Raw genomic sequence first — 114,649 nt, 5'->3', positions numbered from 1 at the left:
TCAACGGTGTCGGGGCGTTCGTCACCGGACTGGTGCTGGTGATCGTGCTCATCACCAAGTTCACCGAGGGCGCGTATCTGGCGGTGATCGCCGCGGTGGTCCTGTGGGTGAACATGCGCGCCATCCGGCGGCACTACGACAGAACCGCCGCCGAACTGGCGGTCACCGAACCGGCGGAGGAACTGGCGCTGCCGGCCCGGGTGCACGCCATCGTGCTGGTCTCCAAGATCCACAAACCGACGCTGCGAGCCCTGGCCTACGCCCGCGCCTGCCGCCCCGACACCCTCGAAGCCCTCACCGTCGACGTCGACCGCGACGAGACGAAGGCGCTGCATACCGCGTGGGACACCTTCGACATGCAGGTGCCGCTCAAGACCCTGGCGTCGCCCTACCGGGAGATCACCCGGCCGGTCGTGGGATACGTGCGGTCGCTGAACCGCGCCAGCCCGCGCGACATCGTCAGCGTGTTCATCCCCGAGTACGTCGTCGGGCACTGGTGGGAGAACGGGCTGCACAACCAGTCCGCGCTGTGGCTCAAGAGCCGGCTGCTGTTCACCCCCGGGGTCATGGTCATCAGCGTGCCCTGGCAGCTCAGTTCATCTCAGCTCAGGCCGCACCGCCCGACCCGCCGTGCCCCCGGCTCCGTCCGCCGCGGCGAACCCGACCCGGTGCTCCGGGCGGGCGTCGGCGCCGCCGCGGGGAAGCCGGAGGCCGGACGGGAAGAACCTCCGCGCCCCGGTGGCCCGCGCTGAACGGCGGGCCCAGGGGAGCCGTCTCAGTCCGGGGGCATGGACACACCCCGGTCCTGTAACGCCGCGCGGGCCGCTGCCGGGCCGTCGGTGACCGGGTACCCGTCGACCGTGCGGCCGTCGACCAGGCCGGCCCTGACCCGGCAGCGGACCCGTTCGACGGCGGGGGAGCCGATGAAGGCGTCCGAGACCTGCATGAGCCAGGCCGCCTCGGCCTCGACACTCGCCCGGACCTTCGGCGGTACGTACCCCTCACAACCGCCCGGGGTGGAGCGGCGTCCCGAGCGGGCGGCCTCCAGGGCCGCGGCGATGGTCGCCGCCTCCACGATGGGCGCCAGCCGTTCCGAGGCCGCGTCCAGGCCCGACCCCTCCGCCTCGGCGGTCCAGGCCGCGACCTCCGGATGGAAGTACGGGCGCAGCGCCAGATGCCCGTCCCGGATCTCGATGATGCGGCGGTACAGCGCGAACTGGGCGCCGAGCGGCAGGATGCGGCCGAGCCGCAGGGCGGGCCCGGCCAGGGTGATCTCCGGCAGCGCGGCGTGCATCGCGGTCCACAGCGGACCGATCCGCCGGTAGCCGTGCCAGGCCCGCAGCCAGCCGGCCGGGGTGGGCAGCGCCCGCCCGTTCGGCAGCCGGTCCCGTAACCCGGCGGCCGCGTCGTACGCCGCGCTCCAGGGCGGGCCGATCCAGCGGTAGCCGCGCCAGGCCCGCAGCCGGACCAGCCCCCGCCGGACGCGGGCCGCCACGGGTGGCCCCCACGCGGAGGACATCGTCCCGCCCAGCCCCAGTGCCAGGCAGACCATGCCGGCCAGCGCCGACACCGTGCTCTCGCAGCCGTCCTCGCGGCCGGTGCCCAGCGCGGAGAGCACATCGCCCAGACTCCACACCGTCCACAGCAGCCCCAGGGCCGCGCTCGCGGTGATCAGTCCGAGCCCGCCGCGCAGCAGCCGCGACCGGATGTACCGGGTGCAGCGCCGGATCAGCACGATGAACACCATCAGGCACCAGGCGGTGTGCAGCGTGAGCAGGGTGTTGTACGCCGCCAGGAACCCCTCGCGCCCGTCGGCCGCGACCAGGTCCCGGCCGTCGCGGGTCACCCCGGCACACAGATACGCGACCAGGCTGGCGACCATGACCACCGACGTGCCGGTGAGCTGCCGGCGGACCGCTGTGCGGCTGTACGGCTCGGTCCCCGCCGAGCGCGCGACCAGCGCGAGGAACGCCATCGCCGCCAGATTGCAGCACTGTCCCGCGGGCGCGGTCCACAGCGCGAACGGCCCGGCCCGGCCCGCCAGCCGGGTCGTCGCCGGGGCCAGGACGGCGAGCGAGCTCCCCATGGACACCGCACAGCCGAACAGATGGCGTACGGGAGTGCCGGTCGGAGTCCCCCGGGTGGTGAGAAGCCGCCAGCAGACGCCCGCCAGGACGATCAAGCAGCCGGTCAAGGCGACCGCGTCGGTCACCTATCGGTCCCCGGACCGGGAAACGTCCGACCGGGAAGCGTGCGCAAGGGTCCGACGACCGCGGTGGTCCGGATCGGGGCGGCGCCGGCGAGTCCGACGATCGGCCCGAGCCGGGCGAACGCCTCGGCGATGTCGAGGCTGCCCTCCAAGGGGAACCAGGCCTCGCGTGAGCGCCTGACCTTGCGGGCCGGACGGTGCAGGGCGAGCGAGGCGATGAGCTCGGCCTCCTGCTCCTGGGCGTCGGAGTAGACGCTGCGCCCCAGGACCCGCCGGACCAGCTCGCCCGACAGATGCGGCAGCAGCACCCGCGACGCCGACGAGCCGAGGTGCGCGACGCCGGTGTGGCCGCAGACGAGGTGTCCCACCTCGTGCAGCAGTATGTGCTGTTGATGCAGGGCGCTGGTGCTGGTCGGATAGCCGATGTAGTCGGCCCGGTCGGTGGTCACCAGCATGCCGCAGGGTGTGCACGCGTGGGGCGGTAACGGCACCAGCACCAGGGGCCGGCCCCGCTGTTCCGCCAGTGCGTCGGTGAAGCCGGTGGCGTCGAACGGCCGTGGCAGTGGCAGCGCCGCCACGGTTCGCCGACATCGCCGCCACAACATTTTGTTCTGCTGTTCCGCGTAGTCCCCCATAAGACCCTCCCCGGGCAAGGCACCGCACAACGATCAGCAACCACTCATGAGCGATATGAGCGATGAGCGATCCTATGCCCAGGGGTGGACCAGTGGATATCAGTCCGCGCGGCGCAATCCCGCCTCTCTGCGGGCAATGACTTCGATCATGTCGCTGATGGTGCCGAGGCCCTCGGGCGACAGGTTGACCGCGCGCAACGCCACCTCGCGTACTCCTGCGTCCCGCAGCGCCCCGAGGAGCTGGAGCTCCTGCGCGATCTGGGCGCTCTGTTGGTCGTCGAAGAAATACATCGGCGGCACCTGGAAGAATTGAGCCAGTGCTTCGAGGTGACGTTTGGTCGGATTGTCCCTTCGGCCCGTGCGCAGTTGCCACAAATAAGTGGCTGAAAAGCTCTCCCCGGTGGCCTCGCGGCACGCCCGCGCCACTTCCTCGTGGGTGTACGGCGTGTGGTCCGGTCCGCGGACGACGTCGAACAGCCGGTCGATCTTGTCCGCGAGCGTCGGGGTGCCGGACATCGGATCAGGCACCGCATACCTCCCTTGGTCGAGTGCCCTGCGTATCGCCTGTGGTAAGCGCGGGTGGGGTCCGCTCTGCGTCTCACGCATCTTAGTTGGTGACGCGCGGGTTCTGACCGCCTTGGCTGTGGAGACCGGGTGCATGTTCGCCGGGTCCCGAGGGACTCCCCAACTGGCTTGAAACGAGCGATTGTTGGCCTGACATCCGATCTGTCGTCCTGTCAGATGTACGCCGTGTCCGACTGTTGACGGCCGGGAGGACGCGTGCCAGCCTGTCAGCGGAGATGAATGAGGGAGCAAATCTCATTCACATCAGTCTCTGTTCCTTTGCGCCACACAGACCCTCCCGGCTGCCGGGAGCGTCGGGCGCGACCGCGCCCGACGATGCGTCACATCACGGAAAAGGAGCACAACATGAAGAAGATCGTTGTCCGCAAGGCCGGCACCGTCCGTCTGACCTCCGCCGCGACGTCCTGCTACTGCGGTGGCACGCCCGTCCTCGCCTGACCCAACCCTTACGGGCCGCGGCGAGCCGGTCGAGACCGGTCCGCCGCGGCTCGTGGAGCTCCAGCCGGTCCGGGCCACGGTGTCCGCGGCCCGGACCGGCACTTCTGCGGACCAGTGACAGTGAGGTAGTGATGGACGCCGCGGCAGTGGACCTCGACCGACCCCTGAGGCTGTACCCGCTGACCTTCCTCGAGGAAGGCGACGAGGTCACCGTGGGACGGGCCGACATCGATTCCTACGGCCTCTTCCCCGCCGACGGCGCGGCGCTGCTGCGCCGCCTGGAGACCGGGGAGACCCCGAACGACGCCGCCCGCTGGTACAACACCCAGTACGGCGAGACCGTGGACATGGTGGAATTCCTCGAAGTCCTGGAGGCCTTCGAACTGCTCGTGCCGGACGGCGAGGAGGTCGTCGAGGCGGGCGCGGTGCGCTGGCAGCGGCTCGGCCGGGCGCTCTTCTCTCCCGTGGCCTGGGTGCTGTACGGACTGCTGTTCATCGCCGGCATCGTCGCCATGTTCCGTGAACCGGCCGTGGTCCCGACCTACCACAACATCTTCTTCACCAGCTCGTCCCTGGTGGCGCTCGCCCTCGGCAACGTCCTCGGCCAGGCGCCGTGGATCCTGCTGCACGAGTCCTACCACGCACTGGCCGGACGCAGACTGGGCCTCAACTCCTCCCTCAGCATCGGCCGGCGCTTCTACTACGTCGTCTTCCTGACCAAGCTGGACGGCCTCGTCGCCGTGCCCCGGCGCAAGCGCTACCTGCCGATGCTCGCGGGCATGCTCGTCGACGTCCTGGTCGTCACCGGGCTGACGCTCGCCGCGGTGCCCCTGGTCTCGTCCGACGGCTTCGCCGGATTCATGGGCCGCTTCCTGCTCGCGATGGCCTTCGGCACCCTGCTCCGCTTCGCCTGGCAGTTCTACTTCTTCCTGCGCACCGACCTGTACTACCTCGCCACCACGGTGCTGGGCTGCAACGATCTGCAGACCGTCGCCAAGGGCATGCTGCAGAACCGGCTCTACGGCCTGATCGGGCGGCGCGACAAGATCGTGGACGCGGAGACCTGGACCCCGCGCGACCGCGAGGTCGCCCGCTGGTACGTCTGGCTCATGGTCACGGGCTACGCGGTCCTCACCGGCCTGCTGATCACCGCCGTCGTCCCCGCCGCGATCCGGATCACCGAGATGGCCGTCAGAAAGCTCTTCTCCGACATCTCGCCGCTGAACGTCCTGGACGTGACGGTCTTCCTGATCCTCAACTTCGGCGAGCTGATCCTCGCTGGCATCCTCGCCGTCCGCGGCTACCGCCGCCGCACCCCCGCCACCGCCAGCTGAACCGAGGCCGGCACCGACCACGGCCCGCACCGACCGCAGCCCACCGGAACGCCGTACGACGCGACGCAGAGGAGCAGTCCGCATGAACGAGGTTGTCCCCACTCACCACTGGGTCCGCGGCGGGCTGGTCCGGGACCGCGAGGCCGCCATGGAACGGCTCGGCCTGCCGGCCGGACCGGTCATGGTCGTGAACGCGCACCGCGGACTGCGCGGACCGTACACCGCGGCCGGGACCCTCGTACGCGCCATGGTGCCCGACGTCCTGCTCCGCGACCGGAAGCTGGTCGAGCGGTACGACATCGAACTGCTCTCCGCCGCGCCGGACCTCCGCTCCGTCGTCCCCAACTCCCGCGAGACGCTCACCTCCATGGCGCTCCCGGCCGAGCGCACCCGCTACTACGCCCGGCTGCGCACCACGCGTATCTCCAACGGCCTGGTGGAGTTCGTCCGCGACGGCCTGGCCGCCGACGGGCCGCGCGTCCTCGTCGTGGAGAACGCCGATCGGGCCGAGGCCACCGACCTGGAGTTCCTCACCGCACTGGTCCGCCGGATCGACCCCGCGCACCTGACCGTCGTCGTGCGCAGCGGCGGTACCGGACCCGCCGACGAGGCCCTGCTCGCCGTGCTGGCCGCCCGCGCCCGGGTCACCGAGGTCCGCCAGGCCGACGCGGCGGGCGGGCCCGCCGACGCGTGGGCCTATGTCGCCTCGGACTGCACCACCGACGAGCCGGCGCCGCGCGCGGCCTACGAGGCACTCGACCCCGCGGCACGGGCACTGCTGCACGACCGGCGCGCCGCCGAACTTGCCGAACGGGACGAGGAGTCGCTCCGCCTCGGCGCCATCGCCTACCACCTGGAGCACGGCTCCGACCCCGGCGGCGCGGGCGTTCCCGCGGTCTTCCACGCCATGGACCACAGCCTGTGCAACGGTTTCTACGAGGCGTGCGTCGACTACGGCCGGCGCGGACTGGCGCTCGTCGACCCCCGGACGGAACACGACCGCTGGTGGGCGTTCACCAAGGGCGTGACGCTCTCCCTCTCCATCCTCGGCCGCACCTACGAGGCCGAGAAGCTGGACGACCAGGCTCGGCTGAACTCCGTCAAGCCCGCCGTCCACATGGCCGCCGCCTACAACACGGCCATGCTCTACACCCGGCACAACGACCCCGAGGACCGCGACGAGTTCAAGGCCAAGGCCTGGCTGAACTCCGCCATCGCCACCGCGTCACTGATCGAGAACCGCAGCGACCGGGCCTTCCAGAGCGCCTTCTACAAGAACGGCCTGGCCCTGGTGGAGGTCAATCTCGGCGAGCCGACCGAGGCGCTGCGGCTGGTCGACGAGGCGATCAGCAGCCTCGACGAGCTGCTCGGCCCGGACGAGCACGTCCTGCACCGCTCGGTGCTGAAGAACAACAGGGCCCGGGTCTACCTCAGTCTCGGCCGCATCCAGGAAGCCCTCGCGGACTACGCGATCGTCATCCGGGAGGACCCCAACCACGCCGAGCACTACCTGGAACGCGGCAACATCCTGCGCCGGCTGGGCCGCCCCGAGGAGGCGTTCGAGGACTACGCGAGGGCCATGCGGCTCTCCCCGCCGTTCCCGGAGATCTACTACAACCGCGGCGACCTCCGGCTCAACGAGGGTGACACCGAGGGCGCACTCGCCGACTTCAGCTATGTACTCGAACTCGTCCCGGAGTTCGTCGACGCGTACGTCAACCGGGCCGGTCTGCTGCTGGAGTCGGGCGAACTGGACGCGGCCGAGCAGGACGCGAACACCGGCCTCGGCTACGAGCCCGACAACCCGTATCTGCACGCGGTCCTGGGCCAGGTGCACGCGGAACGCGAGGAGTTCGAGGAGTCCCGGGCCGCGTTCGACCGCGCGCTCACCGCCGATCCGGACATGATCACGGCACTGTCCGGACGCGCCGCCCTCGCCTACGACATGGGCGAACTGGACACCGCCGCCCTCGACCTCGGCCACGCCGTGGACTTGCAGCCGGACGACCCCGCGCTGCGCTACAACCGTGCCTTCGTCCACCAGGACACCGGCCACTGGGAGGAAGCCCTCGCCGACCTGGAGATCGCCGCCGGGCTGGCACCGGACGACTCCGACATCACCGAGGCACTGGACACCTGCCGGCGCAAGGCGGCAGCCGCGCGATGAGCGCGGACGGAGCGGTGACGACGGACGGGGCGGTGACGGCGGACGAGGCGGTACGCGAGCAGCAGCGGCCGCTGCGGTCGGTGCTCGGCCGCTTCGCCACCGGTGTGGCGGTCGTCACCACCGTCCGCCGGGGGCGCCCCGGCGGACTGACGGTGAACTCCTTCACCTCCCTGTCCCTCGACCCGCCGCTGGTCCTGTGGTGCCTCAACCGCGCGTCCAACCACCGGGCCGCCTTCACCGCCGCCCCGCACTTCGCGGTGCATCTGCTCGCCGCCGACCAGCGCGAACTGGCGGCCCGCTTCGCCGGCCCCGGCGACCGCTTCGAACGCCTCACCACCCGGCCGGGACCCTACGGGGTACCGCTCCTCGACGGCACGATCGGCACCCTGATCTGCCGCCGCGACCGTATCGTCCCCGCCGGGGACCATCTCGTCCTCATCGGAGAGGTGCTCGACCACCACGCGGAACCCGGCGCGCCGCTGCTCTTCCTCGACGGCCGTTTCCATCGCGGTCCCGACCCGGAAACGACCTGAACAGGTATCAACCGGCCGGACGCCGACTAGAGTCGGATCACCGCGAAATGCCGTACTGCTGGTGGGTGTGCCAGTGCACAGTTCCGGGTCCGTGATGCGACCCGGGGGGAGGGCGTGTGCCCGGATGAGTAGTCGCTCCAACCGGTCGATGGGCGTGTGGGCCGAGGCGCAGCGGCAGAGGCAGCGCCAGTTGGAAGCGCATCAACGGGAACAGCGCTACGCCGAACGGGAACTCGCCCGCAGCAACCGGGAGCAGCAGGCCGCGTACCGGCAGCGCCGCGAGGCGGATGCCAGGCGGCGTACCGAGGAACTGGACGCGCGGGTCGAGTCGTTGACCCGGCTGCTCGCGACGGGCTGCCGGGCCCCGGCGTTCCGCACGTCGGCCCTGCTCCGGTCCGAGCAGCTGGAGCCGTTCGCCCCCGGCAGGCTCGCCGTCCCCGTCCCGATGCCGCAGCAGAGCGCCTACCGCCCGCAGTCCGGCTGGGGTTTCGGCTCGGGCCGGCGGGCCCAGGAGGAGGCCCAGGCCCGGTACGAGCACGACCTGGCGGCCGCGCGGACCGCCGAGGCGCAGCGGCAGCAGCAACTGACGTCGCACGGGCGGCAGTACGACGCCTGGCGCGCCACCCAGCTGGCGGAGATCCGCCGGCACAACACCGGTATCGCGGAGAACGTGAGCGGGATGCGCCGGGGGGACCCGGAGACGGTGGTGGAGTACTTCTCCGCGGCGCTGTACGCCTCCACGGCCTGGCCGGAGGGATTCCCGCGCCAGGTGTCGTGCGCCTACGACGCGGCCGCCCGCCGCCTCGTGCTGAACTGGGAACTCCCGGGTTACGACATCGTGCCGGAGGCCAAGCTGGTGCGGTACATGCCGGGCGCGGACCAGGACAAGGAGACGGCCAGGCCGGTCGGGCAGCGCCGGGCCGTCTACCGGGACGTGGTGGCGCAGTGCGTGCTGCTGGCGCTGCGCGAGCTGTTCGCGGCGGACGAGTTCGGCACGCTGGACTCGGTCACGCTCAACGGTTTCGTGGACGACCACGACCCCTCGACCGGACTGCGCGCCCAGCTCTTCCTCGCCACGGTCGCGGCGGACCGCCAGGTCTTCGAGCGACTGAACCTGGTGCAGGTCAGCGCGGTGGACTGTCTCGTCGACGGCCTGGGCGGCAAGCTGTCCGCGCGCCCCGACCAGCGCACCGTGGTGCGGCCGGGCGCGGTTCCGGCGGACCTGGGCCGTGGCACGGTCTCGCACGGGGGAGGGGAGGACCCGGACCTCTTCGAGATGGACCCCATCGAGTTCGAGTCGCTGGTGGCGGAGCTGTTCCGGGCCCGCGGCATGCAGGCGGTCATGACGCAGCGCTCCAACGACGGCGGTGTCGACGTCGAGGCGCTGGACCCGGACCCCATCAGCGGCGGCACGATCATCGTGCAGGTGAAGCGATACCGCCACACCGTGCCGCCCACCGCCGTACGCGATCTGTTCGGAACGGTGCAGGGGGCGGGGGCGATCAAGGGCGTCCTGGTGACGACCTCGGGCTACGGCCCCGGCTCCTACACCTTCGCCAGCGGCAAACCGCTGACGCTGATCTCCGGCCCCGAGCTCGTCGATCTGCTGGGCCGCCACGGGCTGCGCGGCCGGCTCGGCGGCGGCCCCGCGGTGCCCGCCCAGCGGACGACTCCACCGGCCGCGGCGGCCGTCCCTGACACCGAGTACAACCTGTTGGGAATGTCCTGGTCGGGTGGCGTCGCGCTGGATGTGTGCGCACTCGTCTGCCGGGGGAACCGCGCGCTGAGCGACGACCACTTCGTCTTCTTCAACAACGCGCAGACTCCCGACGGGGCAGTGCGGGCGGTGTCCCGGCCCGCCCGGGACAAGGCGGCCGTCCGGGTCGCCTTCGACGCCCTTCCCGCGAGTGCCGACCGGCTCGTGCTGGCGGTGTCGATCGACCCCGAGATCAATCCGCACGCCGACCTCGCCGGCTTCACCGACTCCTTCATCCGGCTGTCCGACGGTTCGGGAGCCGAACTCGACCGGCTGGAGGTCTCCGACGGCCGGGCCGGGGAGACCGCGCTGATCCTCGGCTCCTTCCGCCGTCGGGCCAGCGGCGACTGGGAGTTCGTCATCGGCGGCAAGGGATACGAGGGCGGGCTGGAAGCGCTGGTCCGGGAGTACGGCATCGACGTCGGTTAGGACCCTCCCGCAGGGCCCCGACCGACGCCGTGCCCGTTCAGGTGATCGTGTAGTTGACGACGAGGAAGATCTCGTCGACGGCGTCGGCGGCAGAGCCACGCGCCGTCCTCCTCGGAGCGAGGAGTCCCGGTGTCGTGCTCGCCGTAGTCGGGGTCCAGCGCGGACGGGCCGGGGCTCGTCGCGATCGGCACGGTCATCCGACCCGTTCCGGTTGCCGGATTCGCGGCGAATTTCTCACCGATCCCGCGCACCGCTCCGCCGCCCTTGGGCAGGGAGACGGAGGGCGCGGCCGGCTGCGTCGGCGCAGGATTCCTGGGTGTGCTGGATCGAGGCATGGCGACCTTCCGGAGTGGAATTCCCTCGCGTCGCAGAAATGCGAACTCAAGTACGTGGGACGGGAATTCGAAGAGGGAATTCCGGGCGAAAGGTCAGGTATTAGGCACGCGCAGCTTCGCCCAGGAAACCGGACCGGGCCAGCCGTCGGCGTCCGAACCCCGGTAACCGATCTTCAGCTGGAACTTCGCGTACGAACGCCGGTCGGTATCCGTCCACTGCGGGCCGGGCCCCTGGCTGTACAACGCCACCCCTTCGGCCACCAGCCGGCGGCCCATCGCCGTGATGACCGGGCTGTGCGGAGCGGTGTGGAACCACTGCGCACCGGGGAACGGTTCCAGGGCGGGCGGGTGCGGGGTGGGTGTCGGGCGGGGCCAGGCCGGATCGGCGGAGGCGATGCCGCCCGGGTACTTCGGGTAGCCGTAGCCGTACACCCGGGGCGAGGTGCGTTCGCGCACCCGCCGGTAGACCCCGTCGCCCTCGGCGGAGCCGTTCACGTTGGTGTTGCCCTCGATGGTGTAGATGCGCGTGGCGTCGAACCGCTCCACCACGCCGGTGTGCTCAGAACCGCCGACACCGTAGAAGACCTGGGCTCCTACCGCCGGATACTCCGAGAACCGCCCGCGCTCCTTGAACCAGGCGACGCCCGTGGCGCACGACGCGGTACGCGGGAACAGGGCGGCCGCGCCGGCGCGCAGCGCCACCCAGGAGACGAAGGTCGCGCACCAGGGCTGCCCCTGCGACCACTCCAGGCCGGGGACCTCGTCGCTGTACCGCTGGATGTTGTTCCAGGCGCCGTGATCGCGGCCCTCATGGACGCCGACCTGCCCGGCCGCGGTCCGCATGACCGCGTCGGGATCTCCTTGTACCGTTTGCGCCGATAATGGGTCTGCGGACATGTGAATCACCCCCGTCGGCTCCACCGTTGGAGCCGGTAAAGACACAGTCCCCGGGTGACCTTGCAGAATTCGTGCAACTTGCGTGCAAGGTGCGTACCAGGCCTACTTCTCATCCATGAGATGCGCGTGTTAAACAATGACCGTGAAAGACGCACCATCGGTCTGGGGGGAGACCATGGAGTTCCGCTTACTCGGACCTGTCACCATCGCCGACGAAAACCGTTCGATCAGCCCGGGAGGGCGTAGACAACAGGCTGTCGTGGCAGCTCTGTTGATGCACCGCAACACATTCGTTCCGGTGCCCCGGCTCATCGACTACGTATGGGGGGACGAGGCGCCGCCCAGCGCGGTCAACAGTCTCCAGAGTTATGTCTCGCGATTCAGGAAACTCCTGGAACCGGGGCCGCCCGACGGATCGGTGCGCCTGGTGCGCAGCGTTCCCGGCGGGTATTCACTGCACGCTCCGGACGAACAGGTCGACGGAGTCCGGTTCGCGCGGCTCGTGTCGGACGGCAGGTCGCTGCTCGAGGCGGGCCGAGCGATGGAGGCGTACCGCTCTCTGACCAGGGCGCTGCGGCTGTGGCGCGGGCCCGCGATGGCCGGTCTCGCCGATCATGAGCCGCTCGCCGCGGAGATCGCGAGGCTGGAGGAGTTGCGGACGTCCGCGACCGAGTACCTGGCGACGGCCGCCCTGGCACTCGGCCGGAACGAGGAGGCCGTCGCCCTGCTGAAGGGCGTCATCCGCGAATGCCCGCTGCGGGAGGGGCCGCGCGCCGGCCTCATGCTGGCGCTCTACCGCTCGGGCCGGCAGGCGGAGGCACTCGCGCTGTTCAGGACGACCCGGGCGATGCTCATCGACGAGCTGGGGGTGGAGCCGGGCCATGAACTGGCCCGGCTCCAGCAGTCGATCCTCCGCCAGGACCCGGCGCTCGCCAGGCCGGCTCTGACCGCCTAGCAGAGGAGGGACGAAGGAACAGCGGGAGCAGCGGTCAGCGCGTGACGATCGCCGGGTCGCTCGTACCGGGCTTGCCGGTCTCGACATGGCCGGCCAGCCGGCGAAGGAAACCGCCGTCCTGCTCGGAGCAGACCGTCAGGTCGTACCAGTCGTGGCTGTGGCGCGGGTGCGCGGTGTGGACGGCGCGCGCGCCGGGCCGCAGCCGGTACGTGGCCGGGCGCTCGTGCCCATACCCGTCCTTGACGGTGAGCTTGACGGTCGTCGTGCCCGGATTGCTGAGCACCAGCCGCACCTGGCCGCTGCTGCCGTCATGGGCCGCGGTGACCTCCGGGCCCCGGCTGCCGGCGTGACCCGCGAACTGCCGCAGGAAGCCGTTGGGGCCGTGCACGGTGAAGTCGTAGGCGCTGTGCCCCGCCGGAGCGATGGCCAGGCTGTCGGACAGCCGTCGTCCCGCCTCGACGGTGTACGTCCACGGGCCGTCGGTGTTGGTCGGGGAGGTGACGTACAGGTTCGCGCCGGCCTTGCCGTGGTTGGCGAAGTCGATCTTCAGCCGGTGGCCCTTGACGTCGACCCCGGCGTCGGCGGCCAGGTCGTACGGCAGCGCGCGGGCCGGGCGCAGACCGGGTTCCTGCTTCGGCAGCACCGGGTTGGCCGGGGGCGCCGGCACGTAGTCGGGGTGCCGGTCCCGGTCCGGCGGCACGTAGCCCGCGGTGTCGGGGAGCGACGGGACCCTGGTGTCGGTCCTGCCGAACTGGAACGCGGTGGTGAGGTCGCCGCAGACCGCCCGGCGCCAGGGCGAGATGTTCGGCTCGTGGACGCCGAAGCGCTGCTCGATGAACCGGATGATCGAGGTGTGGTCGAAGACCTGGGAGTTGACCCAGCCGCCCTTGCTCCACGGGGACACCACGAACATCGGGACCCGCTGCCCCAGGCCGTAGGCGCCGGGCACGCTGTGGTCGGTTCCGGTGGGCGTGAACAGCTCGCCCGTGATGTCCACGGTCGACTTGCCCTGCGCCGGGGAGGACGGCGGGTACGGCGGCACGGCGTGGTCGAAGAAGCCGTCGTTCTCGTCGTAGGTGATGAAGACCGCGGTCTTGCTCCACACCTCGGGGTTGGACGTCAGCGCGTCCAGCACCTGGGAGATGTACCAGGCGCCGTAGTTGACCGGCCAGTTCGGGTGCTCGGTGAAGGCCTCGGGGGCCGCGATCCAGGAGACCGCGGGCAGCCGGTCGGCCGCCACATCGGCCTTGAGGATGTCGAAGAACCCCTCGCCCGCCTTGGCGTCGGTGCCGGTGCGGGCCTTGTCGTACAGCGGGTCGCCCGGCTTCGCGTTGCGGTACTGGTTGAAGTAGAGCAGCGAGTTGTCGCCGTAGTTGCCCCGGTAGGCGTCCTCGATCCAGCCCCAGCCGCCGGCGGCGTCGAGTCCGTCGCCCACGTCCTGGTAGATCTTCCAGGACACCCCGGCCTTCTCCAGGCGCTCGGGGTAGGTCGTCCAGGAGTAGCCGGCCTCGGCGTTGGTGATGACGGGTCCGCCGCCGGTGCCGTCGTTGCCGACGAAGCCGGTCCACATGTAGTAGCGGTTGGGGTCCGTGGGGCCGAGCAGCGAGCAGTGGTACGCGTCGCAGATGGTGAACGTGTCGGCCAGCGCGTAGTGGAAGGGGATGTCCTCGCGCGTCAGGTAGGCCATCGTCGTCGCGGTCTTGGCCGGCACCCAGCGGTCGTACTTGCCCTGGTTGAAGGCGGCGTGGCCGCCGTTCCAGTCGTGGTTGAGGTCCTGGAGGAACTGCAGGCCGAGATTGTCCGCCTCCGGGTGGAAGGGCAGGACGTCCTTCGTGCCGTCGGACTGGTGGAAGACCGTCTTGCCGCTGGGTAGCACCACCGGCCGGGGGTCGCCGAACCCGCGGGTGCCGCGCAGGGTGCCGAAGTAGTGGTCGAAGGACCGGTTCTCCTGCATCAGGACGACGATGTGCTCGACGTCGCGCAGGGAGCCGGTGCGGCGGTTCGCCGGGATCTCCGCCGCTCGGGCGATGCTGTTCGACAGCAGGGAGGCGGCGGCGGTGCCACCGGCCAGCTGCATGAATCGTCGGCGGTCGATGGCGGTCATGAGAGGCCGGCCTCCAGGGTCGTCCGTGGCAGTGCGGATGCGCTGCCAGTCTCCTCAGGTGGTGGAGAACCCTCCGTGACCGATGGATGGAACCACGGTGAATACTCCGCCAACCACGATCACTCGTGGGCGAGCGACATGCTCGCAGCCACCGGCACCGAAACCAAGAGGACGCCCCGGCCCCGTACCATCCGGCCCGGCGACCGCCGAACCCGCCGGATTCTCATCACGTACATCACAAACGGTCAGGTCCGGGGCCATATCGCTCCCACCGGGCGGGCCGGGGTGGCACGATGGCCGCATGACCACCGGGCCGGCGTCCCGCACCGCACGAGCCGCGATGTTCGCGGCCGTCTGCGTGCTGATGGCAGCGCTCGGGCACTCCTGGGCCTCCGGCGTCGCCGTTCCGTGGTGGTCGCTCTGCGCGGCCTTCTCCGGTACGGCCTCGGCCGCCTGGTGGCTGGCCGGGCGGGAACGCGGCGTTCTGGTCGTCACCGGATCCACCGTCCTGGCCCAACTCGGCCTGCACACCCTGTTCGGCCTGACCCAGCCGCTCGGCCGCGGAACGGCCGGCCTCATGTCCCACGACATGCCGGGCATGCACGGCGGCTCCGCCGCGATGTCCGCGGTCATGCGCATCGGCGACATGGACATGAGCATGAACATGGGCATGGGCATGTCGGGTTCCGAGAGCCGCCCGACCGCCGCCTCCGACCTCATGGGCATGGCGCCCGGCGGCCACGACTCCACCACGATGTTCCTCGCCCACCTGCTCGCCGCCATGGTCTGCGGACTGTGGCTGTGGCGCGGTGAGGCGGGCGCCTTCCGTCTCGGACGGGCCCTGTCGGCCCTGATGACCGCCCCGTTGCGACGCGTCTGGCGCGTGCTGTGCCGCTTCTTCCGCACAGCCCAGGACGACGGCCGGCCGTGCCCGCGCCGTACCGCCGACGACGCTCCCGCGCACGCGCTGCGCGGCGTACTGCTGCACCACGTCCTGTCCCGCAGGGGCCCACCAGCAGCCGCCCAGTACTGCTGACACCGCTCGTCCCCGCGCGCCCGGCCGACAAAAGCCGCGCGCCCGGGTGACGGGCGGAGTACCCGCCTGCCCGTACGCCGCCGCGCCCACGGCGGGCGCCGTCGCGCAGGCCGGTCCCTGACCATACGGATCTCTCCCACCGCCCGCCGACCGCGGCCGGGGGACACGGACCGGGCCCGTCCGGACGGACACCGCCGGTCCTGAGATGCCGTTCGCCGACGGCCGCTTCACGCCGTGGTGCGGCCGTGCAGCACGAGAAGGACCTTTTGTGATGACTCATGCCCTGGTGAGGGGCGCCCCGAGGGCGTCGGCTCGCAAGGACGACGAACAGGTCACCGAGTGGGCGCTGGCCGCGCGCGGCGGTGATCCAGCGGCGGTCGAGCGTTTCGTACAGGCCACGTACAGCGACGTCTGGCGGTTCACCGCCCATCTCAGCGGCGATGTGCACAGCGCCGACGACCTGACACAGGACACGTTCCTGCGGGCGCTGGGCGGCCTGCCGCGGTTCGCCGGCCGCTCGGGCGCGCGGACCTGGCTGCTGTCGATCGCCCGCCGGGCCGTCATCGACCGCTACCGGCACGCCGCCGCCCGGCCCCGTATCTCCGACGCCGTCGACTGGCGCAGCGCCGCCGAGGGAACCCAGCCCGTCGGGGTGCCGGGCTTCGAGGAGGGCGTGGCGATGCTCGAACTCCTCAACACGCTGCAGGCGCCACGCCGTGAGGCGTTCGTCCTCACCCAGCTGCTCGGTCTGTCCTACGCCGAGGCCGCCTCCACGACCGGCTGCCCGATCGGCACCGTACGGTCCCGCGTCGCCCGCGCCCGCGACGACCTGGTCGTCCTGCTGAAGGCGGCGGAGACGGCGCCACACCCGGGAGCCGTGCACCGGCAGCACGGCACGGAGCACCAGGCCACGGCGCACCCCGCCGCGGAGCACCCCAGCCGTAGGCGCGAGACCGCCGAATACCCCGTCCGTTCACGCCACATCACCCAGCAGCACGTCTGGAGCCACGCATGACCCCCGAGATAGAGAAGGCCTTCGCCGCGCTGCGGGAGCAGTACGGAGCGGGGGCCATCGTGCGCGTCGAGCAGATGCTGGAGCCGGGGCGGCAGGATCGGCACCCGCTGCAGAAGGGCGCGAAGTGGATCATGCCCGGGATCTCGCAGCGCCCATGGCACGACCCGTACGAACACCTGGAGCTGGCCCCCGTGGTGCACGCTCTCGAAGCCGCGCACACCGCCGTCAGGGACGAGTTGGCGCAGGCCTGGTCCGAGCGCCGGGCCGCGTTCTCCGACTACGAGCACTACCTGACGCGCCAGGAGGACTGGCAGGCGCTGTATCTGTACCGCGGGGGAGAACTGGTGCGGGAGTCGGCGGACGTCGTGCCGACGGCGTTCGGCGTGCTCGAGGAGTACGCGGTCGACACCGGGAAGATCTGCCCGCTCCTGGAGAGCCACTTCTCCACACTGCTGCCCGGCGCGTCGATCGCCCCGCACTACGACCTGTGGAACTTCAGCATCAACCTGCACCTCGCCGTGGACATCCCGGAGGGCTGCGGCATCACCGTCGCCGGTGAGACCAGGAGCTGGGAGGAGGGCAAGTGCCTGCTGTTCGACTACTCCTTCGAGCACGAGGCGTGGAACCGCGGCACCCGGCCGCGCACCGCCCTCCTGATCGACCTCTGGCACCCCGACACCACGATCCCGGAGCGGGCCGCGCTCGTCGCCCTCATCACCGAGATCCGGAAGCTGATGGGGGAGGGGTGACCGAGGGCTGACGGGCCGTCGTCCGTCCGGGGTCAGGCTCCCGGACGGACGACCACGGCATCGACCCGTACTTCCCCGCTGTCCCGGAAGCGCAGGACGAACGGCACCCGCTCGCCCAGCGGCAGCCGCGGCGGGCGCGGGATCATGACGTCGAGCCCGGCCGGATCCATGGTCACGGCGCTGTGCGCGCGCACGGCGACCGGGCCTGCGGGCGCCATCCGCCCGGCTCCGTCGCGGACGACCGTGCGGGTGAGCATCGCCGGCCCCAGGACCGGGGAGTCCACCGACAGCAGGATGTCGTCGGTGCCGCCGGAGTTGCGCAGGGTGAAGAAGGCCGCGGTCGCCTCGGTGTTGGTGGGCCGGAAGACCCGGGCGTCGGTGACGGTGATGCGGGCCGGGGGTTCACCGGCCGCGCCCGTCGTCGTATAGGCGGTGAGCAGCGCCAGCACGGCCACGCAGGTGGCCACCGGGACCAGGGCGGCGCGCATCGCACCCGGCACCTCAAGGACGATGCCGTCCGAGGCGGAAGCGGGCCGGTCGTGGTCGTCGTGGGTCGGCGTACTCATCGCGCACCCGCCAGGGACCGTTCGCCGCCCTGCCGCCGCCCCGGCGTATGCCCGGACCGTCCGCCGCCTCCCGGCCCGGATCCCGGGGTGGGTCCGGTGCCGGACGAAGGAGCGAGCAGCCGCAGGCTGTTGCCGACGACGAGCACCGAGCTGGCCGACATCGCCAGCGCCGCGAACATCGGGTCGAGCCAGCCGGTCGCCGCGAGCGGCACGGTGAGGATGTTGTACCCGAACGCCCAGCCGAGGTTGGCACGGATCGTGCGCAGGGTGCGGCGGGTGAGCCGGACCGCTTCCACGACCGCCTCCATGTCCTCGCGGACGAGCGTGATGTCGGCCGCGCCGATCGCCACGTCGGTTCCCGCTCCCATCGCCATCCCGAGATCGGCGACGGCCAGTGCCGCGGCATCGTTGACGCCGTCACCGACCATCGCCACCCGCCGCCCGGCGGCCTGCAGTTCGGTGATGATCTCCGCCTTGCCCTGTGGGAGGACACCCGCGTGCACGTGAGTGATGCCGGCCTGCTCGGCGACCGCCTCGGCCGCGGCGGGACCGTCGCCGGTCAGCAGGACGGATTCGATGCCCAGCTCCCGCAGATGGCGTACGGCGCGATAGCTGGAAGGACGTACGGTGTCGCCGACGGCCAGCACGGCGACCGCCCGGCCGTCCAGCTCCACGACGACGGCGGTGTGCGCGGCGCGCTCCGCCCGGTCCAGCGCCTGCCGCAGGACATCGGGGAGAGCCGATCGGCCGCGGGGGCCGGTCACCCGGATCTCATGGCTCTCGACCCGGCCGGACACACCGACGCCGGGCAGCGCCCGGAAGTCCTCGGCCGGGGGGAGCGCGTTTCCTTCTCCCGCGCGGCGGCGCGCGGCGGCGGCCACCGCCCGCCCGATGGGGTGCTCAGAGCCGTGCTCCACCGCGCCCGCCAGCCGCAGCACCTCGGCCGCGGCCGGCCCGTCGGGGACGGTCGTGGCCTCAACGAGTGTCATCCGGCCGGTGGTGAGCGTGCCGGTCTTGTCGAACACGACGGTGTCCACCCGGCGCAGCCGCTCCAGTGCTTCGGGCTCGCGGATCAGGATGCCCAGTTGGGCGCCGCGTCCGGTGGCGGCGAGAAAGGCGGTCGGAGTGGCGAGACCGAGCGCGCACGGGCAGGCGACGACCAGTACGGCTACGGCCGCGGTCACGGCAGCTTCCGCGCCGGCACCCGCTCCCAGCCAGAAGCTGAGCACGGTGGCGGCGACCGTCACGATGGCGGGGACGAAGACACCCGCGATGGAGTCCGCGAGCCGCTGGATACGGGCCTTGCCCGCCTGGGCGTCGGTCACCAGGCGGGTGATGCGGTCGAGTTGGGTGTCGGCGCCGACGGCGGTCGCCCGTACCACCAGCAGCCCGCCGGAGTTGACCGCCGCGCCCACGACCGTGGTCCCGGGCCCGACCTCCACCGGAGTGCTCTCACCCGTGACCAGGGAGAGGTCGAGCGCGGAACTGCCCTCGACCACGACACCGTCGGTGGCGACCCTCTCACCGGGCCGGACAAGGAACTCCTGGCCCACCCGCAGCTCCGCGATCGATATCCGCGGGCCGCCGTGTCCGTTCCGGTCCCGCAACTCGACGTCCTTGGCGCCGAGTTCGGCCAGCGCGCGGAGCGCCGAGCCGGTGCCGCGCCGCGCGTGTGCCTCCAGCCAGCGTCCGGTCAGTACGAACAGCGGGACGCCGACCGCCGCCTCCAGATACACATGGGCGACCCCGTCGCCCGCTGTCGGCAGCCAGTTGAACGGCATCCGCATGTTCTGTTCGCCGGCGCCGCCGAGGAACAGCGCGTACACGGACCAGAGGAAGGACGCGGCCGCCCCCACGGACACCAGCGTGTCCATGGTGGCCGCCGAGTGCCGCAGCCCCCGCAGAGCCAGCCGGTGGAAGGGCCAGGCCCCCCATACGGCGACGGGTGCGGCGAGGGTGAAGCACAGCCACTGCCAGTGGTTGAACTGCCAGGCCGGGACCATGGACAGCAGCATGACGGGGAGCGCGAGCGCCGCGGTGCCGAGCAGCCGGTCACGGTCGGCGTCACGGGCCGGGGCGCCATCGGTCCCGGCGCCGTCGGCCGTTGCGGTGGTTCCGGAGCCGGCCGGTGCGGGCGGCCGCGGGAGTTCGGCGGTGTACCCGGCCTGTTCCACGGCCGAAATCAGCTGCTCGGCGGACATCTCCGGCGGGTGGGTGACCCGGGCCCGTCCGGTGGCCAGATTCACGCTGGCGGTCACGTCCGGGAGCCTCGCGAGCTTCTTCTCCACCCGGCCGACGCAGGCCGCGCACGTCATACCACCGACGACCAGGTCCGTGGTGACCGGACCGGTGGCCGTCATCTTCCGGCCCCCGGGAGCTCGGGCCCCTGCGATCCCATGCCGCCCATGCCCGGAATCCCACCGCCGTCGGAGTCCGGTTCGGACGGTGCTCCCGGCTCCGCACCGGGACCGGATCCCGGCCCGGAATCCGGTCCCGGATCGCCCGGGACACGTGGTGCGTCATTGCCCGTCCGGTGGATTCCGGGGGAGACGGGACCGGCCGCCCGGCCGACCGCGAACGAGCCCGCCATCAACACGGCCAACAACACCAGGAATCCGAGCAGGGCCGGTGGTGGCGCGGCCCGGGATATACGCCAGGAGCTGGCGGAACGCGAGGGAGTGCGGGTTTCTGCCACGGGAGTCAATGCCACTCCCTAATGTTTGCATGCCGTACGGGGCTGGTAGCCCGATCGGCAACTCAGTAAGGTGTGAGGAAAAATATCGAAGGGGCCGGGAACTGAACGGCTCCGTCATCCGACTACTGTAAAAGACCTGTTGAAGGCCGGTGTCGTGAGAACGACGCGGTGTCGCGGGAGTTACGGTCGGAATTCGCCATCTCCTCTGCCGTGCAGGGCCGCAGGAATGGCCAAAAATAGCAGGTTTGGTCAGCTGCTCGGGTTGACATCGTCTCCAAGAGTGCCCAATATTTTGGCCAGATATCGGCGGCACATCCCCTTGCTCCGAAACGGCGGCTCCTCCGGATCATAAGGAAGCCGCATTCGCAACAGGACGTCAGGTCAGTCCAAAACGAATGCACGGCGTTTGCCGCGTTCCGGGACCTCGGTCAGGATCCAGGACGGGCCGCCGCTCCCGGCGTATGACGGGCATACGACCAGGGGCGGATTCCAAGGGGGAACGTCCGAGCATGTCTGCACTGAAGGCACCACCCGCTCCATCGCGCCAACGTCTCGGACTGTCCTTGTTCGTTCTGGCCACCGCCCAACTCGTCATCGCTCTCGACTTCAACGTCGTCTATGTCGCGCTCCCGAGCATCGGCAGCGGTCTCGGCTTCTCGGCCCAGGACCTCCAGTGGGTGGTCAGCGCCTACGTCGTCGCCACCGCCGGCTTCCTGCTGCTGGGCGGCCGGACCACGGACCTGGTCGGCCGCCGCCGGATCTTCGTCGTCGCCGCGCTGCTGTACGCCGGCTCCTCGCTCGTCGGCGGACTGGCCGGATCCGCCACCGTCCTGGTGGCCGTCCGAGCCGTCCAGGGCATCGGCGGGGCACTGCTGTTTCCCGCCACTCTCTCTTTGATCACTACGCTGTTCAGCGAGGGACCGGCCCGCAACCGGGCGCTCGCCGTCTGGGGCGCCGCGGGTGCGGGCGGACTCTGCTTCGGCTCACTGCTCGGCGGGGTGCTCGTCGACGCGTTCGGCTGGCCGTCGGTCTTCTACGTCAACGTGCCGCTGGCCGGGGCGATCGCCGTGGCGGGGTGGATGCTGTTCCCCGCTGACGAAGTGCGGGGGCAGCGGCGGGAGTTCGACGTGGCCGGCGCGCTCGCGGCGACCGGCGGCATCACGCTGCTGGTCTTCGTCCTGGTGCACGCGCCCGAAGCCGGCTGGACCAGCGCCTCCGTCCTCGGCTGCTCGGTGGCTTCCGTCGCCCTGCTCGCGGCCTTCGCGGTCATCGAGACCCGCACCCGCGATCCGCTCACCCCGGCCCGGCTGTTCGCCCACCGGAGCCTGGTCGCCGCCATGGGACTGACCGCGGTGTTCAGCGCCACCTTCAGCTCACTGCCGTACTTCCTGACGCTGTACTTCCAGACGGTCCGTGGCTACAGCGCCCTCGAGACCGGGCTCGCCTTCCTCGTGCCGGCGCTCGTGGTCGCGGCCGGCACCAAGGCGGGCGAGCTGGCGGTCGGCGCGATCGGGATGACGAAGACCCTGCTGGGATCACTGCTGCTGGGCGCCGCCGGTGCCGCGCTGCTGGCGCTGGGGCTGACCACCGACGGCTCGTACGCGCGGGTGCTGCCGGGGATCGTGCTGCTGAGTGTTGGGCAGGGCGCCGGATGGACCGCGATGTGGATCGCGGCGGCCGCCGGGGTCGCGCCCGGGGACCAGGGCGTCGCGTCCGGTCTCGCGTCCACGACCCTCCAGGTCGGTGGTGCGGTCGGCCTCGCGGTGCTGGTGGCCGTCGCCGACACCGGCCGGCACGGTGGACTCACCGGCGAGGCGCTGCGGCTCGCCCTGCTGGGCGACATCCGCACGGCCGTGTACGTGATCGCGGCCGGCATCTGTCTGGGCACGGTGGTGCTGCTGGCTTTCCGCAGAGCGCCGGGCCCCTTAACTCCGGCCCCTCCGGCGCCCTGACCCGGGTCACGCGTGGCGTTGCGGACTGCCGCCCGCCGTCCCTGCCGCTTCCGATTTCCTCCCGGCCTCCGTGGCCGCGCAAGTGCACGCATACCGAGGAGAACCGTCGTGCTCAGCCCGAACACTCCGACCCTGCCGAACACCGTCACCGATCCGACCCACCCGGCCCACCGGCCCGACAGGTCACGGCCCGTCGCCGTCGTCTGCGGACTCGCCGGGTGGCTACCGCCCCGGGCCGTCACCAATGAAGAACTGTCGCAGCGTCTGGACACCACCGACGCGTGGATCAGGACCCGTACCGGCATCGGCCGGCGGCACTTCGTGGACCCCGGGCAGGCCACCTCCGACCTGGCGGTCGAGGCGGGCCGCCGGGCGCTGGAGTCGGCCGGCATCGAGTCGGTGGACGCGGTGATCGTCGCCACCACCACCCCGGACCGCTCCTGCCCGGCCACCGCGCCCGTCGTCGCCGACCGGCTCGGTCTGAACGGTGTGGCCGCGTTCGACGTCAGCGCGGTCTGCACCGGATTCGTCTACGGGCTGGCGTCCGCGGCCGGGCTCATCGCGGCCGGTGTCGCGCGCCGGGTGCTGCTGATCGGCGCGGACACGTACTCCGCCATCGTGGACCCCGGCGACCGGGCGAACGCGATCATCTTCGGCGACGGTGCGGGAGCGGTGGTGCTGCGCGCCGGGCACGCCGACGAGCTCGGCGCCGTGACCCACTTCGACCTCGGCAGCGACGGCGCCAACGAGGACCTCATCATGGTCGCGGCCGGCGGCTCCCGGCAGCGCGCCGACGGCGCCACCCGCGCGGACCAGCACTTCGCGATGCGCGGCCGGGAGGTCTACCGGCACGCCGTGACCCGTATGGCCGGCTCGGCGCGCGCGGTGCTGGAGCGCGCCGACTGGAAGGTCGAGGACGTCGACCACTTCGTGCCCCACCAGGCCAATCTGCGGATCCTGCACTCGGTGGCCGACGAGCTCGGCCTCGCCAGGACCGCCTGTGTGTCCAACATCGAGTCCGTCGGCAACACCGGCGCCGCCTCGATACCGCTCGCCCTCGCCGACGCCGCCGCCCGGCAGGCCGTCCGGCCGGGCCAGCGCATCCTGCTCACCGCGTTCGGAGGCGGCCTCACGTGGGGCTCCTGCGTGCTGCGGTGGCCCGACCTCACCGCTTCCGGTACCCGAAGGACAACGGAGGAGACAGCCCACATGAGTACCACCTACGAGCAGTTGGTCGCGATCATCGCGAAGCTGCACGACGCGGACCCGGAGCTGGTCCGCCCCGAGGCGTCGTTCGCCGAACTCGACGTCGACTCGCTGACGATGGTCGAGATCAGCATGCGCCTGGAGCGTGACCTCGGCATCGAGGTGGCGGACAACGAACTCCGCGGCGACCTCACCCTCGACGAGGCCGTACGGCTGATCGACGCCAAACTCGACGGCCCGATCGGCACCCCGGCCACCCACCACACGAAGGGCTGACCCCATGAAGATCACTCCGCAGGCCGGCAAGACGCTCGGCGCGAGCATCGAGGGCTTCGACCACGCCGCCGCCTCCGACGACGACATCGCCACGCTCAAGCAGACGGTCTACACGCGCAAGATCGCGGTGCTGAAGGGCCAGGACCTGTCGCCCAAACAGTTCCTCGAACTCGGCAAGCGGCTGGGCCGTCCGGAGACGTACTACGAGCCCATGTACCAGCACCCCGAAGTCGAGGAGATATTCGTCTCCTCGAACGTCCCCAAGGACGGAAAGCAGATCGGGGTACCGAAGACCGGCAAGTTCTGGCACGCCGACTACATGTTCATGCCGGACCCGTTCGGACTCACCCTCATCTACCCGCAGGTGATTCCGCAGAAGAGCCGCGGAACCTATTTCATCGACATGGGGCGGGCGTACGAGGCGCTGCCCGAGGACCTGAAGCAGGACATCGAAGGAACCTACGCACGGCATTCCGTACGGAAGTACTTCAAGATTCGGCCGCACGACGTGTACCGGCCCATCTCCGAAATCCTGGAGGAGGTCGAGACCAAGACCCCGCCGGTGGTGAAGCCCACCACCTTCACCCACCCGTTCACCGGTGAGACGGTGCTGTACCTCAGCGAGGGATTCACCGTCGGCCTGGAGGACGCGAACGGCGTGCCGATCGACGAGGCGCTGCTGCGCCGGCTGTTCGAGGCCACTGGCCAGCTCGACGACGAGTTCACCCATCCCGGCATCCACCTGCAGAGTTTCGAGCAGGGCGACCTGCTGGTCTGGGACAACCGCAGCCTGATCCACCGGGCCCTGCACACCGCCACTCCGGAGCCGACGGTCTCCTTCCGCGTCACGGTGCACGACGAGCGCAAGCTCTACGACACCGAGTCTCCGGCGGCGTAGCGCGATGACCGTCTTCGCCACCGACACCGAACTCCTGTCGCAGGTACTGCGGCCTTACAAGGCGAATTGCCGTTATCTCCAGTCCGCCGAGGTCGCCGCGGAGAACGGCCGGGTGTCGGCCGTGTGTGAATTCTCCATCGACGAGTCCTGCTACATCGACGACACCGGGCACCTCAACGCGGTCGAAGTGAACATCAGCTACAACCAGATGATGTATTACGTGGTCGCGAAATCCGTCAAGGAGGGGCTGCTGGCGGAATTCAGCTCCTGGACGCTGGAGGACTACTGGCGGCACCAGCTGCCCGACATCCTCATCGCCCGGTTCGGCGGGAGTTTCCGGCGTCCCATCAACGCCCATGCCTTCTCGGGGGAGTTCGCATTCCTCGCGGTGGACCGGCGCTCACCCGGCGGCGGTGCTCCGCTGATCATCGCGGACACCTCCTACCGGTACTGGGACGCGGCGGGCGGCCGCTGTGACGGCGAGGTGAAGCTCGCCTTCGTCAACGCCTTCGACGAAGCCGCCGTCGGCACGTCCTGAAGGCCCCCTGAAACCGCCGCGCGCCGCCGTCCTGTCCAGCGGCGGCGCGCGGCCCCGGAAAGGACAGTGGCTGTGAGCACCGTGGGTCGTCCGCAGGACGACGAGAACCCGTACTACCCGTTCCTGCGGACGCTGTGGGAGACCGCCGCCTTCCACGCCGCCCAGCGGCCGGAGACCCCGGCCGTACGCTGCGAGGACCGCACGCTCACCTACGGCGAACTGCACCGGGAGAGCAACCGCGTCGCCCACGCGATCCGGGCCGCGGGCCTGGCGCCGGGCGCGCGGGTCGCTTACCTCGGCCGGGAGTCCGAGCACTACTACGTGATCCTCTTCGCGTGTGCCAAGAGCGAGACGGTACTGGTGCCGGTCAACTGGCGGCTCACCGCTCCCGAGGTGAGTCATATCCTCCAGGACTCGGCGAGTGAACTTCTCTTCCTGGAGGGTGAGTTCGGCCCGGTCGTCGACCGGATGCCGACCGATCCGCCGGGAACGGTGGTCCTGCTCGGCGGTGCTCCCGACGGTGACCGGCCGGAGTACCGGTCCTGGAAGGACGTGCAGCCCGACACCGATCCGAACCCCGGATCGGGCCCCGACGACGCCATCGCCCAGCTCTACACCAGCGGAACCACCGGACTGCCCAAGGGAGTCGTCCTCGCGCACCGCAGCTTCTTCGCCGTCCGGGACGCGCTGGCCGGCGAGGGTCTGGACTGGATCGACTGGCGAACCGGTGACATGGCCCTGGTCGGTATACCCGGCTTCCACGTCGGCGGCCTGTGGTGGGCCACCCAGAACTTCAACGCCGGGGTCACGGTGGTGGCGATGCGCGCCTTCTCCGCCCCCGACGCCGTCGCCCTCATCCGGGACCTCGGTATCACCACCGCCTGCGTGGTGCCCGCGATGCTGCGCATGATCCTCGCAGAACCCGGAGTGACACCCGGGGACTTCGGCACTCTGCGGAAGATCGTCTACGGCGGTTCGCCGATCTCCGAGGCGCTGCTGGAGGAGAGCCTGGCGATGTTCGGCAGCGACTTCGCCCAGATCTACGGTCTGACCGAGACCGGCAACACGGCGGTGTGCCTGCCGCCCGCCGCCCATGTGCCGGGCGGGGCACGGATGAAGGCCGCCGGACGGCCCTACCCGGGCATCGGCTGCAAGGTGATCGACGACAAGGGCGAACCGCTGCCGCCCGGTGCCGTCGGCGAGGTGTGCCTGGCCACTCCGGCCCGCATGCTGGAGTACTGGGGCCTGCCCGACAAGACCCGCGAGACGCTCGTCGACGGCTGGGTGCACACCGGTGACGCCGGGTACCTGGACGACGAGGGCTATGTCTTCATCAGCGACCGCATCAAGGACGCCATCATCGTGGCGGGTGAGAACGTCTACCCGGCCGAGATCGAGTCGGCGCTGGAAGCACACCCGAGTGTCGCGGAAGCGGTGATCGTCGGGGCGCCGGACGAGCGCTGGGGCGAGAGCGTCCGTGCCTTCGTCGTCCCCGTCCCGGGCCAGGAGCCGCCGAAACCCCGGGATCTGCACCGCTTCCTGGTGGAACGGCTGGCCGCGTTCAAGCTGCCCGCCACCTACGAGTTCATCGACCACGTGCCCCGCAATCCGAGCGGCAAGATCCTGCGCCGGGAGCTGCGTGACCGCTTCTGGGGCGACGCCCGGCGCAAGGTCAACTGACCCGGCGCCCGCGACGCCCCGCGTGACTTCGAGAGAGACCACATGACTGTGCCTGAGCCCCTGACGCCCTCAACGTCCCCGACACCCCTGACGCCGCTCACCCTCGCGGACTTCCGTGCCGACCTGGCCGAGTTCCTCCACCAGCAGCCCGACGAGGTCGACCTGGAGGAGAACCCGCTCTACGCCGGCCTGGACTCGCTGCGCATCGTCACCCTTGCCGAGCGCTGGCGCGCGGCCGGGTCCGAGGTCAGCTTCGTCGAACTGGCGGAACGCACCTCGTTCGCCCAGTGGTGGCAGCTGCTGTCGGACCGGCAGTCCGGAGGCGAACGTGCCGACGCCTGACCACCGCACCGCGCCCGGGGGCCGCCGGGCCCTGCTCACCGCGCAGGAGGGCATCTGGACCGGCCATCAGCTCGACGCGGAGAGCCCCGCGTACAACACCGCCGAATACGTGCAGATCCACGGGCCGGTGGATGTGGCGGCGTTCGACAAGGCCCTGCACCATGTCGTCGGCGAGGTCGAGGCGCTGAACGTACGGTTCGTCGAGGTGGACGGCCGGCCGTGGGAGATCGCGGTGCCCGCCGTGGACTGGCGCCTGCACACCGCGGACCTGACCGCCGAGCCGGACCCGCGGGCCGCCGCCACCGCCTGGATGGAGCGCGATCTGGCCCGCCCGGTGGATCTCGCCCACGACCCCGTCTTCGGACACGCGCTGCTGCAGACCGGACCCGGGGAGTTCCTCTGGTACCACCGCGTCCACCACATCGCGCTCGACGGCTTCGGCCTGTCGCTCGTCGCCCGCCGTGTCGCGGACGTCTACACGGCGCTGGCCCAGGGCACACCTCTGGGGGAGAGCGGCTTCGGCACCCTGGAGTCGGTCTTCGAGGAGGACCGGGCCTATCTGGCGTCGAAGCGGCGGGAGACCGACGGCGCCTATTGGACCCGGCGGTTCGCGGACCGCCCGGCGGTCCCCAGCCTCGCCGACCGTTCCGCACTGCCCGCCCGCACCTTCCGGCGCCGGGTGACCGACCTCGGCGCTGCGGAGACCGAAGCGCTGCGCGCGGTCGCCCGCGAGCTCTCCGTCACCTGGTCCGATGTGGTGCTCGCGGTCACCGCCGGGTACCTCGGCCACGTGTCGGGCGAGCCCGAAGTGGTGCTGAGCCTGCCCGCGATGGGCCGGCTCGGCTCGGTGTCGCTGCGCGTACCGTGCATGGTCCGCAACGTCCTGCCGCTGCGGATCGCGGTCGGCGACGGCGACACGCTGCGCGACCTGGCCACCCGCGTCTCGGCGGAGCTGCGAGCCGGGCTGCCGCACCAGCGCTACCGGTACGAGCACCTGCGCCGGGAACTCAAGCTGGTCGGCGGCAAGCGCCGCTTGTCGGGACCCGGCGTCAACATCATGCCGTTCGAGTACGATCTGCGTTTCGCGGGGCACCGCAGCACCGTCCACAACGTGTCGGCGGGACCGGTCGACGACCTGTCCGTCAACGTCTACGACCGGGCCGAGGGCGCGGGTCTACGGTTCGCCTTCGACGCGCACCCGGAGCTGTACAGCGAGACCGAACTCGCCCGGCACCAGTACGCGGTGCTGGCTCTGCTGAACGACGCGACGGACGCACCGGACCGCCCATTGGGCGAACTGGGGACCCGCCGGACCACCCGGCCCGCCAGGACCGCGGTGACCCTCGACGGGGGGCCGCTGCCCCGCCCCGCGCGTCCCGTCCTCGACCTGATCGCCGAGCACGCCGCCACCCGCGGGGACGCGACCGCCGTCGAGTTCGACGGCGCCACGCTCAGCTACGCCGGACTGCTGGCCGCCGCGCACGGCGTGGCCGGCCGGCTCGCCGATGCGGGCACCGCTCCCGGAGACCTGGTGATCGTCGCGCTGCCGCGTGGGATCGAGGCGGTCACCGCCATTCTCGGAGTCCTCCTCGCGGGCGCCGCCTACTGCCCGGTGGACCCCGGCGCTCCGGCCGCGCGGATCGGGACGCTGCGCGCCGAGTCCGGGGCACGGGCCGTCCTCACCACGGCGCGGTACGCCGACCGGTTCGCAGGCGGCGGCCTGCCGCAACTGCTGCTGGACGGGCCGGATGCTGTGGACAAAACGGGTTCCGCAGCTTCCGTTCCGGACCCCGACCCGCACCGGCTCGCCTACGTCATCCACACCTCCGGCTCCACCGGCCGGCCCAAGGGCGTGGAGATCAGCCATGCCGCGCTGGCCCATTTCGTGGCAGGGGCGACCGACCGGTACGGGATCGGCGCGGACGACCGCGTCCTGCAGTTCGCGCCGCTGCACTTCGACGCGAGCGTGGAGGAGATCTTCCTGACGCTCTGCGCCGGAGCCGCGCTCGTGGTGCGCACCGACGCGATGACCGAGTCCGTTCCGGTGCTGACGCGGTCGTGCGAGCGGCTGGGGATCACCGTTCTCGACCTGCCGACGGCGTACTGGCACGAGCTGGCGTACGCGGTCTCGACCGGGGCCGCGGAACTTCCGTCAGGGTTGCGGACCGTCATCATCGGTGGCGAGGCGGCGCTACCCGAGCGGGTGGACCGCTGGCGGGATGCCGTCGGGTCCTCGGTGCGGCTGTTCAACACCTACGGGCCGACGGAGGCGACTGTCGTGGCCACCGTGGCGGAGCTGCACGCGCCGGAACTGGCGCGCGGGGACGTCCCGATCGGACGCCCGCTGGCCGGCACGAGGGCCGTTGTCGTCACCTCGCCCGCGAACGACGGCAGCGTGGATTCCGACACCGGCGAGCTGTACCTCGTCGGCGGGTCCCTCGCCCGGGGCTACCGGGGCGGTGCGGGCGCCGACGACTCCCGGTTCCAGCCGCTGCCGGAGCTGCCGGACCGGCCGCGTGCGTACCGGACCGGCGACCTCGTACGGCTCGGAGCGGACGGACAGCTCCGGTTCGTGGGGCGGGCCGACGGCGAGTTCAAGATCAGTGGACACCGCGTGCAGCCCGCCGAGGTCGAGACCGTCCTGCTCACACATCAGCGGATACGGGAGGCGGCCGTCGTCGGGCAGGTGCTGCCCGACGGTACGCGGCGGCTCGTCGCGCATGTGGTCGCCGACCCGCCGGCACCGGCCGCCGCCGAGGTGCGTGAGCATCTGCGGGCGACCCTGCCCGCCGCGATGATCCCGTCCGCCGTCGTCTTCACCGACCGGCTGCCCCGCACGGGCGCGGGCAAGATCGACCGCAACGCGCTCGCGGCGCCAGTTGTGGCGGAGCCCGCCCTGCCGGCCCCCGACGGGGTCGGCGACGTGACCGTCAACCGTACGGAGCAGGTCATCATCGCTGCCTGGGCGCGGATCCTGGGCACCGCGGACATCTCCCCGCAGGACGACTTCTTCGACCTCGGCGCCCAGTCCCTGCAGGCGATCCAGGTCGCCAACCGGCTCGGTGTGGAGCTGGAGACCGATGTACGCGTCGCCTGGCTCTTCACGTACCCCACGGCCGCCGAACTCGCCCGTCATCTGGACGATCAGCGCGGCCCGACCGGAACCGAAACCGTGTCGAGCGGATCGCTACCGGACGCCGTCCTCGCCGACTCCGTCCTCGACGACGACATCACCGTCCGTCCCGTCGACGAGCCCACCCCAGAGTCCGCCGCAGGGCCCGCCGCCGTGGCCGTAGCGCCGCCGCGCCGGGTGCTGCTCACCGGGGCGACCGGCTTCGTGGGGGCCCAGCTGCTCACCGAACTGCTGACGGCCACCGAGGCGGACGTCGTCTGCCTGGTGCGGGCCGAGGACCGGGCGGCGGCCGAGGACCGGATCCGCCGGGCCCTCGAGGAGCAGGAACTGACCCTGCCGCCCGGATCCGAGCGCCGCGTCATCGCCGAGCCGGGCGATCTCGCCCGGCCGCTGCTCGGGCTCACCGAGGCACGTTTCGCGGAGCTGGCGGCCGGCTGCGACGCGATCTACCACAACGCGGCGACCGTCAGCATCATGCGCGAGTACGCCAGCCTGCGTGGACCCAATGTGGAGTCCACCCGGCAGCTGTTGCGGATGGCCGCGGCCCGTTCGACACCGTTCCATCTCGTCTCCACCCTGTCCGTCGCACCGCCCGCCGGAGCGAGCCCCGAGGTCGCGGAGACGTTCCTGCCCCCGCACCCGGGCCTCGTCCACGGCTATCAGCAGTCCAAGTGGGCCTCGGAGCGGCTGGTGGAACAGGCCGCGGAACGCGGGCTGCCCGTCACGGTGCACCGGCTCGGCCGGGTCGTCGGCGCGGCCGGCTCCGGCTACGTCAACGAGCGCGACTTCCTGTGGAGCGTGCTGCGCGCCGGCATCCCGGCCGGCATCGTGCCCGACCTGTTCGAGGCCGAGGTGTGGACGCCGGTCGACTACGTGGCCCGGGCCGTCGTCCGGCTGTCCTCCGCGGTGAAGGCGGCCGCTCCGGCCGAGCGGCCGGTGTACAACTACGCCCCGGTGCCGACCGTCCGGCTGGCCGACATCTACTCCTGGACACGGGAGTTCGGCTATCCGGTGGAGCGCATGCCCCTGGCGAGGTGGCGGGCGGAACTGCCCCGCGCCGCCGACGTGGCGACCACGACCCTGGCGTTCTTCGACTCCTGGAACGGTGACGACGACACGGTGGCCGAGAGCGCGGAACCCGAGTTGGGGCTGGGCCGGGTCGTCGCCGACAACCTGCTGAGCGGGCTCGACGGCAGCGGGATCTCCTGCCCGCCCGTCGACCGGGCGCTGGTCTTCCGCTACCTGGAGCGCTGCGTCGCCACGGGCGCGCTGCCGCCGCCCGTTCAGTGGCGGAACCGTATCCCGCGCCAGACCCGCCGCTGATCCGGAAGATCTGATGCACGGCATCCGGGAACCCGGGCGGACTCCGCTCCGACTACTGAAGCGGAGTCCGCACCACCCTGAGGAGCCCGCATGTCATGGAAACGGCCAACCGCCGCATTCGCGGTCGGAGCACTCTGTCTGGCCACCGCCGCCTGTGGCACCTCGTCAGGGACGGCGGCGAGCGCGGGGAAAGCGGAACCACCGGGGCCCGGCTATCCGGTGACCGTCACCGACTGCGGGCAGACCACCACGTACACCAAGGCGCCGAGCCGGGTCGTCGTCATGAACGGCGCGTCCGTCGCCGAGGTGTCCTCGATGCTCGCCCTCGGGCTCGGTGACCGCATCGTCGCCAACGCCCAGTCCTACGGCATGTCGGAGGTGCCTGGGCGTGTCCAGGCGATCGCGAAGCTGCCCACCGGGGGAGTGAAGCTCAACGACATCCAGGACATCCCGCGCGAGGCGATGCTCAACCTCCGCCCGGACTTCGTGCTGTCCACCACCGGGTTCGGCTTCGACCCCAAGAACGGCTACGCCACCCGCAAGGACCTCGCGTCGATCGGCGCGCACACCTACATGCCGGTCAAGGGCTGCGACGACGCCAGCTCCGTCAAGGGCCCGCCGTCCATCGACGACAGCTACTCGATGCTGCGCGACCTCGGCACGATCTTCGGCGTCAGCGCCCGCGCCGAGAAGCTGATCGCGGACTCCCGCGCGCGCATCGCCGCCATCAGCGCGAAGGTCACCACCAAGCTCAAGGCGTCGGCCGGCACCGCGCAGCCGTCGAAGGTGATGGTGATCTTCTCCAACATGTCGATGGGCGCGAACGAGTTCAGCTCGATCGCGGGCGTCGGCATCTGGAACGACATCCTCGCCAAGGCCGCGGGATCCAACGCGTTCGCCTCCGTCACCAGCAACTCCTTCGCCGACCTCAGCAAGGAGAAGGTCGCCGCCGCGCAGGTGGACGCGCTCGTCGTCGTCAGCTATCACGACCCGGATCCGGACGCCTACGCGCGCAAGCTCTTCGCGCAGTTCCCGCAGTGGAACGCCGCCCGGGACAAGAGATTCACCGTCCTGTCCGACTCCATCTATCTCGGACCGAGCAACGACATCGCCGTCGAGCGCATCGCCCGGATGCTGCACCCCGACGCCCTCTGACGCGCCGCAGATGACCCCACGCGCGCTCAGCCCCCGATCCCCGCTGTCCGTCCTGGTGCTCCTGCCCGTCCTCCTCGCGCTGCTGGTCCTGGTGATGATGGTGGCCGTGGGCATCGGAGCCGTGAACGTGCCGCTCGGGGACATCTGGCACATCGTCCTCGCCCACCTGGGCGGCGGCAGCTACGCCGGCGATCCCGTCCAGGACCAGATCGTCTGGAACTTCCGCATCCCCCGGGTGGTCCTCGCCGCGCTCGCGGGCGGCGGCCTCGCCGTCGCCGGAGTCGTGCTGCAGGCGGTCGTCGCCAACCCACTGGCCGACCCCTATGTCCTGGGGGTCTCCTCCGGGGCGTCGCTCGGCGCGGTGCTGGTCATGACACTGACCACCGGCGCCCTCGGCGGCCTCGGCGTCTCCTCGGCGGCGTTCGCCGGGGCCGTGGCGGCCGTCGCGCTCGTCTTCCTCCTCGGACAGCGCGGCGGCCGGCTGGCGCCCACCCGGCTGGTCCTGTCCGGTGTCGCCATCGGCTATCTGTTCCTCGCGGCCACCAGTTATCTGCAGCTGCGGGCCACCCCCAACGAGCTGCGCTCGGTGATGTTCTGGATGCTCGGCAGCGTCGCCGGGGCGCAGTGGGGCCAACTGCCGCTGGTGAGCGGCGCGGTGCTCGGAACGACCGTGGTCCTCGCGCTGTACGGGCGGCAGCTGAACGCGCTGCTGGCCGGGGACGAGTCCGCGACGGCGCTCGGGGTGGAGGTGCACCGGCTGCGGGCCGCGCTGCTGGTGCTGTCCTCCCTGCTGACCGGCACCATCATCGCGGTCGCGGGCGGCATCGGCTTCGTCGGCCTGATGATCCCGCACCTGGTGCGGCTCGCCGTCGGCGCCGATCACCGCAGGCTGCTCCCGCTCGCCGCGGTGACCGGTGCGATCTACCTCGTCGTCGTCGATCTCCTGTCCCGCACCCTGGACCGGCCCAACGAACTGCCGCTCGGCATCCTCACCGCCCTCTTCGGCGCACCGTTCTTCCTATGGCTGCTGCGGCGGAACAAGAGCTTGGATTCCGTATGAGACTCAGCGTCGACCAGCTCGACATCACCCTGGACCGCCGGCCCATCCTCCGGGACGTGTGCCTGGAGGTGGGCCCGGGCGAGATCGTCGGACTCGTCGGGCCCAACGGCAGCGGCAAGTCCACGCTGCTGCGCGCCGTCTACCGCTCGCTGCGGCCGGAGGGCGGGGCGGTACGGGTCGACGGGGACGACATCTGGACGATCCCCGCCCGCGCCGCCGCCCGCCGCACCGCCGCGGTCCTCCAGGACGTCGGCCATGCGACGGGGCTGTGCGTCCGGGAGATCGTGGCGCTGGGCCGCACACCGCACCACGGACTGCTCGGCCGGGACGGCCCCGAGGACCACGAGGCGGTCGACCGGGCGCTGGACGAGTGCGGCGCCCGACCGCTGGCCGACCGTGACTTCGCCTCGCTCTCCGGCGGCGAACGGCAACGGGTGCTGCTGGCCCGCGCGCTGGCCCAGCGCCCGCACCTGCTCGTCCTCGACGAGCTCACCAACCATCTCGACATCCGCGCGCGCTTCGAACTGCTCTTCCTGATCCGCGCCATCGGCACCACCACGCTGGCCGTCCTGCACGACCTGGATCTCGCCGTCCGGCTCTGCGACCACCTCGTCGTCCTCCAGCAGGGCGCCGTGGTCGCGGCCGGCCCGGTGCTGGACGTGCTCACCCCGGCGGTGCTCCGCGACGTCTTCGGCGTCGCGGCGAGCGCGGACCGGCACGCCGACGGGGTCGTGCGGATCGTCTACGCCGCCGACCCGCTCGCACTGCAACTCGTCGAACGGGCCGCCGCCGGGTGATCCGCTCTCCCACGAGAATCTCCGGGGGAGCGGGCGTTGTTGCGGCGGGGAAACCTTCCGGAAACCCCGCGCGCGGCGGGCGTTCCTACGCTCGGTGCAGGTGCGGTACGCCCGGTCGGCACGCACATCGGCACGGTGAACAGGGAGGCGGGCCCATGAGCGGAACCTTCAGGGCGAGTCACCGTGAGGACCGGCTCCGCCCGGTGTCCCTCCCGGACGTCGAACTGCGCCACCATGTCGTGCACGGCTACCGCAGGGCTTACCGGATCGCCGGGGAGGGCCCGGCCATCCTGCTCATCCACGGCATCGGCGACTCCTCCGCCACCTGGGCGGACCTCATCCCCGGGCTGGCTCGCCACAACACCGTCATCGCCCCGGATCTGCTCGGCCACGGCGCCTCGGACAAGCCCCGCGCCGACTACTCGGTGGCCGCGTACGCGAACGGCATGCGCGATCTGCTGGGTGTCCTCGGCATCGAACGGGCCACCCTGATCGGCCACTCCCTCGGCGGCGGTGTGGCGATGCAGTTCGCGTACCAGTTCCCCGAGCGCACGGAACGGCTGGTGCTGGTCAGCACCGGTGGAGTGGGCAGGGAGGTCAACCCCGTGCTGCGCGCGGTCTCGCTGCCGGGGGCGGACCTGATGCTCTCGCTGCTCAAACTGCCCACCATGGGCCTGCAGACCCGCGCCTTCGTCCAGTTGATGAAGTTCCTGGACACCGATCTGGGCCAGGACGCGCCCGATCTGCTCAACCTGGTCGACGCCCTTCCCGACGCGACCTCCCGCAGTGCCTTCATCAGGACCCTGCGGGCGGTGGTCGACTGGCGGGGCCAGGTGGTCACCATGCTCGACCGCTGTTATCTGGTGCGGGGCATGCCCACCATGCTGCTGTGGGGATCGCGGGACAGCGTGCTGCCGGTACGGCACGCCCATGACGCGCACAGCGCGATGCCGGGCAGCCGGCTGGAGGTATTCGAAGGGGCGGGCCACTTCCCCTTCCACACCGATCCCATCCGCTTCCTGGCGCTCGTCGAGAACTTCATCGCGACCACAGAACCGGGCAGTCTGAGCAGTGAGCAGTGGCGGGACCTGCTGCGTGCCGGCCGCCGGGGGGAAGCGACGACCGGTCCGGCGGGGAACGCGGCCGACCGCCTCACCGGGCGGGAGATCAGGGAAGCGAGCGAACGCAGCGCGACCTGAACCGGGTTGCCCGTTCCTGACCCTTTCGGCCACGGCCCAGGGTCCGGGTGCTGGCGGGCGCGGCCCGTTTCGTACCCGGCGGCTGACGCGCGGCGGCCGGCCGTCAGCGCCGCTCATGCGCGTCAATCGCGCAGTTCCGCGTCGATGGCGGACGCCATGAGCTCGCGTGCGTGTGCCAGCGGGAGCGAGCCGCTCAGCCAGCGGACACTGAGGCCTTCCAGGAGTGCGGTCAGCCGCTCGGCGGACGCGGCGTAGCCGGTCGCGGTGCCGGAGGGGGCGGGCGCGGCCGAGCAGCTCGGCGATCTCCTGCACCCACTCCAGCGTGGCCCTGGCCAGGTCCTCGCGCAGCTCGGGGTCGAAGACGGCGCTGGCCCGCAACTCACCCCAGGCGGTGCTGTTCTCCCGTACGGCGGTGGTGTCCTGGAATTCCAGCAGTAGGGTCTGCCGCAACTCCGCGCGCGGATCGAGGGGTTGGGCGTCGGCCGCCCGGTCGGTGGTGTACCGCTCGGCGCGCTCGCTGATGAACTCCAGCGTCCGGCGGAGGACTCCGGCGCGGTCGGTGAAGTGGTAGTAGATCAGCGAGGTCGACCCCCCCGCTTCGGCCGCGAGTTCTTCCACGCGCAGGCCGCGCATGCCACGCCGCGCGATGACGCGCGATGACGCGCGTGGCGGCTTCCAGGATTGCTGTTCGACGGTCAGCCACAGGCCGACCCAACCGGTCCAGGCCCGTGACCTGCCCTCTTTCCTGACCGAAACTTCAGCGACCTCCGGTCGGCCCGTACGGACCGCCCGTGCCGCGGGCCTCGGTATTCTCGCTTGCCGGAGCGGTCCGGGTGGCGCTCGGGAGCCTGCCTCGAACGGCCTTGGGATGGGCGACCCGAAGACCATGACTGACGTGATGACTGAAGTTTCGATCAGGATCGGGACACGCCAGAGACCCCGCCGCTCCACGGGAATGATCAGGGGTCGGGCGGGCAGCAGTCAGGGGGAGAGTGCGGGTGGGGCAGGAGGCGCCCCGGCCCCACCATGGAACTGCGCGGCCCGTACCGGAATCTCGGCAGCCGTCCCCCGTCCGCCGTAGCCACCGGCCGGGCCGCGCGCAGACCAGCACCGCCAGACTGGTTCCCGGGCGTGCCCCCGCCGGGCAGCGTTTGTGAGGGCGCTGCCCCGGCTCCGTCGGCCCCGCACTCACCCCCCCAGGTGCGGGGCCGACGCATGTCCCGAGCGGGCCCGGTCGGAGGCCCGTCGGGTCACACCGCTATCGGTGCCTGCTGCGGTCGGCGTCGGGCAGGTTGCACCACAGGTCGATCGTCGCGGACAGCTCCCGGGCCTGGGTGTCCGTACGGCGCTCGGCCTGTTCCGACGCCTCGGCGGCGGCATCGAGCGAGCCGAAACCCCGTACGAGGGCGATCAGGTCCTCGACCAGGCCCGGATCCTCGTCCTGGGCACGGGCGTGCGCGTGCAGGGCTTGCAGGATGGCGAGTTCGTCGTCTTCGGCGTCCATGTGCACAGTCTGCCGTGTGGGTCTGACAGTCCGTAGGTTCTGCGGGCGCGCCGGACACCGTGCCTACCGGTGTCCCGCTCCGAGCGGCCGGCGGACCAGCGGTGATGCGAGCGGACTACCGCCTGGCGGCAGCCCTCGGTGTGCGTCGGGGCCGCGCCTGGGCCGGCGGCGCCGGGGGAGCGGCCTCTTCCTCGTCCTCGTCCAGGTCGTCGGGCTCGTCACCCAGGTCGGCCTGCTGGAAGGGGTCGGTCGACGGGATGGGCGAGGTGTGGGCCGCGACCGGCATGGAGGGATCAGGATTGGAGAACAGCGTGGTCATGGCACCTTCGTCGGGTTTCGCAAAACGGGGCCACCCGGAACGGACCAGACGGTGGCGATCGCGGCCTGAAATGGCGGCCGTCTCCTACCAGCATCCCACGTGGAGCGTTCCGCGTGGGTATCCGCAGCGGCACGGGCCCGTCACCCGGTGTGTGCCATGGCTCACCGATTCGAATGAAACCGCAGGCCAAGCGGGGGACGCAGACCGCTTCCCGGTGATCGACGGACCGAATGCGGATAGGACCCGTGTCCAGGAGGTCTGATCCATGGGTGCCGTCTTCCCGTGCCGCCGCGCTCAGCGCCGCAGCGGGCGCGACGCTGCCCTGGACGCCCTGCTGGCCCTCCTCGCGCTGGTCCTGCTGGTGGGCGGGGCGCTGTCACCGGAGCTGATGGCCGACCGGGGAGCGCAGTCCAGGACGGCGGTCTCCGAGCCGCTGTCCACCGCGGGCGACGAGCACCCGGACGAGGCCGCCACCGCCGTACGGGCGGCCCGGGCCCAGCGGGCCGCCGAGTCGTCGCGTGCGGTGCGCGACGCGACCCGCGGCGGTGTCCGTCCGGCCCTGGCCGCGCCGTCGCACCGCGACCCCGTGCCGGGCGACGGACGGCCGGGAGCCGGCCTCCTGGGGCTGAGCTGTGTGGTTCTGCGCTGCTGACCGGTCCAGGGGCCTTCCCGGCCCCGTTCCGTTCCGCAGGCACACCCCCACTTCTCGTCCCGGAGGACCCCCATGCCCATCGACCCTTTCGTGGCCCTGAACGCCATGCTGCGCGCCGAGGTCACCCGCGCGGAAGTCACCCGCGCCGAGGTCACCCGCGCCGCCGCGCCGGAGTCCGAGCCCCGGCAGCCCGCCGCCCCTGACACACACGACGCCCCCCAGCGCCCTGCCGCCACCCCCACCCAGAGCGACGGCGCCTGACCGGAGCCGTCCGACCGGCGACGTCCGACCGGCGGTGCCGGGCAGGCTTCGAGGCATGCCCGGCACCGCCGGGGGTGGATCACCAGCCGATGCCGAGCGTCAGGGCGGTCGGCGGGTTCGCGTTGTTGAGGATCTGGACCGACGACTGGTCGTTGATGTCGTCGTACGGGAACCCGTAGGCCCGCTTGTTGATGCCGACGGTGTGGAAGAAGGCGGCGTAGTCGTTCTTGACGGCGCCGGTGTAGTAGGCGGACGGGGTGTACCAGGTGGTGGCGTCCAGTGCGACGCCACGGTTCAGCGCCGCGCAGAACTCCGCGCCGAGCTGCTTCTCGGTGTCACTGCCCGCGGCCGGCGCCCCGGCGCACGCCACCACGTCGGGCGAGGTGGGCTTGTTGAGCGTGAACGGGCCGACGCCGCGCCGGCGCTTGCCGACCACCCCGTCGGAGCACCCCGGGCAGGCGATGCGGACCGGCCGCGCTGACGGCCGTCAAGAATTCCCTCCTCGCCTCCGCGAGCCATTTCCGCTTCAACACTTGACGCCGACCCGATGTCCGGGCACTCTCCTGGCCATTGCTTGAGAGCGCTCTCAAGACATCACGTCCGTCCTGAAGCCATGGGAGGCTTCCATGCCCGTTGCCCGAGCCGCCAGACACGTCGCCATTCGATTCGGGGCGGTCGCACTGGCCGGGGCACTGCTCGCCGCCTGTGGATCCAGCTCCTCGGGGAGCAGTTCCGCGGACAGTGCCGACGGGGGCAAGGTCACGCTCACCGTCGATCTCTTCGGCACCTTCGGTTACAAGGAGGCCGGCCTCTACGCGGAGTACCAGAAGCTCCACCCGAATGTGACGATCAAGGAGAGCGACACCGAGAACGAGGCCGACTACTGGAAGGCGCTGCAGACCCGTCTCGCCGGCGGTGGCGGCCTCGCCGACGTGCAGGGGGTCGAGGTCGGCAGGATCGCCTCGGTGACCCAGCAGCAGGCCGACAAGTTCGAGGACCTGAGCGCTCTCGGCGCCAAGGACCTGCAGGCTCAGTTCTCGCAGTCCAAGTGGTCGGCCGCGACCGCGCCCGACGGGCGGGTGCTGGGCCTCGGTACCGACACCGGACCCGAGGCGATCTGCTACCGCTCCGACCTGTTCAAGGCGGCCGGGCTGCCCACCGACCGGGCCGAGCTCGCCAAGCAGTGGGCGACCTGGGACGGCTATCTCGCGCTGGGCAAGCAGTACGCCGCCAAGGCACCGGCCAAGAGCCACTGGATGGACAGCATCGCCAGCCTCTACTCGGTGATGGTCGGACAGCAGAAGGAGCGCTACTACGACGCGTCCGGCAAGCTGATCTACGACTCCAACCCCGCCGTGAAGACGGCCTGGAACGCCTCGGTCAAGGCCGCGCAGGACGGTCTGAGCGCCAAGCTCGCCCAGTGGGCCCCCGAGTGGAACCAGGCCTTCAGCAGCGGCTCCTTCGCCACCATCGCCTGCCCCGCCTGGATGCTGGGCTACATCAAGGGCCAGGCCGCCGACGCGGGCAAGGGCAAGTGGGACGTCGCGGCCCTGCCGGGCGGCGCGGGCAACTGGGGCGGCTCGTACCTGTCGATCCCCAAGGGTGCCAAGCACACCAAGGAGGCCTTCGACTTCATCAAGTGGATCACCGCCAAGGAGCAGCAGGCGAAGCTCTTCACCAAGCAGGGCAGCTTCCCCTCCAACCTCGGTGCGATCGACCTGGTGAAGGACGTGAAGGACCCCTACTTCAGCAACGCGCCCATCGGCACGGTCTTCGGCGCGGCCGCCGAGCAGGCGCCGGTGCAGGTGCCGGGGCTGCGCGACAACGATGTGAACACCCAGATCACCAACGCCCTGGGTGAGGTCGAGCGCAAGGGCACCTCGTCCGACGAGGCCTGGAGCCACGCGCAGAAGGGCGTGAAGAACGCCCTCGGCTGACCCGGACGGCCTGACGTGCCGGGTCCGGACGCATCCACCTCCCCACGCCCGCGCCCGGACCCGGCGCACCACCACCGCCCCGTCGCCGTCACCCGCTCGCTCCCGTACGACAGCACCGTTCCCCGATCCGAAGGCCTGGCACATGACCGTGTCCGTCGATACGCCGCCCGCCCGGACGGCACCCCCGCCACGGCCCCGCGCCGAGCGTCGCACCCGGCTGCTGCGCCGGGTGTCGCCGTATGTCTACATAGCCCCGTTCTTCACCCTCTTCGCCGCCTTCGGGCTCTTCCCGCTGATCTACACCGCGTATGTCTCGCTGTACCGGGTCGAGCTGCAGACCCCGGACCAGATGGAGTGGCGCGGCCTCGACAACTACACCGCGCTGCTGAGCGACAGCTACTTCTGGACCGCGCTGCGCAACACCTTCAGCATCGGCGTCCTCTCCACCGTGCCCCAGCTGCTGATGGCCCTCGGGCTGGCCCATCTCCTCAACTACAAGCTGCGCGGCAGGACGTTCCTGCGGGTCGCGGTGCTGCTGCCGTACGCGACCTCCGTCGCGGCGGCGACCCTGGTCTTCGCCCAGCTCTTCGGCCGTGACTTCGGCCTGATCAACTGGGTTCTCGGGCTGGTCGGCCTCTCCCCGGTCGACTGGCAGTCCGGCACGGTGGCCTCGCAGATCGCCGTGTCCACCATCGTCACCTGGCGCTGGACCGGCTACAACGCGCTCATCTATCTCGCGGGCATGCAGTCCATCCCCGGTGAGCTGTACGAGGCCGCGCAGATCGACGGGGCGTCGCGGTGGCGGCAGTTCCTGCATGTGACGTTGCCCGGCCTGCGTCCGACCATCCTGTTCACCGTCGTCGTCTCGACGATCGGCGCGACGCAGCTGTTCGGCGAGCCGCTGCTGTTCGAGGGCAGCATCTCCGGCGGTATCTCGCACCAGTACCAGACGCTCGGCCTCTACATGTACGAGCAGGGCTGGGGCTACTTCCACCTCGGCCGCGCCGCCGCCATCGCCTGGATCATGTTCGTCCTCATCCTGCTGCTGGTCAGCGTCAACGCCGCCGTCGCCCGCCGGCGCACCCGTAAGGAGGCCGTCCGATGACCTCACTCGCCGCACCCGCGCGCCGACCGGGCCCCGAGGACGACAAGGACCGCCCGGCCGCCGGACGGCGCGGACACGCACGGCGCCACCGGTCCACCGGCGCCGGCCGCCAGCACCACGCGGGCCGGCTCGCCTACGCGATCCTCATCGTCGCCGCCCTGCTGTCGGCCTTCCCGTTCTACTGGACCATCGTCGCGGCGACCCGCTCCAACGCCGAACTGGCCCAGAGCCCGCCCTCGTTGCTGCCGGGGCCGAACCTCATGCACAACTTCCAGCAGGTGCTGGACCAGGCGGACATCGGCAAGGCGCTGCTCAACTCCTTCATCGTGTCCGGCTCGGTGACCATCGGGACCGTGCTGTGCTCCACGCTCGCCGGTTTCGCCTTCGCCAAGCTGCGCTTCCGGGGCCGCAACCCACTGCTCGCCATCACCGTCGGCACGATGATGATCCCGCCGCAGCTGGGCGTCATCCCGCTGTTCATGCTGATCGCCAAGTTGCACTGGATCAACCAGCTGCAGGCGGTGATCCTGCCCGGCCTCGTCTCGGCCTTCGGGGTGTTCTTCATGCGGCAGTACCTGGTGCAGGCGCTGCCGGACGAGCTCATCGAGGCCGGCCGGGTGGACGGCGCGTCCACCGCGCGGATCTTCTGGAGCATCGTCGTGCCCATCGCCCGGCCCGGGATGGCGGTGCTCGGCATGCTGACCTTCATGGCCTCCTGGAACGAGTTCTTCTGGCCGGTCATCGCCCTCACCTCCCAGGAACCCACCGTGCAGGTCGCGCTGCGCCAGCTGGGCGGCGGCTATGTGCACGACCAGTCGGTGATCATGGCCGGCACGCTGCTCGGCACCCTCCCCGTACTGCTGGTCTTCGGGCTGCTGGGACGGCAGATCGTCGGCGGCATCATGCACGGCGCCGTCAAGGGGTGAGCCGCCCGCCGCCCCGCCCTCCGCTCCGTGCCACCACCCCGAATCCTTACGACCGTGTTGGGAGTCTTTCCTGATGACCGCCATCGACGCGCGCCCGGAAGCCGCCACCGCCCTCACCTTCCCTCCGGGTTTCCGATGGGGCGCGGCCACCGCCGCCTACCAGATCGAAGGCGCGGCTCGGGAGGACGGCCGTACCCCGTCCATCTGGGACACCTTCAGCCACACCCCCGGCAAGGTCCGCAACGGCGACACCGGTGACATCGCCGCCGACCACTTCCACCGGATGCCGGAGGACGTCGCCCTGATGTCCGGCCTCGGCCTGACCGACTACCGGCTGTCGGTGTCCTGGCCGCGCGTCCAGCCCACCGGGCGCGGCCCCGCCCTGCAGAAGGGCCTGGACTTCTACCGCTCCCTCGTCGACGAGCTGCTGGGCAAGGGCATCCGACCCGTCCTGACGCTCTACCACTGGGACCTGCCGCAGGAACTGGAGGACGCGGGCGGCTGGCCGGTCCGCGAGACCGCCGAGCGGTTCGCCGACTACACGGCGATCGTCGCCGGCGCCCTCGGCGACCGGGTACCGACCTGGACGACCCTCAACGAGCCCTGGTGCAGCGCCTTCCTGGGGTACGCGGAGGGCGTGCACGCGCCCGGCCGCGCCGAGCCCACCGCCGCGCTGCGCGCCGCGCACCACCTGAACCTCGCGCACGGCCGGGCCGTCGGAGTGCTGCGGGACCTGCTGCCGTCGACGGCGGAGGTCTCCCTCACGCTCAACCTCGCCGCGGTCCGGCCGCTGACCCGGTCGGCGGCCGACCTGGACGCGGCGCGCCGTATCGACGCGCTCGCCAACCGGGTCTTCCTCGACCCGGTGTTCCACGGCAGCTACCCCCAGGACCTGCTCGACGACACGGCCGCGCTCACCGACTGGCACTTCGTCCGCGACGGTGACCTCGCCGCGATCTCCCGGCCGCTCGACTCGCTCGGCCTGAACTACTACACCCCCACCGTCGTCGCCGCCGGCACCAGCGCCATCCCGTCGGCCTGGCCGGGGGCCGAGAAGCACGCCCGGTTCGTGGCCGCTCCCGGCCCGCGCACCGCGATGGACTGGCCGGTGGACGCGGGCGGGCTGCACGAGATCCTCACGCGGCTGCGCGCCGAACTGCCCGACGTGCCCATCCTCATCACGGAGAACGGCGCCGCGTACGACGACTACCGGGACCCGTCGGGCGACGTCCACGACCCGGAGCGCATCTCCTACCTGCGTGCCCACCTCGCCGCTGTCCACCGGGCCATCGCCGAAGGCGCGGACATCCGCGGCTTCTTCCTCTGGTCGCTGCTGGACAACTTCGAATGGGCGTACGGATACAGCAAGCGTTTCGGCATGGTTCACGTCGACTTCGCCAGCCAGCAGCGCACCGTGAAGGACAGCGCGCGATGGTATGCCGAGGTCATCCGCGCCGGCGGGCTGCCGGCCGACGGGGACGAGGAGGCACCGGCAGCCCGGTGACGCGGGGCGCGCGGGACGGCGTGAGTTACCTGCCGTAGACGGCCACGAAGTCGCGCGTCGCCTTGACGTAGTAGCGGTCCGCCGGGTTCTCGAAGTCGAGGAGATTGGTGGGGGTGGGGTTGGCCGGGTTGCGGCTGCCGTTGTAGGCCATGAAGGAGGGCCAGGCGCGGTTCATGTCCAGCGGCATGGCACGGACCGCGCCGGCCCGCTGCATCAGATCCGCCAGCGTGCGGGCGGTCAGCGCCTGTCCGACGACCATGATGATGTCGCCCGAGGAGGTGACCCCCACACCGGACCGCTCCACGTACATCCTGCTCTGGTCGGTGACGCCCCACTTGGAGTCGTTGCCGATGTCCGGTACGACCTGGCCGCTGTCGACCATCAGCTCCAGGCACTGCCGGACGCCGACGACATCCGGAGTCATGGAGACGTCGCGGCCCCACACACCGATCCTGATGGAGCCGTCGCGGTAGAAGACCTCGGAGGCGGCGCCGTCCCGCAGTTCGCCGGCGGTCCGGCCGTTGAGGTAGAAGCCGCCGTTCGACCCGCCGTCGGTGACCCGGAAACCACCGTTCCAGGTCGCGAGGAGTCCGGTGCGCTGGCCAGGGGGAATGGTCGGCGGAACGGAGAAGGTCCCGCCCGGCTCGCGGAAGCCCGGGTGGAGCTGGAAGCGCGCGTGCTTCGCGCTGATCCAGGCGATCGCCGCCTGGTACGAGGTGTGTGCGTCGTCGGGGCGGACATACGTCGCCTGCACGATCGGCAGCCCGTGGGAGCTGGCCACCGCGCGCCAGACGCCCTCGCCCGGCAGCCCGGGGCTGACGACGGGCTCCATCGGCTCGCGCAGCGGCAGCCCTGGTTGATGGGCGGTCGCGGGAGTGGTCGCCTTCATACGGGCCAGCGCGTCGGGCGGCAGCGTGCCGCCGACCTCCGGCGGGTCGAGCTGGTACTGGAGGTCCTCCAGCTTGTCGACCACCACGCCCATCCGGTGGTCGCGGCTCCATTCGGCGAGCCGCGCCATCACGCTGTCCTTGCCCGGGTAGGTGAGGGCCTGCCCCACCGACCAGCCCACCGTGCCGACACACACCAGCCCGACGGCGAGGCTGCCCCGGGTGACGGCCTGTCTCCGGCGCAGCTGGGCGGGCGTCAGATCCCGCTTGTGCTTCCACGGCAGCAGACGCCGTCGGCGGGCACCGTTCGCGGCCACGTCGTCACCGGCGATGTCACCGTGCTCCGTCGTTTCGTGAAGGTCCGTGATCTGTCCGCCCGCCCCTTGCGTCATGACGCTCCTTCTCCCGGCCGTTCCGTGCGGATCGCGTCACGCCGGAACGGTCACGTTATGAGTAATTTAATACGCTTTAACCTTTCGCTGGTCGGCCTAACCGCAACGGCGGGGAGAAACACCCGCCCGCCTGCGTCGGCCCACGATCGGCCCAGTAACGAGGGGCGCTGACCCGGCGTCATGCGGTGGGCACCGCGCGCCCTGACCGCGACCTTCTCCGGAGTGGGTACGAACATCGCACAACCACTGGCACAGAGTGTGTATGGACCACTACTCTGAGCGCCTGAACGGCAGGGACGTGATCATCAAGAGGGCCACATGACCTACCCGGAACCCACCATGCCGCGAGACGACTTCAACGACCGGACCCCGTCCGACCACCTCGACGGGTTACTGGCCCGCGCGGGCCGGCCGGCACCGGTCACCGCGGCACTGCTCGCACGGCTGCGCACCGCCATCGTGCACCGCACCGAGCTGGTCTCGAACCGCTGCAGCAGGGAGCCCGGCCGGCTGCTCAGCCGCCGCACCCTGCGGCATGTCTTCCTGCTGCCGGACGGCACGACGCCGGTCCTCTGGGAGCTGGAGCACGACACCGGCCCCCGCGAACACCTGGTCCACGAGGTGTTCGCGGACGAGCCGGCACTGCTCTCGGCCGAGCTGGCGGTGGACATCCGGTTCGGCGACCTGGAGCACAGCCGTGCTCTCGGGGACCCGCCGGAGAGCCGGTTCGACCTGCACTTCACGCCCTCCGCCACACGCCGCCGGCGGAGGTACGAGGCGGCCGACTCCGCCGACCACGCGGTGCGGCTGCTGCGCCGGGCGGTCAACCCCGACCTCCCCGGCGAAACGGTCCGCCTGCGGGTGCTCTCCGCCGTCGGCCACGACATAGCGTTCGCGGGCAACAACAGCAGGATGATCGAAGAGCGCTGCGCCGGCTGGACCCTGTACGAGCACGCGTTCCTGCTCCCGGGCGGCGAGGAGATCAGCCTCTGGGAGGTGGACCACTCCATGACGCCGGACCGGCACCCCGTCTGCGAGGTCTACGACCGCAGGGACACGGCCCGCGACTCGGCGGAACGGCGCCTCGAATCGCTCTGATCCCACCGAAGGGCCGGACAGTCCCTAGCGGGTGGGCTCCTCCTCGTCGACGAAGAAACTGTCGTGCCGGACCAGGAAGTCCGCGAACTCCTGGCCGCCGCGCTGCGCCATCTCCGCGACCCGCTCGAAGTACTCCTCGCGTGGAGCGCCGGGGGAGAAGAGCAGCAGCATGGACGAGGGCTCGTCGGAGTCGTTCTTGAACGCGTGCAGCCCGCCGACCGGGACGTACAGGAAGTCACCGGCGCCGGCCGTGATCCATTTCTCGCCGTTGTACAGGCCCACTTCGCCGGAGAGCACGAAGAAGGACTCCGAGATCGACTTGTGGAAGTGAGTCTTCGGGCCGGGCGACTTCGGGCCCATGTCCACCTTGTAGAGCCCGAACTCACCCCCCGTGGTGGCGTGCGTCGCGAGGTAGTGGGTGCGGTTCCCCGAGGCGGAGGTCAGTTCCGCCTCGGTGTCCGAGGGCCGGAACACCGCGTTGATCTCACCCTTGTCCCCGAGGTAGCGGGGCTCCGGGTACGACATGGTCAGCTCCTTCGAGAGTGGATCACAGCATTGTCACCCCGGAGTCCGCAGCTCCGGGGCCGGATCGCCGCAACATCCCCACCCGCACACACGAGTGCCGCCGGGAGCGGTCAGGTCTCCCGGCGGCACTCGCGTCCAGCTGACTGGCTCTCTGCTCCTTACGGGTTCTGGACGATGGTGAAGGTCGAGGTGGTGTTCTTGATGTTCTGGAAGTTGTCGCTCATCCGAAGGTTGTTGAAGGTGACGGTGCCGACGGCCGGGCCCTGGCCGGGCTCGGGCAGTTCATTGGCCCAGATGCCGTAGCCGGACTTGGCGTCGAAGGCGTCGCCGCTCTTATGGGCGCCGGTGATGGAGATGTTGGTGAAGATGGTGTCCTTCACCGGGAACTGCGGCTGTCCGCCGACATAGTTCGTCTGGAACATGATGCCGCTGTAGGTCGGATCCACGATGTCCACATCACTGACGCGGATGCCCTGGAAGATCTTCGAGGCCGAGAAGACCCAGATGGCCGGGAAGACCTGACTGCCCCAGAAGTGCCCGCCGGCCCGCACGATCGAGATGTTCTGCAGGTTGGTCGGGTCGGTGCCGAAGCCGTTCATCGGGTAGCCGAAGTCCAGCGAGCTGATCGTGATGCCCGAGTAGACCAGGGTGTCGGCGATATAGATGTTCCTGAAGGTGTTGGCGAAGCCGCCGTAGACCGCGACACCGGCGGCGCGCCAGGTCAGGATCGACGTCAGGTTCTCGAAGACGTTGTTCTTCTCGTCCGCCCCGCCGGCGTCGATGGCGGAGAAGAGCGCGAAGCTGTCGTCGCCCGTCGACCTGGCCTCGATGTTGTTGAGGTGGTTGTCCGTGCTGCCGTTCGTCATGTTGATGCCGTCGGCGAACGTGTCACGGATACGGCTGTTCGTGATGGAGATGTTGTCGGTGTTGGCGCCCCAGTACAGGCACACCGTGTGCTCGTTCCAGACGTTGTCGATGGAGATGTTGGCGACGTTGGAGAAGTCGAACACCTTGCCCGGGCCGTCGATCCGCGACGTGTAGTTCCCGAAGTAGGCGAAGCCCGAGAACGAGGAGCCGTTCGCGGAGGCCTCCGCCCGGAAACCGATGTCGGTGTTGGCCTGGGTCGAGGGCGCGTTGAACCGGGTGAACCAGGGACCGGCGCCGACCACCTTCACAGCCTTGCCGTACACCTGGAACTTGCTGGCCGTCTGGTACTCGCCCGGGGGCAGGTAGACGCCGACCAGGGTGCCCGTGGTGTCCATCCGGACCTTGTCGAGCGCGTTCTGGACGTCCTGATGCGTGACGCCCGCCGGCACCGTGTACTTGGCGGGGTCCGGGTTGGCGATAGCGGTGGCCTGCTCGAGGTTGATGAAGTCGATCGCGTAGGTGCTGGTGTTGGCGGCATCCTTCTGGAGCTTGATCTTCGCTCCGGCCGGGACGGTCGTCCCGAGCATGATGTTGGCCTCGTCGTAGATGTGCCGCGGGCCGCCGGCGCCGGGCGAGTTGCCGGGACCTGTCTCGTTGCCGTACAGCCAGGCGTACTTGGACGTCAGGTCGATGGCCTTGAGGAAGCTGCCGTTGACGTAGATGTCCAGGGTGGAGTTGATGCCGTCGCCGCCCGCGGCGTCCGGGATGGAGAAGCGGGTGACCAGGGTGTTGGTGCTGGCCTTGGTGGTGAACTCGACGGATGAGCCGGTCGAGTTCAGGGTGACGGCCTTGCGGCCGGATGCCTCGCCGGCCACGTCGCCGACGGTCCGGTTCGGTCCGACGACTGCCGCGCCGCCACCGAGGACGCCGTCCTCGGCCTCGTACATGTCGTACGGCATGTTGGCGCCGCGTCCGACGAACAGCGACTGGGTGCTGGTGTTGTTGGCCTGCTTGACCGGCAGCTCGTTGGCGTCGTTGGCCAGGACGGTTTTGACGCTGTACTTGCCGTTGCCGGCCGTCCACGTGCCCAGGTTGACCGGGCTCGCCGTGGCGCCGGCCGCGATCGCCCCGTTGTACGCCCCGGTCAGCGTCTTGACGACGGATCCGGACGTGGTGTCGGTGACCGTCAGGGTGATGCCGTGGGCGCCGCTCGCGGAGGCCACGGTGCCCTGGTTCTTGATGGCCACGGAGAAGGTCACCGTGTTGCCGGCCGCCGGGTTGCCCGGGGTCCAGCTGACGGGCGACGCGATCAGGTCGGAGCTGGCCACCGGGGTGACGACCAGCGGGCTCGGGCTGCTGAAGCTGTTGTTCGCCTCGTTCTGCTCGATGACCGTGTTGGCCTCGTCGACCTTGGCGCTCAGCGGGTAGGAGCCCGCGTTGCGTACGCCGATGTTGGCGGAGACGGTGGCGGACGCCCCGGCCGCGAGTGCGGCCACCGGCGCGGTACCGGCGAGCGTGGTGCCGAGGTAGAGGTTGACGTTGGTCGCGCCGGCGGCCGCGGGGCCGATGTTCTTGACCGTCGCGGACAGTGTGATCGGGTCCGTCTCGACCGGCGAGGCGGGCGAGGCGGTGAGTGCCGACACGGTCAGGTCCGGGTTGGGAGCCGGTGTGCCGATCACCTGGAACTCGGCGACCTGGCCGCCGCCCGCGCCGGAGTTGGATGTGATCTTGAGCTGGACGTCCGCGACCCGTCCGCCGACCGGGATCGTCACCGTGTTGCCCGAGGCCGGGTTGAACGTGTAGACGGTCGGTGAGGTCAGGCTGGTGAAGGTCGAGGAGCTCTGCTCACGTCCGAGGACCTGGATGGTCTGGGTGCGCGTCGACCAGGCGCCGTCAGGGTTGAGCTTCACCACGACCGAGTTGACGTCGGCGTTGGAGCCCAGTGCGACGGTCAGCGTGTTCGGGTAGCTGCCGCCGTTCGCCTCCCAGTAGGTCGCCACGTTGTTGTCGTTCGCGTTCGTGGCGACGAAGTTCTGGATGGTGGACGAGGCGGTGATGTCCTTGCCGACCGCCAGGTTCGAGCCGCCGCCACCGGTCCCCGTGCGGGTGACGGTGTTGCTGTTGCCGGACTCGTTGCCGGCCGCGTCCTTGGCCTTGACGTAGTAGGCCACGGTCGCGGAGTCGGGCTGGCTGTCGGTGTAGGTGAGTACGTTTCCGGCCACGCTGGTGCGCAGCACGTTGTTGGCGTACACGTCGTAGCCGGTGACGCCGACGTTGTCCGTCGAGGCGTTCCAGGTCAGCTTGATCTGGCCGGACGCCGGCTGTGTGTAGGCCAGGCCCGTCGGCGCGGTCGGCGCCTGCGTGTCACCCGTCGTCGGTCCGTACAGCTCGAACTCGGACAGCTGGGCCGCGGGCCAGGCGGTGTTGGCGGTGATGTTCAGCCGTACGTACCGGGTGTTGATCGTGTTGAAGTCGACCGTCACGGTGTTACCGGCGGACGGATTGAAGACATAGCCCTTGGACGCGGCGATGTCGGTGAAGGACGAGCCGTTGGTGCTGCCCTGGACCGACAGCGTCTGGGTCCTGGTCTCCCACCCGGCCGGCAGCTTCAGCACCAGCTGGTTCACGCCGACGGTGGCGCCCAGGTCGGCCTGGATCCACTGCGGGAAGGCGTTGTTGTTGCTCTCCCAGTAGCTGGCCTGGTTGCTGTCGTTGGCGTTGCCCGCCACGTAGGGGGAGTTGGAGCTGCTCGCCGTGGTGGTCTTGGAGATGGCGAGGTTGACGGTCGAGGCCGCCGCCTCCGAGACCTGCAGTTCGGAGATCTGAGCGGCCGGCTTGGCGGTGTTCGCCGTGACGGCGACGCGGACGAAACGGGTGTTGGCCGCCGGGAACGTGATCTTCACGGCGTTGCCGGAGCTGGGAGCGAAGACGTACTTGGCGGAACTGACGATCGTCTCGTAGCTCGTGCCGTCCGCGCTGCCCTGCACGGCGAGCGTCTGGGTGCGACTCGACCAGCCGGCCGGGACCTTAAGAGTCACCTGGTCAATGGTTCTGCTGCGCCCGAGGTCGACCTGCGCCCACTGCGGGAGGGCGCTGCCGTTGCCCTCCCAGTACGTGGACTGGTCACCGTCGTTGAGGTTTCCGGCCGTGCTGCCGCCGCTGGAGGCGCTGGCCGAGGCCGTCTTCCCCGCCGCCACATTGGGGGCGGCCTCGGCCGCCGCGGCCCGGAGCACCGGCCCGCCGAGAAGCATCAGACTGGCCGCGAGCGAGCCCGCGACCAGCTTGGGTATCCGCTTCGATCTCACTGCGTTCCTCTGTCTCTCGTCCGGAGTGTCAGGAATGGGGGGCGAGTGAGGCCACGGCCACGCTCTCGCCGTCGAAGTTGCGGAGAATGGTAAGGAATGAACATCACTCTGCAATGAATTTGCGTTGGGTTAGCAGAGTGTTACAGACGTGCTACAGCCACGTCTACGCCCCCGCAAGATCGGCTTGTGGGTGTCCGGAACCGAGTGGTCCGGCAGGGACCGGTGGGGCGGTCGAGGGGTAAACGCTGGACGGAATGCTGCACTCCACCCGTTGCGAGCTGCAAGTGGGCCTAATTTGCAGATCTCTTCACATATATTGCTCATCCTGCGTGCTCTATTGCGGCAGTGTTTCGCCGTGGCTACGATCTGCCGCTGACCGGTCAACGGCGCGCAACCGTGCACAACGGGAGGAGTCCACATGGGGATCTCACGCCGGGTGTTCATCGGATCGGTGACGGCGGGAGTCGCCCTCGGCGCCCTGCCGGCCACCGGGACGCTCGGGGCGGCGGCCGTTGCCGCGAGCCCTCCAGGAGACGTGGTCGGGAAGATCACCGTCGGCTATCAGGGCTGGTTCGCCGCCCCCGGTGACGGAGCGCCCATCAACGGCTGGTGGCACTGGAGCCAGAACTGGTCCCAGCCGCCGTCCCCGTCCAACAACGCGATCAGGGCATGGCCCGACATGCGGGACTACACGGGCGCCTACCGGACCGCCTACGGCAACCTCGGCAACGGGCAGCCCGCGACGCTCTTCTCCTCCTACGACCAGCAGACGGTCAACGCCCACTTCCTGTCGATGCGGCAGAACGGCTGTGACACCGCGGCCCTGCAGCGGTTCAACCCGAACGGCGGCGAGGGCGCCACCCGCGACGCGATGGCCGTCAAGGTCAGGGCTGCCGCGGAGGCCAACGACCGCAAGTTCTACGTGATGTACGACGTCAGCGGCTGGGCGAACATGCAGCCGGAGATCAAGGCCGACTGGACCGCCAAGATGTCGGCGCTGACGTCCTCCGCCGCGTACGCGCGGCAGAACGGCAAGCCGGTCGTGGGCATCTGGGGCTTCGGCTTCGCCGACGACAACCACCCCTGGTCCCCGGCGGCCTGCCTCGACGTCGTCAACTGGTTCAAGAGCCAGGGCTGTTACGTCATGGGCGGCGTCCCGACGTACTGGCGGACCGGGGTCAACGACTCAAAGCCCGGGTACCTCGACGTCTACCGCGCCTTCCACATGCTCTCCCCGTGGATGGTGGGCCGGATCGGCAACGCGGGCGACTCCGACCACTTCTACGACCTGTGCACCGTGCCCGACCAGGCCGACTGCAACGCCCACGGCATCGACTACCAACCGTGCGTGCTCCCCGGCGACGTCGGCGGACGGCAGCGGGCGCACGGCGACTTCATGTGGCGGCAGTTCTACAACGTGGTCCGGGCGGGCGCCCAGGGCATCTACATTTCGATGTTCGACGAGTACAACGAGGGCAACCAGATCGCCAAGACGGCCGAGACGTCGGCGACCGTCCCGGTCGGCTCCGGCCTGCTGGGGCTGGACGAGGACGGGACGGCCTGCTCGGCGGACTACTATCTGCGGCTCACGGCCGACGGCGGCAGAATGCTCAAGGGGCAGCTCGCGCTGACCCCGGTCCGCCCGACCGCCCCGGTCACCAGCGGCGGGCCCCCTCCCGTCGACACCAACCTGGCGCTGCACCGGCCGACGTCGGAGAGCAGCCACACGCAGGGCTACGGTTCGGGCAACGCCGTCGACGGTGACGCCAACAGCTACTGGGAGAGCGCCAACAACGCGTTCCCGCAGTGGCTCCAGGTCGATCTCGGTGCCGCGACCGGCGCCAAGCGCGTCGTTCTGTCCGTGCCGCCGGCCACCGCCTGGGGAGCCAGGACCCAGACGCTCTCCGTCCTGGGCAGCACCGACGGTTCGAACTTCGCCACGGTGGCCGGCCCGGCGGGCTACACCTTCGACCCGGCCACCGGCAACAAGGCCACCATCACCTTCGCGGCCACCGCGACCGTCCGCTATCTGCGGCTCAGCTTCACCGCCAACACGGGGTGGCCGGCCGGGCAGGTCGCCGAATTCCAGGTCTACGGGTCCTGAGGGCCGGCTGACGGCTCATCCCGGTTCCAGGTCTACGGGTCCTGAGGGCGGCTGGCGGCTCATTCCGGCGCGTTCACCGGAGGCCGTCAGGCGAACACTCCGTCGATCCAGTTCTGCCAGGTGGCTTCGGTCCCCTTCACGCCCGGTTCGGCGTCGGCGTCATGGCCGGTGCCGAACCGGTGCACCACGACACCGACCGTTCCGCCGAAGGCGTTCCTGCCGAAGAAGCGGTAGAGCGAATCGGCGGTGCGCAGGCCGATGAAGTACTGGTTGCGGTAGTCGATCACGGCGTCGACCGCGTCGGGGCCGGGCAGCCCGACCCGTACCGCGGTGCCAGCCGCCGCGTCGTCGGGCAGCCCCAGCGCCCTGCCGAGCACGGTGAACGCGTCCGGCGCACCGGACGCCGTCGGGCCCTCGACCGCGGCGTAGACCGGGGTCAGTCCGGGGAAGTGCTCGAGGTACTGCCGCAGCGTGTGCAGATAGAAGTCCGTGTGCTTGCTGGCGCCGTCGTACTGGTTGTCCCAGTCGTCGACGAAGATGCCGCTGTGCACATAGCGCACCCAGGCGCGGCCGCCCTCACGCGGTTCGATGACGTGGTCCAGCTGATTGAACGTCTGGTTCTCCACGCCCTCCGGGCTCTCCACCCGGCCGGTGAGCCGGTGCGGCGGATCCCAGGCGGTCACGGTGCCGCCGAACGGGGCCGCGCCGCCCTCGCGGTGCTCGTACTCCATCGGCCACAGCCAGCCGGCCGTACCTTCGGTGAGCGCTTCCCAGACCTGCTCGGGGGTCGCCTGGACCTCGAACTCCCGGATGATCTCGAATTCCTTGGACATGGTGACTCCTTGTACGGGTTATGCGGGCTATACGGGCTTGTCGGTGGGGGATGCGGCCGTGGTGCGTTCGTCCGCGGCGGGCAGCGACTCGGCCGGGCCGACCGCCGGCATCTTGACGGTCGGGTGGACGGCGACGACCACACGGTGGTCCCGGCCGCCCTCCGCCGACGCGTCGTGATACTTCAGAACCAGCGCGCCGACTCCGGCCGCCAGTTCCTCGATGAACGCCGCCCGGTCGGCGGCGGAGGCGAAGCGCACCTCGCCGTCCAGCGCGAAGGTCGCGAGCGGCCGGCGAGCCTTGGCCGCGCCCGTGAGCAGCGTGCCGACGTCACGCACCAGGCGCGCGGCGACCGCGAGCAGCCAGCGGGCGGAGAACTGGTCACGGGAGCGGGCCGGATCGGGCTGCACCGCGGCCAGCGCGAGCGGCGAGATCACGTACGACGCCGCCGTCGCGCGCATCATCCGCTCGGTCACATTGCCCTTCCTGCGCTCATCGACCAGCTCGATCAGGCCGTGCCGCTCCAGCGCCTTGAGGTGGTAGTTCACCTTCTGCCGGGGCAGGCCGACCCGGGCCGCAAGCATGGTCGCCGAGGCGGGCTCCATCAGCTCGGCGAGGAGCCGGGCCCTTATCGGCGCAAGCGAGACCTCGGCGGCTGCCGGGTCCTCGATCACTGTCACGTCCAACATGGCTCCAGGCTCTCACCGACAAATATTTTTGTCCAGACGTATCTTCTTGTCGGAGGAGTCCATAAGCCATGAGTCTGGACGGTGCTACTGCTAGCGTTCCGGGTTATGGAACTGCGCCAGCTGGAATACCTCGTGACGGTCACCGAAGAGGCGAGTTTCACCAAGGCCGCGGCCAAGCTCCATGTGGCGCAGCCCGGGGTGAGCGCCCAGATCCGGCAGTTGGAACGGGAGTTGGGACAGGACCTGCTGGACCGTTCCGGCCGCACGGTCCGGCCCACCGACGTGGGCGCCGCGGTGCTGCCGTACGCGCGGGCGGCGCTCGCCGCCGTCGCCGGCGCCCGGCAGGCCGTCGAAGAACTGGCCGGCCTGGTCCGCGGGCATGTCGCGGTCGGCACCGTGACCTCGCTCGGGCAGGCCGTCGACCTGGCCGGGCTGCTGGCCGACTTCCATCACAGCCACCCCGCGGTGGAGATCGGCCTCATCGAGGACACCTCGGACAACCTGCTCCAGGCGCTGCTCACAGGGCGGCTGGACGTTGCGGTCGTCAGCCTGGCGGGCGAGCTCCCGCCGGGGATCGGGGTGCAGGTCGTCGTCGACGAGCCGTTCGTCGTCGCCGTCGCCCCCGGCGATCCGCTGGCCGCCCGGACCTCGATCACGCTCGACGCCCTCGCCGGCCGTCCCCTGATGTGCCTGCCGCGCGGCACCGGGCTGCGCACCGTGGTCGACCTCGCCTGTGCGGCGGCGGGCTTCCGGCCGCGGATCGCGTTCGAGGCGGCGGATCCCACCGTCCTCGCGCAGTTCGCCATCCGGGGGCTGGGCGTGGCGATCCTGCCCGAGTCGCTCGCCCGTTCCTACCCGGGTGAACTGCACGCGGTGAACCTGGTCCGGCCGAAGCTGCGCGGGCGCCTCGCCCTCGCCTGGCGCGCGGAGGGGCCGTCGGGCCCGGCGGCCCGCGCCCTGGTCCGGCAGGCCCGCGCCGCGCTGCCGGAGCGGACGGAGGATGCTCCGGCCTGAGCCGGCGGAGGATGCTCCCGCCTCGACCTCGTGGCCCACGAGGTGGCCGCCCCCCTCTATGCAACTTGTTGCATAATCGGCTCGACTCGTCTAGAACTTGCGCTAAGAGTTCGCGCGAGGAGGCCCCCTGATGAGCGACTACCCCCACCTGCTGAGCCCGCTGGACCTGGGCTTCACCACCCTGCCCAACCGGGTGCTGATGGGTTCGATGCACGTCGGTCTGGAGGAGGCGCCCCGCGGCTTCGAGCGGATGGCCGAGTTCTACGCCACCCGCGCCCGTGGCGGCGTCGGCCTCATGGTCACCGGCGGGATCGCCCCCAACGACGCGGGGCGCCCGTACGAGGGCGGTGCGAAGCTGACGACGGAGGCCGAGGCGGAGCAGCACACCGCGGTGACCGCGGCCGTGCACCGCGAGGGCGCGAAGATCGCGATGCAGATCCTGCACTTCGGCCGGTACGCGCACCATGCCGATCTCGTCGCGCCCAGCGCCCTCCAGGCGCCCATCAGCGGCTTCACCCCCCACGCGCTGACCGAGGACGAGGTCGAGCAGACCGTCGAGGACTTCGTACGGGCGGCCGCGCTCGCGCAGCTCGCCGGCTACGACGGCGTCGAGATCATGGGGTCCGAGGGATATCTGCTCAACGAGTTCATCGCGGCACCCACCAACCAGCGGCAGGACCGCTGGGGCGGCGAGTACCGGAACCGGATCCGCTTCCCGGTCGAGATCGTACGCCGGGTCCGCGAGCGGGTCGGCCCGGACTTCATCCTCATCTACCGGCTCTCGATGCTCGACCTCATACCGGGCGGATCCACCCTCGCGGAAGTGATCACTCTCGCCCAGGAGATCGAGGCGGCCGGCGCGACCATCATCAACACCGGCATCGGTTGGCACGAAGCACGTATCCCGACGATCGCGACCTCCGTCCCGCGCGGCGCCTTCACCTGGGTGACGAAGAAGGTCATGGGCTCCGTGGGCATCCCCCTGGTGACCAGCAACCGGATCAACACCCCTGAACTGGCAGAGCAGTTGCTCGCCGAAGGCTGCGCGGACATGGTGTCGCTGGCCCGCCCGCTGCTGGCCGACCCCGACTTCGTCGCCAAGGCCCGGCGCGGGCAGTCGGCCACCATCAACACCTGCATCGGGTGCAACCAGGCCTGCCTGGACCACACGTTCAGCGGGAAGATCACGTCCTGCCTGGTCAACCCCCGCGCCTGCAACGAGACCGAGCTGATCCTGCAGCCGACCAGGCGCCGCAAGAGCGTCGGGGTGGTCGGCGCGGGGCCGGCCGGACTCGCCTTCGCGGTCTCGGCCGCCGAACGCGGGCACGCGGTCACCCTCTTCGACGGCGCGACCGAGATCGGCGGACAGCTCAACATCGCCCGCAAGGTCCCGGGCAAGGAGGAGTTCAACGAGACGCTGCGCTACTACCGCGAGCAGCTGGAGCTCCACGGCGTCGACGTCCGGCTGAAGACCACCGTCACCGTCGACACCCTCACCGCCGAAGGGTTCGACGAGATCGTGCTCGCCACCGGCGTCGTCCCCCGCACCCCGGACATCGAGGGAGTCGGCCACCCCAGCGTCCTCAGCTACCTGGACGTGCTGCGCGACGGGGCCCACGTCGGGCAGTCCGTCGCGATCCTCGGCGCCGGCGGTATCGGCTTCGACGTGGCGGAGTTCCTCAGCGACGGCGGCGACGCGGCGAGCCTCGACCCCGAGGCTTTCTTCCGCCAGTGGGGGATCGACCCCGGCTACGAGACGCGGGGCGGAGTGCGCAAGCCCGAGCGGGCCACCTCGCCGCGCAGCCTGCACCTGTTGCAGCGCAAGGAGAGCAAGGTCGGCGCGGGGCTGGGCAAGACCACCGGCTGGATCCACCGCACCGAACTGCGGCACCGCGGCGTCACGATGGTCGCCGGCGCCACCTACCACCGCATCGACGACGCCGGCCTCCATGTGACGGTCGACGGCAGGAGCGAGGTCCTCGGCGTCGACACCGTCGTGCTCTGCACCGGCCAGGAGCCGCGCCGCGACCTGTACGAGGCGCTGCGCGAGGCGGGGCACTCGGCGCACCTCATCGGCGGCGCCGACGTCGCCGCCGAACTCGACGCGAAGCGCGCGATCCGCCAGGGCACCGAGCTGGCGGCGGCGCTCTGACGGCGCGCCGGCGGCGCCGATCCTAGGATGCCTCCCAGTACGTCCATCGTCCGGCCGGGATGCCCCGGCCGGACGACCGGGTCCCAGAGAGGCGCCGTAAGACCATGTCGCTGCCGCACGCCATCCTCACCGCTCTGCTGGAGAAGCCGTCCTCGGGGCTGGAGCTGACGCGTCGGTTCGACCGCTCGATCGGCTTCTTCTGGTCCGCCACCCACCAGCAGATCTACCGCGAGCTGGGAAAGCTGGAGCAGGGCGGCCTCATCCACGCACTCGCCCAGTCGCCGTCCCGTGGCCAGAAGCGCGAGTACGAGGTGCTGCCCGCGGGCCGTGCGGAACTGACCACCTGGGTGGCCACCAGCCAGGATCCCAAGCCGATCCGCGACGCCCTGCTGCTGCGCCTGCGCGCGGCGGCGGTCGTCGGCCGGGACGGCCTCGAACCCGAGCTGGAACGTCATCTCGCGGACCACCGACGGCAGTTGGCCGAGTACACCGCGATCGAGGAACGTGACTTCGCCGCCGGGGACCCCAGCGGCGAGGACCGATTGCGGCATCTGGTGCTGCGCGCGGGGATCGGGCTGGAGACGTTCTGGATCGAGTGGCTCACCGAGTCGCTGGCGGAGTTCCGTGGGCCGGACACCGCGGACGAGGTCGACGAGGGCTGACGTCGACCACGGCCCGGTCGGGCCGTAATGATCCGGGCTGATGCCGATACACCTTCATCGTCAGCGCCGGCACCGGCCAGGTGCTCGGGCAGGAGGAGACCCTGACCACGACGGCCGGGAAGCTCAATGTGCCCATCCCCGCCGTCATCAGTTACCGGTCTTACCTGACGACCAGCTCCTCCTTCTGACGCCCTGATGGGCCTCAGCCAGGGATGCCGGTCGGAGATCTCAATCGGCGCGGATGTCGTTGAGCTTCCAGGTGTGGTCGAAGTACGGCTCCAGGGGGCCGTAGAGGCGGAAGTAGCAGAACCAGTGGCGGCCGGGGACGGTCTGTACCCAGTTGGATTCGCGGCCGGCCGGGGCCTCCGGTCCGAAGTGCAGGTCGACCGATCCGTCCTCGTTGTACTCGAGCTCGGGGTCGCGCGATCCGCGGTCGCCGCGCTCCTGTGGGTTGTCGATCAGACAGCGGGTGTCGGCGGAGTAGACCGTCGCCGACCAGAACAGCTTCGCGGGCGGGTCGGCGGGCACGCGGAGGGTGTACCGGCGGGCGCCGTCGAGCCAGCGGCCGTTCGCGTCGGTGTAGGTGCCCAGGTAGGCCTGGCCGAGCCCAGGGGTCCGGCTCTTCATGGCCGCGGAGAAGCTGACCGCCTCGTAGAACCAGGCCGTCCGCTCCAGCAGCTGGTCGTAGCCGGCGGCGCGTTGGTCGGAGCGGTCGAGCATGAGGACGAGGTCCCACTGCCGGTCGGGCCAATGGAGGGAGCCGGGGAACCGCTTGGCGAACGCGTTCGCCTGCGCCATCAGCTCGCCGGCCGCCGCAGCCTCGGTGAGAATGCGTGTCATCCGCTCGTCCGGGGTGAAGAGCTTGTCCTGCTCGATGCCCAGCTGCCGGAGCATGGCGAGGAAGAAGCGGTCGCGTTCGTCGACGATCTCGGACTGGTAGATCTCGTGCAGCCGCTCCCAGTACTCCAGCCTCCTCGGCTGGACACCGGACCACGTCCGGCCGGCAGGCGAGAGCACTCTGGTCGGCGGGGGCGCGTCGCGGTGCGCGTAGGGGTAGAGCCCTACGGCGTCCACCAGCTGCTGGGCCTGCGCGGCGTCGGTCCCCAGGGTGCGGAAGCCGAACATCACGTTCATGCCCGTCGCGGTGAGGACGTGGTAGCCGTCGGCGTCGTCGGGCACCTCCTGGCCCGGGGGGACGATGAGATAGCGCCCGCCCTCGCCCTGGTCGGGGCCCATCTCACCCATCGCGCCGATCTCGCGCTGCCAGAAGTCGGACACGCCGCCCGCCGTGGGCCCGGCCGGCAGGTCCACCACGAGCGGTCCGGTGATGCCGAGGTCGATGAAGCCGAGGACGTAGGGAGTGGTGGCGTTGGCGGTCAGCAGGCCCAGCCGGTCGCGATAGCTCTCGTAGTGGACCAGATCGCTGGGTCCCGCCCCGAACTCGTCGGTGTGCACCCGCTGCCACTGCGCGTACGAGACCAGGGGCAGCGCCCACAGATACGCCTGGGTGGCCATCTGGTGGTCGAGCTCGTCGAAGACGATGCCGAGGTCTTCGCGGCGCGGGAGCTCACCGTCCATGACTACGGAGCCGAGCCGTCCTGGGTGGGCCGCAGGCGTGTCCATGGACCGAGCCTAGGGGCGGAATCCGCAGGTCGCAGCCGGAGCCCGCGCCACCCCGGCGCGCCGGAACGGCCCGGTCCCGATCCCGATCCCGGTCCCGGTCCCGGTCCCGATCCCGGTCACGCCGTCGCGTGACCGTGACCGTGACCAGGACCGGTGTGCCGTCAGAAGCCCGTGGTCCGGGCGAGGGTGGTCCGGAAAGCGGTGGCGGGTGATGCGGTGGTCGGGGAGGTGGCGGAAGAGGACGGGCAGAACTCCGGCACCACGGGAGCGACCGGGCTCTCGACCCAGTCCGCGTTGACGTTGGAGGACAGGCTGTGCCGCCCGTCGCGGGTGGTGGCTGCGGACGAGGAGGAACCGAAGATCCCGCCGTCATGGCCCCAGACGGTCACCCCGCAGGGCAGCCGTACGGACATCATGGCCAGGCCGTACCGGAGATCGGGGGTGTCCGGGCCGGTCGACACCGTGGTGAGCATCTCGTCGAGCTGGTGGGCGGGGAGCAGCCGGCCGCGCAGAAGAGCGCTGAAGAAGCGGTTCAGGTCCGCGGTCGTGGAGATCATCTCGCCCGCAGAGCCGGCCAGCGACGGATTGAACTCGGTGACGTCGTAGAGCCGGTCGGGTGTCTGGGCGAAGAGCACGGAGTAGGCGCGGCCGTGGCGTCCGGGAATCGTGGGCGAGGTGCCGGGAACGCTGGTCGAGCGCAGTCCCAGCGGCCGCAGGATCCGCCGTTCGATCTCCTGGGCGTAGGAATGGCCGGTCACCTTCTGCACCACCATGCCGGCGACTATGTAGTTGGTGTTGGAGTAGCTCCAGGACGTGCCCGGTGCGAAGTTCGGCGGATGGGCGAGGGCGATCGCGACGATCTGCTGCGGCCGGTATGTCTCATAGCGGTGGTCGAGGAATCCCTGACCGCCCATCCGGGTCCGGACCGCGGAGTCTTCCGTGTAGTTGAAGAGACCGCTGGTGTGGTTGAGCACCTGACGGAGCGTGATGTGCCGGCCGTCGTTGCCGTTCCCCTGGACCACGCCCGGCAGCAGCCGGTCCATCGTGTCGTCCAGGCTCAGCTTCTTCTCGGCTTCCAGCTGCAGCAGCACCGTCGCGACGAACGATTTGGTGATGCTGCCGATCCGGAACTCGTCACCGGGGCGGAACGGACGCCCGGACGACAGATCCGCGGTGCCCGCAGCACCGAACCAGGTGTCCCCGCCCACCTGCGCCTGAGCCTGTACACCGGGAGCGCCCGCCGCGACGGTGCCGTCGAGGGCGGCCTGGGTGGCGGCATGCCCGGTATGGAGCCCCGGCGCCGAGTGCGGTGCGGGGGAGGGCGCGGCCGTGGCGGCGGTCGCGGGCCCGGCCAACAGGGTCGCGCCCGCCGCGAGCGCGGCCGTCAGGCCCAGTACGCCCCGGCCGAAGTGGAGTTTCGACATGGAGTTCCTCTCCATCGGTACGGAATCAGTTGCAGTGCGCGGCTTGTGTGCCGCGTGGGGCAGGACGCCGTCGATGGCTCCACTCGTTGACAGACCCCGAATGTCACCGGCAGGATTCGGCCAACCGGTTGGCGAGGACATTTCGGCGCGCGATCCGCGGGATTAATGCGTGCCTGCGCCGTGACGTGTATCCGCAGCACGGGTTACGGGCCAGACGTCGAAATTACGCGTGTCGCCTCGCTACCGTTGTTCCACAGGCCCGGCAGGCCGCCACCCCCGTGCGAACCTGCCGGGCCTGCTGCTGTCCCAGGGCGCGCCGCCCTCAGCGCCGGACGAGCCCGGAGAACAGGCTCGGAGAACGGGCCGGGAGTGCGGGCCCGGAGAACCAGCCCGGACAGCGGGCCCGGGTCCCTGCCGCTGCCGCTGGATGCCGGGAATCAGACCAGGTGCAGATCGACGAAGCACCAGCTCCAGCTCTCGCCCGGCTCGAAGCTCCGCATCACCGGATGCCCGGTCTCCTCGAAATGCCCCGTGGCATGCCGGTACGGCGACGAGTCGCAGCAGCCGACATGGCCACAGACGAGACATAGCCTGAGCTGCACCGGATGGCTGCCCACGGCCAGGCACTCCAGGCAGGTGTCGCTCAGCGGAGCCGGCTCGAGGCGCGGCAGGTCGGGAACATGCGGGCACTCGCTCATGATTGCCAGGTTAGAGCGAGTGAAGAGCATTCGAAGAACGCGAACGAGATGGGAACGGGCCGAAGCTGATGGATGCCATGCCACTGCTGATGTTGATCGCGTGCAGTGCGGTGATCGCGGCCGCGGCCCGCCGCACGCCCGTGCCCGCGCCGCTGCTGCTGGTCGCCGCCGGGCTGCTCGCGTCCTATGTGCCGGGCATCCCCGACTACACCCTCGACCCGGAGATCGTGCTGCCGCTGCTGCTGCCGCCGCTCCTGCACACGGCCGCCCTCGACAGCTCCTACCTCGATCTGCGGGCCAACGCGCGGCCGGTCGCGCTGCTCTCCGTCGGCTATGTGCTGTTCGCGACGATCGCCGTCGGATACGTCGCCTATCTGGTGGTGCCCGACCTGCCGCTGACCGCCGCCCTGGTGCTGGGCGCCGTGATCGCCCCGCCCGACGCGGTCGCCGCCACCGCCATCGCGCGGCGCCTCAAGCTGCCCAACCGGATCACCACGATCCTGCAGGGCGAGTCACTGGTGAACGACGCGACCGCGATCACCGCGTACAAGGTCGCCCTGGCCGCCGTCGTGGGGGAGGGAGCCACCTGGGGCGAGGGCATCAGGGAATTCGGCGTCGCCGCGGCCGGCGGTGTCGTCGTCGGCCTCATCCTTATGGTGCCGCTGCACTGGCTGCGCACCCATCTGAAGGAGCCGCTGCTCCAGAACACCCTGTCGCTGCTCATCCCGTTCGTGGCCTACGCGGCGGCCGAACGCGTCGGGGCTTCGGGGGTGCTCGCCGTCGTGGTCGTCGGGCTCTACCTGGGACACCGCTCCTGGCAGGTCGACTTCGCGACGAGGCTCCAGGAGGCGGCGGTGTGGAAGATGGTCGGCTTCATCCTGGAGTCGACGGTCTTCGCCCTCATCGGGCTGCAGTTGCGCGTGGTGCTCGGGGGGCTCGGCGAATACGGGGTGGGGGAGGCCATCTGGTACGCGTTCGCGGTCTTCGTCGTCGTGGTGGCCGCCCGCTTCGCCTGGGTCTTCCCCGCGACGTTCCTGCCTCGCAAGCTCTCGTCCCGCATCCGGGAGCGCGAAGCGGACACGAACTGGACCGGGCCCGTCATCGTCGGCTGGGCCGGGATGCGCGGCGTCGTCTCGCTCGCCATCGCCTTCTCGATCCCGCTGACGATGGACAACGGCGAGGCCTTCCCCGCCCGCAACCTGGTGCTCTTCCTGACGTTCACCACCGTGATCGCCACCCTCGTCGTGCAGGGCCTCACCCTGCCGCCGCTGATCCGCTGGCTGAAGATCCCGTCCCCCGACGTACGCGCCGAGACGCTCGCCGAGGCGCAGGCCCAGAGCGAGGCCTCGGCCGCCGCGGAACGCCTGCTCAACGAACTGCTCGCCGAGGGGCGGAACGACCTGCCGCAGCCGCTCGCCGACCGGCTGCGCACCGTCATGGACCGGCGGCGCAACGCCGTGTGGGAGCGGCTGGGAGCGGTCAACGAGACCACCGGGGAGTCCGCGGACGACACCTACCGGCGGCTCGCCCGGCAGATGATCGGGGCCGAACGCGAGGTGTTCGTGGAACTGCGCGACGCCCGGCGCATCGATGACGAGATGCTCCGGACGCTGCTGCGCCGACTGGACCTGGAGGAGGCCGCCGCCTACCGCGAGGAGACGGGCTGACGGCGGCCGGGGGGCGGCGAGTGCTGCGGGTGCTGGGGTGCCGCGCAGGTCAGCGGCGTGCGCGCGAGTCGCCGAAGAAGATCCGGTAGAGGATCAGCAGGACCAGCGAGCCACCGATGGCCGCACCCCACGTGGCCAGGTCGAAGAACTGGTGCCCGACGGGCTTGTCGAGGAGGCGGGCGGAGAGCCAGCCACCGACGAACGCGCCCGCGATACCGATCAGCGTGGTGATGATGATGCCGCCGGGATCACGTCCGGGCAGCAGGACCTTGGCGATGACCCCGGCGATGAGTCCGAGGACGATCCAGGCGAGAATGCCCATGGTGCGTTCCTTCCTTTCGACGTACCACTTCCGCGGGGCCGACCCACTCCCCTCCCCGCACTGAAAGGGACGCAGCCCAGGTGCGAGGGGTTCCCGGGTGCCACTTCGGACAACGGTCTTCCCTGATGCGTTCCGCCTGCCCCGATCGCGGGGCAACATGTTCGAGTGTTGATACGCAGACGGACTCCCGCCCCGCCACCGGCTCCCGACGACCCCGTACTGGCCTACGCCCTCACGGACTTGGACTGGTACGCGCGCACTCGTGACGGCGCCCGCAGATGGCACTGGACCACCGAACTGGGCGCGCTGTCGGCGGGCTCCGCCACGGTGGTCGCGGCCGGAATCCAGGCACCCGCCGCCGTCACGGCGACCGTGGCGGGAATCGCCGTCTTCATCGGCGGGTTCCGCCAGGTCTTCAACCACACCGAGCGCTACGTGCTGGCCGCGGAGTCCTGGTCGCGGCTGCGCCCCGCCGTCGAGCGGTACCGGCTGCTGCCGGAGGACGAACGGGACGCCGACGCCCGCCGGGTGCTGGTGGAGGCGATCGAGGCCGTCTCGGCCGCGGAGATCCAGAGCTGGGCCGTCCACCGGCGTGGAGCGCGGTCGGGTTCGGACGCGGGCCCGGGAATCGTGTGAGGCCGGGTGGCGTGATCCCGGCCCGCCGGAACGGTGGTTGACGTGCGTCGGAGGCACTGAACACCCGCGGGAACGGCCCTCGCAGGGCAGCCCGGAGCCGGTGTTAGAGTCGGCCCCGGCCGATGGGGGCGCAGTGGCGGAGGAAGCCGGCGAGAGCCGTGCGGGGGAGCGGGATCCGGCTGTACTGGCCCTGCTGGTGGCGGGCGCGCAGCGCGGCGACCGGCTGGCGATGGACGAACTGCTCACCGTCCTCACCCCGTACGTCGGCCGGATCTGCGGCCCGGTGGCCCTGGAGGACGGGGACGACGCGGCGCAGGAGGCGCTGATCGCGGTCTTCCGTCACATCCGGCAGTTGAAGGAGCCCGCGGCGCTCTTCGGCTGGGTACGGGTGATCGCCGTCCGTGAAGCCGTCCGCCTCGCCGGACAGCGGCAGCGGACGGTGCCGGCGGAACTGTCAGAACTGCCCGCGCGGGGCGACCCGGAACTCGCCCAGGACATCGGGGATGTGCTGCGCAGACTCTCGCCCGAGCAACGCGCCGTCCTGATGCTCCGTCACGTCGAGGGGCTGGACGAGCAGGAAGTGGCGCGGGTGCTCGCGGTACCGCTGGGGACCGTCAGATCCCGGCTGTTCCGTGCCAGAAGGTCATTCCGGGGCGCCTGGGGCGGCGCCGGGAAGTGACCGTGCGTCGATCCGCCCCTGCAGTGCGGCCATCAGGGCGGCGCCGCGCGCCCGCGCCCCGGGCCGGCGCAGCCACTGGAGTGCGGCGCCGGCTGGGGAGCGGTAAGCGCTGAAGAAGGCGAACCGGGTGCCCGTCCCCTCGGGCACCGCGGCCATGCCACCGGCCAGCAGCCGGCTCTGCATCAGACACCAGCCCGGCCGCAGCACGACCTCGAACCGCTCCCGGTGGCCCAGAACGCTCACCGCCCGGAAGGACAGCCGGTCGTCGGACGGTCGGTCGTCGGCTGCCCGTCGGTCGTCGTCGGCCCGCCGATCCGCAGTCCGCCGGTCCGCTGCCCGTTCGGCGGTGAACGAGCGCAGCCCAGGGATGAGGTGCGGCAGTTCGCCCTCGAGGTCGGCTGCCACCGCCCACACCTGGTCCGGGGCGGCGTCGAAGTGGTGCTCGACGTAAAAGGCGTGTTTCGAGGCCCCCGCGACCACCTTCAGACGCCGCAGCGGATCCAGACCGGCCTGCGGCCAGCCGGCGTCGTCGCTCATCGGGCATCGCCCATCGGATCGGCTCCCCTTCGCACGGTCTGCGGGAGAGCGTCGCATCAACTCAGCTCGCGAACAAACGCCTGGCCGCCGCCACGACCAGCTCGGGCCGCTCGTGCTGCGGGCAGTGCCCGCACCCTGGGAGCACCTCGACGGCCAGTGCGTCGGCGAAGAGCTCACCGCCCGCCAGCAGCCCCGGCGGGATGACCACGTCGCGCTCTCCCGCCAGGATCACGGTCGGGACCGTCAGCCGCAGGGAATGGAACTCCTTGCGGCGCAGGGCCGCGATGTCGTGCGCCACGAACGCGCGGTGGATCCCCTCACCGGCTCGCGCGCTGTGCGGTTGCCGGGCCGCGGTGGCGAACTCCTCGATCTCGCCCGCGCGCCAGGCCGCGCGGTCGGCCACCCCGCGCCGCAACAAGTAGCGGGTGAAGGCGGGCCAGCGCCGCAGGACCTGACGGCCGAGCGGTGGCCACTCCAGCAGCACGGTGTACCAGAAGCGCCAGGCGTGCCGGAGGGTGTTCCGGCGGGTCGGCCAGGGGTGGACCATGTTCAGCGCCAGGAAGTGGCTGAAGCGTTCGGGAGACCGGGCGCACGCGAGGAACCCCGCCCAGGCGCCCCAGTCATGGGCGAGCAGCCGCACCCGCTCCAGCCCGAGCGCGTCCAGCACCGCGACGAGGTCCGCCGCCCGCCGGTCCGTGCCGTAGCCGCCGGATGACGCCTGCGACCAGCCGAAGCCGGGCATGTCCAGGCAGATCAGCCGGTACTCGCCGGCCAGTCCCGGCAGGAGGTGCCGCCAGGTGTACCAGTGCTGGGGGAAGCCATGGACGAGCAGCACCGGAGGTGCGCCCGGGTCGCCGGCCTCGGCGTAGTGCAACCGGACGCCGTCGACCGTGACGTGGTGATGGCGCACTCCCGGAACGGGAGGGTAGGGCCGGGGAGACGACGTCCCCCCGGCCGTCTCCTGCGGTGTCGCTGTTCCGGCCGTCCGCGGTGTGCGGGCTCCGGGTGTCCTCTGGACCGGCATGGGACCGCCTTCCGTGTGTTGTGCCTTTGTCCCTGTGCCGGTGGAGAGGGCGGCGGCGGTCCGTGCAATCCCCGGGCCGCCCGGATTTCCGTGTGCGGTGGGTCACACGCGGGGCGCCGGGTGGCGGCTGGAGGGGTGAGAAGGGAGGCGAACCCCTTCCAGCCGCCGGTCAGGGCGTCCCGTGGTTCGGCGTCGTGGTCAGCTCACGGCGCCCAGGGCGGGTCGACGGCCCAGGTGGTGTCCTCGGTGAAGGTGGCCGGGTTGTCCCAGGTGTGACCGCCGCCCGGAGTGGCCAGCCAGACCTCGGCGTTGATGTGCCGGATATAGCTCCCCGGGTAGTTGGCGGCCGAGAACCGGACGCCGCCGTTGCCCTGGACGGCGCAGAAGGTGGCGTCGGCCTTGAAGAGCGCCGATCCGTCGTCGGGATCCCGCCGGACCCGGAAGTTCTGGTGGCGGAGGAACTCGCCGGGGAAGTTGCGGGATTCGAAGGAGTAGCAGGCGCTGTTGGCGAGGCCGGTGACGATCTTCCACGTCGCGTCGCTCTTCAGCACCGCGCTGCTGTTGCCGTCGACGACCTCGGTGTAGGCCAGTGCGTTGGTGTGCCGCAGATACCGGTTGGTGAAGCCCGGTGTGGTGACCCGCAGGGACTTGTACTGGCCGACGGGGAGGACGACCGGTGGCGGCGGGTTGAGGGACGCGTTGATCAGAGCCTGGTTGGCGGCCTTCACCCGGGCCGCGTCGACCTTCATCACCTGGCGGTCGTAGGTGAGCAGGCCGTTGACCTCGTTCTCGACATCGGTGATCTCGGTGTAGACCGACGCGGAGAGGCCGGCGGGCAGCTGGTTGAGGCGGATGGCGTCCAGCAGCCCGGTGAACCGGTCGTTGAGGGCCGTCAGGGTCGGCTGGTCCTCGTAGCTGAAACCGCCACCCGGATACCACTCATGGCCCGCCACCTTGAAGCCGAGCCCGCCGTACTCACCCAGCACGGCGGCACGGGTGGGGCTGGGAGCGGTGTTCCCCGGCCCGACGTAGTTGTGGTTGTCGACGACGTCCCCGTTGCCGCCGTCGACGGAGCCGCAGCAGTTGACGCCGCTCATGTTGTCGACGAGGCGGGACGGGTCGTAGGCCTTGACGTCATTGGCGATACGGGCCTGGTCGTACTGGCCCCAGCCCTCGTTCTGGTCCACCCACTGGATCAGCGCGGGGGAGCTGCGGTGCTGGTCGATGACGGCGTGGAACTCGGTCTCCCACTGGGCACGCGCCGCGCTGTCCGGTGACTTGCCGGTGTCCATGGCGGGCATGTCCTGCCACACCAGCAGCCCGAGCCGGTCGGCCCAGTAGAACCAGCGCTGCGGTTCGACCTTGATGTGCTTGCGGACCATGTTGAAGCCCAGGTCCTTGTGCGCCTGCAGATCGGACCTGAGCGCGGCGTCGGTCGGCGCGGTGTAGATGCCGTCGGGCCAGAAACCCTGGTCGAGGGTGCCGCTCTGGAAGACGAACTTCCCGTTCAGGACGGGCCGCATGATGTTGTCGACCTTGGCGAGCGCGATCGAGCGCATCCCGGTGTAACTGCCGACCGAGTCGACGGTCGCGCCGCCGCTGGTGAGATCGGCGCGCACGTCGTACAGGAACGGATCGTCCGGGCTCCACCGATGCGCGTTGGGAACGGCGACGGAGAACTCGGTGCCGACGGGTCCGGTCGCGGTGCCGACCGTGCCGCCCGCGGCGGAGACGGTGACCCTGGCACTCTGGCCGCTGATGCCGTCGCCTCTGACGGTGACGCGCAGCGTGTTGTTCGCCAGGTTCGGAGTCATGTCCACGCGGGTGATGTGCGCGGCGGCGACGGGCTCCAGCCAGACGGTCTGCCAGATTCCGGAGGCCGCGGTGTAGAAGATCCCGCCGCCCGGGTGCGGGGCGACATCGTTGATCCGCTGTTTGCCGACGGCCTGGCCGCCGGTCTGGGTCGGGTCGTAGACGGAGACCACGACGGTGTTGGAACCGCCGGTCAGCAGCGAGGTGATGTCGTAGCTGAAGGCGTCGTAGCCGCCCTTGTGCACCGCCCCGGCCTGACGGCCGTTGACCCACACCGTCGTCTGCCAGTCGGAGGCGCCGAAGTTGAGCTGTACGCGGCGGCCGTTCCAGGTGGAGGGGACGGTGAACGTGCGCTTGTACCAGAGCTTGTCGTTCTGGGTGATCTTGCGCTGGATGCCCGAAAGTGCGGACTCGGCGACGAACGGGACGCGGATCTGCTCGCCGAACACTGCGGGCTGGCCGGCGTCACGGCCGGTGACGGCGAAATCCCAGATGCCGTTGAGATTGGCCCAGTCGGGCCGGGTGAGCTGGGGGCGGGGGTACTCGGGCAGCGGGTTGTCGACCGAAACCTGGTTCGTCCAGGGGGTGGTCATGGGGGAGGGCTTCGGCGACCAGGTGGCGGCACTGGCCGGCGCCGGACCGAGCGCGGCCAGCGCGCCGGTGGCGAGCGCCAGGACCGCGAACGCGGAGACGAGCCGGCGCCGCCAGGGCGGGTTCCCGGTGCCGGGTGGGCGTTTCATCAGAGCGGCTCCTTCGTGGGGGTGGGCCGTGCTGGGTCCGTCGGTGCCGTGCAAGTCCTTCTGTGGCAGGGGGTGTTGGAAGCAGTTCTTCTAACGTTGGAAATGCCATGTCCAGCGGAATGACAGCACGCCGCCAAGTCACTGTCCAGACCTCCGGCAGCAATCAGCCACTGCGGTACGGGGGTTGTGGGGGACCCGGCAAGGGTGCGGCACCGGCGCGGCCTGGAGTTTTACCGTCGGTACAGGGGCGGGATGGTCCGTCGTTGTCATTTAACGATGTAAAGCGCAACGCCACCCCGTCCGACCGGAACCGCGAGGGTCCGGTCGGACGGGGTGGCGTTGGTGGTGGCCGGGTGCGGGGAGATGCGTTGAGAACGCCGGGGGGGCCTGGAGGCACGCGGTGCGGTCCGGTCAGGTGTGCCGCACCGCGTACCGGTTTACGGCCGACCCAGGTTCCAGGTCAGGGCTGGACGGGCCCGTTCCGCCAGACCGTGGGCCTGGTCCGCCCACCAGACGCCGGCGGCCGGGTCGGTGATGCCGTACTCCGGATCGGTGGTTCCCGAAGTGCCGCGGGTGCAACTGCCGTCGGACTCCCCGGGGACCTTGATCCACAGGAACGCGTCGAGCAGCGGGACGCCGGTGTTGCTGGTCGGACGGGTGCCCAGTCCGCGTCCTGGAGGGTTGCACCAGGTCTGCGGGTCGCTGTAGTCGGCGGTCGGGGTCCACGGGCCCTGGCCGTTGCGGCTGCTGTCGATCACGAAGTGCGGGAGCACGGCCGCGGCGGGCACATGGCTCGCGTGCCAGGCGTCCGCGTCGGCGGCCGGCCAGTACTGGTTCGCGCAGTCGCCGCCCGTCGCACCGGGAACGTTGCGCAGGTACCAGGTGCACTGCGCGACCTGGGTGCCGTAACGGATCAGGTCCGCGTCGGTCTGGTAGTTGGAGACGTTCAGGAAGAAGCCCTGTGCCTGGGCGATACCGCCTTCGACCAGCAATCCGGCCATCACCCCCACGTTCTGCCAGGCGCTGTGCCCGGCGTCGAGATAGACGACCGCGCCGGACTGCCGCTCCAGTCGTTGGACGGCGGCACGGATCTCGGCGATGCGGTCCGTCTGCTGGGCGGCGGTGCCGCCGCAATAAGCCGGGCTCAGTGCCAGACCGTCCGGTTCCAGGATGACGACGGTGCGGTGGCTGCCGATGCCGCGGGCGAGAGCGTCGATCCACGCGGCGTACTCGGTGGAGTTCGACGCGCCGCCCGCCGAGTACTGCGAGCAGTCGCGGCCCGGCACGTTGTAGGCCACCGCCACCGGCACCTGGCCCTGCAACGCGGCCTTGGCCTGCAGCTTCGCCATGTCGGCGGTCGTCTGTTGGGGCGTGCTCGTGCCGTTGAACCACTGCGCGACCGGCCAGGAGGCCAGCTTCGCCATGGACAGGGCGCCGGCGTAGTCGTGCGCCCTGAGGTCGGCCACCGCCTGGTGCGCCGCCTTGCTGTCGAGGTCGGTGTAGAAGCGGGTGGCGGCCGGGACCGAGTGGTCGGCGGTCGTGGTGGTGGCGCCTGAGGCCGGAGTGGACAGGACACAGAGCGCGGTCGCTGTGGCGGCCGCCGTGGCGGTGAGGAACGTGGTCCAACGACGGATATATGGGAGCGCTCCCACATTTTTTCGGTTCATCGTGCCCACTTCTCTTCGATTCGCATCAGGAATGTTCGTTCAAGAAATGAACGCTGTTCGGCATCTTGACGCCGTCTGCAGGCGTCGCTTCTATGGCGCGGGGCCACTGTGGTCGTTCGTTGCTATGAAAACTGAAGGAATCGTGCCGCAGATCCCTTCTCCTGACCAGTCCCTTGACGCGGATTGCGGAGGTGAAGTTCCGAGATAAGTGGAAGCGCTCCCACACGTGAATGATCAGAGCCGCACCACCAGGGCCGCACCATCCCGAGCTGAAACCGTCAGAGCTGAACTGTCAGAAGAGCTGAATCGTCAGAGAGGACCAGGGACGTGTTCCATCTCTTGCGCCGACTGCGCACGGCCGGCACCGCCGTCGCGGTCATGGCCGCGCTGCTCATCCCGCTCGCCGGAACCCAGGGCGCGCAGGCCGCCGACACCGCCTTACCCACCCGTACCGAGCCCGCCGCACCCTCAGCCGCACCCGCAGCCGCCGTCGGAGCGGGCTACTGGCACACCAGCGGACGGCAGATCCTGGACGCGGCCAACCAGCCGGTCCGGATCGCCGGAGTGAACTGGTTCGGGTTCGAGACCGCCAACTACGTGCCGCACGGCCTCTGGTCGCGCGACTACAAGAGCATGATCGACCAGATGAAGTCGCTGGGCTACAACACGATCCGGCTGCCGTACAGCGACGACATCTTCAAAGGCACCGTCCCGAACGGCATCAACACCTCCGGCGGCATGAACGCGGATCTCCCGGGTCTGACGTCGCTCCAGGTGATGGACAAGATCGTCAACTATGCCGGGACGATCGGCCTCAAGGTCATCCTGGACCGGCACCGTCCCGACTCCAGCGCCCAGTCGGCGCTCTGGTACACCGGCGCGGTCCCCGAGTCGACCTGGATCGGCGACCTCACCGCCCTCGCGACCCGCTACCGGGGCAACCCCGCCGTCATAGGCATCGATCTGCACAACGAACCGCACGATCCGGCCTGTTGGGGCTGCGGCGACACCTCCGTCGACTGGCGGCTGGCGGCCGAGCGCGGCGGGAACGCGGTGCTCGCGGCCAACCCGTCCCTCCTCGTCTTCGTCGAGGGCATCCAGACCTACAACGGCGACTCGTACTGGTGGGGCGGCAACCTGCAGGGCGCCGGCCAGAACCCGGTCCGGCTGAACGTCGCCAACCGGCTCGTGTACTCCGCGCACGACTACGCGACCAGCGTCTTCGCCCAGACCTGGTTCAGCGACCCCACCTTCCCCAACAACATGGCGGGCATCTGGAACAAGAACTGGGGCTATCTCTTCCAGCAGAACACCGCCCCGGTCTGGCTGGGGGAGTTCGGCACCACCCTGCAGTCCTCCGTGGACCAGACCTGGCTCAGGACGCTGGTGCAGTATCTGCGGCCCACGGCCCAGTACGGGGGCGACGCCTTCCAGTGGACGTTCTGGTCCTGGAACCCCAACTCCGGTGACACCGGCGGGATCCTCAACGACGACTGGACCAGCGTCAACACCGCCAAGGACGCCTATCTGAGCAGCATCAAGGCGCCCTCCTTCGGCTCCGGCGGCGGAGGCGGCGACACCCAGCCGCCGAGTGCTCCCGCGAACGTCGCGGTCACCGGAACCACCAGCAGCACCGCTTCCCTCTCCTGGGGCGCGGCCACCGACAACGTGGGCGTCACCGGCTACGACGTCTACCGTGGCGGCGCGCTGGCCGGCAGCAGTACCGGGACCACCTACACCGACACGGGTCTGACCCCGTCGACCGCGTACGTCTACACCGTCAAGGCCCATGACGCGGCCGGGAACGCCTCGCCCGCGTCCGGTGCCGTCACCGCCACCACGGCCTCCGGCGGAGGTGGCGGGGGGTCCGGGTGCGTGGCGGGCTGGCATGTCGACAGCCAGTGGACCCCGGGCTTCAACGCCACCGTCACCGTCACCAATTCGGGGACAGCGCCGAGTAGGTCCTGGACGGTCAACTGGACCTGGCCCGACGGGCAGCACGTGTCCAGCTTCTGGAACGCGGCCGTCCAGCAGTCCGGTACGGGGGTGAGTGCCGCGAACCTCGCGTACAACGGCGTGATCGCTCCCGGCGCGTCGACCTCCTTCGGAATCCAGGGCACCTGGAGCGGCACCAACACGTCGCCCACGCTGACCTGTACCGCGTCCTGACCGGTTCAGCGCTCCTGACCGGCTTCCGTGGGGCGGCACACCGCCGCCCCACGGGACCACCGACGCACGCTCAGAGCAGGTGGGGGAAGCGGAATTCGGTGCGGCTGCGGAAAGCGGAGCCGGGACGCAGCACGGTCGTGGGGTAGGAAGGCCGGTTCGGTGAGTCGGGGAAGTGCTGGGTCTCCAGGCAGACGGCTCCGTGCCGCTCATGGCGGTTGCCTTCGGCGTCGGTGAGCGAGCCGTCGAGGTGGTTGGACGTATAGACCTGGAGGCCGGGCTCGGTCGTCCAGACCTGGAGTTCCCGGCCGGACGCGGGATCGCGCAGCAGGGCGGCGGCCCGCAGACCGTCAGGACCCTCCGGCGGGCGCAGGACCCAGCAATGGTCGTATCCGTTGGCGTCCTTCAGCTGCGGATGGTCCGTCGCCAGGCCGTCGCCCAGCCGCCGAGGTGCGGTGAAGTCGAAGGGCGTGCCGGCCACTTCCCGGGCCGGGCCGAGCGGGATCGCGTCCGCCGACACCGGGAGATAGCTGTCCGCGCCGACGCTCAGCCAGTGGTCCAGCACAGCGCCCGGCCCCGACCCAGCCCCTGCCCCCACCCCCGCTCCCGTTCCCGCCAGGTTGAAGTAGGCGTGGTGGGTGAGGTTGATGACCGTCGGCCGGTCGGTGACGGCTTCGAAGGTGACGGAGAGCGTGCCCCGGTCGTCGAGCGCGTACGTCGCCGTCACCGTCAGCTCACCGGGGAATCCCATGTCGCCGTCGGGGCTGCGCAGCGTCAGCCGTACGTCGGCGCCGTCGCCGACCGGTTCCGCCTGCCACACCCGGCTGTTGAAACCCTCGGGGCCGCCGTGCAGGGCGTGCCCGTGGTCGTTGGCCGGTATGTGGTGTTCCTGCCCGTCGAGGGTGAACCGGCCGCCCGCGATGCGGTTGGCGTAGCGCCCGACCAGGGCTCCGACATACGGGTTCGGTGCGGCGTAGCTCTCCAGGTCCGGCAGCGCCAGGACGACGGAACAGCTGTGGCCCGCGCGGTCCGGGACCGTGAGGGCGTGCAGGATGCCCCCGTAGGTGAGGACCTCGGCGGTGACTCCGGTCGCCGACCGCAGCGTCCAGCGGTCCACGGCCCGGCCGTCCGGGGTGACGCCGAACGGTTCACGGTGCGCTGCGGGTCGGGGCATGGTGAGTCCTCGGGAAGGGTGCGGTGCTGGACGGATACGCGGCGGTCGGTGCCCATGGAGGGCGGCCCGGATCAGCCCGGCCGGCGGGCGGTGGACTCCCTGGCCACCAGCGTGTAGCCGGGCTGGATCCGCTCCGGCACCAGGTGGGGGGCGCCCGCGAGCCGGGCCACCACCCGCTCGACCGCGAGCCGGGCGATGGCCTGCTTGTCGGGGGAGACCGTGGTGAGGGCGATGGTCGAGAACCGCCCCTCCTCGATGTCGTCGAAGCCGACCACGGCGACATCGTCCGGTACCCGCAGCCCGCGGTCGGTCAGCGCGCGCATCGCGCCGATCGCGATCAGGTCGTTGTACGCGAAGACGGCGTCGGGCCGCTCCCCGCGGTCCAGCAGGGCGTTCATGGCGGCGGCGCCGTCGACCCGGCCGTAGCCGTCGGTGGCGGCCACCAGCGAGTCGTCGCAGGGCAGTCCGGCGGCGGTCAGCTCCTCCCGCCAGCCGCGCAGCCGCAGATGGGCGGGTTGCCTGGCGCTCTCCCTGCGGGCGCCGAGGAACGCGATCCGGCGGTGCCCGAGCCCGGTGAGATGGCGTACGGCGGTGCGCGCGGCGGAGACGTTGTCGATGGCGATCTGGTCGTAGGGCGCGTCGTACTCGCGCTCACCGAGCAGCACCAGCGGGGCGTCATCGGTCCGGCCCAGCAGGTCGGCGGCCTCCAGCTCGATGGGGCTGAGGATGAGGCCGTCGATGACATGGGCGCGGAAGCCCTGGGAGACCAGGATCTCCTTCTGCCGTTCGCCCGCCGTGTGGTCGAGCAGGACGGTGTAGTCGTGCCGGGCGGCGGCGTCGACGACGGCGCCCGCGAGTTCCGCGAAGTACGGGTTGCCCAGTTCGGGGACGGCGAGCGCGATGATTCCGGTGCGGCCCTTGCGCAGATGCCGGGCGGTCAGGTTGGGGCGGTAGCCGAGCTCGTCGATGGCCCGTTGCACCTTCGCGCGCATTCCGGGAGTGACGTGCGGATAGTTGTTGACCACGTTCGAGACGGTCTTGATGGAAACGCCCGCCAGCTGCGCGACGTCCTTGAGGCTGGCGCCCACGAATGTCCTTCCTTCGGCCGAGCTGTCGAGATCCGGGCTGTTGGGGCCCGGCTGTTGAGACCCGGCGGTTTCCGGCCCCAGTGTGCTGCGTCCGGCTCCGCCCGGTCCACGACCGGCGGCGGAGCCGGGCGGGTTCAGGTACTGCGGCGGGCCGTGGACAGATAGCGCTGGGCGACCACCACGAGGATCAGGAAGCCGCCGCTGACGACCGACTGGTAGGAGGAGTTCAGCGAGCCGATCTGGTTGATCAGATTCTGGATCACCGCCAGCAGCAGGACACCCCACAGCGTGCCGGAGACCGACCCCGCGCCGCCGACCAGCAGCGTGCCGCCGATCACCACGGCGGCGATGGCGTCGAGTTCCATCCCTACCCCGATGATGGTGACGCCCGAGGAGAGCCGGGCGGCGTTGAGCGCGCCGGCGAGCCCGGCCAGCAGCCCGCTCAGCACGTAGACCAGGACCTTCGTCCTGGCCACCGGCAGACCCATCAAGGTGGCGGCGTCGCTGCTGCCGCCGACCGCGAACAGGGTCTGGCCGAACGAGGTGCGTTGCAGCACCAGACCGCCGCCCGCGAACAGCGCCAGCGCGATGAACACCGGGTACCCGAAGCCCCCGAGGCTGCCGCCGCCCAGTTCGGCGAAGGCCGAGCCGCGCGGCACGAGATAGGTGGTGGCGCCTTCGTGGGTGAGGGCGAGCAGCAGTCCACGGGCGCCGAGCAGCGAAGCCAGCGTCACGATGAACGGCGCCATGCCGGCCCGCGCGACGAGCAGGCCGTTCACCGCCCCGATCGCCCCGCAGACGGCGAGCGGCACCAGGAGCGCGGGCAGCACGCCCCACTGCGAGGCCCAGGCCGCGAGCACGCCGCCGAGCGCGAAGACGGAACCGACGGACAGGTCGATCCCGCCGGTGATGATCACCAGCGTCATCCCGAGGGCGACGATCGACAGGAAGGACGCCTGGACCGTCACGCCGCGCGCGTTGTCCAGGCTCGCGAAGGACGGGAAGACGAACGAGGAGACGAGAACCACCAGCAGCAGGACCACGAGGACGCCCTGGCGCTGCAGCAGTTCGGCCGCGCGCCGCCGGCCGGTGGGGCGGGCGGCGTACGCCGGGGCCGCCTGTCGGGGGACGGTGGGTGCGGAGGTGGCTTTGACGAGGGATTTCATCGGGATCGACGCTCCCGGGCGACATAGACGGCGACGAGGATGATGGCCGCCTGGGCCATCTGGGCGGTGGAGTCGTGCAGGTTGTGGGTGACCAGGGTGGCGTGCAGCAGCTGCATCAGCAGGGCGCCCGTCACCGTGCCCAGGACCCGTACCGAGCCACCGGTCAGCGGGGTGCCGCCGACGACCACGGCGGTGATGGCGGACAGCTCCATCAGATTGCCGAGCGCGGAGGGATCGCTGGCGGTCAGCCGCGCGGTGGCGAGGACACCGGCCAGCGCCGCCAGGACACCGCACACCACGTACACGCCGATCAGCACGCGCTTGACGGGCAGACCGGCCAGCGCGGCGGCGGCCCGGTTGCCGCCGACCGCGACCAGCTGCCGCCCGAAGGTGGTGCGCTGGACGAGGAACGCGATGACGATCGCGAGCACTCCGGCGATCAGGACGACCAGCGGGATGCCCAGCAGGCTGTCGGTGCCCAGGCCCAACAGGTCGCGGTTCTGAATCTGTTTGAGCTGTCCGTCCGCGATGACCAGCGCCAGACCGCGGCCGCCGACGAACAGCGCGAGGGTGGCGACGATGGGCTGCAGTCCCACGAGGGCGACCAGCGAGCCGTTCACCAGGCCGACCACGACCCCGGCGAACAGCGCGAGCAGCAGCGCCGGGGCCAGGCCGTAGCCGAGGTAGAGCGGCAGCAGCGCGCTGGCGAGCGCCATCGTGGACCCGACCGACAGATCGACGCCCTCGGTGCCGATGACCAGCGCCATGCCGAGCGCGACGATGACGATGGGGGAGACCTGGACGAGCTGGGTGCGCAGATTGCCGACGGTCAGGAAGTGGTCGGTGAAGACCGCGTTGAAGACCAGGAGCGCGGCGACGGCGCCGTAGACGCCGTACCGCTGGAGCAGTCCGGTGACCCGGGACCTGTCGAGGCCGCGGGCGGAGAGGGTGATGGGGACATCGGTCATCGCCGGTCCTCCTTGGGGGCAGCGGGTTCTTCGGGGGCCGCGGATCCCTTCGTCGCACCGACTGTCGCATCAGCTGTCTCATCAGCTGTCTCGTCGGCCAGGACGGCGAGGAGTTCGCTCTCCTCGACCCGGTCGCCGGTCAGTTCGCCCGCCACCGCGCCGCCGCGCAGGACGAGGATGCGGTCGGAGCCCTCGATGAGCTCCTCGATGTCGGAGGAGATCAGCAGCACCGCCAGACCCTCCTGCGCGAGGTCGTCGATCAGCGCCTGCACCTCGGCCTTGGCGCCCACGTCGATGCCGCGGGTGGGCTCGTCGAGCAGCAGGACCTTGGGCTCCAGGCAGAGCCAGCGGGCCAGCAGCACCTTCTGCTGGTTGCCGCCGGACAGTTCGCCGACCTTCTGCTCCGGGCTGGACGCCTTGATCCGCAGCCGCTTCATGAACACGTCGACGATGCGGTCCTGCCGCCCGCGCGAGACGATCCCGGCGCGCGAGAGCCGGGGCAGCGCGGCGAGCACGATGTTCTCCCGGACCGACAGACCGGGGACGATGCCCTCGGCCTTGCGGTCCTCGGGCAGCAGGCTGATCCCGGCCCTGATCGCCGCGGCGGGGGTGAGCCGGCGCAGGGGGCGGCCGCCGACGCTGATCTCGCCGCCGTCCAGCGCCAGCGCCCCGGCCACGGCCTTGGCGGTCTCGCTGCGACCGGAGCCCAGCAGCCCGCCCAGCCCGAGCACTTCGCCCGGATGCAGTTCCAGGCCGACGTCACGCAGTACCTGCCCGCTGGTCAGCCCGGTCGCGGTGAGTACGGGCCGACGTTCGGCCTGGTGCCCGTCGCCGAAACCGGTGGTGCCGTGCCGGCGGACCTCCGCGATCTCGCGGCCGAGCATCATCGACACCAGCCGCATCCGGTCGAGCTCGCGCAGCTCGCCGGTGTGCACATGCCAGCCGTCCCGCAGGACCGTGACGCGGTCGCAGATCCGGTACAGCTCGTCCAGCCGGTGGCTGACGTAGACGATCGCGATGCCGCGGCCGTGCAGCTCGCCGATCACCCGGAAGAGCGTCTCGACCTCGCGGGGTTCGAGCGAGGACGTGGGCTCGTCCATCACGACCACCCGGGCCCGCACGGACACCGCCCGCGCCAGGGCCACCATCTGCTGGGTGCCGACGCCGAGCGTGTGCAGCGGCCGGCGCGGATCGGCCCTGACCCCGAAGCCGGTCAGCAGCTCGGCGGCCTCGCGGTGCATCCGGGGGAAGTCGATCAGACCGAACCGGTTCTTGGGCTCACGGCCGAGGAAGATGTTGCGGGCCACGCTCATCAGGGGGACGAGGTTGACCTCCTGGTAGATGGTCGAGATCCCCGCCTGCTGCGCCTCGTAGGGGCGGTGGAACGAGACCGGGGCGTCGCCGAGCCGCAGCTCCCCGCCGTCCGGGCGGTGGACGCCGGTGAGCAGCTTGATCAGCGTCGACTTGCCGGCGCCGTTCTCCCCGACCAGTGCGTGGATCTCACCGGCCCGCAGGGCGAAGGACACCTCGTCGAGCGCCACCACGCCGGGGAAGCGTTTGCTGACGCGGACGGCCTCCAACACGGCCGGTGCGCCGGGTGGTTCCGCGGTGCCGGCCGGCACGGACGCCGCCTCGACGGCTTCGGATGGTGCCATGGTCGTGGCCTTCCGGGGGAGAGCTGGTGGGGGTCCGGACCGCCCGCGCCGGTGCGGGGGCGGCCCGTCGCGCGGCCTGCGGCCTCGGGCTCGGGGCTGTGGGCCCGGGTCAGTACGCCCCGCCCAGCGACGCCTTGGCGTTGCTGTCGTCGTACGCCCGGTCGGAGATGATCACGTTCTCCGGGATGCCCTCGCCGCCGAAGAACTTCTGGGCGGTGGCGAACGCCAGCGGCCCGAAGCGCGGGTTGGACTCGATGACGGCGTTGTACTCGCCGTTGACCAGCGCCTGGACGGCGTTGCGGGTGCCGTCGACCGACACGATCTTGATGTCCTTGCCCGGCTTCTTGTTCGCGCCCTTGAGCGCGGTGACCGCGCCGAGGCCCATCTCGTCGTTCTCGGCGTAGACGGCGGTGATGTCCGGCTTGGACTGGATGAGCTGCTCCATGACCTGCTGGCCCTTGTCACGGGCGAACTCGCCGGTCTGCTGGGCGACGATCTCCAGTCCGGGCGCCTGGGCCTTGAGCTGGTCCACGAAGCCCTTGGTGCGGTCGGTGGTGACGTTGTTGCCCGACGCCCCGAGCAGGATCGCCACCTTGCCCTTGCCGCCGGTCGCCTTGATCATCGCGTCGGCCGCGCGCTTGCCCTGCTCGACGAAGTTGGAGCCGAGAAAGGCCACATAGTCCTTGCAGGCGGTGGCGTTGAGCTTGCGGTCGATGGTGATGACCGGGACGTGCTTGGCCGCGGCGGCCTGCAGCGCCGGCTCCAGCCCGTCGGAGTTGAGCGGCGCGACGATGAGCAGCTGCGCTCCCTGGGAGAGCATGTCCTGGATGTCGCTGATCTGCTTGGGCAGCTGGGACTGGGCGTTGGTGGTGAGCAGCTTCTTCACACCGAGCTTGGTGGCCTCCTCCTTGATCGACTGGGTCTCCGCGATCCGGAAGGGGTTGGCCTCCTTCTCGGACTGGGAGAAGCCGACCACCGCGTTCTTGAGGTCCAGCTTGGTGGCGCCGTAGCTCTGCAGCGTGCAGCCCGTGCCCGCGGCACCGGTGGTGGGCGCGACGGTCTGCGCTTCCGCGCCGGTGTCGCCGGTGGCCTTGTCGGTCGTCTCCTGCTTCGAGCAGCCGGCGGTCGCCAGCCCGGCCATCACGACGAGTACACAGGCGGCGGCGAGGGTGCGGGATCTCTGGGTGGTCATGCTCACGACACTCCTTGGGTACGACGGCGATGCCGCCGAGCAGTACGTGGTCCGGTCCTGGAGTTCTGCGGGGCGCGCACGCCGGCGGACCGCCGCGCGAGGGGAGCGCGGTGCCCGGGCAGCGAGGTGACGTGCGCCGATACCGGTGATCCGGCGGCTGAGGAGGCTCTCCCGCCACTCGGCTTTACAACGTTATATACGCGCTGCGCGGCGCCGACAAGCGTTCGGTTCCCGCATTTCCAAAATGTGTCCGGCCTGGAACTCGCCATCCGGCACCCATCGTTGATGTCCTGCGTGGACTGCGTGGACTGCGTGGACTGCGTGGACTGCGTGGACTGCGTGGACCTTCTTTCCAACGATGCATGCCGAAATGCCGGTCGGGCCCCGTCCAGGTGTGGACGGGGCCCGACCGGCAGCCGGCGCCCGAGCGGGCGTGGCGGCGGCGTCCTACTGGGAGACGCGCACGTAGTCGATCTGCATCTTCTGCGGGAGGACGGTCGTGGCGTCGGGCGCCCCGGGCCAGTCACCGCCGACCGCGTTGTTGAGGATGAGGTAGAAGGGGTGGTCGTACACCCACGGGCCCCTCGTCGACTCCACCACCGCCTTGTCCGCGGTGAAGAAGGCGTGGCCGTCCACCGAGAACGTCATGTGGGTGGAGTCCCAGTCCACGGCGTAGATGTGGAAGGCCGAGGCGAAGTCGCTGCCCGCGAGGGTGTACGGCGAGCCGTAGCCGTTTCCGCCGTTGTAGGCCGGGGCGTGCAGCGTGGAGTAGACCGAGTCGGCGACCTTGCCGACATGCTCCATGATGTCGATCTCACCGGAGTTCGGCCACGGCGTACCGGTCTTGAAGTTGGACCCGAGCATCCAGAACGCGGGCCACAGGCCCTGCGTGCCGCTCACCTTGATCCGCGCCTCGACGTGGCCGTAGGTGAAGTTGAAGTGGTCCGAGGTGTTGATCCGGCCGGAGGTGTACTGGCCGCTGGCCTCCTTGCGCGCTTCGATGACGAGGTTGCCCGCGCCGTCCATGGCGGTGTTGTCACCGTTGGTGTAGTACTCGAGCTCGCCGTTCTGGCCGTTGCCGACGTCCTGGGTCCACTTGCCGGTGTCCGGCCTGGTGCCCGCGGCGCCGTTGAACTCGTCGCTCCACACCAGGTGTTCGGGGTTGCCGGGGTTCGGCGGCAGGGCGGGCGGCGCCGTGGGGCTGCCACCGGTGCCGTAGACGTCGAAGGTCCACAGCGAGTAGCCGTAGCTGCTGCTGCGGGCGGTGCCGTACATCCGCACATAGCGGCCGTTGCCGTCGACGGTCAGGGTCTCCTTGAAGCCCTTGCCGGTGGTGGTGGAGTAGATGCTCGCCCAGTTGGTGCCGTCGGGCGAGACCTGGATCTGGTAGGCGGTGGCGTAGGCCGGGTCCCACTGGAGCACGACCTTGGTGACGTGCGCGGTCGCGCCCAGGTCGACGGCGATCCAGCCGGGGTCGACCCAGCCGTTGGTGTCGCTGGTCGCCCACCGGGTGGCCGGGTCCTCGTCGAGGGCCTTGGCCGGGGTGCAGCCGGTGCAGCTGTTGGCGTTCTGGTAGGTCGAGGCGGTGGCCGGCTTGTTGTACGAGAGCAGCGCCGAGCCGTCCTGGGGCGGCTGCGTGCCGCCGCCGGTGGTGAAGACCTGGAACTCCCAGAGCGAGTACCCGTACGCGGTGGCGCGCTGGGTGCCGTACACGCGGATGTAGCGGCCGGTTCCCGACAACGTGATCAGTTCGGTCGCGCCCGGTCCCGTGGTGGTGGAGTGGATCGTGGTCCAGTTGATGCCGTCCGCCGAGGTCTGGATCTGGTAGGCCCTGGCGTAGGCGGTCTCCCAGCTCAGCTGCACTCCGCAGATGCTCTGGCCGGTGCCGAGGTCGACCTGGAGCCACTGGGGGTCGGCGGCGGCGCTGGACCAGCGGGTCCCGGCGTTGCCGTCCACCGCCGCGGTCGCGGGGGTGCCGGCGTTCTCGGTGGAGGACGCGGTCGCCGGCTGGTTCAGCGCGGCGTCGGCGGTGCCGCAGGCGGGAGTGGTGGGGCCGGTGGTGCCGTAGACCTGGAACTCCCACAGGGAGTAGCCGTACTGGGTGTGCCGGACGGTCCCGTTGATCCGCACGTACCGGCCGCTGCCGGTGACGTTGAGGGTCTCGGTGCCGCCCGCGCCGGTGGTGGTCGTGTACACCGTGGTCCAGTCGGTGCCGTCGGGCGACGTCTGGATCTGGTACGCGGAGCCGTACGCGGTCTCCCAGTTGAGCACGACCTTGCTGATCGTGGCAGTCGCGCCGAGATCGACCCGCAGCCACTGCGGATCGGCGGCGGCGCTGGACCAACGGGTCCCGGCGTTGCCGTCGACGGCCGCGGAAGCGGGAGTGCCGGCGTTCTCCGTGGACGACGCCGTCACCGGCTTCCCCTGCGACAGCAGCGCGTCGGCCGCTTGCGCGGGGGCTCCGGCCGCAGTCAGGGAAAGGGCTGCCACCAGTGCGGCGACCAGGGTCAGGACGAGGGGCCGCCAGGGGTGTCGATGGGGCTTCCGGCGGGGCCGGATGGTGCCGGGACTGCCTGTCATGGCATCTCCTATCGGTGGAAGCGCTCTCTGCGCAGGGATGAGTGCGGCGGTGCCGCCATCACGTCAGAAGGGGGAGAGCGCTCCACCGCGGTGAGCGCGAACCGGCCTGGCCGGGTGAATTGAAGAATTCTTCACTTCCGTACATCATGTCCTCATCAAGGGGGGCGGCATGCGGGAGGTGCGATGACGGAGATGACACCCGAGGCGGTCCGTGGGCAGGTGGCGGAAGCGCGTGCCGCCCTGGCGGCAGCGGTGGACAGCGGCGAGTACGGGGCGATCTCCGGGGCCCTCGACGCGCTGGAGGAATCGCTGGGGCTGGCCAGGCTCCATGGTGTCGAGCTCCCCGCGGCCGACGGGGGCGAGAGGACGTGAGGACCGTGCCGGTTCCGCTGTACCAGGCGAAGGCGGAGCTCTTCCGGATGCTGGGGCACCCGGTCCGCATCCGGGTCCTGGAGCTGCTGCAGGACGGGCCGATGCCGGTCCGCGAGCTGCTGGCCGCGATCGAGGTGGAGCGCTCCAACCTCTCGCAGCAGCTGGCGATCCTGCGCCGGTCGGGGATCGTCACCTCGACCCGTGAGAAGGACACCGTGGTCTACTCCCTGTCTGCCGGGGATGTCGCCGATCTGATGCGGGCGTCACGCCGGGTCCTGAACGGACTGGTCGGTGAAGTGGCCGCGGGCCACGTCCCAGGCCCTAGGCTCAGCCCGTGACCACAACCGGCGATGAAGAACTCGACAGCCAGCAGCTCGGCCCGCGATGGCAGGACGCGACACCGCGGGAGCGGCTCGCCCTGATCCGCGACTTCCGTCATCAGCCGCTGACTCCCCGGCAGGCGCGCCGGATCCGCATCGTCGTCGCCGCGTTCTTCATGGCCGTCGCGGCGGCCGTGCTGGTGGTGCGGCTCGGCGACCAGCCGTCGGTCCTGGTCGTGGGCGTGTACGGGGCGGCGCTGATCGTGTGCGGCGTGGTCATCGAGCTGAGCCGGAAGGGCCGGACCCGGGTGGCCATGTGGCTGCTGGGCGCCGGTCTCCTCGCGGTCGCCGGCGCCGAACAACTGCTGCGGACCCTCTGAACACCTGCTGAGGCATACAGAGGGAGAGCGCTCTCCTCCTGCTGTGACACGGGGCGGCCCACTTCCGTGCCGCCCCGCGCCCCGTACTCATGCCGTCAGCGGGTTACGGGTACGACGTCACCGTGGACGGCACCGTCGAGGTACCCGACGTCGGCGACCCGACGTCGTTGATGACGTGGGCGTACTGGCCCATGCCGCCGAGCGACACCACCAGCAGGTCGTGGAACCTCACGCCCGGCTTGTTCGGTGCCTCGAAACCGTGGTCCTGCACGATCGTCGGATCCGCGGTGAAGTTGCAGTAACTGCCGAGGCCCCAGCCCTCATGCGTCGTGACGTTGTCGTCGACCTTGTAGGCGGCGAAGCCCCTGATGCTGCCGTTCTGGATGGCGGCCTGGTTCGGCGGGTCGTAGGCGATCTCGTTCTGGAAGAAGATCGTCCTGCCGTTCTCGCCGCTCCACTCCACGTCGTACTTCTTGAAGTGCTCGACGAAGAGTCCGGTCGCCAGCACATTGGCGCCGTTGACCTTCAGCCCGTAGTCGGACGGGTTGGTGTTCCAGCCGACGCCCGCGCCGTGGTCGGCGCGCCACAGCCAGGTGTGGTCGATGATCGTGTCGTTGCTGTTCACCTCGACCGCGGTGGTCGCCTGGCCGGGGCCCGCGCCACCGATCCGCACGAACACGTCCTGCATGGACGTGGGGTCGGCGGCGTGGCCGGCGGAGGATCCGGCCGGGCCGATCTGCAGCAGCACCGGCGAGTTGACCGTACCGGCGTCGATCAGGAAGCCGGCCAGCTTGACGCCGTTGACGTCGGCGACCTTGACCGCTGTCACGCCGTTGTCCGGAACGATGGTGGCCAGGCCGAGACCGAGCACGACGGTGTCGGCGCGGGTCACGTTGATCGCCTGGTCGACGTGGTAGACGCCAGGAGTGAAGAGCAGATTGAGACCCTGGGCGAGCGCCGCGTTGATGGTCGCCGCGGAGACCCCCGGCTTCGCCACGTAGAACTGGCTCAGCGGAAGCGAGGTGCCCGGCGTGTTCGGCCAGGACGTACCGACGGCGTTGACGCGCTTGGACGGGACGAAGACCTTGTAGTCGTTGCCGTCCAGGTACATGTACGGCTTCTCGCGCGACACCGGGGTGGTGGCGAGCGTCGTGTACACGGGGTTCGGGAAGCCCTGCGCCGGAGCGCCCTGGACACCCGAGAACACCATGTTCCAGACGCCGTTGGTCCAGCCGCCGACCGAGCTGTCACGGGTGTACCACTGCTGCTGCGAGTACGGGCCGACGGTGCCGTCGATCTTGCTGTCGGCGATGTAGCCGCCGCTCGCCCAGCCGTAGCTCGCGGGCGCCAGGTTCAGCCCGCCCTTGACGTGGATCCGGCGGAAGGGCGCGGCCTGCGCGACCGCCCACCGGTCGGTGCCGTTGGACGGCGTGATCGCCAGGTTCTCCGCGGAGCGCCAGAAGTTCTGGGTGGCGTTGCCCGCCATCCAGCCGGCGTCGACGGTGATGTCACCGTTGATCTGGGTGTCGTCGGGGTTGAGGCCGAGACCCGAGATCGAGGTGTAGAAGCCGATCTGCGCGTTCAGGCCGCTGTACGTGCCCGGCTTGAAGAACAGCTGGTACCGGCCGGTGCCGAACTGGGCCGACTCCTGCTGCGTGAAGATCTGGTCCAGCGTCCCCTGGATGTTGGGGGTGGACGGGTCGAAGACCTTCACGTTGGGACCGAGGTCACCGCCGCCCTCGATCGGGCCACCGGGGTCGGTGGTGCCGCCCGGGGTGCCGTAGACCTGGAACTCCCACAGCGAGTAGCCGTATACGGTCGCGCGGGTGGTGCCGTAGACCCGGACGTAGCGCCCGGTGCCGGTCACGTTCAGCGTCTGGTTGCCGCCGGTGCCCGTGCTGGTGGAGTAGACGTCGGTCCACGTCGACGCGTTGTCGGACGTCTGGACCTTGAAGGCTTTGGCGTACGCCGCTTCCCAGTTGAGGGTGACGGAGCTGATGGTCGCGGTGGCGCCGAGGTCGACCTGGAGCCACTGCGGGTCGGTCGCGGCGCTGGACCAGCGGGTGCCGGTGTTGCCGTCGACCGCGGAGGCGGCGGGCGTGCCCGCGTTCTCGGTGGACGACGCCGTGGCGGCCTTGCCCTGCGAGAGCAGCGTGCCCCCGGTGGGCGGCGTGGTGCCGCCCGGGGTGCCGAAGACCTGGAACTCCCAGAGGGAGTAGCCGTAGCCGGTGGCGCGGACGGTGCCGTACATACGGACGTAGCGCCCGGAAGCGTTGACGTCCAGCGTCTGGCTACCGCCGGGGCCCGTCGTGGTGGAGTACGCGTCGGTCCAGGTGGTGCCGTTGTCGGAGACCTGGATCGCGAAGGCCTTGGCGGACGCAGTCTCCCAGGTGAGGGCTATCCGGCTGATGGTGGCGGTGGCGCCGAGGTCGACCTGGATCCACTGGGGATCGGCGGCGGCGCTGGACCAGCGGGTGCCGGTGTTGCCGTCGACCGCGGCCGCGGCGGGGGTGCCGCCGTTCTCGGTGGACGACGCCGTCGCGGTCTTGCCCTGCGACAGGAGGGTGCCCGCCGCGTGCGCGGAGTGCGAGGGGATGAAGAGGAGCAGCGAGGCGATCAGCGCCGTGATGACCGCCACGGCCGTGTTGCGCAGGTTCACCGGCGCCGTCGGTCTCGGCGCAGGTGGACCGGTGGGGGGTGCGAGCATGAGCAACTCTCCTGTTTCCACGTGCGAGGGCAGGACTCGGTGGCCGTCCGGCCGTGCGGTGGCCGGACGACGCGATGCGGGCAGCGACATGCGGGTGCGTCCTCACGGGTGAGTCCTCACGCGTGAGAGAGCGCTCTCCCGGTACACCGCGATGGTTCTCCCTGTGTTTCCTGCATGTCAAGAGTTGTGCACGCAGTGCGAACGGGGACCGGGAGAAGCTCGGCGAACAACGGTAAATGGCCCGGAAATTGCGACAGATGTTGAAGCGGAGCGATGACCAGCGGGTATCCCGGAAAGTAGGTGTCTTCGGGTTCTGAACACGGGCGAGACCGTGACGGGGGTCATCGCCGCGCTTCGCCGGGCATGTCCTACGCTGTTCGCTGACGGCGCGCACCCTTCAGGGGCGCGACCTTTCACCGCCAGGAGTCGCAGCCATGCAGCGCACCATGTTCAAGTCCAAGATCCACCGTGCCCGGGTGACCGAGGCCGACCTGCACTACGTGGGCTCGGTGACGATCGACGCCGACCTCATGGAGGCGGCCGACCTCCTGCCGGGTGAGCTGGTCCATATCGTCGACATCGACAACGGCGCCCGGCTGGAGACGTACGTCATCGAGGGCGAGCGCGGTTCGGGTGTGATCGGGATCAACGGTGCCGCGGCGCATCTCGTGCACCCTGGCGATCTGGTCATCCTGATCAGCTACGCCCAGGTCGACGACGCCGAGGCGCGCGCCCTGAAGCCGAAGATCGTGCATGTCGGCGAGGGCAACCGGATCGTCGCGCTGGGCGCGGACCCGTCCGAGCCGGTTCCCGGCAGTGCGACCGTACGTGGCCCGCACGCCGTGGGCTCCACCGCGTAGCCGGTCGGGCCGCGCGGGTCCTTAAGTGGTGGCAGTGCGCGGGCGACCCTGCACGTCACGCTACGTATCGGCTGTGTGACATACCCGCATTCCGGGGGATCCGCGCGCCGACTCCGGCTAGTGTGCCCGATCATGACCGAACGTCCGTTTGAGGCCCTGGGGTTGAGCGCCGATGCGGACCGGGCCTACGGGTTACTGGTGGCCACGCGCGGTGTGGCGGCGGCCGGGCTGGCCCGGGACCTCGGGGTGCCGGTGACGCGGGCCGAGGCGGTCTGCGCGGAGCTCGGGGCGCGCGGGCTGGCCCGGTCCGGCGGTGACGGGCGCTGGTATCCGGCGCCACCGCGGGTCGGACTGCTGCCGCTGGTGGCCAGGACCCAGGAACAGCTGCGGCAGGGGCGGGAGTTGCTGGACCGGCTGGCGGTGGAGTACCAGCGGGTGCACGAGGGGTACCGGTCCGAGGAGATCGTCCAGGTCGTGGAGGGCTACGGCGCGGCCGGCCTGTGGGCCGAGCAACTGCGGCGCTCCGCGCGGACCGAGGTCGCCTCGTTCGTCCGCGGCCCGTTTCCCGCGGACGGCGAGTGGCACGACCCGCTGGACGTGGCGGAGCGGCTCGACGAGGGCGTCCGCCACCGGGTGGTGCGCGACCGGACGGCGCTGGAGACCCCCGGCGCCCTGGGCGGCGCGGGCGGCAGGCGAGCGGCCTGCGAGGAGGTCCGGGTGGCGCAGAGCCTGCCGATGCGGCTCTGCATCGCCGACCGGTCGCTGGCCCTGCTGCCGCTGGCCCCCGAGGTCGAAGTGCCGGGCCCGGCCATGCTGTTGGTGCGTCCCAGTGGTCTGCTGGACGCTATCGTCGCGCTCTTCGAGGCGGTGTGGGCGTCGAGTACGCCGTTGCGGGAGCGGGGTTCCGGTGGGCGCAGTGCCGTCCAGTTGCGGATCCTGGCGATGGTGGTGAACGGCAGCACCGACCAGGCGATGGCCCGCGCGCTCGGGGTCGCCGTCCGTACGGTGCAGCGCCATCTCGCGGTGATGGAGCGTGCGGCGGGCGTGGAGAACCGCGTCCAACTCGTCTGGCACGCGGCCCGGCACGGCTGGCTCGACGAGCCGGGCGCGGCGAAGGGCGCCGGGGTGGGCGGTACCGCCGGTGGGCAGGCGAACAGGGCCGCGAACGAGGCCGCAGACGGAGCCGCGGCGTCCGATTGACAGGAACGTGACGCGGAATGCCGGGTCGATGACTGTCAGGTATCCGACAACCTTGTCACGTTCCGCTGATACGGCTGAGGCGTAGGTATACGCAAGCGGTCCATTGGACCCGCCGTCGGCCGGTCGACCCCTGTACCGGCCGGCTCCGGTCAGATTCCAGGAGTCCTGCTTTGCGTATACCCATACAGCGGCGGCCCGGAAGACGCAGAGGCGTGGCGTCGGTCATCGCCGCCGCCGCCTCTGCCACCGTGGCCCTGCTCGGTCTCCAACTTCCCGCCGCCGCAACGGCGTCGGCCGTCCCCTCCGCCGCCCGGCCCGATGTCACGGCCCAGTGCGGCGCGGCCAAGCCCGGTCAGTTCAGCTGCTTCGCGCTGCGCCGCACCGACCTGCGCGGCACCGTCGGGATCAACACGGCGACCCCGAACGGCTTCGGCCCCGGGGACCTGCAGAGCGCCTACGCGCTCCCCGCCGACGGCGGCGCCGGCCAGACCGTGGCCATCGTCGACGCCTACGACAACCCGACCGCGGAGGCCGACCTCGCGGTCTACCGGGCGCAGTACGGACTCCCGGCCTGCACCACCGCCAACGGCTGCTTCAAGAAGGTCAGTCAGCGCGGCGGCACCGACTACCCGGCTCCCGACCCCGGCTGGGCGGGTGAGATCTCGCTGGACGTCGACATGGTGTCGGCGGCCGCCCCCAACGCCCACATCCTGCTGGTCGAGGCGGACGACCCCAGCTTCGAGAACCTCGGCGCGGCGGTGGACCAGGCGGTCGCACTCGGCGCCAAGTACGTCTCCAACTCGTACGGCACGGGCTACGACTCCACGCCCGGCAGCGGCGAGGACCCGTCGGAGACCACGGCGATGGACCCGTACTACAACCACCCGGGCGTGGCCATCGTGGCGTCCTCGGGTGACAGCGACTACGGCGTCAGCTACCCGGCGGCCTCCCAGTACGTGACCTCCGTCGGCGGAACCGCGCTGGCCAGGGACGCGGGCAGCGGCCGTGGCTGGACGGAGTCGGTCTGGCACAACTCGTACGGCGGGCCCGGTTCCGGGTGCTCGCTCTACGAGCCCAAGCCGGCCTTCCAGACGGACACGCCCTGCGCCAAGCGCGCGGTGGCGGACGTCTCGGCGGTCTCCGACCCGCTGACCGGTGTCGCGGTCTACCAGACCTACGGAGCCTCCGGCTGGTCGGTGTACGGCGGCACCAGCGCCGCCTCGCCGATCATCGCGGGCGTGTACGCCGCGGCCGGCACCCCCGGCGCCGGCACCTACCCGAACGCGTACCCGTACGCGAAGCCCGGTTCGCTCAACGACGTGACCACGGGCATCAACGGCACCTGCACGCCGGCCTACCTGTGCACCGCGGGCACCGGCTACGACGGCCCGACCGGCCTCGGCACCCCGAACGGCCTCGACGCCTTCCGCAGCGGACCGCACGGCGTGATCTCCGGTACGGTCACCGACCACGCCACCGGCGCGCCACTGGCCGGAGCGCAGGTCAAGGCAGGTGACCACAGCGCCGTCAGCGACGCCGCCGGCGGCTACAAGCTCGACATCCCGCCGGGCAGCTACGACGTCTCGGCGAGCGCCTACGGCTACGCCACGAAGACCGTCGCCTCGGTCGTCCTCGCCGACGGCGGTACGGTCACCCAGTCGTTCGCCCTGGACGCCGTGCCGCGCCAGACCGTCTCCGGCAAGGTCGCCGACGGATCCGGGCACGGCTGGCCGCTCTACGCGAAGATCACCGTGAACGGAGTACCGGGCGGCCCGGTGTTCACCGACCCGGCCACCGGCGCGTACCAGCTGACGCTCCCGCAGGGTGTCTCCTACACCCTGCACGTCACCGCGGCCTACACCGGCTACCAGTCGGTCGACAAGGTCGTCGCCGTCGGCACCGCCGACCAGACCGTGAACGTCGCCGTCCCGGTCGACGCGATCGCCGCGCAGGCTCCCGGCTACGCCGTCCACCTCAACGGCGCGACCGAACCGTTCGACTCCACCACCACCGCGCCCGCGGGCTGGAGCGTGACCAACGCCGACGGCACGACCGGCGGCTGGGGCTTCGACGACGCCGGCAAGCGCACCAACAAGACCGGTGGCACCGGCGGCTTCGCCATCATCGACAGCGACCACATCGGCAGCGGCAAGCACCAGGACAGCCAGCTGCTCTCCCCGTCGTTCGACCTGACCGGGAAGACCACCCCGGTGGTCGGCTTCGACACCGAGTACAAGGGCTACTCCAACTCGACCGCCGACGTGGACGTCAGCGCCGACGGCGGGACCACCTGGACCACGCTGTGGCACCAGACGACCACCTCGCTCCTCGGCCCCCAGCACGTGGACCTGCCGCTGACCGCCTACGCGGGCAAGAGCGACGTCCGGCTGCGCTTCCACTACTCCGGCACCTGGGCCTACTGGTGGGAGCTGGACAACGTCTTCGTCGGCCAGCGTTCCTACGACCCGGTCCCCGGCGGCCTGGTGGTCGGCAACGTGACGGACGCCAACACCCACACCGGTGTCAACGGTGCGACGGTGACCAGCGCCGACGCCCCCGCGGAGAAGACCACGACCGCGGCGACCCCGGACGACGCGGCGCTCGGTGACGGCTTCTACTGGGTGTTCTCGCACCTGACCGGAAAGCACCCCTTCGTGGCAGCGGCCGCCGGCTACTCCAAGGCCAGTGCCACCGCGAACGTGCCGCCGGACGGCACCGTCCGCGCCGACCTCGCGCTCAAGGCGGGCCGGCTGCAGGTCACTCCCGGCGCCATCAGCAAGACGGCCGCCTGGGGCGGCACCGCCACCCAGAAGGTGACGGTGAAGAACACCGGCACCGCTCCCGCCACCCTGAACGTCGGCGAGACCGCGGGTGACTTCGTCATCGCGAAGACCGGCGGAGCCCCGCTGAACCTCGTGAGGACCAGCACGTCCAAGCTGGCGCTCACGTCGGACAAGGCGCCCCGGGTCACCCCCGCGGCGCAGGGTGCGGCCGGCACCGCCTGGCAGACGATCGCCGACCTGCCGGTGACCACGGGCGACAACGCCGTGGGCGTCGCCAACGGCACCGTCTACTCGGGCTTCGGCTTCACCGGGGCCGCGGACACCAGCGACCTGTACGCCTACGACACGACCGCGGGCACCTGGACCAAGAAGGCCGCCGCGGCCGACACCCGTGAGGCACCCGCCCACGGAGTCATCGGCGGCAAGTTCTACATCGCGGGCGGCTGGGGAGCCTCCGGCGCTCCGGACGCCAAGCTGGAGATCTACGACACCGCGGCCAACACCTGGTCCACCGGCGCGGCGACCCCGAAGCCGTACGCCGGCTCGGGCAGCGCCGTCGTCAACGACAAGCTGTACGTCGTCGGCGGCTGCACCGCGACCGCCTGCGGCACCACCGACGTGTCGGTCTACAACGCGGCGTCCAACAGCTGGTCCGCGGCGGCCGCCTACCCGGAGGCCATCTCCTGGGAGGCGTGCGGCGCCATCAGCGGCAAGCTGTACTGCTCCGGCGGGACCACCGACGCGGGCACCGTCAAGCACGGCTACGTCTACGACCCGGCCACGAACGCCTGGTCGCCGATCGCCGACCAGCCCACCGACCAGTGGGGCACGTCGTACACCTCCGCCAACGGCCTGCTGCTGATCGCCGGCGGCGCCATCAACAGCGGTGCGGCCATCACCAACCAGGCGTGGGCCTACAACCCGGCCGACAACACCTGGAGCGCACTGCCCAACGCCAACGCGTCGGTCTACCGCGGCGGCGCGGGACCGGGCTTCTACGCGATCGGCGGCCTGGCGGGCCAGACGCCCGTCAAGACGGCTGAGCTGCTGCCCGGCTACGACCAGTCGGACAGCGCCGACGTCAGCTGGCTGAGCGAGAGCACGGACAAGCTGACCGTGGCGGCCGGCGCGACGGTCTCGTTCACCGTCACGCTGGACGCGTCGGTCCCGGAGGTCACCCAGCCCGGCACGTTCCACGCCTCGCTGGCGCTGACCAGTGACACCCCCTACCGGCTGGACCCGATCGGTGTCACGTTCACCGTCAAGCCCCCGGCCACCTGGGCCAAGATCACCGGTACGGTGACCGGCGCCGGCACGCCGCTTGCGGGTGCGACCGTCCAGATCAACACCTGGGCGACGCACTACACGCTCAAGACGGGCACGGATGGTACGTACGCCCTGTGGCTCGACGTCCGCAACAACCCGCTCACCCTGATCATCGCCAAGGACGGCTACCAGCCGACCACCACCACCGTGAAGATCAAGAAGGGAGCGGTCACCACCAGTAACTTCAATCTCCTGAAGGATTGACGAAAGGTGAGCTGACCCGCTGAGATCCGTGGAGGGGACCGGGCGAACCGGTCCCCTCCACGCGGGTGGCGGCAGCGCCACCCCAAGGGAAGGCCGCTTCATGAACACCGCCTGGTCCGGACTGATCGACGACGCCGCACTGTTCCCGCCCGGGGACGTACCGCTGCCGCGGGCGCTGCCCGCGCACCTCGGCCACCGGACGGCGTGGTTCGCGGACCTCGTCGGCCCCTTCGTCTTCCCGGCCCCCCGGCTCGGCGAGCTCGCCGCCGCCATCGCGGCGCTCCCCGGCGACGACGTCATCGGCATCGGCCTGACCGTGCCCGGCGGCACCCCGGCCCTGCCGCCCGCGCTGGACCTGCTCGCGAAGGTGTCCGGCGCCCGTCTCGCGGCCGTGGAGATCGCGCTGCCCGACGGCGCCGCGATCGGTGCGGCGCTCGCCGTCCTCGACCGCGAGCTGCCCGCGGACGTCACCGCCCATGTGGAGGTACCGCGCGGCGCCCTCGGCCCGGACGTGGCCGACGCCCTCGCGGCGAGCCGGCACCACGCCAAACTGCGCACCGGCGGCACCGCCGCCGCGGCGTTCCCCGGCGAGGCGGAACTGGCCGGGGCGATCATCACCTGCGCGAGCCGCGGACTGGCCTTCAAATGCACCGCGGGACTGCACCACGCCCTGCGGCACACCGACCCCGCGACCGGCTTCGAGCACCACGGGTTCCTCAACGTCCTGCTGGCCACCGAAGCGGCGCTGGACGGGGCCGGCAGCGACGCGGTGGCGGCGCTGCTCGCCGAGCGGACGGCCGGCACGGTCCGTGACCGCGTCGAGCGGCTCGGCGCCGAAGGCGTCGCGCGGGTGCGCTCCGCCTTCACGTCCGTCGGCTCCTGCAGCGTCCACGAGCCCGTCGACGACCTGACCGCGCTGGGCCTGCTGACCGCACCGGCCGAGCAGGGCTGAGGGCTACCCCGGCGGGGAGGACAGCAGCCGCCCGCCCTGCGGAGTGCGCAGATACAGCACTTCCCGGCCCGACCGCGTGCTGCTGACCAGCCCTGCCCTGCGCAGGACACCCAGGTGGTACGAGACCGTCGCGGGACTGAGGAAGCGGGTGGCGGCCAGCGCCGTGGTGGTCGCCGGCCGGTCGAGCGAGGCGAGCAGATCGGCGCGGGTCGGGCCCAGCAGCCGGGCCAGTTCCGCGCTGGGCGGCGCCCTGTCCGCCGCCGGCGGCCGCGCCGGGTAGATCAGCGCCGGTGGCCGGAGCGGCACCCCCCGGACCGGGTCGATGGAGACGCCGATCGCGTAGGCCACCAGGGACGGCACGAGCAGCACCATCGGCACGGGCAGGGTCACCTCGAAGCGGCTGTCGACGCGGAGGGTTCCGCCGTCCCAGCGGATCGACGGATGCAGCGAGTCGAAGAGGCGGGCGGCGCCGTAGCGGGCCAGGGTCAGGGCCCGCTGGTCGACCTCGGCCTCCAGCACCGCCCGGGCCTGCGGCCAGTGGGCCGCGAAGCCGCTCTCCCAGTAGCGGCCCAGCTCGTCCGCGGCGCGCTCGGCCAGATACCGGCCGCCGCGGTCCAGCGTCTCGCGCACCACGTCCGGCAGTTCCCGTCCCGCCAGCCCGTTCGCGGGGCGGCCGACCCGCACCGCCTCCATTTCGGCGACGACCCGCTCCGGCGGGGTGGTGCGCACCTGCTCCAACTCGTCGGCGACATCGGGGGAGGGGACACTCGGATACGGAGTCAGGAAGTCCGGCAGATAACCGGCCCGGTCCACCGCGAGCGCGGTCAGCAGCGGCAGGTCCTCCCGGCGCAGCAGCCGCCGGGCCCGGTACACCCAGGGGTCCGCGCTCAGCGGTCCCCGCACTCCCCACGGCATCAGGGTGCCGGCCGCCTCGATCAGCGGTGAGACGGCGAACCGGGACCTGGCCAGCCCGGTGGAGTCCACTGCCAGTCGGATCATGCTCTCCCCCGGGGCCCCGCGGCCCGCTCACCCTTTGAACCTCATCGAATCCTGGCACAAACGCTCGCGGTACGGCGGGGCACATAGCAGCCTGTGCGGTGCGGGGGCGCACCGTCGGACGGACGGGGGAGTCCGGGCGGCGCGCCCCCGTTCAGCCGTACAAAACGGCGGAACAACGGGGATTGGGGACGGGTCCATGGTCGCAGTGCGGTTCCGCAGACGGACGATGACGGGGCTGGTGGCCCTGGCGGCCGCCGGCGCGCTCACAGCAGGGGCGGCCCCCACGGCCGTTCCCGCCGGGGCGCCGGCCACCGCGCCCCAGCGCACGGGTCACCTCACCGGGCAGGCGCCGTGCCCGGGGCAGGAGAAATTCACCTGCGCCACCCTCGCCGTCCCGCTCGACCACTCCGGGCGCACCCATGGCACCCTGGCGCTCAGCGTGGCCATGACCGGCAACACCCGGGCACCCAAGGGCGATCTGATCTTTCTCGCCGGAGGACCGGGGCAGCCGGGCGTGCCCCTCATGACCAGGATCGCGGGCATCATGGCGCCCGTACTCGGCCAGTACCGGATGATCATGATCGACCAGCGGGGCACCGGCGCGGGCGCGCTCCAATGCCCGCAACTCCAGAAGGAGATGGGATCCTCCGACCTGACGCCGCCCACTCACCAGGCCGTCAAGGACTGCGCGGCCGCCATCGGCCCCGACCGGCGCTACTTCAGCACCGCCGACACCGTCGGCGACCTGGACCTGCTGCGGCAGGCGCTGGGCGCCCGCAGGATCACCCTGGACGGCGTCTCCTACGGCACCTTCGTCGCCGAACGGTACGCACTGGCGCACCCGGACCGGGTCAACCGGCTGGTGCTGGACTCGGTGGTGCCGCAGCAGGGCGACAACCTGCCGGACCTGACCACCCTCACCGCCACCGCCCGGGTGCTGCGCGCCGCCTGCGCGGCCACCGCGTGCACCACCGACCCGGCCCGTGACCTCGCCCAGGTGGTGCGGACCTACCACAACGGGCCCGCCGTCCTGGACATGATCACCACCTACGAGTTCGTCGACCCCGACTTCAAGGGCGTCCCCGAGGCGCTGCACCTGGCGGCGGCCGGCCAGCCGCAGACCTTGCAGGGGTACATCGACGGCACCCGGGAAGGGTCGGCGGCCACGGCCGAGCAACTCAGCCAGGGTCTGCACGCCAGCACGCTGTGCGCCGACTACCACTACCCGTGGGGCACGTCCGACACTCCGGTCGACGGCCGGGCCGCGGCGCTGGACAGGGTCGAGCGCAAGCTCGCACCGGCCCGCACCTGGCCCTTCGACGCGGCCACCGCCACCCGTAACGGCTTCATCCTCAGCTGCCTGGACTGGCCGCGCGAACCCGTGCCGGCGGCCCCGCCCCGTCACCGGAAACTGCCCCGGGTGCCGGTGCTGCTGCTCGGCGGCGACCGGGACGTGTCCACCCCGATGGAATGGCTCCGCCAGGAGGCGAAGATGGCCCCGCTCGGCCAGGTCGTGATCGTGCCCGGAGCGGCGCACTCCGTGCAGAGCCGGGCCACCAGCGACGCCGGACGCCAGGCGGTCTACGATTTCCTGCTGCGCGGCTGACAGCGGCCCATCGAACGCGAGGCCCCCGCCGGCCCTTCCCCGGGCACCGGCAGGGGCCTCGTCGCTCGTGGCCGTGCTACAGCCCGTCACGAGCCCCGCTCAAGACCGGGCATTGAAGATGGGACCAGGCCAACGACCAGCCCGACCCACCAGGTTGCGCCGCCTGCTGGGTCGGGCCCTTCACCCGCCGTCGGGGCGGGTGAGGGTGTGACAGCGTCGGCCCCGGGATCCGCGGCCAACTCCGGGTCCCGGGGCCGACGTCTACACGCGCGGACCCTGCGCTCCGGCGCCGGTGGGGTGATTCGATTTCGCGCAGCATCTTTTCCATCGAACCGATCTACCGCGAGGCCGCGACGGCCTGCTCGTAGAGGGAACCGATCACGCTGTCGAAGGCCGGGCTGTACGAGACGTCCGGAGTGTCGCCGCCCTCCTCGTAGCCGCCGATGACACCGATGACCGTCCCGGTACCGGTGTCCGGGTCCAGGCCGGTGACCCAGGGGCTACCGCTGGTCCCGCCCGTGTAGTCGGTGCAGGCGATCCGCAGTTGGTCGGCGGTGTACGCCGTGGCGTCGTTGTAGCAGGTGAGGGGTGCGTCCGCGGTGGACGGGTAGCCGGTGATCCGTACGGTGGTGGCCGTCGTCCCGTCGTTGTCGCCGCTCCCGCTGGTGCCGATCGTGTAGCCGCCGACCACGTCCTGGATCTCACGGCCGTTCACAGGCGCCACCTCGGCGAACGCCACGTCCAGGTCCTGGTCCGCGCCGCTCGTCCACCCCGGGGCGAGCGTCACGCTCTCCAGCGGCCAGACACCGTACGGTGCTTCGCCGTCGTGGTAACCCGGTACGAAGACCGTGTCGCCGGTACCCCCGGACAGGCAGTGCGCCGCGGTCACGACGACGTTCTTGCCGGCGCTCTGCACCACGCTCGCCGTGCAGTAATGGCCGCCGGACAGCCCGCCGTCGAAGAGCGCGCCGACCTGCTTGATGCTCGCCGTCGCGTGCACGGTGTTCGACACCCCGGGAAGCCCGGCGAACACAGCGGGCCCACTCACCGCTTCGGAGGCCGCGAACGGCGACTCGCCCGTCGCGACGACCACTCCGGTCCCCGCGACCGTGACGGTCAGCCAGGCCACGACCAGGACACCGGTCCTGCCCAGCAGACGGGACAGGGTATGAACCGTTCCGCGCATGGGCTGCAGACGCTTTTTCATACGGCGGGCCCTCTCTCGTCGCCCCGGTTGACCTGATCATCCCGAGCCAGTGTGAGAGTCCTGTGAGAGCGCTGTGTGAGCGTTCTGAGAAGAGCCGGCAGCGCGGCCAGGTGGCGGTATCGAATGCTTCGCTTGCACGGGCGACTCCTTGAACAGATGAGCGATGTCTTACATCTGTACTTGGGCCGGGCGTCCAAACGCGTTACACGCCTTCTTCCACCACCAGCCGCGGAGCCGGGGCGCCCTGCGCCGCACCGGGACGGTCCGCCAGCTCGCGGGCCCAGCCGACGAGGCCCGCGATGTCGATCCCGTACGGCGCGGCGTCCCGGTACGGCTCGATGCCGTCAGCGCCCCTGCGCAACAGGGTCGCCGCGCCCGACGCGTTGCCCCGCAGCGCGTGGGTGAGCCCCACGGCGAGCTGTGCCAGGGCGCGCCACAGCGCCCGCTGCGGCTCGTCGGCCGCCTTCCACGCGTCCTCCAGCACCTCATGGGCGTGGAACGGCAGCCCCGCGTCGAGCAGTCGCTGCGCCTCGGCCAGCGACTGCCCGGGGGAGCGCGGCACGCCCTCGGGCTGCCGCTCCACGCCGGGCGCCCCGTACGGCAGGGGCCGGCCGAGTCCGTCGCGTGGCCGGGCGTTGCGGGCCCGCCCTGACGGGTCGCGGTCGCGGTCGTCGGGCAGGGCACTGTCGTACGGGGAGGTCTCGTCCATCGTGCGATTGTTCATCAGTTCCCCTCCCGGATGTGTGAGGGACGGGTCAGGACATCTGGGACGGATGTCGGCCCGGAGGCCCCCAGCGGGCCCGGACTTTGCGAGTATCGCTGCCCATGAGGCCCGTCACAGTGCCCGAAACGCGAACCAGCCATGGCCGCCACCGCGCGCGGCACCGGTCCCGGCGTCGCGCTTCCGGCCGGACGGCCGCCCTGGCCGGGGTGACGACGGTGTTGTCGCTGGCCACCGCAGCGGCCTGGTTCGGGTTCGGTTCCATCGGCCCGATCGACCCCCTCATCGGCCCGCGGTCGCAGGACCGGGCGGCCTCGGTCCCCGCCGTCGTCAGGACCGGCGCAGGGCCCCCGTCGGCGACCGTGGCCGACGCCGCCCAGGACAACGCGCCCGCCGGCCACGCGACCGACCGGATCCCCGGTCTTGGCCCCGCCACCCTCGCGGCGATCCCCACCGCCTCCCACCAGGTACTGCTCGCCTCGGGCCGGGCGAAGGACTCCTCCGACTCCACCGTCACCCTGTGGACCCGGGCCGCCGACGGCCGCTGGCGGGCGGGAGCCGCCTGGCCCGCGCACAACGCCCTGCGCGGCTGGACCGGCACACACCAGGAGGGCGATCTGCACAGCCCCGTAGGGGTCTTCACGCTCAGCGACGCCGGCGGCTTCAAGCCCGACCCGGGCAGCGGACTGCCGTACCACCGCTCCCAGGGCTTCACCGCGGGCGGCACCGGATTCCGCGGCGAGGCGCTGGGCGGGTCCTTCGACTACGTCGTCGCCATCGACTACAACCGCGTGCCGGGTGCGTCCCCGCTGGACAGCAGACAGCCGCTGGGCAAAAGCCGCGGCGGCGGCATCTGGATCCACGTCGACCACGGCGGCCCGACGCACGGCTGCGTCAGCCTGTCCGCAGCACACATGGTCGACCTGCTGCGCGCACTCGACCCGCGGAGCCACCCGGTGATCGCCATGGGCGACGGGGCCTCACTGGCGCGCTGAACCGACCCCCGGGCCGCGAAAGTCATGAGATTCGTGCCGGAGCCGGGGAACTTCACGGGCTGGGAACACGTCTGAACGGTGGGGAGTTGGAGCATGAAGAGATGGTGCGGCGGCCCGGTGGACCGGAGCCGGGATACTGGCCGGCGTCTCGCGCCGGGCGCGGGCATGCCGGAGTTTCGAGCCGGCCCTGAGGTCCCTTGGGCTCAGGGCGGCGGGCGGGGAGAATCCTGGCCGCGTCCTTGCGGGGGCGCGGCCAGGAACCTCAGAGCTTCGTTACCTTCGAGTACGGCTTGATGATCCGTACCTGGCGGGATCCGAAGTCGGCAAGCACGGCGACCTCGTCCTCGACACCGATGATTCGGCCGAGTCCATAGACGTCATGCGTTACCCGGTCACCCACCTCGAAGTTCTCGACGGGAGGGGCGACCGGAATCCGGAAGGGGCTGGCGGGCAGGTGGCGGCGGGTCACGGCTGATTTCGTCATTACCCCCAGTATGGCCCCTCTCAGGCCCCTACGGTCCTCCCAGCCGGATCGCTTTCTTCCGGACCACCGTCGCGGAGTACCGCCCGGTAGGCAGCTGATGGTGCCCGGCGGGGCCATCTGCTGAGTTCATCGCGGCAGCGGTCACTGAGCGTGGATCACCTGTAACGGCTTTGGAGGCCGCCACCGGATCTTCCGATTTCCGCCTGCGCGACATCTGTCCACGCCGGAACGCTCCTGTACAGCGTGCTTGCGACTACCGTCGGTTCCGTATCATCACCCTCGGCGATCGTCCTTTTCGTAGGCCCTAGACAAGCCGCTGCAAATAGCCGTTGGCCACCAGCCACATGACGTTGAGAGCGGTCGGGGAGCCGGGCACGAGGGTCGCGTCCAGCTGGTACTGGAGGCCGTAGCCGGGCTGTGCGAACCAGGGTGCGATCGGTCCCGCGTCCACGGTGAAGGGCTTGAGGACGCGGTAGTCGTGGTAGTTGCAACCGGCCGCGGGAGTGCCGTCCAGGCTCTGCGGCGGGATGGAGCGGTTGGCGTACGGCAGGCCCTCGGGTGCGAGGAAGGAGCCGTACTCACTGCCGAACCGGTCGATGTCCTGGCCGGGGAGCAGGGTCTGCTGCCACTCGACGGGCCGGCCGTCGGGGCCGATGACGTAGCCGTTCTGGGGCGGGTAGATCCAACTGGTGCCGGTGTTGTACGTCGACAGGAACGCCTGCTCGGAGAGCCCGCCCGTGCGCTGGTACAGGAACAGCTCGTTCCCGACGGCGCCCCTGGTGGGCAGCACCTCCGGGCCGAGCCGTGGGTCTCCTTCGAAGAGGGACGCCGAGCACTCGGTCCGTGCGGTGCCGGCGTTCGCCGGCTCGGTGGTGGTGGCAGCGGCGGCACCGGCGGTGGAGAGCAGTAAGGCTCCCGCCACCAGTGAAACGAACAGCTGACGCAGCCTCATATAGCCCCCTGGTCAATCGGGTTGGTCACGAGTTGCAACCGGAGGATCACAGCAGACGCAGTGGGGGGCGGGCAATGGCGCCCAAGCGTTCGAACGGCGGCGAGGGGGCCGGGATCGGAGGCGTAGGGGTTCGAAATGCTGCCGAGCTATTTGTGGGCCGCCAGGCCCGTAAATAGTCGATTTCGAACCCCTGCGCCGGAGAGCCCGGCCCCGGTACCCAGGACGCACCCGGCTACCCCGCAAGCACCCGCGCCCGACACTCGGCCGGCGTGCCCCACGCCGTGCGCAGCGCGGTCGCCTTGCCGATCCACAACGAAAGGTCGTACTCGGCCGTGTAGCCGATCGCCCCGTGCAGCTGGAGCGCGGTGCGGGCCGCCGCATAGGCGGCTTCGCCGCAGGCGACCTTGGCGGCGGCGATGTCGCGGCCCGCGCCCGGCGAGCCGCCGGCCAGTGCCACCGCCGCCCCGTAAAGGAGCGGGCGGGCGAACTCCAGACCGAGGAGGGCGTTCGCGAGCTGGTGCTTGACGGCCTGGAAGCCACCGATGGCGGTGCCGAACTGGGTGCGCTGCTTTACGTAGGCCACCGTCTGTTCCACCAGGGCGAGGCCGGTGCCCAGGGACTGGGCGGCGGTCGCGAAGGAGGCCCAGTCGGCCGCCTCGCGCACGGCGTCCCGTACGGCCGGGCCGGACATGAGCGGTTCGCCCCCCGTGGGGCGGGCGAGCCGGCGGGCGGGGTCGAGCGAGGCGCGGACCGGCCCGTGGCCGGTCGCGAGCGCGAGGCCGTCCGCCACGACATGGAAGACCGCGTCAGCGGCATCCGCGTCCAGGGCGTACGAGCCGGCCGGCGCCAGCGTCACGAGCACCTCGCCGGAGGCGATGCGCGGCAGCCATTCCTTCGCCGGACCGCGGTCCCCGAGTCCCCGCAGGAGGGCGCAGACGGCGATGGTCTCGGCCAGCGGCCCCGGCACCGCGTGCCGGCCCAGCTCCACGAATGCCGCGGCGAGTTCGACGGGGAGCGGTCCGAGGCCGTCGTACTCCTCGGGGACCGCCAGGGCGAAGACGCCGGTCCCGGCGAGACGTTCCCACAGGGCGCGGCCCGGGCCGTGGTCGCCCGCCGACCAGGCGCGGACGACGGCCGGGGTGTCCGCCGCGGCCAGCAGCTGGTCCAGGGTGCGGACGAAGGCGGTCTGTTCGGCGTCGAGCAGGAACCGCATCACCGGCGTCCCTTCGGGAGGCCGAGCAGCCGCTCGGCGATGATGTCGCGCTGGATCTCGTTGGTTCCGGCGTAGATCGGCCCGGCGAGCGAGAAGACGTAGCCCTCCGCCCAGCCGCCGCCGTCGTCCCCGTCGGCGAGTTCGCCGTCGGAGCCGAGCAGGTCGAGGGCGGTTTCGTGCAGCCTGATGTCGAGTTCCGACCAGAAGACCTTGTTGAGGCTGGACTCGGCGCCGATGTCCCCGCCCTCCGCGAGACGGGAGGCGTTGGTGAAGGTGAAGAGCCGGTAGGCGCGGGCGCCGATCACCGCGTCGGCGACCCGGTCGCGCAGCGCCGTGTCGTGCGGGTCCGCCCGCTCGCGCCACAGCGCGGTCAGACGGTCGGCGGCGGCCAGGAAGCGGCCGGGGCTGCGCAGGGTGAGGCCGCGCTCGTTGCCCGCCGTGCTCATCGCGACCCGCCAGCCCTGGCCGGGGGCGCCGATGATGTCCTCGTCGGGGACGAAGACGTCGTCCAGGAAGAGCTCGGCGAAGGCGGGCTTGCCGTCGAGGCGTCCGATGGGCCGTACCGTCACGCCCGGCGCGTCCAGGGCGAACATCAGGTACGTCAGACCGCGGTGCGGCCGGTCCGCCGCCGGGTCGCTGCGGAAGAGGCCGAACGCGCGGTCGGCGAAGGCGGCGCGGGACGACCAGGTCTTCTGTCCGTTCAGCAGCCAGCCGCCGTCGGCGCGGGTAGCGGTGGAGCGCAGCGAGGCCAGGTCGCTGCCCGCTTCCGGTTCCGACCAGGCCTGCGCCCAGATGGTCGCGCCGCTCGCCATGGCGGGCAGGATGCGGGCGCGCTGCTCGTCGGTGCCGTGCTCGAAGAGGGTCGGGGCGAGCAGGTTGATGCCGTTCTGGCTGACCCGGCCGGGCGCGTTCGCGGCGTAGTACTCCTCCTCGAACACCAGCCAGCGCAGGATCGAGGCGCCCCGGCCGCCGTACTCCTCGGGCCAGGACACCACCGACCAGCGGGCGCCGGACAGCTCGCGCTCCCAATCGCGGTGGGCGGCGAAGCCCTCGGCGGTCTCCAGGGAGGGCAGCGCGGTGGCGGGGACGTGCGCGGCGAGCCAGGCGCGGGCCTCGGCCCGGAACGTGTCCTCCCCGGGCGTGAAGTCGAGGTCCATCGGATTCCGTCCTCCCCTACGAGCCTTCCCTAACAAGTGTTTGGTAGATTAACGTACGCCCCGTCAGCCGTCGAGGAGGAGTTCCGCGTATGACCGCGAACCTGGGTACCCCGCCCCCGTATCCGCAGGGGCACGACCTCCTGGCCGGGCGCACCGCCGTCGTCACCGCGGCGGCGGGCGCCGGTATCGGCGGCGCCACCGCGCGCCGACTGCTGGAGGAGGGCGCGAGCATCGTCATCGGCGACGCGCACCCCCGCCGGATCAAGGAGTCCGCCGAGGCGCTGGCGGCGGAGTTCGGCGCGGACCGGGTGGCGGGCGTGGCCTGCGACGTCACCAGCGAGGACGACGTCACCGCGCTGTTCGACCTCGCCGAGGAGCGGCACGGACGGCTCGACATCCTCGTCAACAACGCGGGGCTCGGCGGGACCACCGAGCTCGTCGACATGACGGACGAGCAGTGGTCCAAGGTCCTCGACGTCACTCTCGGCGGCACGTTCCGCTGCACCCGTGCCGCACTCCGCCGGATGCGGCGGGCCGGCAGCGGCGGCGTCATCGTCAACAACGCCTCCGTGGTCGGCTGGCGCGCCCAGGCGGGGCAGGCGCACTACGCCGCCGCCAAGGCGGGCGTCATGGCGCTCACCCGCTGCGCCGCCGTCGAGGCGGCCGCCTACGGGGTCAGGGTCAACGCGGTCTCGCCCAGCCTGGCCATGCACCCGCACCTGGCGAAGGTCACCACCCCCGAGCTGCTCGCCGAACTGACCGAGCGGGAAGCCTACGGGCGGTACGCAGAACCGTGGGAGATCGCCAACGTGATCGTCTTCCTGGCCAGCGGCTACTCCTCGTACCTGACCGGCGAGACCGTGTCGGCCAGCAGCCAGCACGCGTGAGGCGAGAATGACCCGGTGCCGAAAAGCAGCCAGAGCAGCAAGAGCAGCAAGAGCAGCAAGAGCAGCAAGAAGACGACGATGACCGCCGCCCCCGAGCGCCGCGGCGAACTCCTGGCGACCGCGGCCGAGGTGTTCGCCGCGCAGGGCTACAACGCGACGACCGTCCGGCGCATCGCCGACGAGGCGGGAATGCTCGCGGGCAGCCTCTACTACCACTTCGACTCCAAGGAATCGATGGTCGACGAGATCCTCTCGACCTTCCTCAACGAACTGTGGGCCGGGTACGACGAGGTGCTGGCCGCCGGCCTCGGGCCCAGGGAGACCATCGAGGCCCTGGTCACGCAGTCCTTCAAGGAGATCGACCGGCACCGGGCGGCGGTGGCGATCTACCAGAAGGAAGCCAGACACCTGGCCGCCCAGCCGCGCTTCGGCTATCTCGCCGACTCGCAGGTGAAGTTCGAACGGGCCTGGCTGGGGACGCTGGAGCGCGGGGTGGCCGCCGGAGTCTTCCGCGCCGACCTCGACGTCCGGCTCACCTACCGGTTCGTCCGCGACACCGTCTGGGTCGCGGCCTCCTGGTACCGGCCGGGCGGACAGCACAGCCCGGAGGAGATCGCCCGGCAGTACCTGTCGATGGTGCTGGACGGCGTGGCCGTCCGGAGCTGAGCCGAACAACCGGCATGGACGACCGGCATCGACAACCGACATGGACGAAGCGACATTCGTGAAGGACACCGAGGAGTAGTCATGGCCGAGGCCTACATCGTCGAAGCGGTCCGCACCCCGATCGGCAGGCGCAAGGGCGGACTGTCCGCCGTGCACCCCGCCGACCTCGGCGCGCATGTCCTCAAGGCGCTCATGGAGCGTTCGGGAGCCGACCCGGCGGCGGTCGAGGACGTGGTGTTCGGCTGCCTGGACACCGTCGGCCCGCAGGCCGGCGACATCGCCAGGACGGCGTGGCTGGCGGCGGGCCTTCCCGAGGAGGTGCCCGGGGTGACCGTCGACCGGCAGTGCGGCTCCTCCCAGCAGGCCGTGCACTTCGCCGCCCAGGCGGTGCTCTCCGGCACCAGCGACCTGGTGGTCGCGGGCGGTACCCAGAACATGTCGATGATCCCGATCGCCTTCGCCAGCCGGCAGGCCGCCGACCCGCTCGGCCTCACCGAGGGGCCCTTCGCCGGCTCCGAGGGCTGGCGGGCCCGCTACGGCGACCAGCCCGTCAACCAGTTCCACGGCGCCGAACTGATCGCCGACAAGTGGGGCATCACCCGCGAGGCGATGGAGGAGCTCGCGCTGCGCTCCCACCAGCGGGCGCTGCGCGCCATCGACGAGGGACGGTTCGACCGCGAGATCGTCGCGTACGGCGCTGTGACCACCGACGAGGGACCGCGCCGGGACACCAGCCTGGAGAAGATGGCAGCCCTCAAACCGGTGGTGGAGGGCGGCAGGATCACCGCCGCCGTCTCCTCGCAGGTCTCCGACGGGGCCTCGGCGATGCTGATCGCCTCCGAGCGCGCGGTCGCCGAGCACGGTCTGACCCCCCGCGCACGGATCCACCATCTGTCCTGCCGCGGCGAGGACCCGATCCGGATGCTGTCCGCGCCGATCCCCGCGACGGCGTACGCGCTGAAGAAGACCGGGCTGTCCATGGACGACATCGACCTGGTGGAGATCAACGAGGCGTTCGCCCCCGTCGTGCTCGCCTGGCTCAAGGAGACCGGGACCGACCCCGAGAAGGTCAACGTCAACGGCGGCGCCATCGCCCTGGGCCACCCGCTCGGTGCCACCGGTACCAAACTGATGACGACGCTGCTGCACGAACTGGAGCGCACCGGCGGCCGGTACGGCCTGCAGACCATGTGCGAGGGCGGCGGCCAGGCCAACGTCACCATCATTGAGCGGTTGTAGGGCCGGTCCTGGAACGGCGGGGCAATTCGTTCGACGGCTCCCACACCCGGTGGCAGGCTTCCCGGTATGACGTCGACTCCCGCCGCGACGCGTGATCTGCGCGCGCTTCCCAAGGCCCACCTGCACGTCCACCTGGAAAGCACCGTGCGGTGGCAGACCCTGGCGGAGATCGGGGCAGCGAACGGAGTGGAGATCCCCGCGCATCTGGTGGACGGCGGCCATGCCTTCGAGAGCTTCGCGGACTTCTTCGCGCAGAACGACCTGGTCCGCTCGTGCCTGTGCCGGCCGGAGGACTTCCACCGGATCGCCTACGAGTTCTGCGAGGACGAGGCGGCCAACGGCACCCGCTACGCCGAGGTGTCCTTCACCGCCGCCGGCCACGGCGAACGGCTCGGCGATCTCGACATGCCGCTGGTGAGCGTGCTGGAAGGGCTGGCGGCGGGCCAGGAAACGTTCGGCATCGAGTGCCGGGTGCTGCTCGACCACTCCCGCCGCCGGTCGGTGGAGCGCGCCTGGCGCACCCTGGAACTCGCCGAACGCCACGCCGGGGCCGGAGTGGTGGGCATCGGGGTCGCGGGGGACGAGGCGCACCCCGTCGAACCGTTCGCGGAAGTCTTCGTCGCCGCCCGCAAGGCCGGGCTGCACATCGTGCACCACGCGGGAGAGGCCTGTGGGCCGGAGAGCATCCGTGCGGCCCTGGACATCGGGGGAGCCGAGCGGATCGGACACGGCATCCGGATCCTGGACGACGAGGCACTCGTCGCCGAGGTGCGGGAGCGGCGGATCCCGCTGGAGGTGTGCCCGTCGTCGAACGTCGCCCTCGGCTTCGCGGCGTCGCTGCGCGCGCACCCGCTGGAGCGGATGCGCGCGGCCGGGCTGTTCGTCACGCTCAGCACCGACATCCCGTCGATGATCAACGTGTCACTGGCGCGCGAGTACGAGCTCGTCCGTGACGCCTTCGGCTACGACGACGAGGTGCTGGCCGAACTGGCCCGCGCCGGAGTGGACGCCTCGTTCGCGCCGGACGGGACCAAGGCGCGGCTGCGGGCGGAGATCGACGACTGGCTGGCCCAGGGCGCCTGACGACCGGGCTGCGGGGGCTTACCGCACCGGCTCCCGGGGCAGCGCGCCGAGCGCCGCCCAGGCCTCCGTCATGATCCGGCCGACGAGTTCCGCGCACGACGGCAGGTCCTCGATCAGGCCCGCGACCTGGCCCGAGGCCATCACCCCGAGGTCGGTGCGGCCCTCGACCATCGACGCCTTGAGCATCATCGGGGTGTTGGCGGCCAGCAGCACCTGGCTCCAGGTCAGCTCCTTGCCGTGCTTCATCGCGAGACCGTCGCGGATCATCTGCCGCCAGCCGAGCCCGGAATCGTGCTGGAACGCGGCCGCGTGCCGCAGGGCGCGCAGCAGGGCGGCGGGCCGGCCCGAGCGTTCCAGGGCGTCGACCAGTTCCGAGCGCAGCATCCGGTGCGGCAGGCCGTCGACCTTGGTGGTGACGGTGACGTCCTTGACCGACGCCGCCAGATAGCGGGCCTTGACCGCGGCCGGGACCGTGCTGTCGGAGGTGAGCAGGAAGCGGGTGCCCATCGCGATCCCGGCCGCCCCGTACGCCAGGGCGGCGACCAGCCCGCGGCCGTCGAAGAAGCCGCCGGCCGCGATGACGGGGATGCCGACGGCGTCCACCACCTGCGGGAGCAGCACCGTCGTCGCGATGTTGCCGGTGTGGCCACCGCCCTCGCCGCCCTGCACGAGAACGGCGTCGGCGCCCCACGCCTCGACCTTCTCCGCGTGCCGGCGGGCGCCGATGGACGGGATGACGACCACGCCCGCGTCCTTGAGGCGGGCGATCAGGTCCCGGGACGGCGCCAGGGCGAAGGACGCGACCCGAACCCCCTCCTCGATCAGGATCCCGACCCGCTCCTGGGCATCGCCCGCGTCCGCCCGCAGATTGACGCCGAACGGTGCGTCGGTCCGCGACCGGACCTCTTTCACGGCAGCGCGCAGTTGCTCCGTCGTCATGGTGGCGGAGGCGAGAATGCCCAGCGCCCCCGCGTTCGCGGTGGCGGACACCAGCCGGGGGCCCGCCACCCAGCCCATCCCGGTCTGCACGATCGGGTACCGCACTCCGACGAGCTTGGTCAGCGGGGTCTCGAACGAGGCCGGGGTGTCGAACGACGCGGGGGTCCCGTCGGGCGGCCCGCTCATGCCCGTACCTCGCGGTCCCGCAGGCCCCGGGGGTCGATCACCTCGCGGATCAGCCGCAGTTCGGCGTCCGTCGGCTCACGGGTGAACGGGACATCGGCGGGGATCACGAGCGGGAAGCCGGTGGCGTTCTGCACCTGTTCCGCCGTTACCCCCGGGTGCAGGGAGCGGATCCGCATCGACCGGTCCGGGGTGTCGAAGTCGAAGACGGCGAGGTCGGAGACGACCCGGCGGATCTCGTGGAACCGGGTCGCGGTCTTCCCGGCCGCCGCCGCGCGGTCGTAGCCGACGCCGCTGACCATGTCGACCCGAGCGATGAAGACCCGGGAGGAATGTCTCGGCACCCAGTAACTGGTCGGATTGTTGAGGGTGTTGACGGGTGCGCCCCGGGAGCCCAGCAGCTGGCGCTTGGGCTGTTCCCAGTCGCCGATGCAGGAGATGTTCTGATTGCCGAACCGGTCCACCTGGCTGGCGCCCATCATTACGTGCCGTTTGCCACCGGTGACCATCGCCAGGTGCTGGCGGTACGGCAGCCAGCCCTCGATCAGCTCCGACGCGCCCCCGATCGCCGGGACGTCGCCGATCAGCATCGCCTCGCCGTCGGTGAGCAGCAGATCGGGCGAGAAGGTGAGCTTCGCCAGCCGGGCGCCGATCGCCGGCACGGTGCCCATCGGGCTGGCGAGGATCTCACCGTCCCCGCGCCAGGCTTCAGCACACGCCACCACGCAGTACTCGGCGCGGGTCACGCCTGAAGTGTCCTTCGCGTTCATGCGCCCTCCTTCGCGAACGCCGCCACGGCGGCCTGGTAGGTGTCCTCGTCGCCGGACAGGAAGCGGTCGGTGAACTCCCGCCATGCCGCTGGGTCGGCGGCGGCCTTGGCGTACGCGCTCTGGAACGCCTCGTCCCGGTCGTAGTCCGGGGCGCAGGACGTGAAGTGGGCGCCGTTCGGGGTCTCGACGACCCCGGTGACCGAGTGCCGCTTCACCAGCAGTGTCTGGGGCGCGCCTGCCTGCAGGAGCTCGGCGCTGTCGACGATGCGTTCGCAGCTGACGTACGCGGTGTCGGCCGCCTCGCAGAACAGGTCGTCGAAGTACGGGTCGGGGCCCAGGTACTGGCCGTTGCCGAACGCGTCGGCCCGGTTCAGGTGGACGAGCGCCGCGTCGAGCCGGAGGGCGGGCACGGCCACCAGTTCCTCGCCGTCCTCGTACGGGGAGACGACGGTCCGCAGGCCGGGGTTGACCCGCATCAGGTCCGAGCCGAGCCCGGCCCGGATCGGCATGAAGGGCAGCCGGTGGACGGCGGCGGTCAGCCCCCACATGAACATCGCCTCGTCCAGCTCCGTCATCTCGAAGGCGGCGCTCTCGCGGGCGGCCCGGAAGTGCGGTTCCAGCGGGATCGAGTCCAGGGTGGTGAAGGCGGCGACCAGTTTGCGGATCTTGCCGGCCGCGGCCAGCAGTCCGACGTCGGGGCCGCCGTAGGAGACCACGGTCAGGTCCGTGACGTCCGAGCGGAGCAGCGCCCGGATCAGGGCCATCGGCTTGCGGCGTGACCCCCAGCCGCCGATGCCGAGGGTCATCCCGCTCCCCAGCCGGCCGACGACCTGGTCGGCGGTCATGGTCTTGTCCGTACTCACCGCTCCTCCTTCACCGGTTGCCCGGGGGTGGTGGCCTTCGCCGGTTCAGCAGACTTCGCCGGTTCAGCAGACTTCGCCGACTTCGTCGACACGAACGCGTCCCGGTGCCGGTCGGCGAGTCCGCTGAGGTTGGCCTCGAAGGTGAAGCCCTGCTCGAAGCGGTAGCTGCGGCGGACGTCCACCGGGTCGATACCGTTGATCGCGGCCTTGGCCAGCCGCAGCAACTCGCCGTCCTTGGCCGCCATTTCGCGCGCCAGCGCGAGCGCGGCGTCCAGCACCTTCTCGCGGGGCACGACCTCCCACACCGAGCCGTGCCGGTGGAGCTCCTGGGCGGTGGCGGTGCGGGAGGTGAAGTACAGGGCGCGCATGAGGTGCTGGGGGACGAGCCGGGAGAGGTGGGTGGCGGCTCCGAGCGCCCCGCGGTCCAGCTCCGGCAGCCCGAACGTCGCGTCGTCGCTGGCCACGATGGCGTCGGCGTTGCCCACCAGGCCGATGCCGCCGCCCAGGCAGAAGCCGTGCACGGCGGCGATGACCGGTACCTCGCAGTCGTAGACGGCGCCGAACGCGTCGGCGCAGCCGCGGTTGGCGCCGATCAGCGCCTGGTGTCCGGGGGTGCGCTGCATCTCCTTGATGTCGACGCCCGCGTTGAAGCCGCGGCCCGCGGCGGTGAGCACGACACAGCGGACGGCCGGATCGGCGCCGGCCGCGCGCAGCGCGTCGGCCAGGTCGAACCACCCTTGTACGGGGAGGGCGTTGACGGGCGGGAAGTCGACGGTGATGACGGCGATTCCGTCTTGCGGGGCCGAGGTGGAGACACCCATGATGAGGATCAGCTACCTTTCCACCAAACATTTGTTAGGTAGAAGGTAGCAGCGGATCGAGCGCTGCGGGAGGTGCCAGTTGACGGTCACCGTCGATCTGTCCGGACGCGTCGTCGTCGTCACCGGCGGCACGAGAGGCGTCGGTGCGGGGATCGCCCGCGCCTTCCTGGAGGCGGGCGCCGAGGTGGTGGTCTGCGCGCGCCGCCCCCCTGACGAACCCGTCACGGCGGACGGCCGCACGGCCCGCTTCGTCCCCCTCGACCTGCGGGACCCCGGCTCCGTCGACGCGTTCTTCGCGCGGGTGAAGGACGACTGCGGGCGGCTCGACACCCTGGTCAACAACGCCGGCGGGACGCCGTTCCGGCTGCTCGCCGACGGCGGCGCCGCCCGGCACGCCCGGGTCCTCGAACTCAACCTCACCACCCCGCTGACCGCGTCACTGGCCGCCTACGAGGTGATGCGCGATCAGGAGACCGGCGGCTCGATCCTCATGATCGGCAGCGTCAGCGGCGGCCGGCCGTCACCCGGGACCGCCGCGTACGGCGCCGCCAAAGCGGGGCTGGACAGCCTCGCGCGCTCCATGGCCGTCGAATGGGCCCCGGCCGTACGCGTCAACACCCTGGTCCTCGGCATGGTCCGCACGGAGTTGTCCCATCTGCACTACGGGGACGACGCCGGTATCGCGGCCGTCGGCCGGACCGTGCCCGCCGGGCGGCTGGCCGAGCCCTGTGAGGTCGGCGACGCCTGTGTCTTCCTCTCTTCGGAGCGCGCCGCGTACATCACCGGGGCGAGCCTGCTCGTGCACGGTGGCGGCGAGCGCCCGGCCTTCCTCGACGCCGCCACCGTCAACCGCGATCAGGACATGGCGACATCGTCACCGCCATCGTCATCGTCACCATCCCCGTCAACCGCGAACAAGGAGAGCTGACATGACCGAAGCCGGAATCTGCGAGGGCCGGGTCGCCGTCGTCACCGGTGCGGGGCGCGGTCTCGGCCGCGCGCATGCGCTCGCCTTCGCCGCCGAGGGCGCGCGAGTCGTCGTCAACGACCTCGGGGTCGGGCTGGACGGTGCCGGGGGCTCGGGGGGTCCGGCCCAGCAGGTCGTCGACGAGATCCGCGCGCTGGGCGGCGAGGCGGTCGCCAACGGCGACGACATCGCCACCTCGGCCGGGGCCGCCGCCCTGGTCGACACCGCGCTCGACACGTTCGGCCGGCTCGACACCCTCGTCAACAACGCGGGGTTCCTGCGCGACCGGATGCTCGTCAATCTCGACGAGGACGACTGGGACGCGGTGATGCGCGTCCATCTCAAGGGTCATTTCCTGCCGCTGAAGCATGCCGCCGCGCACTGGCGTGCCGAGGCCAAAGCCGGCCGCACCCCCGATGCACGGGTGATCAACACCAGCTCCGGGGCAGGGTTGCTGGGCAGCGTCGGGCAGGGCAACTACTCGGCGGCCAAGGCCGGGATCATCGGCCTGACGCTCGTCGCCTCCGCCGAGATGGCCCGGTACGGCGTCCGCGTCAACGCCATCGCGCCCGCCGCCCGTACCCGGATGACCGAGCGGACGTTCGCCGACACCATGGCCGCGCCAGGGGATGACGCCTTCGACGCCATGGCGCCGGAGAACGTCTCCCCGTTGGTGGTCTGGCTCGGCTCCGTGGCCTCGGCCGCCGTCACCGGCCGGGTCTTCGAGACCGAAGCGGGCCGGATCACCGTCATGGAGGGCTGGCGGCCGGGACCGACGGCCGACAAGGGCGCCCGGTGGACCCCGGCGGAGGCCGGCGAGACCGCTCTGAAGCTGCTGGCCGACGCCGAGTCCCCGCAGCCGGTCTATGGGGCGTGAAGATCCCGTCCGTGCCATGAAACGGTTCTGCGACAACGAGGGGCCGGTGATCCAACTCCGTCGGGGAAACGGCATAGTGGAGGCCGCCCCGGATGGGGGCATGACAAGAAACGTACAAAAAGCACGTACCTGCACGTACATGGGGGAACAACTCAATGCCATTCATTCGACGGTCCGCCCGAGCCGCGGCGGCGGTGACCGCGCTGCTCGCGCTCACCGCCACCGCCTGCGGCCCGGACGACAGCGACGCGGCGGCGAAGCCGACCGCGGCTGCCAGTACCTCGGCCAAGGCCGACCCCGGTTCCGACGCCAAACTTCCGAACGGTCTGCCCACCAGCATCAAGGACCTGGAGAAGTGGAAGCAGGGCGACTGGAAGAACTGGGACAAGTGGGCGCGTGAGGCGGCCGACTTCGCCAACCCGGTCATCAAGGACCTGTGGAAGCCGGCCCGGATGTCCGGGGCGAAGGAGAACCAGAACACCGTCCAGTCGAACTTCGGCTCGGACCAGGGGACCACCGACCCCGCTCCGCGCCCGGTGGCGGCCAAGGAGGTCGCCCGCCCGTACCACCAGCACGCGGCACCGGTCGGCAAGATCTTCTTCGACAGCCCCGACGGCCCCAAGGTCTGTTCCGGCACCGTCGTCGACGACCCGGCGCACCCGGGCAAGTCGAACCTCGTCTGGACCGCCGGCCACTGCGTTCACAGCGGCTCCCGGGGCGGCTGGTACCGCAACCTCATCTTCGTCCCGTCGTACAACGACAACGGGCTGTCCGCCTCCCGCGTCGACAGCTCCCCGCAGCGCAACGTCACTCCGTACGGCGCATGGTGGGCCGACTGGGCGCAGACCTCCTCGCAGTGGATCGCCACCGGCACCCACTCCGGCGGCGGCGGTTCGCCGTACGACTTCGCGGTGCTGCACGTCAAGCCGGAGAACGGCGGCGGCAAGTCCCTGCAGGAGACCGTCGGCGCGTCCCTGCCGGTGTGGTTCGGCGCCCCGTCGCCCACGCTGTTCAGCGGCATCGGTGCCTGGGGCTACCCGCAGGCGCCGCCGTACGACGGTGCGCGGATGTTCGACTGCATCGGCAAGCCCGGCCGGCTGTCGATGGGCGCGAGCATGCCGACCGAGTACCGGGTCGGCTGCACGATGACCGGTGGTTCCTCGGGCGGCGGCTGGTTCACCACCATGCCGAACGGCAAGACGGCCCTGGTGTCGAACACGTCGATCGGCCCGTCCAACGACACCTGGCTGGCCGGTCCGCATCTGGGACCCGAGGCGCAGGGCGTCTACAACGCGATCAGCCGGAAGTTCCGCTAGTGTCCTGCGCCAGTAGTTGATCGTTAGATGCTGTGTGACTTCTACTGCTGG

The 114,649-nt window shown here is 70.9% G+C and carries 93 protein-coding genes and 1 pseudogene (1 of these 94 cut by a window edge); 51 read left to right on the top strand and 43 right to left on the bottom strand.

Annotation, left to right across the window (positions count from 1 at the left end; translation table 11 throughout):
* A protein-coding gene (locus C6N31_RS13820) for an APC family permease (RefSeq protein ID WP_198357618.1) crosses the window boundary here: on the top strand, window positions 1-752 show its 3' end. The gene continues 1,336 nt to the left of window position 1, outside the view; the window shows 752 of its 2,088 coding nt (coding positions 1,337-2,088); its start codon lies beyond the left edge, outside the window; the stop codon is at window positions 750-752.
* Window positions 753-775: 23 nt separating this feature from the next.
* Here C6N31_RS13820 and C6N31_RS45905 read toward each other — a convergent pair whose 3' ends face one another.
* The 3 genes from C6N31_RS45905 to C6N31_RS13805 form a co-directional block, all read right to left on the bottom strand.
* Window positions 776-2,212, bottom strand: coding sequence for an MAB_1171c family putative transporter (locus C6N31_RS45905; RefSeq protein WP_138352550.1), 1,437 nt, complete (start codon window positions 2,210-2,212; stop codon window positions 776-778).
* The gene (locus tag C6N31_RS13810; RefSeq protein WP_187145128.1) at window positions 2,209-2,844 is read right to left on the bottom strand and encodes a hypothetical protein; all 636 of its coding nucleotides are present in this window, start codon (window positions 2,842-2,844) and stop codon (window positions 2,209-2,211) included. The genes C6N31_RS45905 and C6N31_RS13810 overlap by 4 nt, the downstream gene beginning before the upstream one ends.
* Before the next feature lie 99 nt (window positions 2,845-2,943).
* Window positions 2,944-3,360 carry a helix-turn-helix domain-containing protein gene (locus tag C6N31_RS13805; RefSeq protein ID WP_138352587.1) on the bottom strand — a complete coding sequence of 139 codons (417 nt, stop codon included), beginning with the start codon at window positions 3,358-3,360 and terminating at the stop codon, window positions 2,944-2,946.
* 638 nt (window positions 3,361-3,998) lie between these two features.
* Between C6N31_RS13805 and C6N31_RS13800 the strand changes: the two genes are divergently transcribed.
* The 4 genes from C6N31_RS13800 (at window position 3,999) to C6N31_RS13785 (ending at window position 10,086) form a co-directional block, all read left to right on the top strand.
* A complete protein-coding gene (locus tag C6N31_RS13800) occupies window positions 3,999-5,201 on the top strand; it encodes a hypothetical protein (RefSeq protein ID WP_138352551.1) in 1,203 nt (400 codons plus the stop codon).
* Window positions 5,202-5,283: 82 nt separating this feature from the next.
* Entirely contained in the window at window positions 5,284-7,368 is a 2,085-nt protein-coding gene (locus C6N31_RS13795; protein ID WP_198357617.1) for a tetratricopeptide repeat protein, read from the top strand.
* On the top strand, window positions 7,365-7,901 hold the full coding sequence (locus C6N31_RS13790; RefSeq protein ID WP_198357616.1) for a flavin reductase family protein: 537 nt from the start codon (window positions 7,365-7,367) through the stop codon (window positions 7,899-7,901). Before C6N31_RS13795 ends, C6N31_RS13790 begins: the two co-directional genes overlap by 4 nt.
* 124 nt (window positions 7,902-8,025) lie before the next feature.
* Entirely contained in the window at window positions 8,026-10,086 is a 2,061-nt protein-coding gene (locus tag C6N31_RS13785; RefSeq protein WP_138352554.1) for a restriction endonuclease, read from the top strand.
* Between the two features lie 428 nt (window positions 10,087-10,514).
* Here the strand turns inward: C6N31_RS13785 and C6N31_RS13780 are convergent, their stop codons facing one another.
* Complete coding sequence (locus tag C6N31_RS13780) at window positions 10,515-11,264, bottom strand: peptidoglycan-binding protein (protein WP_306664975.1); 750 nt, start codon at window positions 11,262-11,264, stop codon at window positions 10,515-10,517.
* 190 nt (window positions 11,265-11,454) lie between these two features.
* Here C6N31_RS13780 and C6N31_RS13775 point away from each other — a divergent pair, with 190 nt between their 5' ends.
* Window positions 11,455-12,273: an AfsR/SARP family transcriptional regulator gene (locus C6N31_RS13775; RefSeq protein ID WP_306664974.1), complete on the top strand. Its 819-nt coding sequence runs from the start codon at window positions 11,455-11,457 to the stop codon at window positions 12,271-12,273.
* 34 nt (window positions 12,274-12,307) lie between these two features.
* Here the strand turns inward: C6N31_RS13775 and C6N31_RS13770 are convergent, their stop codons facing one another.
* Window positions 12,308-14,377: a phosphocholine-specific phospholipase C gene (locus C6N31_RS13770; RefSeq protein ID WP_198357614.1), complete on the bottom strand. Its 2,070-nt coding sequence runs from the start codon at window positions 14,375-14,377 to the stop codon at window positions 12,308-12,310.
* Between the two features lie 301 nt (window positions 14,378-14,678).
* Between C6N31_RS13770 and C6N31_RS13765 the strand changes: the two genes are divergently transcribed.
* The 3 genes from C6N31_RS13765 to C6N31_RS13755 all read left to right on the top strand — a co-directional run bounded on the left by C6N31_RS13765 (window position 14,679) and on the right by C6N31_RS13755 (window position 17,177).
* Complete coding sequence (locus tag C6N31_RS13765; protein WP_198357613.1) at window positions 14,679-15,413, top strand: hypothetical protein; 735 nt, start codon at window positions 14,679-14,681, stop codon at window positions 15,411-15,413.
* A 271-nt stretch (window positions 15,414-15,684) separates the two neighbouring features.
* On the top strand, window positions 15,685-16,428 hold the full coding sequence (locus C6N31_RS13760; RefSeq protein ID WP_198357612.1) for a sigma-70 family RNA polymerase sigma factor: 744 nt from the start codon (window positions 15,685-15,687) through the stop codon (window positions 16,426-16,428).
* A complete protein-coding gene (locus C6N31_RS13755) occupies window positions 16,425-17,177 on the top strand; it encodes an aspartyl/asparaginyl beta-hydroxylase domain-containing protein (RefSeq protein ID WP_138352560.1) in 753 nt (250 codons plus the stop codon). The genes C6N31_RS13760 and C6N31_RS13755 overlap by 4 nt, the downstream gene beginning before the upstream one ends.
* Before the next feature lie 32 nt (window positions 17,178-17,209).
* Here the strand turns inward: C6N31_RS13755 and C6N31_RS13750 are convergent, their stop codons facing one another.
* Together C6N31_RS13750 and C6N31_RS13745 are read right to left on the bottom strand one after the other, a co-directional pair.
* On the bottom strand, window positions 17,210-17,743 hold the full coding sequence (locus C6N31_RS13750; RefSeq protein WP_232485164.1) for a copper chaperone PCu(A)C: 534 nt from the start codon (window positions 17,741-17,743) through the stop codon (window positions 17,210-17,212).
* The gene (locus C6N31_RS13745; RefSeq protein ID WP_198357611.1) at window positions 17,740-20,103 is read right to left on the bottom strand and encodes a heavy metal translocating P-type ATPase; all 2,364 of its coding nucleotides are present in this window, start codon (window positions 20,101-20,103) and stop codon (window positions 17,740-17,742) included. Before C6N31_RS13745 ends, C6N31_RS13750 begins: the two co-directional genes overlap by 4 nt.
* A gap of 844 nt (window positions 20,104-20,947) precedes the next feature.
* Between C6N31_RS13745 and C6N31_RS13740 the strand changes: the two genes are divergently transcribed.
* From C6N31_RS13740 to C6N31_RS13690, 11 genes are all read left to right on the top strand, one after another.
* Entirely contained in the window at window positions 20,948-22,390 is a 1,443-nt protein-coding gene (locus C6N31_RS13740) for an MFS transporter (RefSeq protein ID WP_138352562.1), read from the top strand.
* A gap of 132 nt (window positions 22,391-22,522) precedes the next feature.
* Window positions 22,523-23,872, top strand: coding sequence for a beta-ketoacyl-ACP synthase 3 (locus tag C6N31_RS13735; RefSeq protein ID WP_381585920.1), 1,350 nt, complete (start codon window positions 22,523-22,525; stop codon window positions 23,870-23,872).
* Window positions 23,873-23,876: 4 nt separating this feature from the next.
* Window positions 23,877-24,770 (top strand): (3R)-3-[(carboxymethyl)amino]fatty acid oxygenase/decarboxylase, encoded by an 894-nt coding sequence (scoE, locus tag C6N31_RS13730; protein ID WP_138352564.1) that lies wholly within the window; start codon window positions 23,877-23,879, stop codon window positions 24,768-24,770.
* Between the two features lie 4 nt (window positions 24,771-24,774).
* Window positions 24,775-25,308 (top strand): (2E)-enoyl-ACP glycyltransferase, encoded by a 534-nt coding sequence (gene scoD, locus C6N31_RS13725; RefSeq protein ID WP_138352565.1) that lies wholly within the window; start codon window positions 24,775-24,777, stop codon window positions 25,306-25,308.
* Window positions 25,309-25,380: 72 nt separating this feature from the next.
* Window positions 25,381-26,988 carry a long-chain-fatty-acid--CoA ligase gene (locus tag C6N31_RS13720; RefSeq protein WP_244809592.1) on the top strand — a complete coding sequence of 536 codons (1,608 nt, stop codon included), beginning with the start codon at window positions 25,381-25,383 and terminating at the stop codon, window positions 26,986-26,988.
* 42 nt (window positions 26,989-27,030) lie between these two features.
* Window positions 27,031-27,330, top strand: coding sequence for a phosphopantetheine attachment domain protein (locus C6N31_RS13715; protein WP_138352566.1), 300 nt, complete (start codon window positions 27,031-27,033; stop codon window positions 27,328-27,330).
* Window positions 27,317-31,786: a non-ribosomal peptide synthetase gene (locus C6N31_RS13710; RefSeq protein WP_198357610.1), complete on the top strand. Its 4,470-nt coding sequence runs from the start codon at window positions 27,317-27,319 to the stop codon at window positions 31,784-31,786. Before C6N31_RS13715 ends, C6N31_RS13710 begins: the two co-directional genes overlap by 14 nt.
* A gap of 90 nt (window positions 31,787-31,876) precedes the next feature.
* On the top strand, window positions 31,877-32,941 hold the full coding sequence (locus tag C6N31_RS13705; RefSeq protein WP_138352568.1) for an ABC transporter substrate-binding protein: 1,065 nt from the start codon (window positions 31,877-31,879) through the stop codon (window positions 32,939-32,941).
* A gap of 10 nt (window positions 32,942-32,951) precedes the next feature.
* Window positions 32,952-34,001, top strand: a complete 1,050-nt coding sequence (locus tag C6N31_RS13700; RefSeq protein WP_138352569.1) for a FecCD family ABC transporter permease — start codon at window positions 32,952-32,954, stop codon at window positions 33,999-34,001.
* Window positions 33,998-34,798 carry an ABC transporter ATP-binding protein gene (locus tag C6N31_RS13695; protein WP_138352570.1) on the top strand — a complete coding sequence of 267 codons (801 nt, stop codon included), beginning with the start codon at window positions 33,998-34,000 and terminating at the stop codon, window positions 34,796-34,798. The genes C6N31_RS13700 and C6N31_RS13695 overlap by 4 nt, the downstream gene beginning before the upstream one ends.
* A 155-nt stretch (window positions 34,799-34,953) precedes the next feature.
* A complete protein-coding gene (locus tag C6N31_RS13690) occupies window positions 34,954-35,997 on the top strand; it encodes an alpha/beta fold hydrolase (RefSeq protein ID WP_138352571.1) in 1,044 nt (347 codons plus the stop codon).
* A 122-nt stretch (window positions 35,998-36,119) separates the two neighbouring features.
* On the opposite strand, the pseudogene C6N31_RS13685 reads toward C6N31_RS13690, so the two are convergent.
* The 3 genes and pseudogenes from C6N31_RS13685 to C6N31_RS13675 form a co-directional block, all read right to left on the bottom strand.
* Window positions 36,120-36,630: pseudogene (locus tag C6N31_RS13685) on the bottom strand (TetR family transcriptional regulator C-terminal domain-containing protein).
* A gap of 625 nt (window positions 36,631-37,255) precedes the next feature.
* Window positions 37,256-37,501, bottom strand: coding sequence for a hypothetical protein (locus tag C6N31_RS13680; RefSeq protein ID WP_138352572.1), 246 nt, complete (start codon window positions 37,499-37,501; stop codon window positions 37,256-37,258).
* A 115-nt stretch (window positions 37,502-37,616) separates the two neighbouring features.
* Window positions 37,617-37,820 (bottom strand): hypothetical protein, encoded by a 204-nt coding sequence (locus tag C6N31_RS13675; RefSeq protein WP_138352573.1) that lies wholly within the window; start codon window positions 37,818-37,820, stop codon window positions 37,617-37,619.
* A gap of 265 nt (window positions 37,821-38,085) precedes the next feature.
* Between C6N31_RS13675 and C6N31_RS13670 the strand changes: the two genes are divergently transcribed.
* Window positions 38,086-38,472, top strand: a complete 387-nt coding sequence (locus tag C6N31_RS13670; RefSeq protein WP_138352574.1) for a hypothetical protein — start codon at window positions 38,086-38,088, stop codon at window positions 38,470-38,472.
* Window positions 38,473-38,544: 72 nt separating this feature from the next.
* The gene (locus tag C6N31_RS13665; protein ID WP_198357609.1) at window positions 38,545-38,733 is read left to right on the top strand and encodes a hypothetical protein; all 189 of its coding nucleotides are present in this window, start codon (window positions 38,545-38,547) and stop codon (window positions 38,731-38,733) included.
* A 79-nt stretch (window positions 38,734-38,812) separates the two neighbouring features.
* On the opposite strand, the gene C6N31_RS13660 is transcribed toward C6N31_RS13665, so the two are convergent.
* Window positions 38,813-39,169: a beta-1,3-glucanase family protein gene (locus tag C6N31_RS13660; protein WP_198357608.1), complete on the bottom strand. Its 357-nt coding sequence runs from the start codon at window positions 39,167-39,169 to the stop codon at window positions 38,813-38,815.
* Window positions 39,170-39,359: 190 nt separating this feature from the next.
* Here C6N31_RS13660 and C6N31_RS13655 point away from each other — a divergent pair, with 190 nt between their 5' ends.
* The 4 genes from C6N31_RS13655 (at window position 39,360) to C6N31_RS13640 (ending at window position 44,205) form a co-directional block, all read left to right on the top strand.
* Window positions 39,360-40,670, top strand: a complete 1,311-nt coding sequence (locus C6N31_RS13655; RefSeq protein ID WP_198357607.1) for an ABC transporter substrate-binding protein — start codon at window positions 39,360-39,362, stop codon at window positions 40,668-40,670.
* 142 nt (window positions 40,671-40,812) lie between these two features.
* Window positions 40,813-41,775: a carbohydrate ABC transporter permease gene (locus C6N31_RS13650; RefSeq protein ID WP_198357606.1), complete on the top strand. Its 963-nt coding sequence runs from the start codon at window positions 40,813-40,815 to the stop codon at window positions 41,773-41,775.
* On the top strand, window positions 41,772-42,701 hold the full coding sequence (locus C6N31_RS13645; RefSeq protein WP_138354240.1) for a carbohydrate ABC transporter permease: 930 nt from the start codon (window positions 41,772-41,774) through the stop codon (window positions 42,699-42,701). Before C6N31_RS13650 ends, C6N31_RS13645 begins: the two co-directional genes overlap by 4 nt.
* Window positions 42,702-42,774: 73 nt before the next feature.
* Window positions 42,775-44,205: a GH1 family beta-glucosidase gene (locus C6N31_RS13640; protein ID WP_198357605.1), complete on the top strand. Its 1,431-nt coding sequence runs from the start codon at window positions 42,775-42,777 to the stop codon at window positions 44,203-44,205.
* Between the two features lie 25 nt (window positions 44,206-44,230).
* Here C6N31_RS13640 and C6N31_RS13635 read toward each other — a convergent pair whose 3' ends face one another.
* A complete protein-coding gene (locus C6N31_RS13635) occupies window positions 44,231-45,484 on the bottom strand; it encodes a phosphodiester glycosidase family protein (protein WP_138354238.1) in 1,254 nt (417 codons plus the stop codon).
* Window positions 45,485-45,802: 318 nt separating this feature from the next.
* Here C6N31_RS13635 and C6N31_RS13630 point away from each other — a divergent pair, with 318 nt between their 5' ends.
* Window positions 45,803-46,582, top strand: coding sequence for a DUF6227 family protein (locus C6N31_RS13630; RefSeq protein WP_138354237.1), 780 nt, complete (start codon window positions 45,803-45,805; stop codon window positions 46,580-46,582).
* A gap of 24 nt (window positions 46,583-46,606) precedes the next feature.
* On the opposite strand, the gene C6N31_RS13625 is transcribed toward C6N31_RS13630, so the two are convergent.
* Complete coding sequence (locus C6N31_RS13625; protein WP_138354236.1) at window positions 46,607-47,107, bottom strand: cupin domain-containing protein; 501 nt, start codon at window positions 47,105-47,107, stop codon at window positions 46,607-46,609.
* A 158-nt stretch (window positions 47,108-47,265) separates the two neighbouring features.
* Window positions 47,266-51,225 (bottom strand): discoidin domain-containing protein, encoded by a 3,960-nt coding sequence (locus C6N31_RS13620; RefSeq protein ID WP_198357664.1) that lies wholly within the window; start codon window positions 51,223-51,225, stop codon window positions 47,266-47,268.
* A 472-nt stretch (window positions 51,226-51,697) separates the two neighbouring features.
* Here C6N31_RS13620 and C6N31_RS13615 point away from each other — a divergent pair, with 472 nt between their 5' ends.
* Window positions 51,698-53,383 (top strand): glycoside hydrolase family 99 protein, encoded by a 1,686-nt coding sequence (locus tag C6N31_RS13615; protein ID WP_138354235.1) that lies wholly within the window; start codon window positions 51,698-51,700, stop codon window positions 53,381-53,383.
* 86 nt (window positions 53,384-53,469) lie between these two features.
* On the opposite strand, the gene C6N31_RS13610 is transcribed toward C6N31_RS13615, so the two are convergent.
* Complete coding sequence (locus C6N31_RS13610; RefSeq protein ID WP_138354234.1) at window positions 53,470-54,216, bottom strand: SRPBCC family protein; 747 nt, start codon at window positions 54,214-54,216, stop codon at window positions 53,470-53,472.
* A gap of 27 nt (window positions 54,217-54,243) precedes the next feature.
* Window positions 54,244-54,903 carry an ArsR/SmtB family transcription factor gene (locus C6N31_RS13605; RefSeq protein WP_138354233.1) on the bottom strand — a complete coding sequence of 220 codons (660 nt, stop codon included), beginning with the start codon at window positions 54,901-54,903 and terminating at the stop codon, window positions 54,244-54,246.
* A gap of 105 nt (window positions 54,904-55,008) precedes the next feature.
* Here C6N31_RS13605 and C6N31_RS13600 point away from each other — a divergent pair, with 105 nt between their 5' ends.
* The 3 genes from C6N31_RS13600 to C6N31_RS13590 all read left to right on the top strand — a co-directional run bounded on the left by C6N31_RS13600 (window position 55,009) and on the right by C6N31_RS13590 (window position 58,731).
* Window positions 55,009-55,917 carry a LysR family transcriptional regulator gene (locus C6N31_RS13600; RefSeq protein WP_138354232.1) on the top strand — a complete coding sequence of 303 codons (909 nt, stop codon included), beginning with the start codon at window positions 55,009-55,011 and terminating at the stop codon, window positions 55,915-55,917.
* 130 nt (window positions 55,918-56,047) lie between these two features.
* Window positions 56,048-58,069 (top strand): NADPH-dependent 2,4-dienoyl-CoA reductase, encoded by a 2,022-nt coding sequence (locus tag C6N31_RS13595; protein ID WP_138354231.1) that lies wholly within the window; start codon window positions 56,048-56,050, stop codon window positions 58,067-58,069.
* 104 nt (window positions 58,070-58,173) lie between these two features.
* The gene (locus C6N31_RS13590; protein ID WP_138354230.1) at window positions 58,174-58,731 is read left to right on the top strand and encodes a PadR family transcriptional regulator; all 558 of its coding nucleotides are present in this window, start codon (window positions 58,174-58,176) and stop codon (window positions 58,729-58,731) included.
* A 228-nt stretch (window positions 58,732-58,959) separates the two neighbouring features.
* Here C6N31_RS13590 and C6N31_RS13585 read toward each other — a convergent pair whose 3' ends face one another.
* From C6N31_RS13585 to C6N31_RS13575, 3 genes are all read right to left on the bottom strand, one after another.
* Window positions 58,960-60,354 carry a DUF1254 domain-containing protein gene (locus C6N31_RS13585; RefSeq protein WP_138354229.1) on the bottom strand — a complete coding sequence of 465 codons (1,395 nt, stop codon included), beginning with the start codon at window positions 60,352-60,354 and terminating at the stop codon, window positions 58,960-58,962.
* Between the two features lie 161 nt (window positions 60,355-60,515).
* Window positions 60,516-61,778, bottom strand: coding sequence for a serine hydrolase domain-containing protein (locus C6N31_RS13580; RefSeq protein ID WP_187145131.1), 1,263 nt, complete (start codon window positions 61,776-61,778; stop codon window positions 60,516-60,518).
* Window positions 61,779-62,215: 437 nt separating this feature from the next.
* On the bottom strand, window positions 62,216-62,476 hold the full coding sequence (locus tag C6N31_RS13575; RefSeq protein WP_138354227.1) for a UBP-type zinc finger domain-containing protein: 261 nt from the start codon (window positions 62,474-62,476) through the stop codon (window positions 62,216-62,218).
* Window positions 62,477-62,544: 68 nt separating this feature from the next.
* Between C6N31_RS13575 and C6N31_RS13570 the strand changes: the two genes are divergently transcribed.
* Entirely contained in the window at window positions 62,545-64,143 is a 1,599-nt protein-coding gene (locus tag C6N31_RS13570; protein WP_138354226.1) for a Na+/H+ antiporter, read from the top strand.
* A gap of 49 nt (window positions 64,144-64,192) precedes the next feature.
* Here C6N31_RS13570 and C6N31_RS13565 read toward each other — a convergent pair whose 3' ends face one another.
* A complete protein-coding gene (locus C6N31_RS13565) occupies window positions 64,193-64,465 on the bottom strand; it encodes a GlsB/YeaQ/YmgE family stress response membrane protein (protein WP_138354225.1) in 273 nt (90 codons plus the stop codon).
* A 165-nt stretch (window positions 64,466-64,630) separates the two neighbouring features.
* On the opposite strand from C6N31_RS13565, the gene C6N31_RS13560 reads away from it, so the two are divergent.
* Together C6N31_RS13560 and C6N31_RS13555 are read left to right on the top strand one after the other, a co-directional pair.
* Window positions 64,631-65,101: an SLATT domain-containing protein gene (locus C6N31_RS13560; protein WP_244809593.1), complete on the top strand. Its 471-nt coding sequence runs from the start codon at window positions 64,631-64,633 to the stop codon at window positions 65,099-65,101.
* A gap of 133 nt (window positions 65,102-65,234) precedes the next feature.
* A complete protein-coding gene (locus C6N31_RS13555) occupies window positions 65,235-65,780 on the top strand; it encodes an RNA polymerase sigma factor (RefSeq protein ID WP_438817418.1) in 546 nt (181 codons plus the stop codon).
* On the opposite strand, the gene C6N31_RS13550 is transcribed toward C6N31_RS13555, so the two are convergent.
* The 4 genes from C6N31_RS13550 to C6N31_RS13535 form a co-directional block, all read right to left on the bottom strand.
* Window positions 65,745-66,317, bottom strand: a complete 573-nt coding sequence (locus C6N31_RS13550) for a hypothetical protein (protein ID WP_138354223.1) — start codon at window positions 66,315-66,317, stop codon at window positions 65,745-65,747. The two genes, C6N31_RS13555 and C6N31_RS13550, sit on opposite strands and share 36 nt — an antisense overlap.
* A 61-nt stretch (window positions 66,318-66,378) precedes the next feature.
* Window positions 66,379-67,227 (bottom strand): alpha/beta fold hydrolase, encoded by an 849-nt coding sequence (locus C6N31_RS13545; RefSeq protein WP_187145132.1) that lies wholly within the window; start codon window positions 67,225-67,227, stop codon window positions 66,379-66,381.
* Window positions 67,228-67,544: 317 nt separating this feature from the next.
* Window positions 67,545-69,893, bottom strand: coding sequence for an AbfB domain-containing protein (locus C6N31_RS13540; RefSeq protein ID WP_138354221.1), 2,349 nt, complete (start codon window positions 69,891-69,893; stop codon window positions 67,545-67,547).
* Between the two features lie 437 nt (window positions 69,894-70,330).
* Complete coding sequence (locus C6N31_RS13535; RefSeq protein ID WP_138354220.1) at window positions 70,331-71,560, bottom strand: glycoside hydrolase family 6 protein; 1,230 nt, start codon at window positions 71,558-71,560, stop codon at window positions 70,331-70,333.
* 378 nt (window positions 71,561-71,938) lie between these two features.
* Here C6N31_RS13535 and C6N31_RS13530 point away from each other — a divergent pair, with 378 nt between their 5' ends.
* Window positions 71,939-73,729 carry a cellulase family glycosylhydrolase gene (locus tag C6N31_RS13530; RefSeq protein WP_138354253.1) on the top strand — a complete coding sequence of 597 codons (1,791 nt, stop codon included), beginning with the start codon at window positions 71,939-71,941 and terminating at the stop codon, window positions 73,727-73,729.
* Between the two features lie 70 nt (window positions 73,730-73,799).
* Here C6N31_RS13530 and C6N31_RS13525 read toward each other — a convergent pair whose 3' ends face one another.
* The 7 genes from C6N31_RS13525 to C6N31_RS13495 form a co-directional block, all read right to left on the bottom strand.
* Complete coding sequence (locus tag C6N31_RS13525) at window positions 73,800-74,900, bottom strand: aldose epimerase family protein (protein ID WP_138354219.1); 1,101 nt, start codon at window positions 74,898-74,900, stop codon at window positions 73,800-73,802.
* 71 nt (window positions 74,901-74,971) lie between these two features.
* The gene (locus C6N31_RS13520) at window positions 74,972-75,988 is read right to left on the bottom strand and encodes a LacI family DNA-binding transcriptional regulator (RefSeq protein WP_138354218.1); all 1,017 of its coding nucleotides are present in this window, start codon (window positions 75,986-75,988) and stop codon (window positions 74,972-74,974) included.
* A 134-nt stretch (window positions 75,989-76,122) separates the two neighbouring features.
* Window positions 76,123-77,154, bottom strand: a complete 1,032-nt coding sequence (locus C6N31_RS13515) for an ABC transporter permease (RefSeq protein ID WP_138354217.1) — start codon at window positions 77,152-77,154, stop codon at window positions 76,123-76,125.
* Window positions 77,151-78,122, bottom strand: coding sequence for an ABC transporter permease (locus C6N31_RS13510; protein ID WP_138354216.1), 972 nt, complete (start codon window positions 78,120-78,122; stop codon window positions 77,151-77,153). The genes C6N31_RS13515 and C6N31_RS13510 overlap by 4 nt, the downstream gene beginning before the upstream one ends.
* Entirely contained in the window at window positions 78,119-79,777 is a 1,659-nt protein-coding gene (locus C6N31_RS13505) for a sugar ABC transporter ATP-binding protein (protein ID WP_198357604.1), read from the bottom strand. Before C6N31_RS13505 ends, C6N31_RS13510 begins: the two co-directional genes overlap by 4 nt.
* Before the next feature lie 109 nt (window positions 79,778-79,886).
* On the bottom strand, window positions 79,887-80,969 hold the full coding sequence (locus C6N31_RS13500; RefSeq protein ID WP_198357603.1) for an ABC transporter substrate-binding protein: 1,083 nt from the start codon (window positions 80,967-80,969) through the stop codon (window positions 79,887-79,889).
* A gap of 447 nt (window positions 80,970-81,416) precedes the next feature.
* A complete protein-coding gene (locus C6N31_RS13495; protein ID WP_138354213.1) occupies window positions 81,417-83,549 on the bottom strand; it encodes a discoidin domain-containing protein in 2,133 nt (710 codons plus the stop codon).
* Window positions 83,550-83,732: 183 nt separating this feature from the next.
* Between C6N31_RS13495 and C6N31_RS13490 the strand changes: the two genes are divergently transcribed.
* The 3 genes from C6N31_RS13490 to C6N31_RS13480 are packed head-to-tail and all read left to right on the top strand — an operon-like array spanning window position 83,733 to window position 84,621.
* Window positions 83,733-83,921, top strand: a complete 189-nt coding sequence (locus C6N31_RS13490) for a hypothetical protein (protein ID WP_138354212.1) — start codon at window positions 83,733-83,735, stop codon at window positions 83,919-83,921.
* Between the two features lie 5 nt (window positions 83,922-83,926).
* On the top strand, window positions 83,927-84,259 hold the full coding sequence (locus C6N31_RS13485) for an ArsR/SmtB family transcription factor (protein ID WP_138354211.1): 333 nt from the start codon (window positions 83,927-83,929) through the stop codon (window positions 84,257-84,259).
* A complete protein-coding gene (locus C6N31_RS13480) occupies window positions 84,256-84,621 on the top strand; it encodes a hypothetical protein (protein WP_244809595.1) in 366 nt (121 codons plus the stop codon). Before C6N31_RS13485 ends, C6N31_RS13480 begins: the two co-directional genes overlap by 4 nt.
* A 103-nt stretch (window positions 84,622-84,724) precedes the next feature.
* On the opposite strand, the gene C6N31_RS13475 is transcribed toward C6N31_RS13480, so the two are convergent.
* Window positions 84,725-87,328 (bottom strand): discoidin domain-containing protein, encoded by a 2,604-nt coding sequence (locus C6N31_RS13475; RefSeq protein ID WP_138354210.1) that lies wholly within the window; start codon window positions 87,326-87,328, stop codon window positions 84,725-84,727.
* Window positions 87,329-87,762: 434 nt separating this feature from the next.
* On the opposite strand from C6N31_RS13475, the gene panD reads away from it, so the two are divergent.
* The 4 genes from panD (at window position 87,763) to C6N31_RS13455 (ending at window position 94,653) form a co-directional block, all read left to right on the top strand.
* The gene (gene panD, locus C6N31_RS13470) at window positions 87,763-88,188 is read left to right on the top strand and encodes an aspartate 1-decarboxylase (RefSeq protein ID WP_138354209.1); all 426 of its coding nucleotides are present in this window, start codon (window positions 87,763-87,765) and stop codon (window positions 88,186-88,188) included.
* 132 nt (window positions 88,189-88,320) lie between these two features.
* On the top strand, window positions 88,321-89,388 hold the full coding sequence (locus tag C6N31_RS13465) for a helix-turn-helix transcriptional regulator (RefSeq protein WP_198357602.1): 1,068 nt from the start codon (window positions 88,321-88,323) through the stop codon (window positions 89,386-89,388).
* Between the two features lie 248 nt (window positions 89,389-89,636).
* The gene (locus C6N31_RS13460; protein WP_198357663.1) at window positions 89,637-93,701 is read left to right on the top strand and encodes a Kelch repeat-containing protein; all 4,065 of its coding nucleotides are present in this window, start codon (window positions 89,637-89,639) and stop codon (window positions 93,699-93,701) included.
* Between the two features lie 100 nt (window positions 93,702-93,801).
* Window positions 93,802-94,653 (top strand): hypothetical protein, encoded by an 852-nt coding sequence (locus C6N31_RS13455; RefSeq protein ID WP_138354207.1) that lies wholly within the window; start codon window positions 93,802-93,804, stop codon window positions 94,651-94,653.
* Window positions 94,654-94,656: 3 nt separating this feature from the next.
* On the opposite strand, the gene C6N31_RS13450 is transcribed toward C6N31_RS13455, so the two are convergent.
* Window positions 94,657-95,652 carry an ArsR/SmtB family transcription factor gene (locus C6N31_RS13450; protein WP_138354206.1) on the bottom strand — a complete coding sequence of 332 codons (996 nt, stop codon included), beginning with the start codon at window positions 95,650-95,652 and terminating at the stop codon, window positions 94,657-94,659.
* Window positions 95,653-95,848: 196 nt separating this feature from the next.
* Here C6N31_RS13450 and C6N31_RS13445 point away from each other — a divergent pair, with 196 nt between their 5' ends.
* Entirely contained in the window at window positions 95,849-97,258 is a 1,410-nt protein-coding gene (locus C6N31_RS13445) for an alpha/beta fold hydrolase (RefSeq protein ID WP_187145133.1), read from the top strand.
* Window positions 97,259-97,595: 337 nt separating this feature from the next.
* Here the strand turns inward: C6N31_RS13445 and C6N31_RS13440 are convergent, their stop codons facing one another.
* Complete coding sequence (locus tag C6N31_RS13440; protein WP_232485163.1) at window positions 97,596-98,465, bottom strand: trypsin-like serine peptidase; 870 nt, start codon at window positions 98,463-98,465, stop codon at window positions 97,596-97,598.
* A gap of 202 nt (window positions 98,466-98,667) precedes the next feature.
* Window positions 98,668-99,189 carry a DUF309 domain-containing protein gene (locus tag C6N31_RS13435; RefSeq protein WP_198357601.1) on the bottom strand — a complete coding sequence of 174 codons (522 nt, stop codon included), beginning with the start codon at window positions 99,187-99,189 and terminating at the stop codon, window positions 98,668-98,670.
* Between the two features lie 197 nt (window positions 99,190-99,386).
* Between C6N31_RS13435 and C6N31_RS13430 the strand changes: the two genes are divergently transcribed.
* A complete protein-coding gene (locus tag C6N31_RS13430) occupies window positions 99,387-100,181 on the top strand; it encodes a L,D-transpeptidase family protein (RefSeq protein WP_232485174.1) in 795 nt (264 codons plus the stop codon).
* A gap of 262 nt (window positions 100,182-100,443) precedes the next feature.
* Here C6N31_RS13430 and C6N31_RS13425 read toward each other — a convergent pair whose 3' ends face one another.
* The 4 genes from C6N31_RS13425 to C6N31_RS13410 all read right to left on the bottom strand — a co-directional run bounded on the left by C6N31_RS13425 (window position 100,444) and on the right by C6N31_RS13410 (window position 103,987).
* A complete protein-coding gene (locus tag C6N31_RS13425; protein WP_138354203.1) occupies window positions 100,444-100,665 on the bottom strand; it encodes a hypothetical protein in 222 nt (73 codons plus the stop codon).
* Between the two features lie 304 nt (window positions 100,666-100,969).
* Window positions 100,970-101,587 (bottom strand): TNT domain-containing protein, encoded by a 618-nt coding sequence (locus C6N31_RS13420; RefSeq protein ID WP_198357600.1) that lies wholly within the window; start codon window positions 101,585-101,587, stop codon window positions 100,970-100,972.
* A gap of 262 nt (window positions 101,588-101,849) precedes the next feature.
* On the bottom strand, window positions 101,850-102,830 hold the full coding sequence (locus tag C6N31_RS13415; RefSeq protein WP_138354201.1) for an acyl-CoA dehydrogenase family protein: 981 nt from the start codon (window positions 102,828-102,830) through the stop codon (window positions 101,850-101,852).
* On the bottom strand, window positions 102,830-103,987 hold the full coding sequence (locus C6N31_RS13410; RefSeq protein WP_138354200.1) for an acyl-CoA dehydrogenase family protein: 1,158 nt from the start codon (window positions 103,985-103,987) through the stop codon (window positions 102,830-102,832). Before C6N31_RS13410 ends, C6N31_RS13415 begins: the two co-directional genes overlap by 1 nt.
* A gap of 89 nt (window positions 103,988-104,076) precedes the next feature.
* Between C6N31_RS13410 and C6N31_RS13405 the strand changes: the two genes are divergently transcribed.
* From C6N31_RS13405 to add, 4 genes are all read left to right on the top strand, one after another.
* The gene (locus tag C6N31_RS13405; protein WP_138354199.1) at window positions 104,077-104,874 is read left to right on the top strand and encodes an SDR family oxidoreductase; all 798 of its coding nucleotides are present in this window, start codon (window positions 104,077-104,079) and stop codon (window positions 104,872-104,874) included.
* 78 nt (window positions 104,875-104,952) lie between these two features.
* On the top strand, window positions 104,953-105,540 hold the full coding sequence (locus C6N31_RS13400; protein WP_138354248.1) for a TetR/AcrR family transcriptional regulator: 588 nt from the start codon (window positions 104,953-104,955) through the stop codon (window positions 105,538-105,540).
* A gap of 81 nt (window positions 105,541-105,621) precedes the next feature.
* Complete coding sequence (locus tag C6N31_RS13395; RefSeq protein WP_198357599.1) at window positions 105,622-106,779, top strand: acetyl-CoA C-acetyltransferase; 1,158 nt, start codon at window positions 105,622-105,624, stop codon at window positions 106,777-106,779.
* A gap of 66 nt (window positions 106,780-106,845) precedes the next feature.
* Window positions 106,846-107,862, top strand: coding sequence for an adenosine deaminase (gene add, locus C6N31_RS13390; RefSeq protein ID WP_198357598.1), 1,017 nt, complete (start codon window positions 106,846-106,848; stop codon window positions 107,860-107,862).
* An 18-nt stretch (window positions 107,863-107,880) separates the two neighbouring features.
* Here the strand turns inward: add and C6N31_RS13385 are convergent, their stop codons facing one another.
* Genes C6N31_RS13385 through C6N31_RS13370 form a run of 4 tightly spaced genes read right to left on the bottom strand, consistent with a single transcriptional unit; the run spans window position 107,881 to window position 111,438 of the window.
* Window positions 107,881-108,987 (bottom strand): NAD(P)H-dependent flavin oxidoreductase, encoded by a 1,107-nt coding sequence (locus tag C6N31_RS13385; RefSeq protein ID WP_198357597.1) that lies wholly within the window; start codon window positions 108,985-108,987, stop codon window positions 107,881-107,883.
* Window positions 108,984-109,754 carry a CoA-transferase subunit beta gene (locus tag C6N31_RS13380; protein WP_198357596.1) on the bottom strand — a complete coding sequence of 257 codons (771 nt, stop codon included), beginning with the start codon at window positions 109,752-109,754 and terminating at the stop codon, window positions 108,984-108,986. Before C6N31_RS13380 ends, C6N31_RS13385 begins: the two co-directional genes overlap by 4 nt.
* Complete coding sequence (locus tag C6N31_RS13375) at window positions 109,751-110,599, bottom strand: CoA transferase subunit A (RefSeq protein ID WP_138354247.1); 849 nt, start codon at window positions 110,597-110,599, stop codon at window positions 109,751-109,753. The genes C6N31_RS13380 and C6N31_RS13375 overlap by 4 nt, the downstream gene beginning before the upstream one ends.
* A gap of 14 nt (window positions 110,600-110,613) precedes the next feature.
* Window positions 110,614-111,438, bottom strand: a complete 825-nt coding sequence (locus C6N31_RS13370) for an enoyl-CoA hydratase family protein (RefSeq protein WP_138354194.1) — start codon at window positions 111,436-111,438, stop codon at window positions 110,614-110,616.
* A gap of 79 nt (window positions 111,439-111,517) precedes the next feature.
* Here C6N31_RS13370 and C6N31_RS13365 point away from each other — a divergent pair, with 79 nt between their 5' ends.
* The 3 genes from C6N31_RS13365 (at window position 111,518) to C6N31_RS13355 (ending at window position 114,598) form a co-directional block, all read left to right on the top strand.
* Window positions 111,518-112,366, top strand: coding sequence for an SDR family oxidoreductase (locus C6N31_RS13365; protein WP_138354193.1), 849 nt, complete (start codon window positions 111,518-111,520; stop codon window positions 112,364-112,366).
* Window position 112,367: 1 nt separating this feature from the next.
* Window positions 112,368-113,282 carry an SDR family oxidoreductase gene (locus C6N31_RS13360; protein ID WP_138354192.1) on the top strand — a complete coding sequence of 305 codons (915 nt, stop codon included), beginning with the start codon at window positions 112,368-112,370 and terminating at the stop codon, window positions 113,280-113,282.
* 155 nt (window positions 113,283-113,437) lie between these two features.
* A complete protein-coding gene (locus C6N31_RS13355) occupies window positions 113,438-114,598 on the top strand; it encodes a trypsin-like serine peptidase (protein WP_138354191.1) in 1,161 nt (386 codons plus the stop codon).
* The last annotated feature ends 51 nt before the right edge of the window (window positions 114,599-114,649 follow it).

Source organism: Streptomyces fildesensis, assembly GCF_016107395.1.
Lineage (GTDB): Bacteria > Actinomycetota > Actinomycetes > Streptomycetales > Streptomycetaceae > Actinacidiphila > Actinacidiphila fildesensis.
This window is presented reverse-complemented; position numbering and strand designations above follow the sequence as displayed.

Excerpts from the sequence above, each read along its gene's own strand:
- C6N31_RS13785 (WP_138352554.1), top strand. The coding sequence starts at position 8,026 with ATGAGTAGTCGCTCCAACCGGTCGATGGGCGTGTGGGCCGAGGCGCAG.
- C6N31_RS13500 (WP_198357603.1), bottom strand. The coding sequence starts at position 80,969 with ATGACCACCCAGAGATCCCGCACCCTCGCCGCCGCCTGTGTACTCGTC.
- C6N31_RS13705 (WP_138352568.1), top strand. The coding sequence starts at position 31,877 with ATGTCATGGAAACGGCCAACCGCCGCATTCGCGGTCGGAGCACTCTGT.
- C6N31_RS13440 (WP_232485163.1), bottom strand. The coding sequence starts at position 98,465 with ATGAAAAAGCGTCTGCAGCCCATGCGCGGAACGGTTCATACCCTGTCC.
- C6N31_RS13475 (WP_138354210.1), bottom strand. The coding sequence starts at position 87,328 with ATGCTCGCACCCCCCACCGGTCCACCTGCGCCGAGACCGACGGCGCCG.
- C6N31_RS13355 (WP_138354191.1), top strand. The coding sequence starts at position 113,438 with ATGCCATTCATTCGACGGTCCGCCCGAGCCGCGGCGGCGGTGACCGCG.
- C6N31_RS13515 (WP_138354217.1), bottom strand. The coding sequence starts at position 77,154 with ATGAAATCCCTCGTCAAAGCCACCTCCGCACCCACCGTCCCCCGACAG.
- C6N31_RS13630 (WP_138354237.1), top strand. The coding sequence starts at position 45,803 with ATGACCTACCCGGAACCCACCATGCCGCGAGACGACTTCAACGACCGG.
- C6N31_RS13565 (WP_138354225.1), bottom strand. The coding sequence starts at position 64,465 with ATGGGCATTCTCGCCTGGATCGTCCTCGGACTCATCGCCGGGGTCATC.
- C6N31_RS13790 (WP_198357616.1), top strand. The coding sequence starts at position 7,365 with ATGAGCGCGGACGGAGCGGTGACGACGGACGGGGCGGTGACGGCGGAC.
- add (WP_198357598.1), top strand. The coding sequence starts at position 106,846 with ATGACGTCGACTCCCGCCGCGACGCGTGATCTGCGCGCGCTTCCCAAG.
- C6N31_RS13740 (WP_138352562.1), top strand. The coding sequence starts at position 20,948 with ATGTCTGCACTGAAGGCACCACCCGCTCCATCGCGCCAACGTCTCGGA.
- C6N31_RS13745 (WP_198357611.1), bottom strand. The coding sequence starts at position 20,103 with ATGACGGCCACCGGTCCGGTCACCACGGACCTGGTCGTCGGTGGTATG.
- C6N31_RS13455 (WP_138354207.1), top strand. The coding sequence starts at position 93,802 with ATGAACACCGCCTGGTCCGGACTGATCGACGACGCCGCACTGTTCCCG.
- C6N31_RS13375 (WP_138354247.1), bottom strand. The coding sequence starts at position 110,599 with ATGACCGCCGACCAGGTCGTCGGCCGGCTGGGGAGCGGGATGACCCTC.
- C6N31_RS13715 (WP_138352566.1), top strand. The coding sequence starts at position 27,031 with ATGACTGTGCCTGAGCCCCTGACGCCCTCAACGTCCCCGACACCCCTG.
- C6N31_RS13415 (WP_138354201.1), bottom strand. The coding sequence starts at position 102,830 with ATGCGGTTCCTGCTCGACGCCGAACAGACCGCCTTCGTCCGCACCCTG.
- C6N31_RS13405 (WP_138354199.1), top strand. The coding sequence starts at position 104,077 with ATGACCGCGAACCTGGGTACCCCGCCCCCGTATCCGCAGGGGCACGAC.
- C6N31_RS13380 (WP_198357596.1), bottom strand. The coding sequence starts at position 109,754 with ATGAACGCGAAGGACACTTCAGGCGTGACCCGCGCCGAGTACTGCGTG.
- C6N31_RS13795 (WP_198357617.1), top strand. The coding sequence starts at position 5,284 with ATGAACGAGGTTGTCCCCACTCACCACTGGGTCCGCGGCGGGCTGGTC.
- C6N31_RS13540 (WP_138354221.1), bottom strand. The coding sequence starts at position 69,893 with ATGAAACGCCCACCCGGCACCGGGAACCCGCCCTGGCGGCGCCGGCTC.
- C6N31_RS13625 (WP_138354236.1), bottom strand. The coding sequence starts at position 47,107 with ATGTCGTACCCGGAGCCCCGCTACCTCGGGGACAAGGGTGAGATCAAC.
- C6N31_RS13605 (WP_138354233.1), bottom strand. The coding sequence starts at position 54,903 with ATGTTGGACGTGACAGTGATCGAGGACCCGGCAGCCGCCGAGGTCTCG.
- C6N31_RS13670 (WP_138352574.1), top strand. The coding sequence starts at position 38,086 with ATGGGTGCCGTCTTCCCGTGCCGCCGCGCTCAGCGCCGCAGCGGGCGC.
- C6N31_RS13595 (WP_138354231.1), top strand. The coding sequence starts at position 56,048 with ATGAGCGACTACCCCCACCTGCTGAGCCCGCTGGACCTGGGCTTCACC.
- panD (WP_138354209.1), top strand. The coding sequence starts at position 87,763 with ATGCAGCGCACCATGTTCAAGTCCAAGATCCACCGTGCCCGGGTGACC.
- C6N31_RS13750 (WP_232485164.1), bottom strand. The coding sequence starts at position 17,743 with ATGAGTACGCCGACCCACGACGACCACGACCGGCCCGCTTCCGCCTCG.
- C6N31_RS13615 (WP_138354235.1), top strand. The coding sequence starts at position 51,698 with ATGGGGATCTCACGCCGGGTGTTCATCGGATCGGTGACGGCGGGAGTC.
- C6N31_RS13690 (WP_138352571.1), top strand. The coding sequence starts at position 34,954 with ATGAGCGGAACCTTCAGGGCGAGTCACCGTGAGGACCGGCTCCGCCCG.
- C6N31_RS13450 (WP_138354206.1), bottom strand. The coding sequence starts at position 95,652 with ATGATCCGACTGGCAGTGGACTCCACCGGGCTGGCCAGGTCCCGGTTC.
- C6N31_RS13395 (WP_198357599.1), top strand. The coding sequence starts at position 105,622 with ATGGCCGAGGCCTACATCGTCGAAGCGGTCCGCACCCCGATCGGCAGG.
- C6N31_RS13810 (WP_187145128.1), bottom strand. The coding sequence starts at position 2,844 with ATGGGGGACTACGCGGAACAGCAGAACAAAATGTTGTGGCGGCGATGT.
- C6N31_RS13570 (WP_138354226.1), top strand. The coding sequence starts at position 62,545 with ATGGATGCCATGCCACTGCTGATGTTGATCGCGTGCAGTGCGGTGATC.
- C6N31_RS13805 (WP_138352587.1), bottom strand. The coding sequence starts at position 3,360 with ATGTCCGGCACCCCGACGCTCGCGGACAAGATCGACCGGCTGTTCGAC.
- C6N31_RS13465 (WP_198357602.1), top strand. The coding sequence starts at position 88,321 with ATGACCGAACGTCCGTTTGAGGCCCTGGGGTTGAGCGCCGATGCGGAC.
- C6N31_RS13695 (WP_138352570.1), top strand. The coding sequence starts at position 33,998 with ATGAGACTCAGCGTCGACCAGCTCGACATCACCCTGGACCGCCGGCCC.
- C6N31_RS13700 (WP_138352569.1), top strand. The coding sequence starts at position 32,952 with ATGACCCCACGCGCGCTCAGCCCCCGATCCCCGCTGTCCGTCCTGGTG.
- C6N31_RS13680 (WP_138352572.1), bottom strand. The coding sequence starts at position 37,501 with ATGGACGCCGAAGACGACGAACTCGCCATCCTGCAAGCCCTGCACGCG.
- C6N31_RS13525 (WP_138354219.1), bottom strand. The coding sequence starts at position 74,900 with ATGCCCCGACCCGCAGCGCACCGTGAACCGTTCGGCGTCACCCCGGAC.
- C6N31_RS13800 (WP_138352551.1), top strand. The coding sequence starts at position 3,999 with ATGGACGCCGCGGCAGTGGACCTCGACCGACCCCTGAGGCTGTACCCG.
- C6N31_RS13645 (WP_138354240.1), top strand. The coding sequence starts at position 41,772 with ATGACCTCACTCGCCGCACCCGCGCGCCGACCGGGCCCCGAGGACGAC.
- C6N31_RS13550 (WP_138354223.1), bottom strand. The coding sequence starts at position 66,317 with ATGAGCGACGACGCCGGCTGGCCGCAGGCCGGTCTGGATCCGCTGCGG.
- C6N31_RS13600 (WP_138354232.1), top strand. The coding sequence starts at position 55,009 with ATGGAACTGCGCCAGCTGGAATACCTCGTGACGGTCACCGAAGAGGCG.
- C6N31_RS13360 (WP_138354192.1), top strand. The coding sequence starts at position 112,368 with ATGACCGAAGCCGGAATCTGCGAGGGCCGGGTCGCCGTCGTCACCGGT.
- C6N31_RS13510 (WP_138354216.1), bottom strand. The coding sequence starts at position 78,122 with ATGACCGATGTCCCCATCACCCTCTCCGCCCGCGGCCTCGACAGGTCC.
- C6N31_RS13425 (WP_138354203.1), bottom strand. The coding sequence starts at position 100,665 with ATGACGAAATCAGCCGTGACCCGCCGCCACCTGCCCGCCAGCCCCTTC.
- C6N31_RS13765 (WP_198357613.1), top strand. The coding sequence starts at position 14,679 with ATGACCACCGGGCCGGCGTCCCGCACCGCACGAGCCGCGATGTTCGCG.
- C6N31_RS13495 (WP_138354213.1), bottom strand. The coding sequence starts at position 83,549 with ATGACAGGCAGTCCCGGCACCATCCGGCCCCGCCGGAAGCCCCATCGA.
- C6N31_RS13655 (WP_198357607.1), top strand. The coding sequence starts at position 39,360 with ATGCCCGTTGCCCGAGCCGCCAGACACGTCGCCATTCGATTCGGGGCG.
- scoE (WP_138352564.1), top strand. The coding sequence starts at position 23,877 with ATGAAGATCACTCCGCAGGCCGGCAAGACGCTCGGCGCGAGCATCGAG.
- C6N31_RS13585 (WP_138354229.1), bottom strand. The coding sequence starts at position 60,354 with ATGGACACGCCTGCGGCCCACCCAGGACGGCTCGGCTCCGTAGTCATG.
- C6N31_RS13590 (WP_138354230.1), top strand. The coding sequence starts at position 58,174 with ATGTCGCTGCCGCACGCCATCCTCACCGCTCTGCTGGAGAAGCCGTCC.
- C6N31_RS13675 (WP_138352573.1), bottom strand. The coding sequence starts at position 37,820 with ATGACCACGCTGTTCTCCAATCCTGATCCCTCCATGCCGGTCGCGGCC.
- C6N31_RS13620 (WP_198357664.1), bottom strand. The coding sequence starts at position 51,225 with ATGCTTCTCGGCGGGCCGGTGCTCCGGGCCGCGGCGGCCGAGGCCGCC.
- scoD (WP_138352565.1), top strand. The coding sequence starts at position 24,775 with ATGACCGTCTTCGCCACCGACACCGAACTCCTGTCGCAGGTACTGCGG.
- C6N31_RS13530 (WP_138354253.1), top strand. The coding sequence starts at position 71,939 with ATGGCCGCGCTGCTCATCCCGCTCGCCGGAACCCAGGGCGCGCAGGCC.
- C6N31_RS13775 (WP_306664974.1), top strand. The coding sequence starts at position 11,455 with ATGACCGTGAAAGACGCACCATCGGTCTGGGGGGAGACCATGGAGTTC.
- C6N31_RS13445 (WP_187145133.1), top strand. The coding sequence starts at position 95,849 with ATGGTCGCAGTGCGGTTCCGCAGACGGACGATGACGGGGCTGGTGGCC.
- C6N31_RS13770 (WP_198357614.1), bottom strand. The coding sequence starts at position 14,377 with ATGACCGCCATCGACCGCCGACGATTCATGCAGCTGGCCGGTGGCACC.
- C6N31_RS13650 (WP_198357606.1), top strand. The coding sequence starts at position 40,813 with ATGACCGTGTCCGTCGATACGCCGCCCGCCCGGACGGCACCCCCGCCA.
- C6N31_RS13505 (WP_198357604.1), bottom strand. The coding sequence starts at position 79,777 with ATGGCACCATCCGAAGCCGTCGAGGCGGCGTCCGTGCCGGCCGGCACC.
- C6N31_RS13535 (WP_138354220.1), bottom strand. The coding sequence starts at position 71,560 with ATGAACCGAAAAAATGTGGGAGCGCTCCCATATATCCGTCGTTGGACC.
- C6N31_RS13575 (WP_138354227.1), bottom strand. The coding sequence starts at position 62,476 with ATGAGCGAGTGCCCGCATGTTCCCGACCTGCCGCGCCTCGAGCCGGCT.
- C6N31_RS13400 (WP_138354248.1), top strand. The coding sequence starts at position 104,953 with ATGACCGCCGCCCCCGAGCGCCGCGGCGAACTCCTGGCGACCGCGGCC.
- C6N31_RS13410 (WP_138354200.1), bottom strand. The coding sequence starts at position 103,987 with ATGGACCTCGACTTCACGCCCGGGGAGGACACGTTCCGGGCCGAGGCC.
- C6N31_RS13610 (WP_138354234.1), bottom strand. The coding sequence starts at position 54,216 with ATGTCCAAGGAATTCGAGATCATCCGGGAGTTCGAGGTCCAGGCGACC.
- C6N31_RS13665 (WP_198357609.1), top strand. The coding sequence starts at position 38,545 with ATGCCCATCGACCCTTTCGTGGCCCTGAACGCCATGCTGCGCGCCGAG.
- C6N31_RS13490 (WP_138354212.1), top strand. The coding sequence starts at position 83,733 with ATGACGGAGATGACACCCGAGGCGGTCCGTGGGCAGGTGGCGGAAGCG.
- C6N31_RS13780 (WP_306664975.1), bottom strand. The coding sequence starts at position 11,264 with ATGCGGACCGCGGCCGGGCAGGTCGGCGTCCATGAGGGCCGCGATCAC.
- C6N31_RS13580 (WP_187145131.1), bottom strand. The coding sequence starts at position 61,778 with ATGTCGAAACTCCACTTCGGCCGGGGCGTACTGGGCCTGACGGCCGCG.
- C6N31_RS13760 (WP_198357612.1), top strand. The coding sequence starts at position 15,685 with ATGACTCATGCCCTGGTGAGGGGCGCCCCGAGGGCGTCGGCTCGCAAG.
- C6N31_RS13635 (WP_138354238.1), bottom strand. The coding sequence starts at position 45,484 with ATGACGCAAGGGGCGGGCGGACAGATCACGGACCTTCACGAAACGACG.
- C6N31_RS13435 (WP_198357601.1), bottom strand. The coding sequence starts at position 99,189 with ATGAACAATCGCACGATGGACGAGACCTCCCCGTACGACAGTGCCCTG.
- C6N31_RS13755 (WP_138352560.1), top strand. The coding sequence starts at position 16,425 with ATGACCCCCGAGATAGAGAAGGCCTTCGCCGCGCTGCGGGAGCAGTAC.
- C6N31_RS13640 (WP_198357605.1), top strand. The coding sequence starts at position 42,775 with ATGACCGCCATCGACGCGCGCCCGGAAGCCGCCACCGCCCTCACCTTC.
- C6N31_RS13385 (WP_198357597.1), bottom strand. The coding sequence starts at position 108,987 with ATGAGCGGGCCGCCCGACGGGACCCCCGCGTCGTTCGACACCCCGGCC.
- C6N31_RS13370 (WP_138354194.1), bottom strand. The coding sequence starts at position 111,438 with ATGGGTGTCTCCACCTCGGCCCCGCAAGACGGAATCGCCGTCATCACC.